112 protein-coding genes, 1 tRNA gene, 1 pseudogene and 1 riboswitch (2 of these 115 cut by a window edge) are annotated in these 111034 nt (G+C 61.4%); of the genes and pseudogenes, 53 read left to right on the top strand and 61 right to left on the bottom strand.

Annotated elements, in window-relative coordinates; all coding sequences use genetic code 11:
- On the bottom strand, window positions 1–353 hold the 5' end (the start) of the coding sequence (locus BD293_RS03775) for a GNAT family N-acetyltransferase (RefSeq protein WP_142084295.1). Its footprint begins 820 nt before the window's first position; only the first 353 of its 1173 coding nucleotides appear in the window; its start codon is at window positions 351–353; its stop codon lies beyond the left edge, outside the window.
- Window positions 353–841, bottom strand: a complete 489-nt coding sequence (locus BD293_RS03770) for a peroxiredoxin (RefSeq protein WP_142079933.1) — start codon at window positions 839–841, stop codon at window positions 353–355. The genes BD293_RS03775 and BD293_RS03770 overlap by 1 nt, the downstream gene beginning before the upstream one ends.
- An 83-nt stretch (window positions 842–924) precedes the next feature.
- Here BD293_RS03770 and BD293_RS03765 point away from each other — a divergent pair, with 83 nt between their 5' ends.
- Genes BD293_RS03765 through BD293_RS03755 form a run of 3 tightly spaced genes read left to right on the top strand, consistent with a single transcriptional unit; the run spans window position 925 to window position 3337 of the window.
- On the top strand, window positions 925–2127 hold the full coding sequence (locus BD293_RS03765) for an NAD(P)/FAD-dependent oxidoreductase (RefSeq protein ID WP_142079932.1): 1203 nt from the start codon (window positions 925–927) through the stop codon (window positions 2125–2127).
- A complete protein-coding gene (rsmD, locus tag BD293_RS03760; protein ID WP_142079931.1) occupies window positions 2124–2693 on the top strand; it encodes a 16S rRNA (guanine(966)-N(2))-methyltransferase RsmD in 570 nt (189 codons plus the stop codon). Before BD293_RS03765 ends, rsmD begins: the two co-directional genes overlap by 4 nt.
- A complete protein-coding gene (locus BD293_RS03755) occupies window positions 2690–3337 on the top strand; it encodes an HAD family hydrolase (RefSeq protein ID WP_142079930.1) in 648 nt (215 codons plus the stop codon). Before rsmD ends, BD293_RS03755 begins: the two co-directional genes overlap by 4 nt.
- A gap of 104 nt (window positions 3338–3441) precedes the next feature.
- On the opposite strand, the gene BD293_RS03750 is transcribed toward BD293_RS03755, so the two are convergent.
- Window positions 3442–5097, bottom strand: a complete 1656-nt coding sequence (locus tag BD293_RS03750) for a thiamine pyrophosphate-binding protein (protein ID WP_142079929.1) — start codon at window positions 5095–5097, stop codon at window positions 3442–3444.
- Between the two features lie 124 nt (window positions 5098–5221).
- Here BD293_RS03750 and BD293_RS03745 point away from each other — a divergent pair, with 124 nt between their 5' ends.
- The 5 genes from BD293_RS03745 (at window position 5222) to BD293_RS03725 (ending at window position 8781) form a co-directional block, all read left to right on the top strand.
- Window positions 5222–5767 carry an NADPH-dependent FMN reductase gene (locus BD293_RS03745; RefSeq protein WP_142079928.1) on the top strand — a complete coding sequence of 182 codons (546 nt, stop codon included), beginning with the start codon at window positions 5222–5224 and terminating at the stop codon, window positions 5765–5767.
- 118 nt (window positions 5768–5885) lie between these two features.
- Window positions 5886–6668 carry a DUF2189 domain-containing protein gene (locus BD293_RS03740; RefSeq protein ID WP_142079927.1) on the top strand — a complete coding sequence of 261 codons (783 nt, stop codon included), beginning with the start codon at window positions 5886–5888 and terminating at the stop codon, window positions 6666–6668.
- A 90-nt stretch (window positions 6669–6758) separates the two neighbouring features.
- Window positions 6759–7490, top strand: coding sequence for a competence/damage-inducible protein A (locus tag BD293_RS03735; RefSeq protein WP_142079926.1), 732 nt, complete (start codon window positions 6759–6761; stop codon window positions 7488–7490).
- Window positions 7487–8218, top strand: coding sequence for a GNAT family N-acetyltransferase (locus tag BD293_RS03730; RefSeq protein WP_142079925.1), 732 nt, complete (start codon window positions 7487–7489; stop codon window positions 8216–8218). The genes BD293_RS03735 and BD293_RS03730 overlap by 4 nt, the downstream gene beginning before the upstream one ends.
- Window positions 8215–8781, top strand: a complete 567-nt coding sequence (locus tag BD293_RS03725) for a peroxidase-related enzyme (protein WP_142079924.1) — start codon at window positions 8215–8217, stop codon at window positions 8779–8781. Before BD293_RS03730 ends, BD293_RS03725 begins: the two co-directional genes overlap by 4 nt.
- Before the next feature lie 98 nt (window positions 8782–8879).
- Here the strand turns inward: BD293_RS03725 and BD293_RS03720 are convergent, their stop codons facing one another.
- The 4 genes from BD293_RS03720 to hemC form a co-directional block, all read right to left on the bottom strand.
- Window positions 8880–10163: an IS4 family transposase gene (locus BD293_RS03720; protein WP_142079747.1), complete on the bottom strand. Its 1284-nt coding sequence runs from the start codon at window positions 10161–10163 to the stop codon at window positions 8880–8882.
- 255 nt (window positions 10164–10418) lie between these two features.
- Window positions 10419–11423, bottom strand: a complete 1005-nt coding sequence (locus tag BD293_RS03715) for a YcjF family protein (protein ID WP_142079923.1) — start codon at window positions 11421–11423, stop codon at window positions 10419–10421.
- Window positions 11420–12844 (bottom strand): YcjX family GTP-binding protein, encoded by a 1425-nt coding sequence (locus tag BD293_RS03710; RefSeq protein WP_142079922.1) that lies wholly within the window; start codon window positions 12842–12844, stop codon window positions 11420–11422. Before BD293_RS03710 ends, BD293_RS03715 begins: the two co-directional genes overlap by 4 nt.
- 55 nt (window positions 12845–12899) lie before the next feature.
- The gene (gene hemC, locus BD293_RS03705) at window positions 12900–13856 is read right to left on the bottom strand and encodes a hydroxymethylbilane synthase (protein ID WP_142079921.1); all 957 of its coding nucleotides are present in this window, start codon (window positions 13854–13856) and stop codon (window positions 12900–12902) included.
- 107 nt (window positions 13857–13963) lie between these two features.
- On the opposite strand from hemC, the gene hemE reads away from it, so the two are divergent.
- The gene (gene hemE / locus BD293_RS03700) at window positions 13964–15013 is read left to right on the top strand and encodes a uroporphyrinogen decarboxylase (RefSeq protein ID WP_142079920.1); all 1050 of its coding nucleotides are present in this window, start codon (window positions 13964–13966) and stop codon (window positions 15011–15013) included.
- A gap of 47 nt (window positions 15014–15060) precedes the next feature.
- Here the strand turns inward: hemE and BD293_RS03695 are convergent, their stop codons facing one another.
- Complete coding sequence (locus BD293_RS03695; RefSeq protein ID WP_142079919.1) at window positions 15061–15894, bottom strand: 3-oxoadipate:acetyl-CoA acetyltransferase; 834 nt, start codon at window positions 15892–15894, stop codon at window positions 15061–15063.
- Window positions 15895–15964: 70 nt separating this feature from the next.
- Here BD293_RS03695 and nikR point away from each other — a divergent pair, with 70 nt between their 5' ends.
- On the top strand, window positions 15965–16531 hold the full coding sequence (nikR, locus tag BD293_RS03690) for a nickel-responsive transcriptional regulator NikR (protein ID WP_246086202.1): 567 nt from the start codon (window positions 15965–15967) through the stop codon (window positions 16529–16531).
- A gap of 61 nt (window positions 16532–16592) precedes the next feature.
- On the opposite strand, the gene BD293_RS03685 is transcribed toward nikR, so the two are convergent.
- The 7 genes from BD293_RS03685 to BD293_RS03655 all read right to left on the bottom strand — a co-directional run bounded on the left by BD293_RS03685 (window position 16593) and on the right by BD293_RS03655 (window position 21920).
- Entirely contained in the window at window positions 16593–17351 is a 759-nt protein-coding gene (locus tag BD293_RS03685; protein ID WP_142079918.1) for an energy-coupling factor ABC transporter ATP-binding protein, read from the bottom strand.
- Window positions 17348–18073 (bottom strand): energy-coupling factor transporter transmembrane component T family protein, encoded by a 726-nt coding sequence (locus tag BD293_RS03680; protein WP_142079917.1) that lies wholly within the window; start codon window positions 18071–18073, stop codon window positions 17348–17350. Before BD293_RS03680 ends, BD293_RS03685 begins: the two co-directional genes overlap by 4 nt.
- Window positions 18066–18689: a cobalt transporter CbiM gene (cbiM, locus tag BD293_RS03675; RefSeq protein ID WP_142079916.1), complete on the bottom strand. Its 624-nt coding sequence runs from the start codon at window positions 18687–18689 to the stop codon at window positions 18066–18068. The genes BD293_RS03680 and cbiM overlap by 8 nt, the downstream gene beginning before the upstream one ends.
- Complete coding sequence (locus BD293_RS03670) at window positions 18676–19137, bottom strand: carboxypeptidase regulatory-like domain-containing protein (protein ID WP_246086201.1); 462 nt, start codon at window positions 19135–19137, stop codon at window positions 18676–18678. The genes cbiM and BD293_RS03670 overlap by 14 nt, the downstream gene beginning before the upstream one ends.
- Before the next feature lie 309 nt (window positions 19138–19446).
- Window positions 19447–20160, bottom strand: coding sequence for a bifunctional 2-polyprenyl-6-hydroxyphenol methylase/3-demethylubiquinol 3-O-methyltransferase UbiG (gene ubiG / locus BD293_RS03665; protein ID WP_142079915.1), 714 nt, complete (start codon window positions 20158–20160; stop codon window positions 19447–19449).
- Complete coding sequence (locus BD293_RS03660) at window positions 20147–20956, bottom strand: methyltransferase family protein (protein WP_142084287.1); 810 nt, start codon at window positions 20954–20956, stop codon at window positions 20147–20149. The genes ubiG and BD293_RS03660 overlap by 14 nt, the downstream gene beginning before the upstream one ends.
- The gene (locus BD293_RS03655) at window positions 20946–21920 is read right to left on the bottom strand and encodes an NAD(P)/FAD-dependent oxidoreductase (protein ID WP_246086200.1); all 975 of its coding nucleotides are present in this window, start codon (window positions 21918–21920) and stop codon (window positions 20946–20948) included. The genes BD293_RS03660 and BD293_RS03655 overlap by 11 nt, the downstream gene beginning before the upstream one ends.
- Before the next feature lie 220 nt (window positions 21921–22140).
- Here BD293_RS03655 and BD293_RS03650 point away from each other — a divergent pair, with 220 nt between their 5' ends.
- On the top strand, window positions 22141–22734 hold the full coding sequence (locus tag BD293_RS03650; protein ID WP_142079914.1) for an RNA polymerase sigma factor: 594 nt from the start codon (window positions 22141–22143) through the stop codon (window positions 22732–22734).
- Window positions 22731–23417, top strand: a complete 687-nt coding sequence (locus tag BD293_RS03645) for an NrsF family protein (protein WP_142079913.1) — start codon at window positions 22731–22733, stop codon at window positions 23415–23417. Before BD293_RS03650 ends, BD293_RS03645 begins: the two co-directional genes overlap by 4 nt.
- Here BD293_RS03645 and BD293_RS03640 read toward each other — a convergent pair.
- The 4 genes from BD293_RS03640 to BD293_RS03625 form a co-directional block, all read right to left on the bottom strand.
- Entirely contained in the window at window positions 23412–24422 is a 1011-nt protein-coding gene (locus BD293_RS03640; RefSeq protein WP_142079912.1) for a YeiH family protein, read from the bottom strand. The two genes, BD293_RS03645 and BD293_RS03640, sit on opposite strands and share 6 nt — an antisense overlap.
- A gap of 64 nt (window positions 24423–24486) precedes the next feature.
- Window positions 24487–25668: a UxaA family hydrolase gene (locus BD293_RS03635; protein ID WP_142079911.1), complete on the bottom strand. Its 1182-nt coding sequence runs from the start codon at window positions 25666–25668 to the stop codon at window positions 24487–24489.
- Window positions 25669–25679: 11 nt separating this feature from the next.
- The gene (locus tag BD293_RS03630) at window positions 25680–25976 is read right to left on the bottom strand and encodes a UxaA family hydrolase (protein WP_142079910.1); all 297 of its coding nucleotides are present in this window, start codon (window positions 25974–25976) and stop codon (window positions 25680–25682) included.
- A gap of 34 nt (window positions 25977–26010) precedes the next feature.
- Entirely contained in the window at window positions 26011–27009 is a 999-nt protein-coding gene (locus BD293_RS03625; protein ID WP_142079909.1) for an Ldh family oxidoreductase, read from the bottom strand.
- Window positions 27010–27093: 84 nt separating this feature from the next.
- Here BD293_RS03625 and BD293_RS03620 point away from each other — a divergent pair, with 84 nt between their 5' ends.
- Both BD293_RS03620 and BD293_RS03615 read left to right on the top strand, forming a co-directional pair.
- Entirely contained in the window at window positions 27094–27855 is a 762-nt protein-coding gene (locus BD293_RS03620) for a GntR family transcriptional regulator (RefSeq protein WP_211840987.1), read from the top strand.
- A gap of 115 nt (window positions 27856–27970) precedes the next feature.
- Window positions 27971–28552 carry a nucleotidyltransferase family protein gene (locus BD293_RS03615; RefSeq protein ID WP_142079908.1) on the top strand — a complete coding sequence of 194 codons (582 nt, stop codon included), beginning with the start codon at window positions 27971–27973 and terminating at the stop codon, window positions 28550–28552.
- Between the two features lie 68 nt (window positions 28553–28620).
- On the opposite strand, the gene BD293_RS03610 is transcribed toward BD293_RS03615, so the two are convergent.
- The 8 genes from BD293_RS03610 to BD293_RS03575 all read right to left on the bottom strand — a co-directional run bounded on the left by BD293_RS03610 (window position 28621) and on the right by BD293_RS03575 (window position 36451).
- Window positions 28621–29619 carry a zinc-dependent alcohol dehydrogenase gene (locus BD293_RS03610; protein WP_142079907.1) on the bottom strand — a complete coding sequence of 333 codons (999 nt, stop codon included), beginning with the start codon at window positions 29617–29619 and terminating at the stop codon, window positions 28621–28623.
- 8 nt (window positions 29620–29627) lie between these two features.
- Entirely contained in the window at window positions 29628–30386 is a 759-nt protein-coding gene (locus tag BD293_RS03605) for an SDR family NAD(P)-dependent oxidoreductase (protein ID WP_142079906.1), read from the bottom strand.
- Complete coding sequence (locus tag BD293_RS03600; RefSeq protein WP_246086199.1) at window positions 30373–31674, bottom strand: DegT/DnrJ/EryC1/StrS family aminotransferase; 1302 nt, start codon at window positions 31672–31674, stop codon at window positions 30373–30375. The genes BD293_RS03605 and BD293_RS03600 overlap by 14 nt, the downstream gene beginning before the upstream one ends.
- Window positions 31589–32908, bottom strand: a complete 1320-nt coding sequence (gene hpsN / locus BD293_RS03595) for a sulfopropanediol 3-dehydrogenase (protein WP_142079905.1) — start codon at window positions 32906–32908, stop codon at window positions 31589–31591. The genes BD293_RS03600 and hpsN overlap by 86 nt, the downstream gene beginning before the upstream one ends.
- Window positions 32909–32974: 66 nt before the next feature.
- Window positions 32975–34021: an ABC transporter substrate-binding protein gene (locus BD293_RS03590; RefSeq protein WP_142079904.1), complete on the bottom strand. Its 1047-nt coding sequence runs from the start codon at window positions 34019–34021 to the stop codon at window positions 32975–32977.
- A gap of 38 nt (window positions 34022–34059) precedes the next feature.
- The gene (locus BD293_RS03585; RefSeq protein ID WP_142079903.1) at window positions 34060–34857 is read right to left on the bottom strand and encodes an ABC transporter ATP-binding protein; all 798 of its coding nucleotides are present in this window, start codon (window positions 34855–34857) and stop codon (window positions 34060–34062) included.
- A 21-nt stretch (window positions 34858–34878) separates the two neighbouring features.
- A complete protein-coding gene (locus BD293_RS03580; protein WP_142079902.1) occupies window positions 34879–35664 on the bottom strand; it encodes an ABC transporter permease in 786 nt (261 codons plus the stop codon).
- 4 nt (window positions 35665–35668) lie between these two features.
- Window positions 35669–36451 (bottom strand): ABC transporter permease, encoded by a 783-nt coding sequence (locus BD293_RS03575; protein ID WP_142079901.1) that lies wholly within the window; start codon window positions 36449–36451, stop codon window positions 35669–35671.
- Window positions 36452–36586: 135 nt separating this feature from the next.
- Between BD293_RS03575 and BD293_RS03570 the strand changes: the two genes are divergently transcribed.
- On the top strand, window positions 36587–37606 hold the full coding sequence (locus BD293_RS03570) for a LacI family DNA-binding transcriptional regulator (RefSeq protein WP_142079900.1): 1020 nt from the start codon (window positions 36587–36589) through the stop codon (window positions 37604–37606).
- Window positions 37607–37624: 18 nt separating this feature from the next.
- Here the strand turns inward: BD293_RS03570 and BD293_RS03565 are convergent, their stop codons facing one another.
- Entirely contained in the window at window positions 37625–38287 is a 663-nt protein-coding gene (locus BD293_RS03565; RefSeq protein ID WP_142079899.1) for a helix-turn-helix domain-containing protein, read from the bottom strand.
- Between the two features lie 69 nt (window positions 38288–38356).
- Between BD293_RS03565 and BD293_RS03560 the strand changes: the two genes are divergently transcribed.
- A complete protein-coding gene (locus BD293_RS03560) occupies window positions 38357–39385 on the top strand; it encodes a GlxA family transcriptional regulator (protein ID WP_246086198.1) in 1029 nt (342 codons plus the stop codon).
- A gap of 341 nt (window positions 39386–39726) precedes the next feature.
- Here BD293_RS03560 and BD293_RS03555 read toward each other — a convergent pair whose 3' ends face one another.
- The gene (locus tag BD293_RS03555) at window positions 39727–41535 is read right to left on the bottom strand and encodes a PHA/PHB synthase family protein (protein ID WP_142079898.1); all 1809 of its coding nucleotides are present in this window, start codon (window positions 41533–41535) and stop codon (window positions 39727–39729) included.
- A 494-nt stretch (window positions 41536–42029) separates the two neighbouring features.
- On the opposite strand from BD293_RS03555, the gene BD293_RS03550 reads away from it, so the two are divergent.
- Window positions 42030–44144, top strand: coding sequence for a DEAD/DEAH box helicase (locus BD293_RS03550; RefSeq protein ID WP_142079897.1), 2115 nt, complete (start codon window positions 42030–42032; stop codon window positions 44142–44144).
- 293 nt (window positions 44145–44437) lie between these two features.
- On the opposite strand, the gene BD293_RS03545 is transcribed toward BD293_RS03550, so the two are convergent.
- From BD293_RS03545 to BD293_RS03490, 12 genes are all read right to left on the bottom strand, one after another.
- Complete coding sequence (locus BD293_RS03545; protein WP_142079896.1) at window positions 44438–45190, bottom strand: ABC transporter permease; 753 nt, start codon at window positions 45188–45190, stop codon at window positions 44438–44440.
- On the bottom strand, window positions 45178–45912 hold the full coding sequence (locus tag BD293_RS03540; RefSeq protein WP_142079895.1) for an ABC transporter ATP-binding protein: 735 nt from the start codon (window positions 45910–45912) through the stop codon (window positions 45178–45180). Before BD293_RS03540 ends, BD293_RS03545 begins: the two co-directional genes overlap by 13 nt.
- Window positions 45909–46583, bottom strand: coding sequence for a thiaminase II (tenA, locus tag BD293_RS03535; RefSeq protein ID WP_142079894.1), 675 nt, complete (start codon window positions 46581–46583; stop codon window positions 45909–45911). The genes BD293_RS03540 and tenA overlap by 4 nt, the downstream gene beginning before the upstream one ends.
- Complete coding sequence (locus tag BD293_RS03530) at window positions 46580–47530, bottom strand: ABC transporter substrate-binding protein (protein ID WP_142079893.1); 951 nt, start codon at window positions 47528–47530, stop codon at window positions 46580–46582. Before BD293_RS03530 ends, tenA begins: the two co-directional genes overlap by 4 nt.
- A 10-nt stretch (window positions 47531–47540) precedes the next feature.
- Entirely contained in the window at window positions 47541–48494 is a 954-nt protein-coding gene (locus BD293_RS03525; RefSeq protein WP_211840986.1) for a HesA/MoeB/ThiF family protein, read from the bottom strand.
- Entirely contained in the window at window positions 48491–49087 is a 597-nt protein-coding gene (locus BD293_RS03520; RefSeq protein WP_142079891.1) for a thiamine phosphate synthase, read from the bottom strand. Before BD293_RS03520 ends, BD293_RS03525 begins: the two co-directional genes overlap by 4 nt.
- Window positions 49084–49845, bottom strand: coding sequence for a thiazole synthase (locus BD293_RS03515; RefSeq protein WP_142079890.1), 762 nt, complete (start codon window positions 49843–49845; stop codon window positions 49084–49086). Before BD293_RS03515 ends, BD293_RS03520 begins: the two co-directional genes overlap by 4 nt.
- A 3-nt stretch (window positions 49846–49848) precedes the next feature.
- A complete protein-coding gene (gene thiS / locus BD293_RS03510) occupies window positions 49849–50046 on the bottom strand; it encodes a sulfur carrier protein ThiS (RefSeq protein WP_142079889.1) in 198 nt (65 codons plus the stop codon).
- Complete coding sequence (locus BD293_RS03505) at window positions 50036–51004, bottom strand: FAD-dependent oxidoreductase (RefSeq protein ID WP_142079888.1); 969 nt, start codon at window positions 51002–51004, stop codon at window positions 50036–50038. The genes thiS and BD293_RS03505 overlap by 11 nt, the downstream gene beginning before the upstream one ends.
- Window positions 50997–51800: a bifunctional hydroxymethylpyrimidine kinase/phosphomethylpyrimidine kinase gene (gene thiD / locus BD293_RS03500; RefSeq protein ID WP_142079887.1), complete on the bottom strand. Its 804-nt coding sequence runs from the start codon at window positions 51798–51800 to the stop codon at window positions 50997–50999. Before thiD ends, BD293_RS03505 begins: the two co-directional genes overlap by 8 nt.
- A 55-nt stretch (window positions 51801–51855) precedes the next feature.
- A riboswitch (TPP riboswitch) is annotated at window positions 51856–51958 on the bottom strand.
- Between the two features lie 106 nt (window positions 51959–52064).
- Window positions 52065–52140 (bottom strand) — tRNA-Ala (locus BD293_RS03495).
- 92 nt (window positions 52141–52232) lie between these two features.
- On the bottom strand, window positions 52233–52541 hold the full coding sequence (locus tag BD293_RS03490) for a TIGR02300 family protein (RefSeq protein WP_142079886.1): 309 nt from the start codon (window positions 52539–52541) through the stop codon (window positions 52233–52235).
- Window positions 52542–52700: 159 nt separating this feature from the next.
- On the opposite strand from BD293_RS03490, the gene BD293_RS03485 reads away from it, so the two are divergent.
- Window positions 52701–53432, top strand: a complete 732-nt coding sequence (locus BD293_RS03485) for a M48 family metallopeptidase (RefSeq protein ID WP_142079885.1) — start codon at window positions 52701–52703, stop codon at window positions 53430–53432.
- Here BD293_RS03485 and thpR read toward each other — a convergent pair.
- The 4 genes from thpR to BD293_RS03465 all read right to left on the bottom strand — a co-directional run bounded on the left by thpR (window position 53393) and on the right by BD293_RS03465 (window position 56584).
- Window positions 53393–53953 carry an RNA 2',3'-cyclic phosphodiesterase gene (thpR, locus tag BD293_RS03480; RefSeq protein WP_142079884.1) on the bottom strand — a complete coding sequence of 187 codons (561 nt, stop codon included), beginning with the start codon at window positions 53951–53953 and terminating at the stop codon, window positions 53393–53395. The two genes, BD293_RS03485 and thpR, sit on opposite strands and share 40 nt — an antisense overlap.
- Before the next feature lie 12 nt (window positions 53954–53965).
- Entirely contained in the window at window positions 53966–54289 is a 324-nt protein-coding gene (locus BD293_RS03475; protein WP_142079883.1) for an antibiotic biosynthesis monooxygenase family protein, read from the bottom strand.
- 52 nt (window positions 54290–54341) lie between these two features.
- A complete protein-coding gene (locus BD293_RS03470; protein ID WP_142079882.1) occupies window positions 54342–55601 on the bottom strand; it encodes a vWA domain-containing protein in 1260 nt (419 codons plus the stop codon).
- A gap of 77 nt (window positions 55602–55678) precedes the next feature.
- Complete coding sequence (locus BD293_RS03465; RefSeq protein ID WP_142079881.1) at window positions 55679–56584, bottom strand: AAA family ATPase; 906 nt, start codon at window positions 56582–56584, stop codon at window positions 55679–55681.
- A gap of 180 nt (window positions 56585–56764) precedes the next feature.
- Here BD293_RS03465 and BD293_RS03460 point away from each other — a divergent pair, with 180 nt between their 5' ends.
- From BD293_RS03460 to BD293_RS03450, 3 genes are all read left to right on the top strand, one after another.
- Window positions 56765–58738 (top strand): heme lyase CcmF/NrfE family subunit, encoded by a 1974-nt coding sequence (locus tag BD293_RS03460; RefSeq protein ID WP_142079880.1) that lies wholly within the window; start codon window positions 56765–56767, stop codon window positions 58736–58738.
- A 2-nt stretch (window positions 58739–58740) separates the two neighbouring features.
- The gene (locus BD293_RS03455; protein ID WP_142084277.1) at window positions 58741–59199 is read left to right on the top strand and encodes a cytochrome c-type biogenesis protein; all 459 of its coding nucleotides are present in this window, start codon (window positions 58741–58743) and stop codon (window positions 59197–59199) included.
- Window positions 59200–59268: 69 nt separating this feature from the next.
- Window positions 59269–60045 (top strand): enoyl-CoA hydratase-related protein, encoded by a 777-nt coding sequence (locus tag BD293_RS03450; RefSeq protein ID WP_142079879.1) that lies wholly within the window; start codon window positions 59269–59271, stop codon window positions 60043–60045.
- Between the two features lie 321 nt (window positions 60046–60366).
- Here BD293_RS03450 and ccmE read toward each other — a convergent pair whose 3' ends face one another.
- The 4 genes from ccmE to BD293_RS03430 form a co-directional block, all read right to left on the bottom strand.
- Window positions 60367–60834, bottom strand: a complete 468-nt coding sequence (gene ccmE, locus BD293_RS03445) for a cytochrome c maturation protein CcmE (protein ID WP_142079878.1) — start codon at window positions 60832–60834, stop codon at window positions 60367–60369.
- 12 nt (window positions 60835–60846) lie between these two features.
- Window positions 60847–61875, bottom strand: a complete 1029-nt coding sequence (gene argC, locus BD293_RS03440; RefSeq protein ID WP_142079877.1) for an N-acetyl-gamma-glutamyl-phosphate reductase — start codon at window positions 61873–61875, stop codon at window positions 60847–60849.
- An 87-nt stretch (window positions 61876–61962) separates the two neighbouring features.
- On the bottom strand, window positions 61963–62775 hold the full coding sequence (locus BD293_RS03435; RefSeq protein ID WP_142079876.1) for a glutamate racemase: 813 nt from the start codon (window positions 62773–62775) through the stop codon (window positions 61963–61965).
- Between the two features lie 72 nt (window positions 62776–62847).
- A complete protein-coding gene (locus tag BD293_RS03430) occupies window positions 62848–66264 on the bottom strand; it encodes an indolepyruvate ferredoxin oxidoreductase family protein (RefSeq protein WP_142079875.1) in 3417 nt (1138 codons plus the stop codon).
- A 157-nt stretch (window positions 66265–66421) separates the two neighbouring features.
- Here BD293_RS03430 and BD293_RS03425 point away from each other — a divergent pair, with 157 nt between their 5' ends.
- From BD293_RS03425 to grxD, 4 genes are all read left to right on the top strand, one after another.
- The gene (locus BD293_RS03425) at window positions 66422–67315 is read left to right on the top strand and encodes a LysR family transcriptional regulator (RefSeq protein ID WP_142079874.1); all 894 of its coding nucleotides are present in this window, start codon (window positions 66422–66424) and stop codon (window positions 67313–67315) included.
- A gap of 694 nt (window positions 67316–68009) precedes the next feature.
- Complete coding sequence (gene purL / locus BD293_RS03420) at window positions 68010–70175, top strand: phosphoribosylformylglycinamidine synthase subunit PurL (protein ID WP_142079873.1); 2166 nt, start codon at window positions 68010–68012, stop codon at window positions 70173–70175.
- 52 nt (window positions 70176–70227) lie between these two features.
- Window positions 70228–70470 carry a BolA/IbaG family iron-sulfur metabolism protein gene (locus BD293_RS03415; RefSeq protein ID WP_142079872.1) on the top strand — a complete coding sequence of 81 codons (243 nt, stop codon included), beginning with the start codon at window positions 70228–70230 and terminating at the stop codon, window positions 70468–70470.
- Between the two features lie 29 nt (window positions 70471–70499).
- On the top strand, window positions 70500–70859 hold the full coding sequence (gene grxD / locus BD293_RS03410; protein ID WP_071468448.1) for a Grx4 family monothiol glutaredoxin: 360 nt from the start codon (window positions 70500–70502) through the stop codon (window positions 70857–70859).
- Between the two features lie 397 nt (window positions 70860–71256).
- On the opposite strand, the gene BD293_RS03405 is transcribed toward grxD, so the two are convergent.
- A complete protein-coding gene (locus tag BD293_RS03405) occupies window positions 71257–73338 on the bottom strand; it encodes a ComEC/Rec2 family competence protein (RefSeq protein ID WP_246086197.1) in 2082 nt (693 codons plus the stop codon).
- A gap of 87 nt (window positions 73339–73425) precedes the next feature.
- On the opposite strand from BD293_RS03405, the gene gltX reads away from it, so the two are divergent.
- From gltX to BD293_RS03380, 5 genes are all read left to right on the top strand, one after another.
- Window positions 73426–74826: a glutamate--tRNA ligase gene (gltX, locus tag BD293_RS03400; protein WP_142079870.1), complete on the top strand. Its 1401-nt coding sequence runs from the start codon at window positions 73426–73428 to the stop codon at window positions 74824–74826.
- A gap of 84 nt (window positions 74827–74910) precedes the next feature.
- Window positions 74911–76206 carry a citrate synthase gene (locus tag BD293_RS03395; RefSeq protein ID WP_142079869.1) on the top strand — a complete coding sequence of 432 codons (1296 nt, stop codon included), beginning with the start codon at window positions 74911–74913 and terminating at the stop codon, window positions 76204–76206.
- Between the two features lie 58 nt (window positions 76207–76264).
- Window positions 76265–77029 carry a hypothetical protein gene (locus BD293_RS03390; protein WP_246086196.1) on the top strand — a complete coding sequence of 255 codons (765 nt, stop codon included), beginning with the start codon at window positions 76265–76267 and terminating at the stop codon, window positions 77027–77029.
- Between the two features lie 34 nt (window positions 77030–77063).
- Window positions 77064–77891 carry a nucleoside triphosphate pyrophosphohydrolase gene (mazG, locus tag BD293_RS03385; RefSeq protein WP_142079868.1) on the top strand — a complete coding sequence of 276 codons (828 nt, stop codon included), beginning with the start codon at window positions 77064–77066 and terminating at the stop codon, window positions 77889–77891.
- Window positions 77878–78513: a DUF1638 domain-containing protein gene (locus BD293_RS03380; RefSeq protein WP_142079867.1), complete on the top strand. Its 636-nt coding sequence runs from the start codon at window positions 77878–77880 to the stop codon at window positions 78511–78513. The genes mazG and BD293_RS03380 overlap by 14 nt, the downstream gene beginning before the upstream one ends.
- Before the next feature lie 64 nt (window positions 78514–78577).
- Here the strand turns inward: BD293_RS03380 and BD293_RS03375 are convergent, their stop codons facing one another.
- Genes BD293_RS03375 through BD293_RS03365 form a run of 3 tightly spaced genes read right to left on the bottom strand, consistent with a single transcriptional unit; the run spans window position 78578 to window position 81856 of the window.
- Window positions 78578–78805 carry a sulfurtransferase TusA family protein gene (locus BD293_RS03375; RefSeq protein WP_142079866.1) on the bottom strand — a complete coding sequence of 76 codons (228 nt, stop codon included), beginning with the start codon at window positions 78803–78805 and terminating at the stop codon, window positions 78578–78580.
- Window positions 78802–79056 (bottom strand): hypothetical protein, encoded by a 255-nt coding sequence (locus BD293_RS03370; protein ID WP_142079865.1) that lies wholly within the window; start codon window positions 79054–79056, stop codon window positions 78802–78804. The genes BD293_RS03375 and BD293_RS03370 overlap by 4 nt, the downstream gene beginning before the upstream one ends.
- Window positions 79040–81856, bottom strand: a complete 2817-nt coding sequence (locus BD293_RS03365) for a bifunctional [glutamate--ammonia ligase]-adenylyl-L-tyrosine phosphorylase/[glutamate--ammonia-ligase] adenylyltransferase (protein WP_142079864.1) — start codon at window positions 81854–81856, stop codon at window positions 79040–79042. Before BD293_RS03365 ends, BD293_RS03370 begins: the two co-directional genes overlap by 17 nt.
- A 305-nt stretch (window positions 81857–82161) precedes the next feature.
- Here BD293_RS03365 and BD293_RS03360 point away from each other — a divergent pair, with 305 nt between their 5' ends.
- The 8 genes from BD293_RS03360 to BD293_RS03325 all read left to right on the top strand — a co-directional run bounded on the left by BD293_RS03360 (window position 82162) and on the right by BD293_RS03325 (window position 89268).
- Window positions 82162–83223, top strand: a complete 1062-nt coding sequence (locus BD293_RS03360; protein ID WP_142079863.1) for a TRAP transporter substrate-binding protein — start codon at window positions 82162–82164, stop codon at window positions 83221–83223.
- Between the two features lie 109 nt (window positions 83224–83332).
- Entirely contained in the window at window positions 83333–83935 is a 603-nt protein-coding gene (locus BD293_RS03355; RefSeq protein ID WP_142079862.1) for a TRAP transporter small permease subunit, read from the top strand.
- A gap of 58 nt (window positions 83936–83993) precedes the next feature.
- Window positions 83994–85349, top strand: a complete 1356-nt coding sequence (locus tag BD293_RS03350) for a TRAP transporter large permease (protein WP_142079861.1) — start codon at window positions 83994–83996, stop codon at window positions 85347–85349.
- A gap of 88 nt (window positions 85350–85437) precedes the next feature.
- A complete protein-coding gene (locus tag BD293_RS03345; RefSeq protein WP_246086195.1) occupies window positions 85438–86031 on the top strand; it encodes a LysE family translocator in 594 nt (197 codons plus the stop codon).
- A gap of 62 nt (window positions 86032–86093) precedes the next feature.
- Window positions 86094–87416 (top strand): omega-aminotransferase AptA, encoded by a 1323-nt coding sequence (aptA, locus tag BD293_RS03340; protein ID WP_142079859.1) that lies wholly within the window; start codon window positions 86094–86096, stop codon window positions 87414–87416.
- A gap of 4 nt (window positions 87417–87420) precedes the next feature.
- Window positions 87421–87888, top strand: coding sequence for a YbaK/EbsC family protein (locus tag BD293_RS03335; protein ID WP_142079858.1), 468 nt, complete (start codon window positions 87421–87423; stop codon window positions 87886–87888).
- A complete protein-coding gene (locus tag BD293_RS03330; RefSeq protein ID WP_142079857.1) occupies window positions 87885–88322 on the top strand; it encodes an RDD family protein in 438 nt (145 codons plus the stop codon). The genes BD293_RS03335 and BD293_RS03330 overlap by 4 nt, the downstream gene beginning before the upstream one ends.
- An 88-nt stretch (window positions 88323–88410) precedes the next feature.
- Complete coding sequence (locus BD293_RS03325; RefSeq protein ID WP_142079856.1) at window positions 88411–89268, top strand: arginyltransferase; 858 nt, start codon at window positions 88411–88413, stop codon at window positions 89266–89268.
- 18 nt (window positions 89269–89286) lie between these two features.
- Here the strand turns inward: BD293_RS03325 and BD293_RS03320 are convergent, their stop codons facing one another.
- Window positions 89287–89736 (bottom strand): DUF1178 family protein, encoded by a 450-nt coding sequence (locus BD293_RS03320; RefSeq protein WP_142079855.1) that lies wholly within the window; start codon window positions 89734–89736, stop codon window positions 89287–89289.
- Between the two features lie 118 nt (window positions 89737–89854).
- On the opposite strand from BD293_RS03320, the gene BD293_RS03315 reads away from it, so the two are divergent.
- From BD293_RS03315 to ptsP, 4 genes are all read left to right on the top strand, one after another.
- On the top strand, window positions 89855–90364 hold the full coding sequence (locus BD293_RS03315; protein ID WP_142079854.1) for a glutathione peroxidase: 510 nt from the start codon (window positions 89855–89857) through the stop codon (window positions 90362–90364).
- Between the two features lie 88 nt (window positions 90365–90452).
- Window positions 90453–91616 carry an acetoin utilization protein AcuC gene (locus BD293_RS03310; protein WP_142079853.1) on the top strand — a complete coding sequence of 388 codons (1164 nt, stop codon included), beginning with the start codon at window positions 90453–90455 and terminating at the stop codon, window positions 91614–91616.
- Window positions 91617–91707: 91 nt separating this feature from the next.
- The gene (locus BD293_RS03305; RefSeq protein ID WP_142079852.1) at window positions 91708–92967 is read left to right on the top strand and encodes an aspartate kinase; all 1260 of its coding nucleotides are present in this window, start codon (window positions 91708–91710) and stop codon (window positions 92965–92967) included.
- Window positions 92968–92997: 30 nt separating this feature from the next.
- On the top strand, window positions 92998–95244 hold the full coding sequence (ptsP, locus tag BD293_RS03300; RefSeq protein WP_142079851.1) for a phosphoenolpyruvate--protein phosphotransferase: 2247 nt from the start codon (window positions 92998–93000) through the stop codon (window positions 95242–95244).
- 30 nt (window positions 95245–95274) lie between these two features.
- Here ptsP and BD293_RS03295 read toward each other — a convergent pair whose 3' ends face one another.
- Window positions 95275–95769, bottom strand: coding sequence for a GNAT family N-acetyltransferase (locus tag BD293_RS03295; protein WP_142079850.1), 495 nt, complete (start codon window positions 95767–95769; stop codon window positions 95275–95277).
- Between the two features lie 81 nt (window positions 95770–95850).
- Between BD293_RS03295 and BD293_RS03290 the strand changes: the two genes are divergently transcribed.
- Entirely contained in the window at window positions 95851–96456 is a 606-nt protein-coding gene (locus BD293_RS03290; protein ID WP_142079849.1) for a flavin reductase family protein, read from the top strand.
- 3 nt (window positions 96457–96459) lie between these two features.
- Here BD293_RS03290 and BD293_RS03285 read toward each other — a convergent pair whose 3' ends face one another.
- The 5 genes from BD293_RS03285 to BD293_RS03265 all read right to left on the bottom strand — a co-directional run bounded on the left by BD293_RS03285 (window position 96460) and on the right by BD293_RS03265 (window position 102257).
- Window positions 96460–96945: an RNA pyrophosphohydrolase gene (locus BD293_RS03285; protein ID WP_142079848.1), complete on the bottom strand. Its 486-nt coding sequence runs from the start codon at window positions 96943–96945 to the stop codon at window positions 96460–96462.
- A complete protein-coding gene (locus BD293_RS03280; RefSeq protein ID WP_142079847.1) occupies window positions 96942–98276 on the bottom strand; it encodes a S41 family peptidase in 1335 nt (444 codons plus the stop codon). Before BD293_RS03280 ends, BD293_RS03285 begins: the two co-directional genes overlap by 4 nt.
- A 60-nt stretch (window positions 98277–98336) precedes the next feature.
- Window positions 98337–99437, bottom strand: a complete 1101-nt coding sequence (locus BD293_RS03275) for a murein hydrolase activator EnvC family protein (protein WP_142079846.1) — start codon at window positions 99435–99437, stop codon at window positions 98337–98339.
- The gene (gene gpmI, locus BD293_RS03270) at window positions 99434–100948 is read right to left on the bottom strand and encodes a 2,3-bisphosphoglycerate-independent phosphoglycerate mutase (protein ID WP_142079845.1); all 1515 of its coding nucleotides are present in this window, start codon (window positions 100946–100948) and stop codon (window positions 99434–99436) included. The genes BD293_RS03275 and gpmI overlap by 4 nt, the downstream gene beginning before the upstream one ends.
- A gap of 79 nt (window positions 100949–101027) precedes the next feature.
- A complete protein-coding gene (locus BD293_RS03265; protein ID WP_142079844.1) occupies window positions 101028–102257 on the bottom strand; it encodes an argininosuccinate synthase in 1230 nt (409 codons plus the stop codon).
- Window positions 102258–102416: 159 nt separating this feature from the next.
- Between BD293_RS03265 and BD293_RS03260 the strand changes: the two genes are divergently transcribed.
- Both BD293_RS03260 and ilvA read left to right on the top strand, forming a co-directional pair.
- Window positions 102417–102842, top strand: coding sequence for an acyl-CoA thioesterase (locus tag BD293_RS03260; RefSeq protein ID WP_142079843.1), 426 nt, complete (start codon window positions 102417–102419; stop codon window positions 102840–102842).
- On the top strand, window positions 102839–104086 hold the full coding sequence (ilvA, locus tag BD293_RS03255; protein ID WP_142079842.1) for a threonine ammonia-lyase IlvA: 1248 nt from the start codon (window positions 102839–102841) through the stop codon (window positions 104084–104086). The genes BD293_RS03260 and ilvA overlap by 4 nt, the downstream gene beginning before the upstream one ends.
- 27 nt (window positions 104087–104113) lie before the next feature.
- On the opposite strand, the gene BD293_RS03250 is transcribed toward ilvA, so the two are convergent.
- Entirely contained in the window at window positions 104114–104452 is a 339-nt protein-coding gene (locus BD293_RS03250) for an Hpt domain-containing protein (RefSeq protein WP_142079841.1), read from the bottom strand.
- A 112-nt stretch (window positions 104453–104564) separates the two neighbouring features.
- On the opposite strand from BD293_RS03250, the gene BD293_RS03245 reads away from it, so the two are divergent.
- The 8 genes and pseudogenes from BD293_RS03245 to BD293_RS03215 all read left to right on the top strand — a co-directional run.
- Window positions 104565–105712, top strand: a protein-coding gene (locus tag BD293_RS03245; protein ID WP_142084273.1) for an IS630 family transposase whose coding sequence is annotated in 2 segments (ribosomal slippage) — window positions 104565–105012 and window positions 105012–105712 — 1149 coding nt in all. Because the reading frame shifts where the segments join, the coding sequence is not laid out codon by codon here.
- Between the two features lie 181 nt (window positions 105713–105893).
- Window positions 105894–106175: a response regulator gene (locus BD293_RS03240; protein WP_142079840.1), complete on the top strand. Its 282-nt coding sequence runs from the start codon at window positions 105894–105896 to the stop codon at window positions 106173–106175.
- A 79-nt stretch (window positions 106176–106254) separates the two neighbouring features.
- A protein-coding gene (locus BD293_RS03235; RefSeq protein ID WP_142079576.1) for an IS630 family transposase occupies window positions 106255–107318 on the top strand; the annotation gives its coding sequence in 2 pieces (ribosomal slippage) (window positions 106255–106740 and window positions 106743–107318; 1062 coding nt in all).
- Between the two features lie 8 nt (window positions 107319–107326).
- Window positions 107327–107489: pseudogene (locus BD293_RS23535) on the top strand (fused response regulator/phosphatase); the annotation flags it as partial.
- Complete coding sequence (locus BD293_RS23425; protein WP_246086347.1) at window positions 107477–108781, top strand: PP2C family protein-serine/threonine phosphatase; 1305 nt, start codon at window positions 107477–107479, stop codon at window positions 108779–108781. The pseudogene BD293_RS23535 and the gene BD293_RS23425, both read left to right, overlap by 13 nt.
- 178 nt (window positions 108782–108959) lie before the next feature.
- Window positions 108960–109907, top strand: coding sequence for an Hsp33 family molecular chaperone HslO (gene hslO, locus BD293_RS03225; RefSeq protein WP_142079838.1), 948 nt, complete (start codon window positions 108960–108962; stop codon window positions 109905–109907).
- Entirely contained in the window at window positions 109897–110502 is a 606-nt protein-coding gene (locus BD293_RS03220) for a CoA pyrophosphatase (protein WP_142079837.1), read from the top strand. Before hslO ends, BD293_RS03220 begins: the two co-directional genes overlap by 11 nt.
- A protein-coding gene (locus BD293_RS03215) for a CCA tRNA nucleotidyltransferase (protein WP_142079836.1) crosses the window boundary here: on the top strand, window positions 110493–111034 show its start. 592 nt of this gene lie beyond the right edge of the window; only the first 542 of its 1134 coding nucleotides appear in the window; it begins with the start codon at window positions 110493–110495; its stop codon lies off the right edge, out of view. Before BD293_RS03220 ends, BD293_RS03215 begins: the two co-directional genes overlap by 10 nt.

The raw sequence follows: 111034 nt of genomic DNA, 5'->3' as shown, positions 1-111034 counted from the left end.
GCAGGTGTGAACGGAACCGCCACTTGCAGCTTGGGGTAATACTGCCCCCCTGCCCGCGCATAGGCCTGTGCAAAGGCGTGATCGAAAATATACTCTCCCTGCGAATGCGACTTCACATAATGCGGCGCAACGGCAATCAGGTCACTGCCCTGATGTACCAATATATGACGCGGCTCCCACCCGCTGCCCGCGCCCACTGATCCAGAGCGCTCCAGCGCATGCAGGAACCGATGCGTGGTGAATGGGTCAAGCGGGGGCTGCGCGCCATCGGGGTTGGCGCACGCGTCCCAGTCGCCGGGATCAATCTGACCCAGATCACTGTTCAGCGTCACCGAGAGCGCGCAGCCATCCATCACATCGCCGCCAGCAATGCCTCACCAGCCGACACTTCACACACGCCGGGGCCTTCCTCGACATGCAAAAGCGTGACGGTGCCATCTTCGACCAGCATCGCATAGCGCTTTGAGCGGCCCATCAGCCCGACAGGGGCTGCGTCGAAGCTCATACCGATTGCCTTGGTGAACGCGCCTGTGCCATCCGCAAGCAATGTCAGCCCGGCTGCGGTCGCGCCTGTCGACTCGCCCCAAGCCTTCATCACGAACGGATCATTGACCGACAGGCAGACAATCTCTTCCACGCCCTTGGCGGCGAATCCATCCTTGGTGCGGATGAAGCTCGGGACATGCGCGGAATGGCATGTGGGGGTGTATGCGCCCGGCACCGCAAAGATCACGATCTTGCGACCCTTGCTCAGGCTGGACAAATCAACCTGCTCTGGCCCGTTTTCGCCCATGCGGCTAAAGCTGGCCTCTGGCAATTTATCCCCGGTAGCGAGTGTCATGGATTGGCTCCTGTGATTGTTATGGTTATTTGTGCACAGAACATAGCGTATCGTGCCAGAGCGGCCAGAGGGGCAGAAGCAGAATGAACAGAATTGTCGTAATCGGTGCCGGTCAGGCCGGCGCTTCCCTTGTTGCCAAGCTGCGCAGTCTGGGCTTTGCGGGGCAAATCGCGCTGATTGGCGAAGAAGCTGTACCCCCCTATCAGCGCCCGCCCCTGTCCAAAGCCTATCTCTTGGGCGAAATGACGCAAGAGCGGTTGTTTCTGCGCCCCGAGAGCTTTTACGCGGAACATCAGATCGACCTGCATCTCGGCGCGCCGGTCGAGAGTATGGACCGCGGCGAACAGATCCTGCGCCTTGGTGGCAAGGTCTTTGCTTATGACGCGCTGGCCTTCACCACCGGATCTGTGCCGCGCCACCTGCCTGCCACAATCGGCGGCGCGCTCCCCGGCGTGCATGTCGTGCGCACCCTTGCTGATGTCGATGCAATGGCACCCGAATTTACAGCCGGTCGGCGCGTGATCATCGTGGGTGGCGGCTATATCGGGCTAGAAGCAGCCGCTGTCGCTGCCAAAAAAGGACTGCACGTCACAGTGCTGGAAATGGCCCCGCGCATCCTGCAACGCGTTGCCGCCCCCGAGACATCGGCGGCGGTACATGCGCTGCACGAGGGCCACGGCGTGCGTATCCTGACCTCCACCGGATTGGAGCGGATCGAGGGCGACACCCATGTCACAGGGGTGCGCCTGAGCGATGGCACCCATCTGGACGCTGATTTTGTGATTGCCGGCATCGGGATCATGCCCGCCACTGCGCTGGCTGAAACTGCCGGGCTACAGGTCGAGAACGGCATCAAGGTCGATGCGCAGGGCCGCACATCCGACAGCCACGTCTGGGCCGCAGGCGATTGCGCTTCCTTCCCGTACCGTGGCACGTATCTGCGGCTGGAAAGCGTGCAGAACGCCATTGATCAGGCGGAATTGGTGGCCGAAAACATGCTGGGTGCCGCCAAGGACTATGACCCCGTGCCGTGGTTCTGGTCGGATCAGTACGACATGAAATTGCAGATTGCGGGCCTGAATACCGGCTATGACCATGTCGTAGTCCGGCAAACGGATGCCCGCAGCCACTGGTATTTCGCAGGCGATAAATTCCTTGCGGTCGACGCAATGGGCGATCCGCGCGCCTTTATGGTGGGCAAACGGTTGCTGGAACAAAGGCGCAGCCCGGACAAAGCCGCAATCGCGGACCCGCAAACCGACCTCAAGGCGCTGTTGCGCGCATGAGGATCATCGGCGGCAAATATCGCGGGCTGAAACTGGCCGAACTTGGCGCGGGCGACGCGGACGCGCATCTGCGCCCCACGTCAGACCGCGTGCGAGAGGCGATCTTCAACCTGCTGATCAATGGCAGCCACGGTGCAGACTTGGACGGCGCGCGCGTGCTTGACCTGTTTGCTGGCACGGGCGCGCTGGGGCTGGAAGCCCTGTCGCGCGGGGCCGCACACTGTACCTTTGTTGATGACGGGGCCGCAGCCCGCGCATTGATGCGCGCCAATATCGAGAAAACCCATACCATGGGCTGCACACGGGTGTTTCGCCGCGACGCCACAAAATTAGGCGACAATCGCGGCCCCGGTTTTTCGCTGGTGTTTCTGGACCCGCCCTATGGCAAGGGCATGGGCGAAGCCGCTCTTGCCTCTGCACTTGCTGGCGGCTGGATCGCACCGGATGCACGGATCATGTGGGAAGAAGCCAGCCCGCAACTGGCGCCTGAAGGGTTTGAACTTCTGGACCAGCGCCGCTATGGCGAAACCCATGTCACCCTTTTGCGCCGCAAGAAGGCCCCATGACGCCCGCGCTTGTAATCTTCGACTGCGACGGTGTGATCGTAGACAGCGAACCCCTGACCCTGACCTTGCTGCGTGACGATCTGGCACAGCGCGGACTGGCTCTGGAAATCTCGCAAGTCACAAGCCTGTTCGTGGGCGGCACCATTGCCAGCGCCGGGCAACGCGCTTCGGAATTGGGCGCAACCATTCCCGAAGGCTGGGTGCCAGATATGTATGCCCGCATCTATGCGCTTCTGAAACTCGGGGTCGATGTGATACCGGGCGTGCTGCCCGTGATGGACATGCTTGATCAGGCGAAAATTCCCTATTGCGTCGCGTCCAACGGGCGGATGGCCAAGATGGAAATCACCCTTGGCCAGCACCCTGCCCTTTGGGCGCGCATGCAGGGCCGGATGTTTTCGGCCGAACATGTCCCCTCCCCCAAACCCGCGCCGGACCTGTTCTTGCACGCTGCCCAAGCCCTTGGCGCTGCCGCCGCCGATTGTGTGGTGATCGAGGACAGCGCCACAGGCGCGCGCGCTGCGCGCAACGCCGCCATGCGCTGCTACGGCTTTGCGCCCCATGATACCGGCGCACATCTCAGCGCCGAGGGGGCGCAGGTCTTCCATGACATGAGCCACTTGCCAGAGTTGCTGCGCCTGTAACATTTTCTTGCGAAAAATACTCAAAGGAGGGGTCAGCGTCGCGCCACGGGTTCAAGCGATGCTGACGACGAGGGCAGCGCCCTCGCCCCTCTCCCTCAAGCGCCTCACTTGGCCAGCGCACGCGCCCCCGCCACTGTCAATCCGGGCGACAGCGCGTCAGGGTCCAGCACCAGTTCGATCACAGCTGGCAGACCCGCATCCGTTGCCCGCTGATAGGCACCCGCAAAATCTTGCGTCCGCTCCACCCGCTCGCCATGCCCGCCATACGCGCGGGCAAGGGCTGCGTAATCGGGGTTGAACATCTGCGTGCCACTGACGCGGCCCGGATAGGTCTTTTCCTGATGCATCCTTATCGTGCCATATTGGCCGTTATTGCACACGATCACCACGATATTGGCCCCGTATTGGCGGGCGGTCGACATCTCGTTCAGAGTCATCTGAAAACAGCCATCCCCTGCGAAACAGATCACGGGGCGGTCGGGGTGCTCCAACTTGGCCGAAATCGCCGCCGGAAAGCCATATCCCATCGACCCCGATGTCGGGGCCAGATGCCCCGGAAAGGCACGTGCGCGCAGGTAGCGGTGCAGGAAGGCCGCGTAATTGCCCGCCCCATTGGTGACGATGGCATTGTCAGGCAACATGTCGGAGAGTTGGTGTATCACCTGCTCCAGCTTCACCGCGCCGGGGGTTTCCACAGGTGTGACCCATGCCAGATAGTCGTCATGCGCCGCGCGGGTCCATTCGGCCCAGTCGGGGTGATCCGGTGCCGCGCGCTGGCTGAGTTTCGCAATCACATCCACCGCCGGTGCGGCCAGCGCCAGATCGGGCCGGAACACGCGCCCCAACTCATCGGGATCGGGGTGAATATGGATGATCGTCTTGCCGGGGTTGGCCGGATCAAGCAGCTCATAACCCCCTGTTGCAATGTCCCCCAGACGCGAGCCAATAACCAGCAGGCAATCCGCATCACGCAGTCGCTGCGCCAGCTTGGGGTTCATGCCCACGGCCAGATCACCCGCGTAATTGGGGTGGCGGTTGTCGATCCGGTCCATCCGCCGGAAGGTCACACAGACAGGCAGGCCAAAATTATCGGCAAACTGCCCCAACGCCTGCGCCGTCTCTGCCGACCAAACCGACCCGCCCGCAATTACCAGCGGGCGCTTGGCCTTGCACAGCATATCTTGCACCGCGTCCAGTTGCTCGGAACAGACCGAGGGCGGCGTGGGGGCGACTGCGGGAATATCCGGCACATCCACGTGCGCTGACAAGATATTCTCGGGCAGCGCCAGCACCACAGGGCCGGGGCGGCCGGAACTGGCCTGATGAAAGGCGCGGCTGATATATTCGGGCAGCCGTTCGGTATGGTCCACCTCGGCGGCCCATTTGGCGATAGGCTTGAAGAATTCGCGGTAATTCACTTCCTGAAACGCCTCGCGGTCGCGGTGGCGGTTGTCGATCTGGCCCACAAACATAATCAGCGGCGTCGAATCCTGCCGCGCCACGTGTATCCCGCTGGACGCATTGCTGGCCCCCGGCCCGCGCGTCACAAAAACGATACCGGGCTGGCCGGTCAGCTTGGCATGGGCCTCGGCCATCATGCAGGCGCCGCCCTCATGGCGGCAAACGATATTTGTGATGCCAGACTCGTACAGCCCGTCAAGGGCCGCCAAAAAACTTTCGCCGGGAACCGAAAAGACCCGCGTGACCCCTTGTGCCTTCAACTGGTCCACCAGAATCTGCCCGCCATGTCGTTGTGTCATCGAACCCTCTTTTTTCACATGTTCACTACCAGAGTGAGAGATATCTCGCTCGGGTGCAACCCGTCAGGATTGCCTTTCGTTCCCCGAGTCATAGCTGGTGTGACGAATAGTAACAGGAGATATCATGTCTGAGTTGAAACTGGTGGGGTTGTGCGGATCATTGCGTAAAGAGTCTTGGAATCGCAAACTGATGCATGCCGCAAGAGAGGCTTTTGGTCCGGCGGAATTTGCAGAGGGCAATCTGCGCCTGCCCCTGTTTGACGAAGATCTGGAAGCGCAGGGCATGCCCGCCGAAGTCACCAAGCTGAAAGACCTGATCGCCAACGCAGACGCGGTTGTCATCGCATGCCCGGAATATAACAAGGCGCCCCCCGGTGTACTGAAGAACGCCCTCGACTGGCTTAGCCGTGGCGGTGCGCCGTGGAAGGACAAGCCCGTGGCCATTGTCTCGGCTGCCGCTGGGCGCGCGGGCGGGGAGCGCACGCAATTTGCCCTGCGCCTGATGATGGTCGCGTTTCGCCCCTATTTGTTGCAAGGGCCGGAAATGTTGCTGTCGAACCCGTCGAAAGCTTTTGACGATCAGGGCAATCTGACCGATGAAATGGCGACGAAACTGCTCAATGAATTGATGCAGGATTTGCGCAGCGCGGGCCAGTCGCACTCTGGTTGAAGGGCGCGACCCAAAAAACCGGCATTTCGGCGTGATCATCAGTCCCATGTGCTGAAAAACTTGATCGGCAAGGCAGTTTTTGGCACGCTACCCTCCTTCGTTTCAGGGAGGGAAACCGATGAGCATGACCGAACACGCACAGATCGCGCCTGTAGAGATTGCGCGCGATCTGTCAGAAAAAGACCTGCGCGCGGCCCTGGCTGCGGGCTGGAGTGACTTCAAGGCATATCCGGCTTTTGGACTGTTTTTCGCGGCCTTCTATGTGGTGGCGGGAATTGCGCTGTATTTCGGGCTTTTTGCCCGAGGAGAGGCGGCGTGGTTCATCCCCATTGCAGCAGGATTTCCGCTCTTCGCGCCCTTCGCAGCCGTCGGCCTTTATGAAGTCAGCCGCCGCCGCGAGGCAGGCGAGCCGATGAAATGGGGGGGCATCCTTGGCGCAATGCGCGGGCGCGGCGATGAGCAATTGCTGGTCATGGGCGTGGTCGTCCTGATCATCTTCGGTTTCTGGATCATCCTTGCACGCGGCATTTTCGCTATTTTCATGGCACAATCAGGCATTGGCACCGAATCGCTTTCGCTGCTGGCGTCATTTCCCGGTGTTATGATGCTGCTGATCGGGTCCGCTGCTGGGGCGTTGGTGGCAATGGCGCTGTTTGCCATCACGGTGGTCAGCCTGCCCATGTTGCTGGAACGCGATATCGATTTCATGACCGCGATGATTGCCAGCTTGGAAACCGTCCGCTTGAACCCGCAAATCATGCTGAAATGGGCAACCGTGATCGCGGCAACCTTGTTCGTGGCGATGGTGCCCTTGTTTCTGGGCCTGTTCATAGCACTGCCGGTGCTGGGCCATGCGACATGGCATATATACCGCCGCGCGGTTGCTACCCCCAAGGCCTGACCCACGACAGCATCCGTCGCGCGTAGGGGGGTTGGAACCTGCCACGCGCCCTCCTATACCTTGTCCAAAGTCGTTTTTTGGAGAAGGCCGATGTCCAATCCCACAGCCGCGATGCTTGTCATCGGCGATGAAATCCTGTCGGGCCGCACGCGCGATGCGAATATGCATTATCTGGCCGGGCAACTGGCCCCGCGCGGCATTGACCTGCGCGAAGTGCGCATCGTCACCGACCAGCATGACCGCATCGTGGTCGCGTTAAATGCGTTGCGGGCCGAATATGACCATGTCTTCACGTCGGGCGGGATCGGTCCCACGCATGACGACATCACCGCCGATGCCGTGGCCGCCGCCTTTGGGGTGGGGGTGGATATCCGCGATGATGCGCGCGCCATTCTGGCCGAGCATTACACCCGCACAGGGCTGGAATTGAACGCCGCGCGCCTGCGCATGGCGCGCATTCCCGACGGGGCCCGCCTGATCGACAATCCGGTGTCCAGTGCGCCGGGCTTCTCGATCGGGAATGTGCATGTGATGGCGGGCGTGCCTGCGGTGTTTCAGGCTATGGTCGCGGCCCTTCTGCCTGGCCTTGCTGCGGGTGCGGCCCTCTACGCCCAGAACCTGACCATCCCACGCGGCGAGGGCGAGATTGCAGCGGACCTCAAAGCGCTGGCCGAGGGTTTTCCAGAACTGTCCATTGGCTGCTACCCGTTTCAGCGTGACGGGGCATTTGGCGCAACTGTCGTCGTGCGCGGCGAAGACAAGACGCGGGTGGATGCGGCCCTTGTCAAACTGGCCGCACTCTTCCCCGAGGCGGTGGCATGAGCCTGCCAGACGCGGCCAGTTTGATGGCCGCACTGGACGCAACATGGCCTGCGCAAGCCACCCACACGCAAGATGGCTGGCGCTTGCGCGATGGTGCGGGCGGGGGCAAGCGCGTCTCGGCGGCAAGCCCGCTGCACGACGACGCCCCCCTTTCCACAGCAGAAGCGTGGATGCAGGCACGCGGACAGCGGCCCTTGTTTCGACTGACCACAGGTGAGGCGGCACTGGACGCGGTGCTGACCGGACGCGGCTATAACTTGCTGGACCCGACAGTCATCTATGCAGGCCCCGTTGCCGATCTGGCGCGCAAACCGGGGCATGTCAGCCTGTTCGATATCTGGCCACCTTTGGCGATCATGCGCGATATCTGGGCCGAAGGGGGCATTGGCCCTGCGCGGACCGCAGTGATGGAGCGCGCCTGCACCCAAAAAACGGGACTGGTCGCGCGCATCGAGGACCGCGCCGCAGGCGTCGCATTTTGTGCACTGCATGACAAGATTGCGATGGTTCATGCCATCGAAGTGCTGCCCCATATGCGGCGCAAGGGCGTTGGCGCGCTGATCGTGCAAGGGGCTGCATGGTGGGCGCAGGCGCAAGGGGCGCATATGCTGGCACTCGCTGTGACAGACGCGAATACCGGCGCGCGCACACTCTACGAGCGGCTTGGCCTGCAAGTCTGCGCGCGCTATCACTACCGCGAGCAGGGTTTGAAGGAGGCACCACAATGACACGACAGGTCACACGGCTGGATCTGCCCGCCACGTCAGAACTGCCCGAACGCACAAAGCGCTATTTGCAGCTTTGCGAGGAAAAGCTGGGCATGGTGCCCAATGTGTTGCAGGCTTATCTGTTCGATATGGCAAAGTTCGACGCGTTTGTCGCGATGTATAGTGATCTGATGCTGGGCGAGAGCGGGCTGAGCAAGCTGGAGCGCGAGATGATCGCGGTCGTTGTCTCGTCGATCAACCGATGCTGGTATTGTCAGGTGGCGCATGGCGCGGCAGTGCGAGAGCTGTCCGGCGATCCGGCCTTGGGCGAGGCGATGGTGATGAACTACCGCGCCGCCCCCTTGGACCCGCGCACCCGCGCCATGCTGGATTTCGCCGCCCTTGTGACTGAAGCCAGTGCAAAGGTCAGTGACGCCGACCGCGAAGGAGTGCGCGCGCACGGCTTCACCGACCGCGATATTTTCGACATTATCGCGGTGGTGGGGTTCTTCTCGATGACGAACCGCGTGGCCTCGGCCACAGGGATGGAACCGAACCCGGACTATCACGCGCAAGCCCGCTGAGAGGGTGCGCTGCTTGAGAGGGGGGACGGGGGGCGGCTGCCCCCCGGCATCTCTGGTCTGCGACCAGAGCTGAACCCCCCGCCCCAAAGCTAGGCGATTCACACATTTCTGAGTTTCCATCCGTGTGAGACGGATTTGAAGTATTGTAGGCCATGTCGGAATGTAATTGGACCTGGCGGTTTGGATTTTGGGTAGCCGTCCCATCCGCCGAGCTTGGCGATGATCCACGCGGCCCAGGCAAGTGTTTCCGGCGGGTGAGGGTTTTTCTGGAGCGCGGTCTTGCCTTCGAGTTCGGGCAGGAGAGCATGAAGGGTCTGGATTTCGGAGGATGAGAAGGCGATTTTGGCGTCTTGCCCGGACTTGCCATCGCGCGCCTGAACGAGTTGCATGATGGTGCAGGCCGCGCGGGCGGCAATCGCGGTCAGCTTGATCAACCGCTCGGCATTTTCCAGTTGGCTGTCCTCCAGTTGCAACCCCTGTTGCTTCAGGGTGCGGAAGAATTGTTCGATATGCCAGCGTTGCCGGTACCAGCTTACCGCGCGCCAGGCCATGTCCGCATCCTCGACCTTGTGAGTGGTCAAAAGCCGCCATGAGATGGGCTCGGCGCCCGGTGGCGCATTCACCTCGCTGACTTCGATCAGGCTGACCTCCACCGTCTCGGCCAGCCCCGGCTGTCTGGCCAGATTGGCAGGACGCTTGATCGTAACGGGGCCAAATCGGGCCTCAAGTCTGGCGGTGCGCGCCGGGCGCCCTGGGCGTGCGCGCATCGCCACTTGTGCCGTACCTGCCAATTTCAGCGGGGCAGAGGACAGCTTGCCGCCACCTTCCAGGATTGAGCGATCCGTCATGGCACGGGTCAGGATGTGAAAGCCCGGCTCCGGCAATCGTGCCCATTTCTCATAGATATCGCTCTCGCGATCGCCGATTTCAGTCACCATATGCGCCTGGGCCAGAACTGTCTTGGCAGCCTCTGCCGTGCTCAGCCACCGATGCGATTCCTTCTCGGACAGGGGGCGGGCCCGGTGGGGAACACTTACGCGGCCATCGCGTGTCCATATCCGGCCCGCGGCCAAACCCAGAATGCCACCCGTCTCGGCATCCACACCCAGCATCGCGTGGAGCAAAACACCGCGCCCAGACCCCTTGCCGATTGCACCCAGTCCGCGACTGCGCTCTTTGGTTGTCGAGAAATTGAAGTCGCTGCTGTCCTGAATCGCAAGAATATGCCGCCCCGCGCAGGCTTGCGAAAGCTCCGCTCCCCAGCCTTCAATCACCGCCTCAGCCGTCACGCGCGGATTGGCCAGAAAGCGCGAAAATCCGACAATCCCACTGCGGCGGCCACCCGCCAGACGCCGAAGACAGGTGCTCGTGCGCGCCACCATTGCTGCGAGCAGCAGACCCCCCTTTTTGCCAGGCGTTCGTCTCCGAAATCACCCAGCCTCCAGCCTTCCGAAGTCACCACAGACGCCCTCCCACTTTAGGTAGAGCGATCGAATCATGCGCAACAAAAACGGTCAAGTGCCGAAAACCGGAGCGCACAGCCAAAGATGTGTGCATCCCTTAGCGCCCCAAAGGGGGGCACGCCCCCCCTTGGGAAACCCCCGTGAGTATTTCTGGCAAGAAAATGTGAGCCGGAGTTACTTCTGTGCGGGTTTGTCAAACAGGCCGCTGAGCGCGCGGCTCATGACATGGCTGGTGCGCGGGCGGGGCAGTGCCTGAAACGGCAAGGGGCGGCAAATTTCAATCGCGGCAATGCCAAGCCGCGCGGTCAGCGCGCCATTGACCACCCCCTCGCCAAAGCGGCGCGAGAATTTGGAAATGACGCTGCCCGAGGCAACCGAGCCGATCATATCTTCGCTTACGGCCACGGCCCCTGTTGCCAGAAGATGCGTGATAACACCCCGCAGCAGGCGCAGGCTGCCGAGTGTACCTGCCCTCCCACCATAGATTTCGGCGACCCGGCGGATCATGCGCAGATTGCTGACAAGTGCGGCCAGAACATCGATCAGCGCCAGCGGGATCAGGGCGGTCAGCAAGGCGACCTGCCGGGCGGCGGCTTCAACCTCGCGGCGCGCACGGGCATCCAACTCTGCCAGCAAGGTGGTTTCGCTGAGCGCCAGAAGCCCCTCCGCGTCGAGTTGGTCAGGGGCCATCTCTGTCAGGCGCGCGCGCGCCCAGCGCAATTCGGGCCGCGTGCTGTACAGCGCGTTGAGGGCGAGCATGACATCTTTTGCCAGTTTGAGGTCAACCTGCTGGCGCGCCGCGGCGGCCTGCCCGCGCAGCGCGTCGATCTGGCGCAGGCGGCGGAACCCGGCCCATTCGCGCCACGCAAATGTCAGGGCCGCAACGCCGATCACCGCCAAAAGACCCAGCGCCAGATACCCAAGCGCGGTGTTGCGCGCGACAAGCGAGGTCACGAAATCCCAAGCCGCGACACTGACAGCAAGCGCCAAAAATCCGGCAAGCGCCGACAGGCCAAAGCGCCCCCAGAACGACAGCCGCGCACGGCCTGCGCGCAGCGCCATCTGCATGGCGCGCCCTTCGGGCGGGGGCAGATCCTCATCGGGGGGCGGCGGCGCGGTGCTGGGGTCGAATTCGGCCCCTTCGGGCAGGTCGATCAGCAAGGGTTTGGATTTGCTCATTGCAGGATATCCCCCAGCAGAAAATCGGCAGCCGCATCCAGCCGGATATGGGGCAACCCGTCACCGGGCGCGCGGGTCAGAGGGGCGGGGGCAAAGCGCATGATCTGATAGTCGGCATCCAGCCATTGCGCGGCCCCTGCGCGCGCGGGCCCCACCACCTGCATCGGATCGGCAGGCAACTCGCCTGCGTAAAACGCCGCCTGCCGCCCAGTGTCCAGCAAGCGCCCGCGCACACAGTCCAATGTCTGCCCGTCGCGGTCATGCGTTTCCTCAACCGTGGCGCGGAGTGCGGCGATGGCCAGTGCCTGCGTGCGTGCGCCTGCGAAATCAGCGCGGTCGCGCGACTGGCGCAACAACGCGGCCATGATCGCTGTCAGCCGCGCATGCTGGATGTGGTGCAGATGATCGGCCTTGGTGGCGGCAAACAGGATGCGTTCAACCCGCTTGCCCCCCAAGAGCCGCGTCAGCCACGCATTGCGCCCCGGTCGAAATGCGGCCAGCAATTCGGTCAGGGTCTGGCCCAAGCGGTCCACCGCCTCTGGCCCCGCATGGATCGCGCCCAGCACATCGGCCAGCACCACCTGCCGGTCGATCCGGGCAAAATGATCGCGGAAAAAGGGCCGGATGACCTGCGACTTATATGCATCAAAGCGCCGCGCCATCTCGCGCGCCAGCGAGCCGCGCCCCCCTGTCCCTGCCAGCGGCACAAAGGTCAGCACCGGAGAGCCTGCCAGATCGCCCGGCAACAAAAACCGCCCAGGAGTAATGTCAGGCAACCCCAGCGCGCGGGCTTGATTGAGATAGGTGGTGAAGGCTTCGGTCAGCGCTTGGGCCGTCGCCTCGTCATGGCGGGCACTGGCATCGGTCGCTTGCAACTGCGCCAGAGCATCGGCTGCGAAATCGCGTTTTTCCATACGCGCCAGCACCTCGGCGCTCCATTGCGCATAGCTCTTGTCCAGCAGCACCAGATCCAGCAGCCATTCGCCGGGATAGTCGATGATATCGACATGGCGCACGCGGGGTGCCCGCATACCGCTCAGAAACCCGCCGGGGCGCACACGAAAGGACAGGCGCAGTTGCGAAATCTGGCGCGTCCCTTCGGGCCAATGCGGGTCGGGGCCCGTCAGGGCGGCCAGATGGCGCTCATAGTCAAACCGGGGCAGCGTGTCATCGGGTTGGGGTTGCAGGAACGCCGCCTCGATATGGCCACCTGCCACGGCCCCCATCCGGCCCATGCGTCCCCGGTCCAGCAGATTGGCCACCAGCGAAGTGATGAACACCGTCTTGCCCGCCTGACTGAGGCCGGTGACACCAAGCCGCAAGGTGGGTTCAAAGAATGTCTCGGACAGGGTGCCACTTACACCCGTGGCCACGCGGTCGACGCCGCGCAACACCCCATCTGTCAACCTGCCGATCACCATACGCAGCCCCCTTGTCGTAATGTCAGATAAGGGGGCGGGGCTGTGGATGCCAGTCTCAGAGCCAGGAAAAGAAATCCGCAGGCGCGCGGGCGCGCAGCTTGGCGGCCAGATCACGACCCAGATCAGCGCCATCCGCAATCGGCGCGCGACCTTCCTCGAACAGACGTTCCGACCCGTCGGGGCGCAGAATTTCGCCGCGCAACCAGATATCGGCCCCGTCGATCAGCGCAAGCCCTGCAATCGGCGTCTCGCATGACCCGTCGAGAGCGGCGAGAAAGGCGCGTTCAGCGGCCAGACGCTGCGTTGTCGCAAGGTCATTGAGCGGGGCCAGCATTTCAGCCAGACGCGCATCATCCGTGCGCCGCTCGATCCCGATTGCGCCTTGGGCGATGGCAGGCAACATATCTTCGGGCGCAATGGCGGATTGCGCAACCTCAACCATGTTCAGGCGGTGCAATCCCGCCATGGCCAAAAAGGTGCAATCGGCAACGCCATCATCCAGCTTTTTCAGCCGCGTCTGAACATTGCCGCGAAATTCCACCACTTTCAGGTCAGGTCGGCGGTTAAGCAGCTGCGCGCGGCGGCGCAGACTGGAGGTGCCAACCACCTGACCAGGGGCAAGATCGGCAATCGTTTTCACATGGCGCGAGACAAAGGCATCGCGCGTGTCTTCGCGCGGCAGGTAGCAATCCAGCAACAACCCGTCGGGTTGCAGCGTCGGCATGTCCTTCATCGAATGGACAGCAATGTCGATGCGCCCCTCGATCATCGCCTCTTCGATTTCCTTGGTGAACAGGCCCTTGTTGCCGATTTCCTTCAGGGGGCGGTCGGCATCAATCAGGGTGCGGTCATCGCCTGTGGTTTTGATGACCATGATCTCGAACGCTGCCTCTGGCAGGTCATGGGCGGCCATCAGGCGGGCGCGTGTCTCATGGGCCTGTGCCAGCGCCAGCGGAGAGCCGCGTGTGCCGATCTTCAGGGGCTGGTCGGGGGTCGGATAGCTGTGTTTCATGTGACTTGATTAGCTGCGCGCCGCGGCCCTGACAAGCGCAGAGTGTATCGCAGACTTGACATTACGCGCCTGTCTTGGGACGAGAACGGGACCAAGGAGAGAGCCATATGACTGCGACCGCCCCTACCAAGACCATTCTGCGTGCCCTTGCGGGCGAGACGCTGCCCACGCCGCCCATCTGGATCATGCGTCAGGCCGGGCGGTACCTGCCCGAATACAAGGCCACGCGCGCGCAGGCAGGCGATTTCCTGTCGCTGTGCTACAACCCCGAACTGGCCGCCGAAGTGACCTTGCAGCCGATCCGTCGCTACGGATTCGATGCGGCGATTCTGTTTGCCGATATCCTGCTGATCCCGCAGGCGCTGGGGGCGGATTTGTGGTTTGTGACCGGCGAAGGGCCACGCCTGTCCACACTGAACGACATGGCCGGGGTTCAGGCGCTCAAGCCCGTGGATGCGATTCACGACACCCTGTCGCCTGTCTATGAGACTGTGAAAATCCTGTCGCGTGAATTGCCCGCCGAGACGACATTGATCGGCTTTGCAGGTGCGCCATGGACAGTGGCCACCTATATGATCGCCGGTCGCGGCACCCCCGATCAAGCCCCCGCGCACGCCATGCGCGTTGGCGCGCCGGAAGCGTTTGATGCGCTGATCGACCGGATAACGGCGGCGACCATCGAATATCTGTCGATGCAGATCGACGCAGGGGCCGAGGTGGTCAAGATTTTCGACAGTTGGGCCGGATCGCTGAAGGGTGACGCGTTTATCCGCTACTCGCTGGAGCCCGCGCGCAAGATCATCACCGAGTTGAAGGCACGCCACCCCGGCATTCCCATCATCGCCTTTCCGCGCGAAGCAGGCGAAGGGTATATCGGATTTGGCCGCGCCACCGGCGCTGATTGCGTAGCATTGGACAATTCGATCACACCCGAATGGGGCGCTGAACATGTGCACGTCGATGGCTGCGTGCAGGGCAATCTGGCTTCCAGCCATATGGTGACAGGCGGGCAGGCGCTGGTGGATGCGACCGAACGTGTTGTCCGCGCGTTCCGAGGCGGGCCGCATATCTTCAATCTGGGCCACGGCATCACCCCCGATGGCGACCCGGAAAACGTGGCGCTGATGATCGAGACTGTGCGAAATTTCCGCGCCTAACGAAAGCTGTCTAGCGGCCCGGCGCAAAACCGGGCCGCCCTGTCGGGTTATGCAGGTTTGCGCAGCCCCAGTATCTCGCGGGCCTGCTGCCAGCTTGCGACGGGACGCTGGTGTTTCGCGCAGATCTCGACCGTGCGTTCGACCAGTGCGGCATTCGAGGGGGCCAGCCGCGCGCGGTCCAGCCGCATATTATCTTCAAGCCCCGTACGCGTATGCCCGCCGCGCGCAATTGCCCATTCATTAACCACGATCTGATTGGGGCCAATTCCTGCGGCACACCACAGCGCATCGGGCGCAAAGCGGTGCAGCGTCTCGATATAAATATCAAGTATCCGCGCATCCGCGATCATGGCATTTTTCACACCCATCACGAATTGCACATATAGCGGCCGCTTCAGCCGCCCATCGTCGGCCATTTTCGCAGCCTGAATGATATGGCTCAGATCAAATGCCTCGATTTCCGGCATAACATCGTATTTGTGCATCTCTGACGCCAGCCAATCCACCAAATCAGGCGGATTTTCATACACGCGTGTTGGAAAATTGTTAGACCCGACCGAGAGGGACGCCATGTCCGGGCGCAGCGGCAACATGCCGCCACGCGTCAGCCCCGCGCCCGACCGCCCCCCGGTCGAGAACTGGATGATCATACCGGGGCAATGTTTCTCCAACCCCTCTTTCAGATGGGCAAATTTCTCAGGGTCGGACGAGGGCGTCTCATCGTCATTGCGCACGTGACAATGCGCAATGCTGGCCCCGGCTTCAAAAGCGGCCTGCGTGCTTTCAACCTGTTCGGCCACGCTGATCGGCACGGCAGGGTTATTGGCCTTGGTCGGAACCGAGCCGGTAATCGCGACCGCGATGATGCAAGGGGTGGTCATGGGTGCTTTTCCTTCCAGCGAGTCTTGCGCCGATGCCTGAGGGCCAGCCACTGCGCGCGGGCAGGCCTTCATGCGACGATGGCCACAACTTGCGGCAAGCTGCCGCCTTGTGCAACACTGCACAAACCCGCGTGCCTTTGGCAACGCCTGCGAAAGGAAATTCAACGTGCAGCGTGTGACCATCACCCTACCCGGCCCGCTTTGTGACGCATTGGACCGCCATGTCACCGAACGGCGCTATGACAACCGGTCCGAAGCAGTGCGCGATCTGTTGCGCACTGCCCTGCGCGACGCAGAAAATGACCCGTCAGAAGCCGAGGCGATGGGCGTTCTGTCCTATGTCTATGACCACCACACCCGCGATCTGGCCAGCCGTCTGATGCACCACCACCATGACCATCACGCGTTGAGCGTGACCACCAGCCATGTCCATCTGGACCATGACACCTGCCTTGAGACGGCGATTCTGCGCGGCCCGGCGGCCGCCCTGCGCGCCTATGCCGATGGCGTGCTGGGCCAGCGCGGTGTCATGCACGGCAATCTGTTCCTGATCCCGGTTGAGGCCCGATCCCATGCCCATGACCATGGACATGGCACCGCCCACCATGACCATCTACATGTGAAGGACAGCTTCTAAGGCTTTGCGCTTGTTACCCTTTGCTCGGTTCAGGGGCGACCCGAGGGGACTGGCAACGCGCCTAAACCTTGGCCTGCGGCCTATGCTGGTGGCGGGCCGGGTTATGCGGTGTCAGGGAATGGGGCACCTCTTGCCCATGCGCGTCCATCAAGGCCGCATCGCCCAGAACCTCATGCGCGGGGCCATCGGCGCAGATGCGCCCCGCGTCCAGCACAATCACGCGCGGGCACAGATCCAGCAGCAGTTCCAGATCATGGCTGGCGATCAGCATTGCGTGCTCCATCCCGGCAAGCAGGCGTATCAGGCGGCGGCGGCTGCGCAGGTCCAGCGCGGCGGACGGCTCGTCCAGCAGCATCAGGTCGGGCTGCATAACCAGCGCACCGGCAATGCAGGCGCGACGCTTCTCGCCGCCAGATAACTGGGTGATGGGCCGATCCTCCAGCCCGTTCAGCCCGCAGGCGTGCAAGGCCTCCGCCACACGGGCCGCGATCTCAGGGGCGGGCAAGCCCAGATTGCGCGCCCCGAAACTGACATCCTCGATCAAGGTGGGGCAGAATAGCTGGTCATCAGCTTGCTGGAACACAAGCGCCACAGCCGGCATGAACTGGCCTTGGCGCACAGGCTGCCCTCGCAACCGCACCTGTCCTTGCTGCGGGGCCAATATGCCCGCAATGGTGTGAAACAGACTGGTCTTGCCTGCCCCGTTCGGGCCGACAACGCCCACCCGCGCGCCTTGCCCCAAGGCGAGTGTCAGCCCTGACAGCACAGCGCCCTGCCCCGGCCAGCCCACCTCGACTTGCTCAAGCTCCAGCAGGCTCATAGGCTGCGATCCATCCAGATAACGGCCAATGCCAGCCCCCCCGCGCCGGTCACAAAGGCCCAGTCGCGCGCGCTCAGGGTCGGTGCGGGCGCGGCCAGCCCCGCGCCATAGCCGCGCAGACGCATCGCCGCCCAAAGCTGTTCAGAACGGGCCTGCGCGCGGATCAGGCTTGTGGCCAGCAACAGCGCATAATCCGGCAGTGCGCGCCAGCCGGTTATGCCCCCCCGCAAGCGCCGCGCAAGCCGCGCGCGGGCCAGTTGCGCCGCGACCTCATCCATATAGCGCAGCGTCAGAAGTGCCAGATCCGCCATCAATGCAGGAACCCCCAGCCCGCGCATCCCCGCCACCAGATCAAACGGCGCCACTGGCGACAGGATTGCCAGCGTCATGGCAACAATCGCCAGCAACCGCCCCGCAATCAGCGCGCCCGCCAATGCACCCTCCTGATACAGCGCAATCGGGCCAAGATGGGCCAGCACCGTCTCGCCCGCGATCAGCGGCAGCACCAGCACAAAGCCTGCGGCCAGCACAGCCGCCCCCCGCAGGCGCACGAGAATTTGCCAAGGCCTGCCCGAAGCCAGCACGCCCACCCCGGCGATGAGCCACAGCGCAGGCAGCGCCGCCAGATTTTGAACAGATGCGAAGGCAAAGGCCAGTCCGAACGCCACCACCAGCCGCGCGCGCGCACTTAAAGCGGGGGCGCGGCACGCGCGCTCAGGCATGGGCCAGCATTTGCGGCGCGGTCCGGCGCAACACCCGCAACAGCACCAACACGATCACGCCTTCGGCCAGAACCAGCGGCACATGCGCCAACACGAAGAGCTGCAACGCCACACGCTCTGCACTGGTATCCAGTGCCACAGGCAAGCCCAACAGCACAAACCCCGCAAAGATCGCAAGGGCTGCCACCACCGCCCCGCTGCCCGCGCACAGCGCCGCCATATCCGGCCAGCGCCGCCCCGCTGCGCGCCATATACCAAAGGCCAGCAGCGCAGGCAGGCCCAGAATCAGCCCGTTCAACCCCAATGTCGTCAGCCCGCCATGACCAAACAGCACAGCCTGTAGGAACAGGCCCACCAGTATGGCTGGCACCGCGAACCAGCCCAGCATCACCCCCAGCAACCCCGCAAGCATCAGATGCACCGACGCGGGCGGCACAGGGACAGCCACCAACGAGGCGGCAAAGAAAACCGTGGTCAGCATTGCCGCGCGCGGGATTGCGGCGGACGGGTCCGGCAGACGTTTGATACGCGACAGCGCGACAGCGGCCAAAACGCCCGATCCGGCATATCCCGCCAGCGCCAGTTCAACCGGCACAAGCCCGTCAGGCAGATGCATCGGACCTCCCCCTACGGCTGCGGGCATACAGGGCCGTGCCCAGTGCGCCCCAAGCCACAAGCGCCACCATCAGCGCCCGCTGCACCCATGTGTCGGGCGCGGAGGAGGTAATCAGCACAGGCGCATCCTCGCCAATCTCGACATATGCCGAGACACCATGCCCGGCCTGTCGGACCTGAACCAACCAGCGCCCGGCGATGGCATCGGGAATAAACTCATAGCGCCCGTCACGATCCGCCACCCCCAGCCCCCAAGCCTGTTCTGAATCATCGGGCGCATAGATGATTATCTGCGCATGGGCCATCGGCGCGCCTGTATCATAGCGGGCATGCAGCCGGATGGCCTGCGCAGCGTCTGCGTCCAGCACTGCGGCATGACTGTGGGCGACATGCGCAGGTGCTATGACGCCCACCACCAGTGCAAACAAAAGCGCAAGATTACAGCGCATGGCCAGATGTCCGTCCGGCAGCGTCAACGGCGAAGTGGCGCATGGTGGATTTCCTTTTCGCACGCGTATGATGTTCTTGTGCAATCGTCATACCCGCGCAAAAGGTGCGGTCAAGGGCGGGAATAGTCTTGCTATTATCGGCTTATAGGCGTTCAGTTTGCCTGCTCAGCCATGAATCCCTAGGAAAACCGCACCCCAAACAGGACATCGCTGGGGGCAAAGCCCCCGCAGTAATGCACACATATTAAGCGGATTCTGAAGATTTGCTCACAAATTGAGCATCCCATTAAACCCGCGTCACATCGCGGTTCAGCCCGCACCCTCCGGTGGCTTGCGCGCGGTCCCCATATACAGAATCGTCGTCAGGGGCAGACGCCCGAAGCGCAGATCGCCGCGCAGACTTAGCCCACGCGGGCCAAGCCCTGTAACTGGCCCCGGCTTCAGCCCTGCGTCAACAAGTCCTGCGCGCAGCTCAGCCGGTTTGATGAACAGCGCCGGGTCATGCGTGCCCTTGGGCAGCAGGCGCAGCACATCCTCTGCCAGTGTTATGGTTGCCAGACGCGCCAGCGGGTTGCGGTTGATCGTGTCGAACAAAAACAGCCCGTCAGGCGTCATTACACGCGCAACCTCAGCCAGCACGCGGGGCAAATCGCGCACATGCTCCAGCACATCGACACAGACCACAGCGTCAAACGCAGCGTCGGCGTAAGGCAGCGCTTCCCCTACGCCCACATCGTAGCGAATGTCATAGCCCATGGCGCTGGCATGGGCGCGGGCGGCCTCGATTGCCTGCGCGGCGGGGTCAATGCCTGTGACAAGCGCCCCGCGTGCGGCCAACGCCTCGGCCATGAAACCGCCCGCGCAGCCCAAATCCAGCACGCGCTTGCCGGACCAGTCGATCTGGCGGTCGAACCATGACAGCCGCCCCGGCACCATCGCCTTGAGCGTGCGCACCCAGCGGATATCATCCGACCACCAGCGATCGGCCACTTTGTCGTAGATTGTCAGGTCATTGCGGGTCATTCTTGGGTATCCTTGGCAAGGCATAGGGGGTGCGCGCGCGGTAGGCTGCAAATCTCGCGCCATAGCGTGTGGCAAAGCGGCGTTCCTTCAGGCGGGGGGCCAGCAGGCAATACGCAGTGAAAGCAACCGCAAGCAGCAGTTGGTCCGGCGTCCAGACCGGCACGGTCCACAGCGTCAGCGCAAAAGCCACATAGATCGGCTGGCGGATGACGCGAAACAGCCCGCGCGTGGGCATATCGGGAAAGCGTGGTGCGATCCGCGCCATCAGCGACATCCACCCCAATGCGCCAGATTGCACTTCGGCGCCCGCATCAAAACTGGCCTTCAGCAAGATCAGCCACGCCGCCGCATAGGCCGCGCAGACCAGCACAAACGCCGCCCCGTCTGCCCGCCACCAGACAATGCCCGAGGGTGTCCAGAGCGTGAACAGCGCCAGCAATTGCGCTGACGCGATCAGTGCATATGTGGTTGTCGCCAATGTCGTCCCATGAGGGCCGGACACCAGCCGCGCCAGTATCCGGCTGCCCTTTGCGGTCAGAAACAGCGAATGCGCCAACGGGAATTGCACGATCAGCGCGATATTCGCGGCCCACGCATAGGGCTGCGGCACGCGCCCGAAGCTTTCACTCAGCCCAAAAAACATGGCCACGATCATCGCCAGCACACCCAAGGCGAAAACGGCATGCGTGACCAGCCCCAAGGCAAGCGCCAGTGCGATCCGCCCGGCACCAGGCGGCGGGCGCGCTGCGGCGCGCAACAACCGCACCAACCCTGCAAGGCGCGGGTCATCCCACATCGGCGCGCGCCAGTATATCCTGCGCGAGGGCGTGACCGCTGGCCCACGCATCCTCGACTTTTCCGCCAAGGCACCAGTCACCGCCCAGATAAAGGCTGCGATCCGCGCTGCACAAGAAGGGTTGCCCCAAAGACTGCGTCACATGTGCATAGCGCCAGCGATGCGCGCTGACATGGCGCACCGCCTGTGGGTCTGCCCCGATCACATCGCATAGCAGCGGCAGCATCAGCGCGGCGATATGATCGGGCGCGCGTTCCAGATGTCTGGCCGACCAGTCCGCTCCGGCCTGCGCCACCCATGTTGTGGCAACGGCACTGCGTCCGGGCTTGGTGCTGTTTTGCGCGATCCATGCCAAGGGGTGCCCTTCGTCCAGACGATGCACAAAGGGGCGCGGGCTGTCTGGCGCAAAGGCGGCCATCAAGGTCAGACACGGAGCCATGCGCACCTCGCCCAGCGCGGCAACAAGCGGATGGTCGGGGCCAAGCAACCCCGCCACTTGCGGCGCGGGTATGGTCACGATCACACGGGCGGCGCGGAATACGCCCGATTGCGTCGTGACATGCCATCCATCGCGCACACGCTCCAGCGCCGTGACTTCGCAGGCGTGCCGTATATCCAGCCCCAGCGCCATTGCGCGCGCCAGCGCCGACATGCCGGGACGGCCCACCAGAGGGCGCGTCTGCGCGCCATCATCCCAAATCGCGGCCCCGGCGTTGTCCAGCACCGCTTCGAAATCCGCATCGCGCGCGTGGAAATATTGCGCGCCATGGTCAAAGCTGACCTCGTCTTCCCCAAGCGCCACCCGCCGCGTGGCCACACGCCCGCCAATCCCGCGCCCCTTGTCCAGCACCAGCACAGACTGGCCCGCCGCCGACAAGGACCGCGCGCATGTGATCCCCGCCATGCCCGCGCCGATCACAAGCACATCTGAACGCTCTGTTTCGACCTGCACGCCAATTCCCACCTGAAACCCCCTCAATCCTCAACGGCAAGTAACGCAGCGCCACAGGCTTTCAAACGAAACCCGCGCGAATATTCGACACATTGGGGCGGGCATATCGACGCGCGCCCTTCGCCGAAACATGATTGACCGATGAAGCTGTGTCGGGAACTATTGCCGCGTGCCACGTGTAACCACGCCGCACCTGCGCGCGTAATACAGGTAGCCACCAGCGGAGCATCCGATGAAACCTGCACAATCCGGCAAGACACCGCCAGTCCCGCCCCCCTCGCTGGAGGTGCTGATGCGTGCCACACAAGCTGGCGATCAAAAGGCGTATCGGCTGTTGCTGGATCAGGTGGCGCTGCGCATGCGCGGGCTGGTGCGCCACCGCGCCCCGTGGCTATCGGCAGAGGATGTCGAGGATATTATCCAAGATATCCTGCTGTCGCTGCACCGGGCCCGCGCCAGTTGGGACCCCGCGCGCCCCTTCCTGCCTTGGATCGTGACCATCGCGCGCTCGCGCATCACCGATCACGGGCGGCGCTATATGCGGCGCACAGCCCTGCATCTTGCCGCCAGCGATATCGCCGAGGCGTTCTCGGACATGCGCGCGGACAACACCGCGCAGAATGTGGTCAACCTGCTGTCCGTGCGCCGCGCCATGCAAGACCTGTCCCCGACCGAGCGGCAGGCCTTTGATCTGCTGCGCCTGCGCGAATTGTCACTGGACGAGGCCGCGCAGATCAGCAAGTCCACACCCTCAGCCCTGAAGGTCGCTCTGCACCGCGCCAAACGCAAGATGAAGGCCGTGCTCTGGACGGAGGACAAGAGATGACACATACCCGCGACGCCAGCCATACGACATCGGCACTGATCGACACTCTCAGCCAAGATCTGCGCCCTGTCGCGCTGCTGGCCCATCCGATCTGGCGGGCCTTTGGCTGGGTGCTGGTCGCCTTGGGTTTTGCCAGCGCGATGGTCTGGGCAATCGGGCTGCGACCAGATTTGAGCGATCAATTGCGCGATCCGCGCTTCATGCTGGAACAGGGGGCCGCACTTGCGACAGGGTTTTGCGCGGCAGTGGCGGCACTGGCCCTGACCATACCTGCAAGCCCCTTATGGCTGCGCATATTGCCATTGCTGCCGGGGGCCGCATGGATCAGCGCGCTTGGGGTCGGATGCTTGCGCGACTGGGTGAATGCTGGCCCGGCGGGGCTGGCCCTTTCGCCGGATATGGCGTGCTTTTTCTATATCGCGCTGATCGGGTCATTGCCGGCACTGGTCATGGCGCTGATGTTGCGCCGCGGTGCCGTGCTCTATCCGAACTGGAGCCTTGCGGCAGGGGGGCTGGCCGCCGCCGCCATCGGGAATTTTGCGCTGCGGCTCTTTCACATGCAGGATGCAGCCCTGATGGTGCTGGTCTGGCAAATGGGGTCGGTGCTGCTGCTGGCCGCATTGAGCGGCGCGCTTGGGCACTGGGTCTTGCGCAGATCGGCGCTTGACCCCGCGCTGTCATAGAATCGCAAACGCATACAGCGCCGTTGAGGCCAGCGCCAACAGCGCCAGAGTTTCAATCACGACAATGGCCAGATGCCCGCCGCCCACCGCCGTCAAGGCCCTGAGCGAGGTCTTGACCCCAAGTGCTGCAATCGCCGTGATCAGACAAGCGCGCGATACCGTGTCGACCTGCGCCACCAGTGCGCCCGGCAAATCAACCGCGCTCCCTAAGGCCACAAGTGCGAGGAACAGCACCATAAACCACGGCAGAAGCGGAATTTTGCCCTGCCCTGCCCCCGGCCCTGCCACCCGCAGCACCAGCACAATGGCGATCAGCACCACCGGCAGCATGGCCACGCGAAACAGCTTGGTGATGGTTGCCATCTCGCCCGCAGTGTCCGAGACTGAAAACCCGGCCCCCACAACTTGCGCCACATCATGAATGGTCGCCCCGATCAAAAACCCCTGCTGCACTTCGCTAAAACCAAGCCCCTGAAACAGCAGCGGATAGACCACCATCGCAATGGTCGACAGTGCCGTCACCGCCATAACAGTGAACAGGGTGTTGCGCTCGGTCTTGTCGTTATGGGGAATGACCGCCGCAATCGCCAGCGCGGCAGATGCCCCGCAAATCGCCACCGCCCCGCCTGTCAGCAAGGCAAAGCGCCACTGGCGGCGAAACAGGGGGGCGGCAAGAAAACCCGCCGCAATCGTCAGCGCGATCAGCCCGATCAAAAGCCCCGCGCCCTGAACCCCGATCTGCGCCAGATCATCAAAGGCAATGCGTATACCCAACAGGCCCACACCCAGCCGCAAGATGAACTTCGCAGAAAACTCGACGCCCGCGCGGCAAGGTCCGTCCTCGTGCAGAAAGTTGAACGCCATGCCCAACAGCAGCGCAAACAGCATGACCGGTGCGCCATAATGCGCCCCCAGAAAGGCCGCAGCGGCCGCAATGGTTGCCGACAGCATGACACCGGGCAAGAGCGGCGCACCCCAAGCGCGCAGACGAGACAGAGCGGACATCCAAACCTCCTGGACAAACGCAAGGGGCGGGCAAATGCCCGCCCCTTGTCACAGCACAGCCAGATCAGGCCGAGCGGTAGAGTTTCGTCATCGAGAATTCCCGATGTCCCAGCGCTTCGGCAGCGGTCACGCGGCCATTGGCCGTGCGCTTGACCATCTCGATCAGCGCGTCGCCTGCCTGATCAATGGTCATGTCACGGCGCAGAACACCTGTAACATCGACATCAATATGTTCGGACATGGTGCGCAGCGTGCGCGGGTTGCCCGAAATCTTGATGACCGGCACGATTGGGTTGCCCACCACATTGCCTTGCCCTGTCGGGAAAGTGTGGATGACATAGCCCGCAGCCGCCATCAGCGTGACGCATTCTGCCGCCGCCGACGAGGTGTCCATGTAATACAGACCATTGCCCTTGGCAGGGGCCTCGGCAGGTTCCAGCACGTCGATATAGGTGCTGGTGCGGCCGATCTTTTCCAGATTGCCCAACGCCTTTTCTTCGATCGTGGTCAGACCGCCAAGGATATTGCCCTTGGTGGGCTGGCTGTCGGACAAGTCCGAAGTTTTAAACTGCTCAATCACGTCATCCTGATAGGCCTTGAAGGTCTTCATGAACTTCGCGCCCACCTCGGGGCTGGCGGCACGCTTTTCGCAGATATGCTCGGCACCCGTAATCTCCGAGGTTTCGCCGAACACGCCATACAGACCATGCGGGATCAGCTTGTCATACATATTGCCGACAGTCGGGCAGGATGACAGGCCCGTGGTGGTGTCGGATTCGCCGCATTTCGTCGACACCCACAGATCGGTTAGCGGGCAATCTTCTTTTTGCAGCTCGGTCGCCCAATGGACATATTCCTTGGCCTTCCAGCTTGCGCGGCGAATGGTCTCGAAATCACCATTCTGCTCGATCCAGAACCCTTCGACCGGCTTGCCAGTCTTGGCAATGCCATCGACGATGATCTTGGTCCATTCGGGTTCAATCCCGATCACGATCACTGCGGCCACATTGGGGTTGGCCCCTGTGCCGATGATGGTGCGGAAATGCAGGTCCAGATCTTCACCGAACTGCAAACGCCCATAGGCATGTGGGATCGCCATCGTGCCCTTGACGTTATTGGCCACCGCTTCGCACGCCGCGTTGGAAATATCGTCAACAGGCAGGATCAGCACGTGATTGCGCACGCCGACGCGGCCATTCTCGCGGCGCCATGCCTTGACTGTTTCTTGTGTGAAATCAAAAGCCATGATTTGCCCCCTTACCAGCGCTTGGTTTTCAGATTATGGGTGTGAACATGGCCGCCGACTTCTGCCGACCCGACCATCTTGCCGATGTCTTCGCCATATTTGATGATGGTGTCGCCTTCCTTAAGCTCGACCAGAGCAACCTTGTGACCGATGGGAATGTCAGCTTTCGCGGTCAGGTGGAAATCGGAATTGTCCTCGGTGCAGACACACAGCATGTCCGTGCCAGCAGTCAGACCTTCGACCACGACGACGCCGACATTGTCAGCCTTGTCGTGGACAAGCAGTTGTGGATGGGAATTAGCGATCATGGTCCTCTCTCTCCTTGATTGTGAGTGTCAGATATTAGCCTTGGGCAAGCGCCGTCAGCGTGTCGTGCAGTTGCCGGGACATCTCGATTACGTTTTCGCGCGCCGCGCGTTCACTCATGCGCCGCGCACCGGGCAGGCGCGCGCCGTCCTGCGCCTCGATGGCGGCGAACATCGCTTCGGCCCGGTCAGTGAAGCCGGGGGCAAAGCGGGCCGGGTCCAGCACAAGGATGAAATGCGCCAGATCGGGCGCAGGCCCCTTGTCATCGAACAGCGAGCTGGCCTGATAGGCGAAATTCGCGCCCGCCAATCCAGCCGTCAGCAATTCCACCATCAGCGCAAGCGCCGCGCCCTTGGCCCCGCCAGAGGGCACCATTGTGCCCGCCATTGCGGCATCGGCGTCGGTCGTGGGGTTGCCGTGGGCGTCTATCGCCCAGCCTTCGGGAATGGGCGTGCCTGCCTTTTGCGCCAGCATTACCTTGCCGCGCGCCACATGGCTGAGCGACAGGTCAATCACCAGTGGCGCACCACTTGCGCGGGGCGCAGCAAAGGCGATGGGGTTGGTGCCATAAAGCGCGCGATTGCCGCCCCATGGGGCCATCGCCGCAGGGGCGTTGGCCAGTGCCATGGCGATCATCCCTTCGCGGGCAAAAGGCTCGACCGCTTGCCCCGCGACACCGAAATGATGCGAATGGGTGAGCGAAACGACCGCGACACCCAGTTCTTTGGCCACGTCGCGCGCCGCTTGTGCGCCCGCCTCAATCGCGGCAAAGGCCAGCCCGTAATGCGCATCAACCCGGATGACGGCCCCGTCGCGTGTCACGCTGGGTTCGGCCTGCGCCTGAACCTTGCCGGTGCGCATTTGTGCGGCATAGAACGGCACCCGCGCCAACCCATGCGAAGGCAGCGCCTCCTGCTCGGCCAGAACCAAAGCCTGTGCCGCAGGGCGCGCAAGATCTTCGGGCATACCGGCGGCGGAGAATGCAGCAATAACCAGCGCTGTTGCATCTTCCGGTGTAATCTGGACTGTATCCATCTGGGCGGTCCTGTCTTCGAGTATCTTCATGCTGCTTGAAAACTATATAGTTTTAATGTTATAGTAAAGTCAATGGAGATATTGATGCAATCACCAACAGACGGAAAGCAAATGAACACTCCTCAAACGCCCCTGCGTCCTGTCTCCATGCCGCTTCACAGACAGTTGCGCGACCTTCTAATGGCACGCATCAAGGCAGGCGAATGGTCGCCCGGGACCTATCTGCCACCCGAAACGCGACTGGCCGAAGATTACGGCGTCGCAGTGGGCACATTGCGCAAAGCGCTGCTGGATATGGCCGCCGAGGGGGTTGTTGTGCGCCGTCAGGGCAAAGGCACAGTCGTTGCCAGCCATGACAGCGATGCCGTTCTGTTTCGCTTCTTCAACCTGCGCAGACCCGATGGCAGCACGCTGCACCCCGAAAGCCGCGTCTTGTCGCGGATGCGCAGGGCTGCATCGTCACCCGAAGCCGCAGCGCTGGGGCTAAAACCGGGCGCGGATGTGGTCTGCATCACCCGCGTGCGCGAAGTTGATGGCACACCGATTATATTTGAGCATATCGTGCTGGACGCGGCGCGCTTCGGGGCGCTGGAACGCACGCCCGAACTGCTGCCGAACACATTGTATCAGCTTTACCAGACAGATTACGGGGCCACAGTCCACCGCGCGCGCGAACAGATTACGGCGGCCAGCGCAACTGGCACCTGCGCGACCGAATTGGCTTTGCACGACAACGCCCCGTTGCTGCATGTTCACCGAGTTGCACTGGATTACAGCGGCACACCGTTGGAATTGCGCCTGTCTTGGGTCAACACCGCCAGCCTGTATTATCACACCGAGGTGTGACTGGTCCGCCTGTCCTTGCAAGATTGTCAGGTGACGACCGTGCGCCCAATGCCGCTGCTATAACGGTGACACTGCATTGCCGTCAGGCAAAGCCGGATCAGAGCGATAGAATTACATGCAAACATCCGATACGCCCCTATTCGAAGCATCTGTTCTGCGTAACCCATCCATCCACGCGGTCTGGAATGCATGGGGCGCTCTGGAGTTGCCAGATTGCTGGCTGGTGGCAGGCTGTTTGGCGCAGACCGTGTGGAATAAGCGGTTCGGCCTGCCTGTGGAGCATGGCATTTCCGATCTGGATCTTGTGTATTTCGATCCAAGCGATCTGTCGGAACACACCGAGCAGCGGCATGCGCAGCGTATTCGGCACCTCTTTGCAGCGCTTCCCGTGTGGATTGACGTGAAGAACGAAGCGCGGGTTCACCTTTGGTATGAGGCAAAGTTTGGCTTTCCGATCCCGCCTTATCAATCCGCCTTGGACGCAATTGGCACCTTTCCCACGACCGCGACAACCGTTGGCCTTCGCCCGACGGGGCAAGGCACGGAACTTTGCGCAACATATGGGTTGTCTGACCTGTTTGACGGCGTTGTCAGAGCGAACAAGCGGCTCATCACACGCGAGATATTCGAGGCCAAGGTTGCAAAATGGTGCAGCCGGTGGCCGGACCTGAAGGTGATTCCGTGGGACGAGAGCTGATCCGCCATATTCAGAAGCGATGTGGCACATGTGCCGCCCCGCATCTCCACCATACCCGCGCGGCCCGGTTATCCCGCCTGCGCCACCTCCAACACGATCTTGGCCGCATTGACCTGACCTGAATCCAGATCGGCAAAGGCTTGTGGCCCTGCCTCTAGCGGGCGCGCCTCAACCCAGGCAAGTTGGCCCAGCGCCCCTTGCGCCAAGGCATTCAGCGCGGCTTGGAAATCGTCGGGCGTGTAGCAATAGCTGCCGGTGATGGTGATTTCCTGAAGCGTGATCCGGCGGATGTCATACCCTTCCTGCCCCGGAAGCAGACCCACATGCACGATCACACCACCGGGGCGCACCAACCGCGAGGCGGCCTGCCGCGTGGCAACTGCGCCCACAGCGTCAATAATCAGGTCAAAGGCACTTTCGCCGGGGTCGTGGGTGGTGGGGTCAAAGGTTTCGATCCCCGCCTCGCTTGCCAGCATGGCACGCCGTCCGGCATGGGGTTCGGCCAGATGGATGCTGCCTGCCCCCAAATGGCGCGCAATCAGCGCGGCCGCCACACCGATGGCCCCGCCGCCTTGCACCAGCACGCGGGGGTGCGGCAGGCCCAGCCGTTCCAACCCGATGCGCATCGCGTGCCACGACACAGCGACAGGCTCACTCAGCGCGGCATCCCGCAGGCTCAGGCTGTCGGGCACTGGCAACAGGTTGCGTTCGGGGATGGTGACAAATTGCGCAAACGCACCGGGGCGTGGCGGCATGGAAATAATCGCGCGGGTCGGTGACAGATGCGGGCGTCCGGCCAAAGCGGCAGGGCAGTCCGGGTCCACCACCAGCGGGTTGATCGCCACGCGCGCGCCCTTGCGCGGGCCGGATGCGACCAACCCCGCTGCCTCATGCCCCAGCACCAGCGGCGCGGGGCGGCGGTCGTCATGGCCGTGATAAGCGTGCATGTCCGACCCGCAAATCCCCACGGCATGGACGGCCACCAGCATCTCGCCCACCCCCGGTTCGGGGCGGTGCTGGTCGGTGACGATCATCTGGTTGGGGCCAGTATAGACAAGCGCGCGCATGGTATCCCTCATTTCGCGGTAAATCCGCCATCAACGAACAGGGTTTGGCCAGTAATATAACCCGCCGCGTCCGAGCACAGGAACACAGTCGCCCCATGCAAATCTTCCAGCGCGCCGTTGCGCCCGATCGCGGTGCGCGCGGCATTGGCAGCGGCCAGTTCCGGGTCATTGAATACGGGCGCGGTCAGTGGCGTTGGAAAGAACCCCGGCGCGATGGCATTGCAGGTGATCCCTTGCCCCGAGAATTCCTGCGCCAGAGCACGGGTCAGTTGCACAATACCCCCCTTGGCCGCGCCATATGGGGCCGAATTCGGAAAAGCCCGGCTTGATTGCAGAGAGGCGAGGTTCAGCACCCGCCCCCAACCCCGCGCGGCCATCCCCGGTGCGAGATGTTGCACCAGCAAAAACGGCGCACGCAGATGCAGCGCCATATGCAGATCAAACGCCTCGGCCGTGACTTCGGCATAGGGTTGGCGCAGATTGACGCCAGCCGCATTGACCAGAATATCCACACCGCCCGTGGCTTTCGCAAGGCTTTCCAGCGCCGCCGGATCGGTCAGGTCGGTGGGGTGGGCGCGTGCGTTTAACCCATCTTGCGCAAGCTCCTGGCAGGCCACATCCAGCTTGGCACTGTCGCGCGCGGCCAGATGCAGGCTGGCCCCCTGCAAGGCCAAGGCGCGCGCCATCGCCAGCCCGATACCGGAATTGCCGCCCGTCACCAGCGCCTTGCGCCCTGTCAGATCGAACAGATGATCAAGCGCGCCCATGTATTGTACCTTCCTTATCCAGAACCGACGCGGCCTTCATCAGGGTGTCGGCAATCTGGTCACACTCCTGCGCACTCAGCCCAAGGGGAATGCGGATGTCACAGAGCGTCGCCTGAATGGCACAGGCGCGCGGGACAAGGCTGGCATCCGCACCGATCCAATGCGGCGGCGATGAGGTGTAGCCTTCGGGCAATTCAGTGCCAAACCATTTGACCATAACCCCCGCATTGCGCACAGCCGCCACAAACCGCGCCATCTGCGCGGCACTGGCCCCCGGCAAGCGAAATTGCACCGAGCTTTGCGCATAGGCTTCGGCCTGTGGCCGATGGGGCAAAGCAAACCCCGGATGAAGCGCAAGCCGCGCAGCAATGCGGTCATGGCTGGCATTCCAATCGGCGACCCGCTCAGGGATCAGCGGCAGTTGTGGCAAGGCAAGGGCCGCCACAAGGTTGGACATGCGCAGGCTGTAATTTGCACAGCGGGTTTTCCAATGGTCCATAACCTCGCTGGGTGGCACCGTGCCGTTTTGCCCATACAGCATATAACTGCCCGAATGCAAAATGGCTTGCGCGGCCAGATCAGGGTCATCAGTTGCCAGAATGCCGCCCTCGCCGGTGTTGACATGCTTGGCCGACTGGAAGCTGAAACACCCTGCCCGCCCGAAACTGCCCGTAGGCTGCCCCGCCCAAAACGCGCCCAATGTGTGGGCGCAATCCTCGATCAGGGAAATACCCTCGGCCTCGCACAGTGCCGCCAGCGCGTCCATGTCGCAGATATGCCCGCGCATATGCGACAAGAGCAAATGCCGCGCGCCACTGCTGCGGGCCTTGGCGCGCAGGTCGTCCATGTCGATGGTCAAATCTTCGGTAATCTCGACCAGCACAGGGCGCGCGCCGATATGGTCTACTGCGCCGGGCACTGGCCCAAGGGTGAAGGCGTTCATAAGGACCGGATCGCCGGGGCACACCCCTGCCCCCTTCAGCGCCATGAACATGGCAGAGCCGCAAGAATTCAGCGCCACCGCATAGCGCCGCCCGATCAACCCGGCAAAGGCACGCTCCAGCACCGCAACAGGTGTGGGCTGCGTGGGGCTTTCGGCGTAGCGGTGCAACCGGGCGGTAGCAAGAAGCGCCTGCACATCTGCCAGCGCCTCTCCTGGAATTTCGGGCGGACGCCCAAGATCAGCAACCCCACCCATAAGATTAAGAGATCGACTCGACAGGTGTGCCAAGGTCGAAATTATGACCGGGGTAGTATTTGGCCAGCCGCGCGTCAGCAGTGCGGGCATGGGCCTCCATCCCTTCCAGCCGCGAGATGCGGGCAGTGCGGATGGCCAATTCCTTGCTGGCCCCCCGGTCGGCCTGTTGCCATGTCAGCGGCTTGAGGAATTTATGCACCGACAGCCCCGCCGAATAGCGCGCCGCATATTTGGTGGGCAGAATATGGTTGGGGCCAGAGCATTTATCGCCATAAGCTACGGTGGTTTCCTCGCCCACAAACAGGCTGCCATAATTGGTCAGGTTGGCGGTCCACCAGTCCAGATCGGCGCAATGGATTTCCAGATGCTCGGACGCGTAGTCATCCGACACCTTGACCAGTTCTTCGCGCGTGTCGCACAGGATGACTTCGCCGTAATCGCGCCAAGCTGAAAAGGCGGCATCGCGGGCGGGTTCGGGCAGCGTTTCAATCAGTTCCGGCACGCGGGCGATAACAGCCTCGGCCAAAGCGCGGTCATCGGTGAACAGCCATGCGGGCGATTCATGCCCATGTTCGGCTTGTCCGACCAGATCGACCGCCACAATTTCGGGGTCTGCGGTGTGATCGGCCAGAATGCCAATCTCGGACGGGCCTGCGAAGACATCAATGCCGACCTTGCCAAACAACATGCGCTTGGCCTCGGCCACGAATTTATTGCCCGGCCCGACAATCACATCTGCGGGCTGGCCGCTGAACAAGCCATAAGCCATGCTGGCAATCGCCTGCACACCGCCCAGCGTCATTACAACATCGGCCCCCGCTTCGCGCATCGCATAGAGCACATAGGGATGCATCGCGCCGCCCCGGAACGGGGTCGAGCAGGCGACAACCGTTTTCACACCCGCCGCCTTGGCTGTGGCCACCGACATACAGGCCGAGGCGATATGCGCATAGCGACCCGTGGGCACATAGCACCCCGCCACATTGCACGGCACCCATTTCTGTCCCGCTTTCAGGCCAGAGGACATGGTCATTTCAAAATCACGCACCGAGTCGCGCTGTGCGATGGCGAAGCTGCGCACCTGCGCCACGGCAAAGGCGATGTCTTCTTTCACCTGATCGGGCACTTCTGCGGCGCGGGCGTCCATCTCTTCGCGGGTGACGAGGATGGGGCCGTCCCATTTGTCCAGCGTCTTGGCATAGGCGCGCACCGCGTCTTCGCCTTCGGCCTCGATCCGCGACAGCATTTCGGTGACGACGGCTTGCGCTTGCGCAGACTCGGTTTCCGGCGTTTTGTCGGCTTTTTTCAGATAGGTGATCGCCATCTTGATCTCGTCATCCTTTGAGGTTGTGACCTGCCACCCTTAGCGGGCGGCAGGTCGTTGAGTGCATCATTCGTTATTGGCAATGGCCCGCAATTCGGGGTCGTCCATGACCATCTGCATGAAGCTTGGGTTGATGTAGTCATCCGCGACCGGCGTTGTGTCCGTGGTGCCGACCGAGGTCATGAAATCGCCAATGGCAGTCAGCCACTGATCGACATCGCTATGCCCGTCCGAGCGGTCCAGAATGGCAAGCTGCTCTTCCAGATCGAAGGTCGGGCGCAGGTCGAACTCTGCGTTGATCGCGGCGTCCGAAATCTCGACCCCACCATCAGAATAGAAATCGACCAGATGGCGGCGGGCCTCATCAGGGTTCTCGCGTGCCCAGACAACACCGCGCAGGAACGTGGCCAGAACGGCCGCTACACGTTCAGGGTGCTCTTCGGCAAAACCGGGGCGCACAACCAGCGCGCCGGGCACAATCGCGCCCGCATCCGCACCCGAACACAGGTAATCGCTGTTGGCGCGCTCCTGCAATGTATAGGTGTTGGGCGCCCAGACGCCGGCCAGCTTGCCCTCGCCTGCAATAACACCGGTGATCACCTGCGCCTGTGCAAGATTGACATATTCCACATCAGACTGGCTCAGGCCCCACTGTTCCAGACAGGACTGCGTGGCAAAATCGACGGTGGAGTTGGTCGTCAGCAAGATCCGCTCGCCGCGAATGCTGTCAGGGTCCGCGCGAAAGCCTTCAATCGCGTCATTGGTGGCCATCAGCGCATTGCCGCGGCTTTCGTCATTGGTAATGCCAACCGTTTTCAGCCCGAAGCGGGCCGCACCCAGCACGGCGGGAACCGAACCGGTGCCGCCCACATCCCAGTCATTGGCCTGCGCGGCTGCAATCTGCGGCGCGCCTGCGGGGAAGGTGGTAAAGCTTGGGTCAAGGCCAACATCAGCCCACCAGCCAAATTCAGTCGCCAGATAGAATGGCAGCGCCCAATACAATGCGGGCTGATAGCTCAGGTTGATGGGGGTCAGGTCTTGGGCCTGCGCGGGGGCATGGGCCGCGAAGCTTGCCGCTGTCGCAAGGGCCAGCGCTTTGAAAGTCAGTTTCATGGGTGAGTTCCTCCTTCTGTTGTAGTCGTTTCGATGATTCAGGCGTGTTGCGCCGCCTTTTCCTCGCGCAGGCTGCGCCAGATATGTGTGCGCAGATGCACGAAACTTTCGAGGTCCATCACATCCTCGATCTTCTCGTGGCTGTCCCAGTCTTCGGCATTGCGAATACTGGCGACGTCCAGCACTTCCTTGATCCGCCCCGGCGCGCGCGTCATGATCGCCACGCGGTCAGCCAGATAGACGGCCTCTTCCACCGCATGGGTGATGAACAGCACCGTGCGGGGGTTCTTGCGCGCAAGGCGCACCAATTCTTCTTGCATGACCACGCGGGTCTGCGCATCCAGCGCGCCGAACGGCTCATCCATCAGCAGCACATCGGGGTCCAGCACATAGGCGCGCGCAATCGCAACCCGCTGCTGCATACCGCCGGACAGCTGGTGCGGGAAATGCTTGGCATATTGGGTCAGGTTCATCAGGGTCAGAATGTCGGCAATCCGCGCCTCGCGCTCGGACCGGCTGACATTGAGGTTGCGCAGCCCCATATCGATATTGTCATAGACCGATTTCCACGGAAACAGCGCGAATTGCTGGAACACCACAGCGCGGTTGGGACCGGGGCGCTTGATTGGCGTGCCATCAACCGTGACAACCCCGTCCGTTGTCGGCTCGAACCCCGCAACCATGCGCAGGCAGGTGGTCTTGCCGCACCCCGAAGGACCAACGATGGCCACAAATTCCTTGTCGCGGATTTCCAGATTGATGTTCTGAAGGGCATGGAACCCCGTCTCGCGTGGCCCGAAAATCTTGCCCACATCGTTGAATTGGATCACACCCATTCGACTAACCCCTTGTCCCTATCAGTTTTCCAGCCCGCGTCTGCGCTGGATGATGCGTTCGGCCAGCCGCAGCGCGCTGTCCAGCGCCAGACCCACCAGCCCGATTGCGACCATCCCGGCCATCACAGTTGTCGTTGAAACATTCGCCTGCCCCTGCACCATCATGTACCCAACTCCGGCAGAGGCTACGATCAGCTCGGCCCCCACCAGCGATTGCCAGCCAAGGCCCGCCGACACCCGCAGCCCCGAGATGATGGACGGCACGGACGAGGGCAGCAGCACTTCGCGGATCACCCGGTGCGACGGCGTGCCCAGCATATTCGCCGCCTCGATCAGGCGCGGATCGACGAATTTCGCACCGCGATAGGCATTGATCACACAGGGCGGAAAGGCACCCGCAAAGATAATCATGATCGGCCCGCCAATCCCTGTGCCAAACCAAAGCGCGGCGAAGGGCACCCATGCGATTGGCGCAACAAAGCGCAGCGCATCAAACAGTGGCGAGACGATTTCGTCCAAAAGCTGATACCAACCCATCAGCAGGCCAAGCGGAATACCGATCAGCGCCGCAAGCACAAAACCGTAGGCAAAGCGCTGAAAGCTTGCGAACAAATGCCCCGGCAAGGTCGCGCCCGCAAAGCGGCGGTCCAGCAAGGTGGTAAAGCGGTCATAGACCTCCACCGGCGAGGGCAGGAATACATCCAAGATCAGACCGCTGACCGCCAGCCCGTGCCACAGCCCGATGAAACTTCCCAAGCCCACAAGACCCAGAAGAACCGATTGCATGAAAGGTATTTGCTTTTGCATGGGCTTATCCTCTCGCGGCCAAGGCGGCGGTATTCCAGCGCAGCGCATAACTTTCGGCCACACCCAGCAGGCGCGTGGTACCCCAACCCAGAATGGCCACGGCGATCATGCCCACAAGGATCATGCCGGGGTACAAATCCTGCTGCGCCACATTCAGAACGCGGCCAATCCCGTAGAACGCACCCACCAGCTCTGCCGCGACCAATGTGGTCCAGGATGCCTGAAGCGACAGCCGCAATCCGGTAAAGATCATCGGGCTGGCACCGGGAACCAGCACCTCACTCACAAAGCGCACCTTCGGGATGCCCAGCATATAGGCCGCCTCGATCACGGGGCGGTCGATATTGCGCACACCGGCATAGGTGTTGATAACCGATGGCACAAAGGCCGAGAACCAGATCACCATCATCTTGGCCGCATCCCCCAGCCCCAGCCACAGGATCGCCAAGGGAATCCATGCCAGCGGCGGGATCGGGCGGATAATCAGGAAGATAGGGTTTATCAGCGCCTCTGCTGTCCTGCTCCAGCCCATCAGCAGGCCAAGCGGCACACCAGTGACAATGGCGAACAGAAACCCAAGCACAACAAGGCGCAGCGAGTTGTAGACATGCAGCGTTAAATCACCGCCGCCATAGCCGCGCCCCGAGACATGCGTAAACGCCGACCATGTTTCAGCAGGGGACGGAAACCGCCCGGACGGGATAATTCCAAAGCCCGTTGTCACTGCATACCAGATGACACAGACCACAAGAATGGTAACAAATCCGATTGAAACCCTGCGCGGCACGACATCCCCCCTCAAGAACTATGCAAACGCTTTCATGGATACCCGTATCCTGTCAACTTTAATTTGCAATAAACTTGTATTTTCCATTATTTTCATTATAAATCGTCATGTAAATTTTCATAGCCTGGATGAAAAATGTCATCAAATCGAAAGCCCACACTTGCAGATGTGGCGCGCGATTCTGCGACTTCGATTGCGACAGTCTCGCGTGCGATGTCGCAACCGGGGCTGGTGCAGCCCGACACGCTGGAGCGTATCCGGCAGGTTGCAGCACGGCTGGGATATGTCCCAAACCGGCGCGCCCGCGCGCTTGTCTCGGGCCGGTCCAACACCATCGGCGTGGTTGTTCCTACGCTGAATTCCCCGATCTTCTCGGCAACCTTGCAGGAAATGCAGCGCGCCTTCAGCGCGAACGGGTATCAGTTGCTGATTGCATCCCATGAATACGATTCCGCGAATGAGGCGGGCGCGCTTGCCCAACTCATCTCGCATGGGGTGGACGGCTTGGTGGTCGTGGGCGGGGACAGGCCGCAATCCACCCGAACCATGATCGACGCGGCTGGCGTGCCCCTGATCCAGATGTGGGAAGGGCGCGAAGGCTTTGACCGGGTTTTGGTCGACAGCTTTCAGGCAGGTTATCTGGTCACGCGGTATCTGCTGGATCTGGGCCATACCCGCCTTGGTGTGATCTGCGGGCATTTGCGCAACAACGACCGGCAGGCCGCGCGCGTCAACGGCATCCGCGCCGCCTTGCAGGAACGGGATATTCCGCTGGCCCAAACCCAGATCTGCCAGCAACCCCTGTCGCTTTCAGCAGGGCGCGCGGGCTGCATGACCTTGCTGGAAATGGTCCCCCGCCCCAGCGCTGTCATTGGCACTGCCGATCTGCTGGCCATCGGCGCGATGATCGAGGCACAGGGGCGCGGCATTAATGTGCCCGACAGCATTTCCTTTGCCGGGATCGACAATGTCGATTTCGCCGCCCATCTGTCGCCGTCCCTGACCACGGTCGACATACCCGCCGCCAGCATTGGCGCTGAAACAGCGGCGCTGATGCTGCAACGGCTGGATGATGCAACCCTGCCCTCGGACCGCACAGTGCAATTGCCGGTCAATCTGGTCGTGCGTCACTCGACCGGTCCCTGTAAGAGCTGAGCGGGGCGGCAGCGCTGGTCAGGTATTTTGCGGATAGGTGATGATCGACAGATAGCGCGCAGGCAGTTTTTTCAGAATTTCGGGGCCATGCGGTGCGTCCGCATCAAAAAACAGCGTGTCGCCGGGACAGAGGTGATACAACTGGTCGCTGTGGCGATAACCCAGTTCCCCCTCCAGCATATAGATCGTCTCGATCCCGCCATGCTGGAACGTGGGAAAAATATCGGATTCCGTGCTTAGTGTAATCAGATACGGCTCGACCATAACGCCGCTGGCATTGGCCCCGATATGGCCCAGCAAATTGTATTGATGGCCCGCCCGCGTGCCCGCGCGCTCGATCTCGACGCCTTCGCCTGCTTTGGTATGCACCGCCTCGCGGTGTTCCTCGAACCGGCGGAAGAATGCGGTCAGTGGCACGCTTAGCGCATGGGCAAGCGTCTGCAATGTGGTCAGCGAGGGCGAGGTGTTGCCATTCTCGATCTTGGACAGCATTCCGATGGACAGGCCCGTCACCTGCGCCAAATCCGACACAGTCATCCCCTTTTGCCGCCGGTACCCGCGCACTTCACGCCCGATGGCCACCTCTAGAACCTTCTCGCGTTCATCGCGCACAAGATGGGGGTCTTGCGACAGCTTTGCGCCGCGGTCTTTTTGTGGGATGCTCGGCAAAGACTGCGGCATGGATACGCTTTCAAATATAACATTCCGAAACGGCGCCGCGCGGTACTCGGGCAAAAGGAACGATGAACAATGTTTCATCATGATATAGATTCCGTAAACCAGAATGAAAACCTGCATCTGGGGTTTCTGATTTTCCCCGGCTTTCCGATGGCCTGCCTGACCTCGATGATAGAGCCATTGCGCGCGGCAAATGAAATCTCGGGGCGCGAGGCATTCCGCTGGTCACTGATTTCAGAAGATGGCGCAGCGGTGGAAAGCAGCGCGAAAGTTGTGTTTCATCCATCATCTGATCTGGCCTCGCTGCGCGGGGCAGATCATGTCATCGTGCTGTCGCCCCCCAATGGCCAATTCGGCAACCCGCGTCAGGGCAATGGCGCATTGCGCGCGCTTGCACGTCATGGGGCTGCGCTGGGCGGGGTCAGTGGCGGGGTGTTTCCGCTGGCGCGCGCCGGCTTGATGGACGCGCATGTCACCTCGGTCCATTGGTGCTATGCCAGCGCCTTCGCAGATGAATTTCCCGATCACCGCACCACCGATGCAGTGATCATGGCCGAGGGGCGGCGACTGACGGTATCAGGTGCTGCGGCCGCCTTCGATGCCGCCCTGCTTTTGATCGAGCAGCGCCTTGGGGCCGAGGTCATGACCGAAGTGGCCTGCTGGTTCCAGCATCCGCTTGTGCGGGGCGAAGGTGTGCGCCAGAAAATCCCGGCCCTGCGCGCCGCCGCCACATCGGACATGCTGCCCGAACCCGTGGCCAGCGCCGTGCGGATCATGTCCGAAAATCTGGAAGACCCGATCGGCATTGCGGATATCTGCGAACAGATCAGCCTCTCGCCGCGCCAGTTGGAGCGACACTTCAAGGCGCTTACCGGCAAGTCCCCCTCAATCTATTATCGCAACCTGCGACTGGCCGCAGCCCGTCAACTGGTCATGTATTCCAACAGATCCATGTCCGAAATCGCCCTTGCCATCGGCTATGCAACCGCCAGCCCGTTCCGCCAGCGCTATATTGAAACCTATGGCCTGTCTCCCGAAGAGGACCGGCGCAAGATCAACACATTTCGCGTGCGCGACAACCGGCCGGTGCCGTCGGTCTGACGACCGCGCGTCGCGTCTTGGCACCGGACCCTCTCTCTCGGTCGCGGCAGTCCCGATTGCATGATGCCCATAACATTTGGCGCGCCGTGATGAACTGAGTCGGTTTTGACGACTTTGCGGAGGGTCGTAACGCGCGGAATAAAGGCCGAAGGCCGCCGCGCATCGCCGGGCCGCACCCACGGCACGGCGATTTGGCTGCCACATGCGCAACGCTGTGATCTTTCGCGGACTTGGACAGCATAAAGCGCTGTAGCAGAAAGCGACGATCGCCACACCGCGGCCCGTCGCTGCGCAGCTATGCACCCAAAATGCACAAACTACACCCCCTCACACGCCAAATCCTAGCTTTGGTGGATATACGCCCCCGGTGCCGCGCCCAGACTTGCCGCAGGCTTGCGCGCAGCCACTGGGCCACTGCTTTGAGCGTCCAGCCACCGCGCCCATTCCGGCCACCACGACCCCTCAACAGGGTCATGCGTGGCAAGCCAGCCATCAGGGCCAATGTAATGCGCGCCCGCAGGACGATGCCCGATACGGTAATGCCGCCCCTTATGGCCCGGTTCGGACAAAATGCCCCCGTTATGCCCGCCCTTGGTCAGCAAGAGATGCATGTCGCAATCGGTGAACAACGCGGTTTTATACACAGACCGCCACGGCGCAATATGGTCGGTTTCCGTTGCCACCACGAACATCGGCGCATCAATATCCTTCAACGCAATCACACGGTCCTCAACTGCGAACCGCCCCGCCGTGATGCGGTTTTCCAAAAACACACCGCGCAGATATTCGGAATGCATGCGTGCGGGCATACGCGTCGTGTCATTGACCCAGACGCTCATATCTGTGGGCAAGTCCGGCTCGCCCAGAAAATAGCGCCGCACAGCGCGTGACCAGATCAGGTCTTCGGACCGGATCGCCGCAAAGGCTCCTGACATCTGGGGCCGGTCCAGATACCCTTGCGCCCACATCATGTCTTCCAGATAGGCAACCTGACTTTCATCCAGAAACAACAGCAACTCGCCCGCTTCAACGAAATCTACCTGTGCTGCCATCAAGGTGATCGAGGCAAGGCGCGCGTCATGGTCGCGCGCCATGGTCGCGGCGGCAATCGCCAGCAACGTGCCGCCCAAACAATACCCGTTGGCATGAACCTTCTGCTCGGGCACGATCTTGTTCACGACGTCCAGCGCCTGCATCACACCCTGAAGGCGGTAATCTTCCAGCGACCATTCGGCATGCTCGGCACCCGGATTGCGCCACGAGATGCAAAACACGGTATAGCCCTGCCCCACCAGCCAGCGGATCAACGAGTTTTCCGGCGAGAGGTCCAGAATATAATATTTCATAATCCATGCAGGCACGATCAGCACAGGCTCTGCCTGCACCTTGTCAGTGGTCGGGCTGTATTGAATAAGCTCCATCAGGTCATTGCGGTACACCACTTCGCCCGGCGTGCAGGCAAGAACCTTGCCCAAGGCGAATTCTTCGGGCACAGGCCGGTGTTCATGGGCCAGGACATGCTGGGCATCATCGGCAAAATGCACCGCGCCCTCGAACATATTGCGCGCGCCTGTCTGCCATGTCTTTTCCAGAATTTCAGGATTTGCCACAGGGAAATTCGCAGGCGACACCGTATCCAGAAGCTGACGCATCATGAACCCGGTGCGCTGCGCATTCTGTCGTTTCAGCCCGCGCAGGTCCGATGTGGCCGCCTGCCACCAATCCTGTGCACCCAAAAATCCCTGTTGCCACACGGCAAAGGGCGGCTTGTCCCACCCGGCATGCGACCAGCGCGTATCATAGCGCCCCGGCGCAAAGGGCTTGTCCGGGGACTGGCCAAATGTCGCGGCGGTTCCAAATTGGGCCAGCTTGATCCAATTCGTCTGCGCGCGCTCCATCAGCTCGATCTGTCTGCCCGGTGCGCGGGCCAGATGCATTGCCCAATCCCCCCAAGCGTCAAGAATTGCATGCGGCGACAGGCCAGATGTCATCCGGGCCAGACTGGCCATCGCACTGCGATCCAGTGCGGCATGGGCGTGCCGCCCCGCGTCACTGGACGCGCTTTGTTTGGCAGGCAAAAAGACATGCGGCGTCCGGGCAGGTGGTACGTCTGCCTGCGCCGGTTTCGGGCGCTTGGGCTTTTGGGTCATGCTGTGGCCTCCTGCTCTGTCGTGGCAAATATGCGCGGGCGTGCCTGCAAGGCACATCCTGTTGGTCGTGACGAAACCCATCTGGCGCGCGCACCGCGTTACAGGGCCGTCCTTGGTGCGGCCAGATAGTGGCCCCGACATGTGGAATAAGAGCATTTTACGGCACCCGCTGTCACTGATCCATGTCAAGTCACGCCAGAATGCGCACACACATCACATAACGGCCATGCGCGCGCGCCGGTTTCATGACCTTGACATGGCGGCCAATCACAGCGAGAGAGGGGCGCACACACTGCCCTGCTCCGGCGCGTCCGGATCGGGCGGTGTTTCTGGTTTCCCGCCTTGCTGTGCTGACAAGACGCAAGGACGCATGTGAGCACCTGATGTGCTGTATGCAGATACTTCCAATGTGACGCTCGGTAATGGGACCGGTCATGTGTCGCGTTGACACCTTTCAACGGCATGACTGCCCTAATACCATGGATATACCCGCTATGATCACTCCCCTGTCCGAAGCCCTTGCAGAACGTGGCTTCGACAAACTCACACCCGTCCAGAACGCGGTCACCGCCGAGGATATCGGCGATCAGGACCTTCTGGTTTCTGCGCAAACCGGATCAGGCAAGACAGTTGGCTTCGGCATGGCCATCGCCCCCACGATGCTGGGCGGCGACGACCGCTTTGGCCCGGCAGCAGCGCCCTTGGCGCTGGTTGTTGCCCCCACGCGCGAGCTGGCCTTTCAGGTCATGCGCGAATTGACGTGGCTTTATGCCAAGACCGGCGCAATCGTGACATCGTGTGTCGGTGGCATGGACAGCCGCCAGGAACGCCGCGCGCTGGAACGTGGCGCGCATATCGTTGTCGGCACGCCCGGACGCCTGCGCGACCATATCGAGCGCAATGCCCTTGATCTAAGTGAATTGCGCGCAGTTGTGCTGGATGAGGCCGACGAAATGCTCGACATGGGCTTTCGTGAAGACCTTGAATTCATGCTGGGCAAGGCACCGGCAGAGCGCCGCACGCTGATGTTCTCGGCCACCGTTTCGCCGATGATCGCCAAACTGGCCAAGCAATACCAGCGCGACGCACGCCGCATCAGCACGCTTGGCAGCACAGACCAACATGCCGATATCTCGTATCAGGCGCTGCGCGTAGCCGCATCTGACAGCGAACACGCCATCTTCAACCTGCTGCGCTTTCATGCCGACCAAAGTGCGATTGTGTTTTGCAACACCCGCGCCGCTGTCAGCCATTTGTCGGCACGCCTGACCAATCGCGGGCTGGCCACAGTCACCCTGTCGGGCGAGTTGAGTCAGACCGAACGCACCCACGCGCTGCAAGCCATGCGCGATGGTCGCGCGCGGGTCTGTGTGGCCACCGATGTGGCCGCACGCGGCATTGACCTGCCGAACCTGAACCTTGTTATCCACGCCGACCTGCCCACCAATACCGAAAGCCTGCTGCACCGCTCGGGCCGGACAGGGCGCGCAGGCCGCAAGGGCATCTCGGCGCTGATCGTGCCGCCACGGGCCTTGCGCAAGGCCGAGAACCTGCTGAAATGGTCCAAGATTTCTGCGGAATGGACGGTCGCACCCTCGGTCGAGGATATTCTGCAAAAGGACGAAGAGCGCTTGCTGGCGGACCCGGCATGGACAACACCCCTGACCGAGGATGAACAGACCTTTGCAGCAAAGCTGCTGGCCCTTCATGCGCCCGAAGTGGTGGCTGCCGCTTACTTGCGCCTCTATCAGCAACGCAACGCAGCCCCCGAAGATTTGCTGCCGCCAGAGGCGAAACCCGCCGCGCGCGAACATAAGGCATTCGGCCCAAGCCGCTGGTTCGCGCTGTCGGTCGGGCGTGACGACAAGGCCGAACCACGCTGGATTCTGCCGCTGCTGTGCCGCGCGGGCAATCTGGACAAAACCGCGATTGGCGCGATCCGCGTGCAGGACAATGAGACGCATGTCGAATTGACCGAGGCCAGCGCCGCTGGCTTCATGACCGCTCTGGGTGCAGGCGGGGTGCTGGAAGACGGCATCGTTGCGCGCCCGATGGAGACAGCACCAGATCGGCAATCAGGCGGCGGCGGCAGGCCGAAATCCGATTCAGGCCCCCGACCACGCCCTGAATACCGCGGCAGCGCCCCCGCATCACGGGCCCGCACCGAGGGCGCACCTGAACGCAAAGCCCCCGCCGCACCCCGCGCCGACGGCGAGAGAAAGCCGCGCCACAGTGCCGCCACCAGCCCTGCCCCGCGCGCCACTAGCAAGCCCGATGCCTATAAGCCGAAAGACAAGGCGGATGCGTATAAGCCAAAGGAAAAGTTTGACGCCCCACGCGGCAAGGACAGCTACAAGCCCAAGGACAAGCCCGATGGCCCGCGCGCCAAGGCCAAGTTCGACCGCTATGACCCGGCTGTGAAACCTGCGGGCAAGCCCGCGTCCAAGTCAAAGCCAAAACCCATGGGCAAGCCATCGGCCCCGGCGGCGGATGCGCGCGACAGCTCCAAGCGCTTCACCCCTCCTGGTGCGGCAAAACCCGCCGCGCGCAAACCTCGCGCAACGGCCCGCCCCGGTGGGGCAGAGCCGCCCAAGCGCGGCAAGCGTTAATTCTCCGAAGCTGACAAAAGATTCCCCCCAACGGGCTAAAGGGGCATTTTGCGGGACTTGGCAACAATTCAGATGCGCGGAATCAAGGGCGTTAGCCCGCCGCGCATCGCTGGGCCGCACCCACGGCACGGCGATTGGGTTGCCACCAGCGCATAGCTTTGATCTTTCGCGGATTTGGCCAGCATAAAGCGCTACAGATCCAACCGTGGATCGCCGCACCGCGGCCCGGTGCTGCGCGGCTCCTCGAAAACATCCACTAACCACAATACCGATTCAGCATCACGGCCGGACGCTCAGCGCCCGGCCCTTTTCATTCTGCCCCGCGCCAGCGCTTCAAACAGCGCAAACAGGATCAGGCTTTGTGCCGCCAATACCAGCAGGGCTGCAAACATCAGGTCGGTCTGCCCGCGCCCGTTGGCCATGAGCATCAGATACCCAAGCCCGCGCGACGAGCCGACCCATTCCCCGATAACCACCGCAAAAGGCGCATAAACCACCGCCAGCCGCAGGCCAGAGGCCAGCGCGGGCAGCGCATTGGGCAATTGCAGCAAGAACAGGCGGCGCAAAGGTGTCGTGCGCATCATCTGGGCCAGATCATTCAGCGGCGCAGGCAAGCGCATCAGCCCGTCGAAAAAGGCCGATGTGACCGGGAAATAGATCACCAGCATGACCACGACAATCTTGGACGGTGCGCCATAGCCAAGCCATAGGGTAATGATCGGGGCCAGCGCAAAGACAGGCACCGCTTGCGCAAATATCAGCATGGGGCGCAACAACAGCCGCGCGCCGGGTGACAGCGCCAGATTAAGCGCCGTCGCCACGCCAAGCGCCACCCCAGCCGCCAGCCCGATAGCAAGGTTGGCCGCCGTGAAACGCGCATGTTCCCATAACAGCGGCGCATTGCCCCAAAGGCTGGCCCCCACACGCCCCGGCCCCGGCAGGATGAAGGGCGGCACCCCGCTGGCCCAGACAATTGTTTGCCAGACGCCCAGCGCAAACCCCAACGCCAGCAGACCGCGCAACACAGGGGAATTCAGCCAGCGCATAAAGCAGGCTCCGCCCTGTGCAGCCGCGCCAACAGCCGCGCTTGCGCAGCCAGCGTTGGGGCGGCGGTATAGTCGCGCGGGGTGGGGCTGGCAGGCAGGTCCAGCACTTCGGCCCCGTCGGGGCCAAGCAGATAGGCATGATCCGACAGCCGGATTGCCTCTAACGGGTCATGCGTTATAAGAATGACCGTGCGCCCCTGCAACAGCGATGCGGCCAAATCCTGCATCGCCAGCCGCGTGACTGTGTCGAGTGCGGAAAACGGCTCGTCCAGCACGACGATGGGGCAATCTTCCATCAGCACACGCGCCAACCCGACACGCTGGCGCTGGCCGCCTGACAAGGCATCGGGGCGGCGGCGCTCCATCCCTTCCAGCCCGACTTGCGCCAGCAACGCGCGGGCACGCGCAATATCTGGCCGCGCACCGCGCAGCCGCGCGCCGATGGTGACGTTTTGCACGCAATCAGCCCAAGGCAAAAGCTGCCCCTCCTGCGCCATCATCGCCACGCGACCCGCAAGCGGCGCGCCATCCTCAGCACCAAGCACGCCTTCCAGCCGGTAGGGGCCGGGCAGCCCCGCAATCAGCCGCGCAAGGGTGGATTTGCCCACGCCAGACGGACCAAGCAGGCCAGTCCAGCGCTGCGCAGGCATCGCCAGCGCCAGATTGCGGATCAGGGGTGCAGCACCCATCCACAGATCGCCCCGGATGCGCAAGGCCGTCATGCGCCCGCGAGTCCCATCTGCCAGAACCCCACTTCCAGCCGTGTGGCCGTGGCGAATTTCTGCGCCAGGTGCTCAAAGCGCGGCAGACTGGCCCAATCCGGCCCCAGCCTGTGGGCCAGCGCGCCGTCGATCAGACCGCCCACATCATGGCACAGCGCCTGATACTCCTCTCCGGCATAGGTTTCGATCCAGTCCGAATACGGCCCGCCTGCTCCTTTCAGCCGCGCGCCAATCTCGCCATACCCCATCACACATGGGGCAAGGGCGGCCATCAGGTCCAGAAAATCGCCCGAATAGCCCGCTTCCAGCACATAGCGGGTATAGGCAAGGTTGGCGGGCGCCTCGATCGTGGCCTCCAACGCTTGCGCATCAATCCCCTCGGCCGCGCAGATGTGCACATGAAGCGGCATCTCATGATGCACCAATGCTTGCACCGTGGCAGATGCCGCCTGCATTTCCGCCAAGGTGCCCGCCTTGGCCGCCGCCAGCGCCCATGCCCGCGCGAAATGGGTCAGGAACACATAATCCTGCCGCAGATAATGCAGGAAATTCGCGCGCGGCAGATCACCCCGGCGCAAGGCTTCGACAAAGTCATGCCGCGTATAGGCCCCCCACTCTGGCGCAGAGGCGCGCCAGAGGGTGAAAGCGCGGCCATAATCCGGCGCGCTCATGGTGTTGCCTGTGCAGTCACATCAACGGCCAGCGCATCGACCGACAGCCCGCCCGCAGTGGCCCCGCGTTCCGCCATAAACGCCTCGAACCGTGCATAGCGCCCGGCATCAAGTGCGGCAGGGCGGGTGGCGAAGCGCGGCCATGTATCGCCCCATGCGCGGGTGTTCAACTCGGTCTGCAACTCGGATGCGGTGGCCGAGAAAATCTCCCATGCCTCATCGGGGTTGTTGAGGATAAAGCCGGTCGCGCGCTCGGTCGCATCCAGAAAACGGGCAATGACATCGGCATCCATCTCGTCGGGATTGGCGACATAGATCAACTCGTCATAGCTGGGCACGCCCTCGGCCTCGGGGTAGAAACAGCGCCCTGCACTGCCTTCGATTTCAAGCTGGTTCAACTCGAAATTGCGAAACGCCCCGATCACGCCATCCACCTGCCCCGACATCAGCGCCGGCGAGATGGACCAGCCGATATTGATCTGCTCGACATCACCCGGTTCCATCCCGTGATGGGCCAGCATCGCGTCCAGCATCACCTCTTGCACACCGGCCACAGCGAAGCCCACTTTGCCGCCCTTCAGGTCTGCCATCTCCTGCACGGGACCGTCGGCCAGCACCACAAGGCAGGTCAGGGGCGTGGAAATCAGCGTGCCCACGCGGCGCAGCGGCAAGTCATTATGGCGGCTAAGGTGCAATTGCGGCTGGTAACTGATCGCAATATCCACGCGCCCTGCCGCTGCCATGCGCGGCGGATCATTCGGGTCGGCGGGGGTGACAGTTTCCACTTCCAGCCCGGCGTCGTCGAAATAACCCAATTCCTGCGCCAGAACGATGGGCGCGTGGTCGGGGTTCACAAACCAGTCCAGCATGACGCTAAGGCGGTCTTGTGCATGGGCTGGCAGCGCAAGGGTTGCGGTCAGCAGTGATGTGGCAAGCAGATGTTTCATAGGGGTCCTTTCAGTCGGTGAGGGCAAGAAGGGCGATATCGCCGCGCCAGTGGGTTTGCAGGATTTGGCCTGCGTTATGCGCCCGCAGACCCGTGGCACAGGCCAACACCACGCGTGCGCCCGCTGGCGGGGCAAGGGTGGCAATGGCATCAGGCGGGATGTGACGGGCGTCTGCGCAAAAGGGTGCTGCCTCATGACGCAGGTCGATCAGAAAATCCTGCGCGCATATCTCGCTGCGCGCGATAAAGGGCAAAGGCTGGTCAGGTTCGGCTGCCCCGTCAAAGCGAAAGCCCCCCATGCGCCAGCGCGCGGCATCAAGGCTGATGAGTTGCCCCAGCGGCGACGGGGACAGCCCCAGCAGCACCGACAGCGCCATTTGCGCCTGCAATGCGCCGATTGTGCCCACCACTGGCCCCATGACACCGGCTGTAGCACAGGTGGCCCCGCGTTCGGGCAGGTCGGGAAAGACGGCGCGCAAGGACGGCGCACCACCGCAGCACCCCGCCACATAGCCCGACAGCGCCAGCGCCGAGGCTGCGATCAGGGGCTTGCCCCTATCGCGGCAGGTGTCCGACAACGTCAGGCTGACGGCAAATGTATCGGCGCAATCAAGCACCACATCCGCCGCGGCCACCAGTTTCGGCGCATTGGCGGGGTCCAGCCATTGCTGATGCGCGACAACGTCAGTTTCGGGGTTCAGCGCCTGCAAAACGGATGCAGCGGCAAGCGCCTTTGGCTGGCCGATCTGGTCCATCCGGTACAGCGGCTGGCGGTGCAGGTTGTGCGCGGCCACTGTGTCACCATCGACCAGCGTGATCTGCCCCACACCCGCGCCCGCCAGATATTGCAACACCGGCACGCCCAACCCTCCGGCCCCCACAACCAGCACATGCGCGCGCCCCAGCCGCGCCTGTCCGTCTGGCCCGATCTCGGGCAAGACCATCTGGCGGGCATAACGGGTCATGCGCAGACCCCAAGCCATTCAGCGATGCGCGCCTCTGGGTCGGGGTTCAGCGTGATATCCGTCACCGCCGAGACGACATCCGCGCCCGCCTCAAACGCGCCCAATGCACGGTCCACGGACATGCCCCCAATGGCCACCAGCGGGATATTCCCCACCAGCCCCTTCCATTCGGTCACGCGCGCCAGCCCCTGCTGGTGCCATTTCATCTGCTTGAGGATCGTGGGGTAAACTGGCCCCAGCGCTACATAATCAGGGGCCAGCGCCAAGGCGCGGTCAAGCTCGGCATGGTCATGTGTCGACAGGCCCAGCTTCAGCCCCGCGCGCCGGATCGCGGGCAGGTCTGCCGCGTCCAGATCCTCCTGCCCCAGATGCAGCCAGTCGGCCCCTTCCTCAATGGCCAGTTGCCAATGGTCATTGACCACCAGCGCCGCCCCATGCGTCCGCGCCATGGCAAGCCCCACGCGGATGTCCAGCCGCAACGCATCTGGGTCGCGCTCTTTGATGCGCAGTTGCACAAATTTCACGCCAAGGGGCAGCGCCCGTTCCAGCCAGTCAACCGAGTCGAAGATCGGGTAGAATCGCGGCAATGTCATAGCCATGCCTTTCCAATAACAGGGGTCGAGGGGGCGGCCATGTCGCGCGGCTCCATCGGGTCAGCGGCTTGGGCCAGCGCACCCGCTTGCGCCGCCAGCGCGAAGGCCCGCGCCATTGCAACCGGATCACCCGCCTGCGCCACGGCGGTGTTCAGCAGCACCGCGTCAAAGCCCATCTCCATCGCATCGGCGGCATGGCTGGGCAGGCCAAGACCCGCATCAATCACCATCGGCACATCGGGAAAAGCTGCGCGCAGGGTTTTCAGCCCGTAGCGGTTGTTCAACCCAAGGCCAGAGCCGATGGGCGCGCCCCAAGGCATCAGCACTGTCGCGCCTGCCTCCAGCAAGCGCGCGGCCAGAACCTGATCTTCGGTGGTGTAGGGGAACACCTCGAACCCGTCAGCGGCAAGCGCTTCGGTCGCCTCCAACAGCCCGAACGGGTCGGCCTGCAACGTGTCGGCATGTCCGATCACTTCCAGCTTGATCCAGTTCGTCTCGAACATTTCGCGCGCCATCTGCGCCGTAGTGATCGCCTCGCGCGCGCTGTAGCAGCCTGCGGTATTGGGCAGGACATGCACGCCAAGCCCGCGAATGATGTCCCAGAACGCCTGCCCCTGCCCGCCCTCGCGCCGCAAGGACACGGTCGCCACCGATGCACCAGAGCTGCGAAACGCGTCCTCAAGCACAGCAGGGGACGGGTATTGTGCGGTGCCCAGCATCAAGGGGCTGTCCAGACTGACGCCATAAAACTTGCGCATCGCTCAGCCCCCCTGCATCGGCGCCAGCACTTCCAGCCGGTCGCCGTCGCGCAAAACTGTTGTCGGGCGTGCGGCTTTGGGCAGGAATTCACCGTTCAGCGCTGTGGCCACGCGCGCTGTCCCCCAGCCCAGTTCGGATAGCGCCTCAGCCACAGTTGCGGCTGTGAGCTCATGCGCTGTGCCATTGACCTCAATCTTCATAAACCAGTTCCCCTTTAAGTCCTTGCGTCAGAAACGCCACCGCCTGCCGCGCCAAAGCGGGTGCCATCAGATAGCCATGACGGAACAGACCGTTGAGGTGCAAAATACGCCCCTGCACCACCACGCGCGGCACATTATCGGCGAAGGCAGGGCGCAGATCGGTGCCGGTTTCCACCAGTTCCGCCTCAGCAAAACGCGGGTCGAGCGCATAGGCCGCACTCAGCAGTTCCAACACCGCGCGCGCCGAAATCCCGCGCCGGTCGGCACTCTCGATCTGGGTGGCCCCCAGCATATACAGCCCCCCCGCACGCGGCACGATATACAGCGCATGGCGCGGATGCAGCAGCCGGACGGGGCGCGTCAGCGCGATATCGGGCGCATGCAGCACCACCATTTCCCCGCGCACCCCGCGCAGCCCCGACACCGCGGCGGCCATGCCCCGCGCATCCATAACCGGCCCGTCAATATCTTCGGGCCGCACCTCGGCCCGCTCAACCACTATGCCGCGCGCAGACAGCGCCGCGACAAGGTCAGACAGGGCCGCGCGCGGGTCAAGATGGGCCTCGCCCTCAAAGAACAGCGCCTGAGTGGCCGTGCTCAGGTCAGGCTCCAACGTCGCCAGATCAGTGCTGACCAGCCGGTGACCAGATGTGCGGCGCGCAAAGCGGGCCAGTTCGGCGCGGTCACGCTGCAAGGCAACGACCAGCGACCCGCGATATGTGATTTCCGTCACCTCGGCCCAAGCCTGCGCCGCCGCCGCGCCGTGACGCACAATCGCAGCCTCGGCGGTGGCCCCTTCGCAATAGGGTGCCAGCATTCCACCGGCCCACCATGAACAGCCATGCGGGCCGGGCGGGCCGTTGCGGTCCAGAATGCGCGGGGTCAGTCCGGCCTTGCTGCATTCCCAAGCTGCCCACAGCCCGGCCACCCCTGCCCCGATGATGGTCACATCAGTCATGCGCCCAAACCTTGTGAAAATGATGCACAGGGCCATGCCCCGACCCGACCCGCAGATCATCCGCCGCAAGGATCGCGCCTTGCAGATAGGCATGCGCGCGCGCCACCGCCGCCCCCAAGGGCAGGCCTTGCGCAAAACCGGCCGCAATCGCGGCGGACAGCGTACAGCCTGTGCCATGCGTGTTGCGGGTGATATGACGCCGGGCGGTCAAACGGGTGGTCGCACCGCCCTCGATCAGCAGGTCAACACAGATTTCCCCTGTACCATGCCCGCCTTTCATCAACACAGCGTCGGCCCCCATAGCGCGCAGGGCATGGCCTTGCTCGGCCATCTCGGCCTCGGATGTCGCTTGGGTGGTGCCCAAAAGATCCGCCGCCTCGGGCAGATTCGGGGTCACCAATGCGGCCAAGGGCAAAAGCTGCTGGCGCAGCGCCTCCAATGCCTCGGGCGGCAGCAGCCGGTCGCCGGATTTGGCCACCATCACCGGGTCCAGCACAATGGGAACCCCGCGCCCCTGCACGCGCTGCGCGACTGTCGCTATCGCCTCGGGGCCGCCCAGCATCCCCAGCTTGAGCGCGCGCACATCAAGATCATCGAATACCGCATCAATCTGGGCCGTGATCATGGCAGGGGTTGCAGGCTCGACCATCGTGACGGCGCGGGTGTTTTGTGCTGTCAGCGCCGTAATCACCGACGCGCCATAAACGCCCAATGCTGAAAATGTCTTCAAATCGGCCTGAATACCTGCGCCGCCGCCCGAATCAGAGCCTGCGATGGTCAATGCGATGGGAACCAAAATGCCCCTCCTTGCTAATGGGTCCAACGCAAGGATACGGCATGTAGGTGCTATGCACCTGATCGTCACCGTTCCCTACGCCGGTATAATCCGGATCAGGTTCGATGGGTTGGCTCGCGCCTCTCAGCCCCTATGACAGGGCACCCCAACGGTTGTTACGTGTTAGGTAAATCTGATCGGCACGGTTGGCAAGGGGGCATGACCCAAAAGCAAAAGGCCCGCGAGCGCGAGCCTTTCAAACTTGTTTTGCAACATTTTTGAATTTGGTGGAGCCAAGCGGGATCGAACCGCTGACCTCTTGAATGCCATTCAAGCGCTCTCCCAACTGAGCTATGGCCCCACTGTTGCGACGAACCGTGCCGCGATGCCGCCTCATACGAGAGCACGCAGACCAGTGCAACAAAAAAACACCAGCCTGCGGCTCTTGATTACTCAGTCGTCATCATCCGATGCGACATCGGCCAGATCATCCAGCGCGACGGTATCTTCGTCGTCATCTTCCAGCAGTTCATCATCGACTTCGACCGCATCTTCATCGTCAACCAGCAGATCATCCTCTTCCTTGGCAGGGGCTGCCTTGGATTTGAGGGGGGCTGTGGTCACGTCGTCACGACGATCATTGCTGTCGAGTGGAACCACCTTGCCCGTGTAGGGGCTGATGATCGGAGAGTTGTTCAGGTCATAAAACCGTTTGCCGGTTTCAGGGCAGACGCGCTTAACGCCCCATTCTGGATTGGACATCTGCAATTCCTTTATTCGCGTGCCTTCCTTCAAGCTATGCGCCGTGCCATAACTCGACCATGCTGTAAAGGGCTGAGAGGCAGCGCGGGTCATAGGGCTGGCAGTTTTTGCGCCAGATACTGGTATTGTGAACGAAGCCACCTTGGGGAAAGCGGGCATATGCGGGTCGAGAACGGAATCGCCATTTTGCAAGGAACACCCGAGATTGCAGTGGTGTTGCGCCGTTCCGGTCAGGCCCGCAGGCTGAGTTTGCGGGTATCGGGCCTTGACGGGCGGGTCACACTGACACTGCCCAAAAGCCTGCGGTTGCAAGACGCGCTGGAATTCCTGCAAGAGCGCGAAAGCTGGTTGCGCGCCGCAGTCACCCGCGTTCCAGAGATAAGCCCCGTCGGGATCGGCCGCGAAATCATGCTGCATGGCAAGATCGTGCGAATCATGCAAGGGGCCGGCCCACGCCTTGGCGTCGAGGGCGCACAGCTTCTGGTCCCGCCGGACCCGACCGGCACCCGCACCGCGCTGCGCGTCGCCACCTATCTCAAGGCCAGCGCGCGTGCTGCACTCGTGCCCGCCTCTGAACGCTATGCCGCAGCCCTTGGACGGCCCATCGCCGCGATTGCGCTGCGCGACACGCGCTCGCGCTGGGGGTCATGCACGGCACAAGGACGGCTGATGTATTCATGGCGGCTGATCATGGCCCCGCCGGAGGTGCTGCATTATGTCGCCGCCCATGAAGTGGCGCATCTCGAACACATGGACCATTCGCGCAACTTCTGGGCCTGCGTGGCGCAACTGATGCCCGAATATAAGCAACACCGGCACTGGCTGCGCGACAATGGTGCGCTGCTGCACAGCTATTGCTTCACATCGCGCCCCTGCGCGGACAATGGGTAGCGCTCCAACACATCGTATTGCGCACCATCAGCGCGCAGATGCGACCGGAACAGGGCGATTTCACTGACCTCAAACGCCTCGGTGCGAAACGTCGCGTCGCGCGCGACAGCGGCTTCCAGTTCCGCCTGATTGAAACTGCCGGGACGCAAATAGGACAGGGTGACATGCGGGCTGTAGCGCCGCGCTTCGGGCGCAAAGCCCGCGACACGCGCCAGCCGCATCAGCTTTTGCTGGAGCGCCATCAATTGAGGGGCCGGAGCAACACAGGCGTGCAGGTTATGCGGTTTTGACTTGCCATACAGGCCAAGCCCTGAAACCTGAACGGAAAAATCAGGCACTTCCAGCCGCGTCAGCGCTTCATCCAGCGCCTCTAGCTGGGCCATCTCCGCCTCCCCCAGAAAGACCAGCGTGATGTGGAAACTCTCGGGCGGCAGCTTGCGCTTCACCGGCAGCAGAAACTGTTGCAGCACCAAATGACTGCGGATATGCGCGGGCAATTCCAGCCCAAGAAAGACACGCATTCTGGGACTGCCCTACTCCGCCGCATAGGTCGCGGCGACCTCATACATCACCGGCTCGAAGCGCGCGCATTGCACGGCAATGGCGCGGTTGCGCGCGCGCATCTCTGATGTGCGCAGCATGGCCTGAAAATCTGCCCGCTCGCGCCACCGCGAATAGGTGGAAATGCGCGTCTGGGCATCATTGACATGGATCGCGGCACCCCGAAATCCCGGCTGGTGGCGGATCACCTTGTCATAAGCATCCTGCAAGGCTTCGAGCACATCGGTGCAGGTGCCCGGTGTCATCTCGAATGTGGAAATGACTGTCTGCTCGTCATTGGTTGCGCTGATCTGCATCTCGCGGCCCTCCCTGAGCTATGGCCCATCGTGCCGCAAACCTGTGCCAAGATCAATCGTTCAGCATTGCCATCAGGCGCGCTTTCTCGCCCCGGTCCTGCGGGTCGGAAATCGCTTCGGCCAAAGCCTCGATTGACGCGATGGAATGGGCGGCACGAAAAGCGTCCACATGGGGCAGCATGGCGCGCACGCCACGTGCGCGCGGCGCGAAACTGTCCCAGCGCAGAAGCGGGTTCAGCCAGATCAGGCGCTTGGAAGACAGGTGCAGCCGCTCCATTTCGCGTGCGAGCAAGGCGGGGTCGTCGCGGTCCAGCCCGTCCGAGATCAGCAGCACCACCGCCCCCTGCCCCAACACACGGCGCGTCCAATCCACATTGAAGCTGCGCAAACAGCCGCCGATGCGCGTGCCCCCCTGCCAGTCCTGCGCCTCGGCTCCGGCGGCATTCAGCGCGGCATCGACATCGCGGGTGCGCAGATGGCGGGTGATATTGGTCAGCCTTGTGCCAAAGGTGAAGGCGTGAACCTTCGACCAGCCCTGCCCCTGCCGATTGGCCACAGCATGGACGAAATGCAACACCATACGCGAATATTGCGACATAGAACCTGAGATGTCGCACAGCACCACCAGCGCAGGCCAGCGCGTGACGGGGCGGCGGTGGTGCAGTTTCGTGACCTCGCCCCCCTGCCGGATGGCCGCGCGCAATGTGCCGCGCCAATCCGGTTTGCGGCCCCGAAAATCAGCGCGCAGGCGGCGCGTGGCGAGGGGTTTGACCGGCAGCGACAGACGCGCCAGCATACGCCGCGCCTGCGCGGCCTCTTGCGTGGACATCTGCTCAAAATCAAGACTGCGCAGACGCTCATCGCTGGATGCGGTTTGCGAGGCGTCGATCTCGATTTCGGTATTCTCCGTCTCATCGCCACCCTGCGGCAGATCCGGTGCCTCGGCCCCGTCCAGAAGCGCTTCGGCAGCACGTTTGGCCGCAGCCTCGGCGGCTTTCTGCTCGGCAACATTGCGGATGGCTGGCAGCATCATCGACATCATATGTTCCAGATAGCGCGGATCGCGCCAATAGAGCTGGAAAATCTGATTGAAAACCTGCCGCTCTTCGGGGCGATTGACGAAAACCGCATGCAATACCCAGTAGAAATCCGGCTTGCGGTCAAACCCCGCCACCGCCACTGCCTCGATCGCGGCTTGGACACGCCCCGGTCCGATGGGCAGGCCCGCGCGGCGCAGCGCACGCGCAAAATGGGTTATATTGTCAACCAGTTTGCCATCTTCGGGGATGTCCAGATCGGTGTAGCGCGCCATCGCTCAGCCCGCGATCAGGGGCTTTGCCCCTCTTGGCTGCGCCAATTCACCCCAGAGTATTTCCGGCAAGAAAATGATCATGCAGGTTCCAGAGATTGGCGCGCTTCATCAAGGATCTTTTTCGCCTCCATGCCCTGAAGACGGGCAATGTCATCCTGATATTTCAGGATCGCGCCCAATGTGTCTGAGATCACCTCGGGCGAGAGTTCCAGCACATCCAGCGCCAGCAGGCATTTCGCCCAGTCGATGGTTTCGGCCACACCGGGTTTCTTGAACAGATCTTCATTGCGCAGCCGCTGCACGAACGCCACCACTTCGCGCGACAGCGTGTCCGAGGCTTCGGGTGCGCGGGCCGACAGGATTTCGAGTTCCCGCTTGAAGTCGGGATAATCGACCCAGTGATACAGGCAGCGGCGCTTGAGCGCGTCATGCACCTCGCGCGTGCGGTTCGAGGTCAGAATGACGATGGGGGGCTCGGCCGCCTTGATGGCACCCAATTCGGGGATGGTGACCTGATATTCCGAGAGGGCCTCCAGCAAGAACGCCTCAAACGGCTCGTCCGTGCGGTCGATCTCGTCGATCAGCAGGACAGGCGCGCCACCGGGCTGGGGGCGCATGGCCTGCAAAAGCGGGCGCTCGATCAGGAATTCGGGACCAAACAGGCTGTCGCGCAGACCGGGGCCCGCGCCGGTCGCTTCAGCCGCACGAATGGCGATCATCTGGGCAGCGAAGTTCCATTCATAGACCGCCGAGGACGCATCAAGCCCCTCATAGCATTGCAACCGGATCAACTGACGCCCGAGGCCTGTGGCAATGGCCTTGGCGATTTCGGTCTTGCCGGTGCCCGGTTCCCCCTCCAGAAAGATGGGACGCTTGAGGCTGAGCGCGAGGAACACCACGGTCGAAAGTGCACGGTCCGCAATATAGGATTGGCCGGACAGCAGCGCCTGCACAGTCTCGATGCTTGAGCAATCTTGCGTCATATCCCTCCCTTTCGTGTCGCTTACATCGAAAGCTGGCCCGCCGCTGGCTTGTGGTCAAGCCCGCATCATGGAATATGCGACCAATGGACAAGTAACGCTGACCAATCTGTGACCGAAGGCCGCGCCCAAGACGCAGCAAGAGTATTTGCCAGCCCCGCGCTTTAGGATAGAACCACTCTTATGATTATAGAACTTGGACACTTCGCTCTGATTCTGGCCTTTGCTGTGGCAATGGCGCAATCCATAATTCCGCTGGTGGGCGCCCATAAAGGGTGGCGCGACTGGATGGTCGTGGCCAATCCGATGGCCACGGTCCAGTTCTTGCTGGTGGCGTTCAGCTATGCCGCGCTGACCTATTCTTTTCTGGTGTCGGATTTCTCGGTCAAGCTGGTTGTGGACAATTCGCACACGCTCAAGCCGCTGATCTACAAGATTTCCGGCGTCTGGGGGAACCATGAGGGGTCTTTGCTGCTCTGGGTTCTGATTCTGGCGCTGTTTGGCGCGTCGGCGGCGTGGTTTGGCGGCAATCTGCCCGCCTCGCTGCAAGCGCGGGTTCTGGCTGTGCAATCGGCCATCACCGCTGCCTTCATGGCGTTTACGCTGTTCACGTCCAACCCGTTCACACGGCTGGTCAGCCCGCCCTTTGACGGGACCGACCTGAACCCGCTGTTGCAAGACCCCGGCCTCGCGTTTCATCCGCCGTTTCTGTATCTGGGCTATGTCGGCCTTTCGATGGCGTTCAGCTTCGCAGTTGCGGCCCTGATTGAAGGGCGCGTTGATGCGGCATGGGGGCGCTGGGTGCGGCCCTGGACGCTGGCGGCATGGGTGTTTCTGACCATCGGCATCGCAACCGGTTCGTGGTGGGCGTATTACGAACTCGGCTGGGGCGGGTTCTGGTTCTGGGACCCGGTCGAGAATGCCAGTCTGATGCCGTGGCTGTTTGCCGCCGCCCTGTTGCATTCCGCCATCGTGGTGGAAAAGCGCGAAACCCTGAAAAGCTGGACAATCCTGCTGGCGATCCTTGGTTTCGGCTTCTCGCTTATGGGCACATTCATCGTGCGCTCTGGGCTGCTGACCTCGGTGCATGCCTTCGCAATGGACCCTGAACGCGGGGTATTCATTCTGATGATCCTTGCGGCCTTTATGGGTGGTGCGCTGACATTGTTTGCCATCCGCGCGCCTGTGCTAGAGGCGAAGGGCGTCTTTGCCACTGTCAGCCGCGAGTCGGCGCTGGTGGTCAATAATGTCCTTTTGGCAGTCTCAAGCTTCGTGATCTTCATCGGAACCATGTGGCCGCTGGTGGCGGAAATGCTGTTCGACAGGGTTTTGTCGGTCGGTCCGCCCTTCTTCAACATGGCCTTCACCCCGTTCATGGTGGCACTGGCAATGGTGTTGCCGATCGGGGCGATGTTGCCGTGGAAGCGCGGAAACCTGTCGCGCACATTGCGCCCGCTTTGGGGGCTTGCGGCCTTTTCTGTGGCGATGGGCGCCGTGACATGGGCGTTGCAAACCGGCAACTCACCGCTTGTGCCCGTGGGTCTGGCGCTGGGGCTGTGGGTTGTGCTTGGGGCGATGGCGGATGTCTGGGCCAGAACCGGACGCGGGGGCTTGGGTAACCGGCTGAAGCGGCTGGGCCGTTTGCCGCGCGCCGATTGGGGCAAGTGCACAGCGCATACCGGGTTTGGGGTGTCGATGTTTGCCGTAGCGGCACTGGTCGGCTGGGAATCCGAGGATATTCGGGTTGTCCAGATCGGCGAGAGTTTCGACAAGGGCGGCTATACACTGACCCTGACCTCTGTCGACCGTGTGCAAGGGCCGAACTATGTCTCGACCATGGGCACGCTGGAGGCACATCGTGATGGTCGCCTGATCACCACCTTGCAGCCGGAGAAACGCTTTTATCCGATCGCAGGTATGCCCACGACCGAAGCGGCGATTGACTATAAAATCCACCGCGACCTGTATATCACCCTTGGTGATCCACAGGATAACGGGGGCTGGGCCGTGCGCACCTATATCAAACCCTTCGCCAACTGGCTGTGGTTTGGGTGTTTCCTGATGGCCTTGGGCGGTATTTTCAGCCTGTCAGACCGGCGCTACAGGATTGCAGCGGGCGCAGACCGCACCCGCACAGATGCGGTGCCGGCGGAATGACCATGTTTCGCCTGCTCCTAGCAAGTTTGCTGATCGCACTGGCCAGCCCGTCATGGGCGGTGCAACCCGATGAAATACTGGATGATCCGGTGCTGGAATCGCGTGCGCGCGATATTTCTGCAGGGTTGCGCTGTCTGGTCTGCCGCAACGAATCCATCGACGAATCCAATGCGGAGCTGGCACGCGACATGCGCCTGCTGGTGCGCGAAAGACTGGTCGAAGGCGACAGCGACCCAGAGGTGCTGTCCTTTATCGTGGACCGCTACGGCGAATACGTGTTGCTGCGCCCCACCACTGACGGGGCCAATATCATCCTGTGGGTCGCAGCGCCGGTTCTGTTCGTGATTGCGATGCTGTCGGCGGGGCTGTATCTGCGGCGGCGCGAAACTGCGCCAGAGCCTTCGTCAGGCGGGTTAAGCGACGATGAACAAAAGCGTCTGAAAGAACTTCTGAAAGACTGACGCACCGTCCGGGCTTCTCTTGGCAGAACGGCACGTTATGATGACGCGGCACAATGTCGGAGATCACGCATGGAATACGAGACGCTGCTTGCCCGCCTTGAGGGCGGCGTAGGAATTATCACCCTCAACCGCCCCGAGGTTATGAACGCGCTCAACAAGCAGATGCGCGCGGAGTTGACCCATGCGCTGAAAGACTTTGGTGCGCGCGCACGTGTTCTGGTGCTGACAGGCAGTGGTCGGGCGTTTTGTTCCGGGCAGGATCTGGGCGATGGGGGCAATGCGGCACAGATTGATCTGGAACGCACCCTGCGCGAAGAATACGAGCCGATGTTGCGGGCCATCTATGACGCGCCCGTACCTGTGATCGCGGCGGTCAACGGCTCTGCCGCAGGTGCGGGGGCCAATCTGGCGCTGGCAGCGGATGTGGTGATCGCGGCGCAATCGGCCAGTTTCATTCAGGCGTTCAGCCGGATCGGGCTGATACCTGATGCGGGCGGCACATGGTTCCTGCCCCGCCAGATCGGCTTTGCCCGCGCGATGGGGGCAATGCTGTTTGCCGAGAAGTTTTCCGCACAACAGGCCGCCGACTGGGGCATGATCTGGGAAGCAGTCGCCGATGACAGCTTTGAGGAAGCGTGGATGGCCCGCGCGCGCACCTTGGCCGAGGGGCCAACTGTCGCCTATCGCAATATCCGCAAAGCCCTGCGCACCAGCCTTGCCAACACACTTGACGCACAACTGGCACTCGAGGCCAATTTGCAAGCCGAAGCCGGCAAGACCCGCGACTTTCAGGAAGGGGTGCTGGCCTTTCTGGAAAAGCGCCCTGCAAGGTTTGAGGGCCGCTGAGGCCGTAATCGGTTAACGGTTGGTCTGGTAAACCAAACCTATGCGGACATAGCCGTTGCACGTGCAAAGCCGCGCAGCGTCGGGCTGCGGTGCGGCGATCCCAGATTCAAGATTTAGCGCTTTATGTTGGCCAAATCCGCGAGAAATCAAGGCGATGCGCAGGCGTCAGCCAAATCGCCGCGCCGGGGGGCGGCCAGGCGATGCGCGGCGGCCTTCGGCCTTTGCTCCGCGCGTGGCGCATACCCATTTAACTGTCCGCAACGCACGCGTGACGATCAGGCTGCGGACAAGCGTTCAGACCAACCTATCGCCGGGCGTCGCTCATCTTTGCGGCTCTGGCAGGCTTTGCGGGTCTGGCCCATGCCATTCACCTTGCGCTTGCAACGCTTCCATGACCTCGCGCGGCATATATTGCTCGTCATGTTTGGCAAGAATCTCGCTGGCCTGAAACACACCGTCGACCAGACGACCGGTGCCGACCATCCCTTCATTCTCGCTGAACAGGTCCGGCAGGATGCCACGGAAATGCACCTCGACCGTCGCAGGGCCATCGGTCACGTGAAATCTGACTGTGTCGGATTGGCCGCGCACGATCGAGCCGGGGACAACCAGCCCGCCGATGCGAAACACTTCGGTCGGGGCTGGCGGTTCCGCCATGATCTGCGAGGGCGAGCGGAAGAAGTTGATCCCGTCACGCATTGCGTAACCGATCAGCAATGTGGACAGCGTCAGTGCCACGGCAGCGACCGCGATAATCTGAATACGGCGTGTTTTCTTAAGGCTTTTCATCTCGTCCTCGTTTCACGGAAAGAGCGGCGCGCCCATCAGACCTGCCGTCTCCTCCAGTCCCAGCATCAGGTTCGCATTCTGGATGGCCTGCCCGCTGGAGCCTTTGCACAGGTTGTCCAATGCAGCCACCACCAATGCCCGACCGGGCACACGATCCCCAACGACCCCGATATGCACGAAATTTGAACCGCGCACATCATGAGTCGAGGGTGTTGTGCCAAAAGGTAGCACGCAAATCATTGATTCAGCGCAATACCGGGCCTGCAAAACTTCGTGAAGGCGCGCAGCGTCCCCATCGACCCATGCTGTGGCCAGAATACCGCGATTAAGCGGCACCAGATGCGGGGTGAACTGGATATGAACAGGACGGCCAGCCAATGCGCTGAACTCCTGATCGAACTCGCCCAGATGCCGGTGCGTGCCGCCCACGGCATAGGCCTGCGTGCCCTCGGACAGTTCCGCATGCAGCAGGTTTTCCTTCAATGCGCGCCCTGCCCCGCTGACCCCGCATTTCAGGTCCAGAATGATGCGGTCCAGATCAATCACGCCCGCCTCGATCAGCGGGCGCAGGATATACTGCCCGGTCGCGGCATTGCAGCCCGTGCCCGCAACCAGCCGCGCGGCACGGATATCATCGCGGTAAAATTCGGTCAGGCCATACACGGCCTCGCGCTGCAACTCTGGCGCGGCATGGGGCTTGCCATACCATTTTTCATAGTCACCCGGATCGCGCAGCCGGAAATCGGCGGACAGGTCCACGATTTTCAGATCGCGCGGCAACTCTTTGATCACCGCCTGAGAGGTCGCATGTGGCAGCGCGCAAAAGGCCAGATCAATGCCTGCGAAATCAACCTCTTCAATCCGGCACAGATCGGGCAGGTCAAGATGGCGCAAAAATGGAAAGACCTGCGCCATAGGTTGGCCAGCTTTGCGCTCGCCCGTCAAGGCCGTGATCTTCAGGTCAGGATGCGTCGAAATCAGCCGGACGAGTTCCGCGCCCGTATAGCCGGAAGCCCCGAGTATGGCGATAGTCTTGGTCATGTGCTGCGTCCCTGTATAGATCGTTGCGCGGGGCGGCGGGTGGTGCATGCGCTCCGCGCGGGGAGTATTTAAGGCAAGAAAATGAGCTCAGGCCGTCTGAAAGGCGATCTGTCGTCGCAGAAACTGCGTGGCCTTGCGCGCGACATTGACCGGATCGCCTGTCGTCAGAAACAGGCTGCTCTGGCCTGCGCCCAGCATTTCGGGGCGGCGTTTGAGGTAATCGTCAAGGCTGGCCGCGACAAGATCGGGCTGCGAATAGACATCTACCGATGGCCCAAGCGCTTCGCGGAACGCATGTTCCACCAACGGATAATGCGTGCAGCCCAGCACAGCCGCTTGCGGGCGCGGCATGCGGCGCAAAAGCGCCTCGACATGGGAATGGACCAGCGCTTCGGCCAGTTGCATATCGCCCTGTTCAATCGCATCGACCACACCGCCACAAGGCTGCGCCTCGACATCGACACCAATGGCGCGGAAGGCCAGTTCGCGCTGGAAGGCACGGCTGGACACTGTCGCAGGGGTCGCAAACAGCGCCACATGCTTGACGGCGACTTCGCGGGGGGGGGAATTGTCGCCCCATTGGCGTTCGGTCAGCGCCTCGATCAGGGGGACAAAGACGCCAAGCACACGCTTGTCAGCGGGCACCCATGTTTCCTGCATCCGCTTAAGGGCGGCGGCGGACGCGGTGTTGCACGCAAGGATCACCAGATCGCAACCCTCCTCCCACAGCCGTTCAACCCCGGCGGTGGTCAGGGTGTAGATGTCTTCGGCGTCGCGCACGCCGTAGGGCGTGTGGGCATTGTCGCCTAGATAGACGAAGGGCACCTCGGGCAGCCGTGCGCTGAGCGCGCCCAGCACGGTCAGGCCACCCAGCCCCGAATCGAATACACCTACTGCCATTGCGCCTGCCCCAGCCTGATATCTTTGGCCTTGCATACGGGGGCGAGGGGCGAAAATCCAGCCTGTTTGCGCTTATTCAGCGGCCATCAGGCTGGGCGGGGCGTTGAAGGCGTCCATCAGTTCTGCGCGGCGCTGGTCGGCGGCGGTGGCATTGCGGTGCTTGACCGGACCAAAGCCGCGAATTTGCAGCGGCAATTCGGCCAATTCCACGGCAATCGCGTGATTGTCCGGGGTCAAACCGCTGAGCACCTGCGCCATCTGCTGTTCATAGTCGCGGATCAACTGGCGTTCCATCCGCCGCTCAGCGGTATAGCTGAACGGGTCCAGAGGCGTGGCGCGCAGGAGTTTCAGTTTCGACAACAGCTTGAAGCCGCGCAGCATCATCGGGCCGAAGCTGCGTTTCACGGGCCGCCCGTCAGACCCCATCCGCGAGATCAGCGGCGGGGCAAGATGAAAGCGGGGGGTGAAATCGCCGTCAAACTCGGCGCGGGCCTTGTCCAGCGTTTCCAGATGCAGGCGCGCAACCTCGTATTCGTCCTTATAGGCCAGAAGTTTATGATAGCCTTTGGCGATAGCTTCGCGCAGGCGATCATCGGGGGCCTGATCCACCAGCTTGCGGTAGCGTTTGACAAGCCGCTTCGACTGATAGGCGGTGAGATGCTGTTCACGAAAGGCGATTTTTTCATCCAGTGAAAGCGGCTTTTGCACAACGGAATTGGCCAATGTCTTTGCGGCCGCCTTTGGATGGACCACCGACCAGCGCCCCAGAGCGAAGGCGCGGGTGTTGCCCTCCACTGCCGCCTTGTTAAGCGTGATCGCGCGCAAGATGGCCGCTTCGGACAACGGCACCAGCCCCATTTGCCACGCCGCCCCCAATGCGATCATGTTCGAGAAGATACTGTCGCCCAGAAGTTGCTTGGCCAGATCCGAGTAATCGAACAGATGCAGCTTGTCGCCCAGCCGCGCTTGCAGGGCCATCTGCAAATCTGTGCCCGGAATGCGGAACTCGGTGTTGCGGGTGAACTCGCCGGTGATAATCTCGTGGCTGTTCACTGCCGCCCCTGTCTGGCCCTTGCGCATGAGGCCCAGTGTCTTGCCACCTGCTGTCACCACCAGATCGCCGCCGATGACACAATGTGCCTCTCCCACGGCGACGCGAATGGCGCTGATATCTTCGGGGCGCTCTGCGATGCGGCAATGGATATGCACCGCGCCGCCCTTTTGGGCCAGCCCTGCCATCTCGATCATGCCAGCGCCCTTGCCATCCAGATGCGCCGCCATCGAGATGATCGCGCCGATGGTCACAACGCCCGTGCCCCCCACGCCGGTGATGACGATGTTATGCGTGCCGTTGATTTCGGGCAGTGCGGGGTGCGCAAGTTTCGGCAGCTCTACCGATTGGGTTGCCGCGCGTTTCGGCTTGGCACCGTCAAGTGTCACAAAGGATGGGCAGAACCCCTTGAGGCAGGAATAATCCTTGTTGCAGGATGACTGGTCAATTGCGCGTTTGCGCCCCAGCTCGGTTTCCACTGGCACGATGGACACGCAATTTGATTGCACGCCGCAATCGCCGCAGCCTTCGCAGATATCGGTGTTGATAAAGACGCGGGTGTCGGGATCGGGGAATTCGCCCCGCTTGCGGCGACGGCGCTTTTCAGCGGCACAGGTCTGGACATACAGAATGGCCGAAACGCCCTTGTAGGTGGCGCAATCCTTTTGCACGGCCTCCAGATCGGCGCGCTTGTGCCAGCCGATGGCTTTGGGGAAATCGGCGCGGTTTGGTTCTTCCTTTTCGTCGAACACGACCTCGATCTTGCCGACACCCATCGCGCGCAATTCCTGCGCGATCTGGCTGGGCGACAAGCCGCCCTCATTCTTTTGGCCACCGGTCATGGCGACCGCGTCGTTATAGAGGATTTTGTAGGTGATATTCGTGCCCGCCGCCAAGGCCGCACGAATGGCCTGCACACCGGAATGGTTATAGGTGCCATCGCCCAGATTCTGGAACACATGGTCCCGCGTGGAAAACGGCGCCTCACCGATCCAGTTGGCACCCTCGCCGCCCATCTGCGTGAAACCCACAGTGTTGCGGTCCATCCATTGGACCATGTAATGGCAGCCAATGCCCGCATAGGCGCGGTGGCCTTCGGGCACCTTCGTTGAGGAGTTGTGCGGGCAGCCGGAACAGTAATAGGGCAGGCGCGCGGCGATATCCGTGGCGTTATCCGCGCGCCGCGCCTCGGCCAGCATGGCCAGACCCGCCTTGACGCGGTCGGTGCCGCGCCCTTCTTCGATCAGGATTTCACCCAGTTTCTCGGCAATCATGATGGGGTCGAGCGCGTGGCGGGTTGGAAACAACTCCATCCGTCGCCCGTTCTCCCATGTGTCGCCCTTGTGCCAGCCATAGACACGGCGGCCACGGCGGTCATCGAAAATCGCCTCTTTGACCTGTACTTCGATCAGTTTGCGCTTTTCCTCGACCACGACAATCAGGTCCAGCCCTTCGGCCCAGTCATGGAACCCGTCCATGTCCAGCGGAAAGGTCTGGCCCACCTTGTAGGTGGTGATCCCAAGGCGCTCTGCCTCTGCCTCGCCAATGCCAAGCAGGGTCAGCGCATGCACCAGATCCAGCCAGTTCTTGCCAGCGGCCACAAAGCCGATTTTCGCACCCGGTTTGCCCCAGACCCGTTTATCCATGCCATTGGCACGGCTGAACGCTTCGGCAGCAAAGCGCTTGTGGTCAATCATCCGCGTTTCTTGCGCCAGCGGCGTGTCGATCAGGCGAATGTTCAGCCCGCCCTCAGCCAGGGCCATATCTGGTGTCACAAATTGCATCCGGTGCGGGTTGCCATCGACCACGGCGGTCGCCTCGACTGTGTCTTTCATGGTTTTCAGGCCGACCCATACACCGGCGAACCGCGACAGCGCATAGCCGTAATGGCCGAAATCCAGCAATTCCTGCACCCCGGCAGGCGACAGAACAGGCATATAGGCATCCACCATCGCCCAGTCGGACTGGTGCAACGTGGTCGAGGATTCGCCTGTGTGGTCGTCGCCCATCGCAGCCAGCACACCCCCATGCGGCGAGGTGCCCGCCATATTGGCATGACGGAACACATCGCCCGAACGGTCCACCCCCGGCCCCTTGCCGTACCACAGCCCAAAGACACCGTCATACCGCCCTTCGCCGCGCAACTCCGCCTGTTGACTGCCCCAAAGGGCGGTCGCGGCAAGGTCTTCGTTCAGACCTTCCTCGAAACGCACATTGGCCGCGTCCAGCAGATCCTTGGCGCGGTTCATCTGCTGGTCAACCGCCCCCAGCGGAGAGCCGCGATACCCTGTCACAAATCCTGCCGTATTCAGCCCCGCAGCCTTGTCGCGCGCGGCCTGTTGCAGCATCAGGCGCACCAATGCCTGCGTGCCGTTCATCAGCACAGTTGATTTCGTGATATCGAAACGGTCGTTCAGCGAGATGTCCTGCCGCAGCATCTGCACTCCCCTTTGCATTGTTGCGTATGAAACGATCATAGGTCAATATTTCTGACCTACAAAGCAGATTTTTCAAGTAAAGCGCTTTTGTGATCAGGCAAAAACCCGTAGAACGATTCGAATATGTTTGCGGAAACGCGTTTTTGGATGTTTCGCCATGGACTGGGACAAGCTTAGAATATTTCACGCGGTTGCCGATGCAGGCAGCCTGACCCATGCTGGTGAAACACTTAAACTGTCGCAATCCGCTGTCAGCCGGCAAATTCGCGCGCTGGAAGAGGGGCTTGATTCGATTCTGTTCCACCGTCACGCGCGCGGGCTGATCCTGACAGAACAGGGCGAATTGCTGTTTGAGGCGACCAAAGCAATGAGCCGCACGCTTGAATCAGCCGCCGCGCGCATCCGCGATGCCGAAGACGAAGTGTATGGAGAGTTGCGCGTCACCACGACGACCGGCTTTGGCACGTTGTTTCTGGCCCCGCGCCTGCCCTCGCTCTATGCGCAATATCCTGAACTGAAGATTGACCTGATGCTGGAAGAGCGCGTGCTCGACCTGCCGATGCGCGAGGCCGATGTGGCCATCCGCATGAAGGAACCCAGTCAGGCCGACCTGATCCGCAAACGCCTGATGACGGTAAACATGCGCCTTTATGCGTCGGCAGAATATTTGCGATCGAACGGCACACCGACGACGCTGGATGATCTGGCCGATTTCCGTCTGATTTCGCAAAACATCACATCGGCGCAGGTCAGTGTCGGCGCGCAACTTATCCGAGAGTTGACGGCGCGCCCGTTGCGCTCCAGTTTCACAGTGAACAATTACTTCGGTGTGCTGCAAGCCGTGCTGAACCATCTGGGGATCGGCGTGCTGCCTGATTACGTGTCCGAGGATTTCCCCGAACTGGTCCATGTCTTGCCTGAAGTGGCGAGCGGGGACATTCCGGTGTTTCTGGCCTATCCTGAAGAGCTGCGCCATTCGCGCAGGATCAGTGCGTTTCGGGATTTTGTCGTCGAGGAAATCGTGGCCTATCGGCGCGCACGGCAATCGTGACACAGGCGTAAATCGCCACTTGCCACCCGTGACCTCCCTGAGACATGATTGCAACGCATAGCGGCAATGTCGCAGGCGCAACATAATTTAACTTGCGTAATGGATGAGCAATAATTTAATTGGGGTCAAGGCACTGGCGGCTTTTGCCGTGTGTCTTACCTCCCTGTTGGACTTTGGCCGAGCATCTGCTCGGCCTTTTTTTTGCCCGACAGCCAAGTTGATTACGAAACATGCAATTTGCAGCAGGCTTGCCGGGGAAATCGGCAGTTTGCGTACAGCGCGGCGCAGAATCGGGCTGGAAATCCGGCCACGATGCGAGGGAACACGCAATATACCGTTCATAAATTGCGCATAATTTACGCTTTGATTCCGCAGGCCAATGCCAGCCTAACTGCTTGACACTGGCGCAAGATTTGATCTTGCCCGCGCCCCAAAGCCCGCCTTTGCCCAACCGTTGTGCCCCCTCAAGTGCCCGCATCCCCCCTATATCGCGCAGCGCCAAACACACGCCCTGATTGTCGCGCCATCCCACGCCCGGCAACCGCCATGCTACCCCGATCAGGCCACCCCACAGCGCCGCTTTGCAGCGAGCTGCACAGTGCTTTCCTTGCCCCCATTGGGCGGTAAGAACAATTATAGCCTTTAACCACTGCGCCGGTTTCAGTATGGAAAGCGCAGACCAGCGGAACATAAAATGACAGAACCTGACATCACAACTGACCTGATCAAGGCTCATGGCCTTTCGCCCGACGAATACGACCGTATTCTAGAAATACTGGGCCGTGCGCCGAATTTCACCGAACTTGGCATTTTCTCTGCCATGTGGAACGAGCATTGTTCGTATAAATCCTCGAAGAAGTGGTTGCGCACCTTGCCGACCACTGGCCCGCAAGTCATCTGCGGCCCCGGCGAGAATGCGGGCGTGGTCGATATTGGCGACGGTCAGGCCGTGATCTTCAAGATGGAAAGCCACAACCACCCCAGCTACATTGAACCCTATCAGGGGGCGGCAACAGGTGTGGGCGGCATTCTGCGCGATGTCTTCACCATGGGCGCGCGGCCCATTGCAGCCATGAACGCGCTGAGCTTTGGCGAAACCAGCCACCCCAAGACCACCCATCTGGTGCGCGGTGTGGTCGAGGGGGTTGGCGGCTATGGCAACGCTTTTGGTGTGCCGACGGTCGGCGGCGAAGTGCGGTTTCACAAGGCCTATAACGGCAATTGTCTGGTCAACGCCTTTGCGGCAGGGCTGGCCGATGCGGACAGCATTTTCTATTCGGCAGCGTCAGGCGTCGGTATGCCCGTGGTCTATCTGGGCGCAAAGACAGGCCGCGACGGGGTTGGCGGGGCGACGATGGCCAGCGCCGAATTCGACGACACAATCGAGGAAAAGCGCCCCACAGTGCAGGTGGGCGACCCGTTCACCGAAAAGCGCCTGCTGGAAGCCTGCCTTGAATTGATGGCCTCCGGCGCCGTGATTTCCATTCAGGACATGGGCGCGGCGGGTCTGACCTGCTCGGCCGTCGAGATGGGCGACAAGGGCGGGCTTGGCATCAAGCTGCAACTCGATCAGGTGCCCCAGCGCGAGCAGGCGATGACGGCCTATGAGATGATGCTGTCAGAGAGCCAAGAGCGGATGCTGATGGTGCTCAAGCCCTCCAAAGAAGCCGAGGCCCGCGCGATTTTCGAGAAATGGGATCTGGATTTTGCCATCGTTGGCGAAACCATTGCCGAGGACCGCTTCCTGATCCTGCATGGCAATGATGTAAAAGCCGATCTGCCGCTGTCGAAACTGTCCTCCAGCGCGCCCGAATATGACCGCCCTTGGGTGGAAACACCGCCAGCGCCCGCGTTGGGGGATTTCCCCGAAATCGGCCCGATAGAGGCGCTGCGCGCCCTGATCGCCGCCCCCTCTTACGCGCATAAAGCATGGGTGTGGGAACAGTATGACACGCAAGTCATGGCCGACACAGTGCGCACGCCCGGCCTTGGCGCAGGTGTGGTGCGCGTGCACGGCACTGACAAGGCGCTGGCCTTCACCAGCGATGTGACCCCGCGCTACGTGCGCGCCAACCCTTACGAGGGCGGCAAGCAAGCCGTGGCCGAGGCGTATCGCAACCTCTGCGCTGTCGGTGCGCGGCCCTTGGCCAGCACGGATAACCTGAATTTCGGCAACCCTGAAAAGCCCGAAATCATGGGCCAGCTTGTCGGTGCGATCAAAGGGATCGGCGCTGCCTGTGCGGCGCTGGACATGCCCATCGTGTCGGGCAATGTCAGCCTGTATAACGAAACCGATGGCCAGCCCATTCTGCCCACACCGACCATTGGCGCGGTGGGCCTGATTGACACGCTGGACGACATCATCAGCGGCTTGCCAGAGAATGGCGATCTGGCGCTGGTGATCGGCGACGGCATTGGCCATCTGGGGCAATCCGCCCTGCTGGCTGAGGCATTCGGGATTGAGGATGGCGATGCGCCCGCAGTCGATCTGGACATGGAGCGGCGCAATGGCGAGTTTCTGCGCGCCAACCGCGAACTGGTCAAGGCGGCGACCGATCTGTCAGATGGCGGCCTTGCCTTGGCCGCCTTCGAGATGGCCGAGGCAGCGGGCTTGGGCATCACGCTGAATGCAGACCAGATTGCCGACCTGTTTGGCGAGGATCAGGCGCGCTATCTGATCGCGTGCAGCTTCGATCAGGCCGAGGCGCTGATGGTGGCCGCTGGACAAGCCGGTGTCACGCTGACAACAGCCGGGCGCTTTGGCGGCGATCAGGTAAAGTTCGGCGGCGACAGTGCTGCGCTGTCAGATTTGTCTGCGCTCTATCGCGGGGCCTTTGCACATGCCATCGGTGACGCTTGATCTGTCCTTGTGCGGGGATTACCTTGCACACAGCTAGAATAGGAACCGCAAGATGGCCATAACTGTCGAAGAACTGGAAACCCTGCTGAAAGAGGGCTTCCCCTCTGCCAAGATCACCATCACCGACCTTGCAGGGGACGGAAACCATTATGCAGCGGAAGTGATTGACGAAAGCTTCCGTGGCCTGAACCGCGTGCAGCAACAACGCGCAGTCTATGCCACGCTGAAGGGCAAGATGGACGGCAATCATGGCGAATTGCACGCCCTTGCGCTGACCACCAAAGCCCCCGAATAAGACCCAAAACACGCCCGAAAGGACCCGCCATGAGCGCCGAAGACCAGATCAAGCAAACTGTCGAAGCCAATGATGTCGTGCTGTATATGAAAGGCACGAAAACCATGCCGCAATGTGGCTTTTCCAGCCGTGTTGCAGGGGTGCTGAACTTCATGGGTGTGGAATATACTGATGTGAATGTGCTGGCCGATGACAGCGTGCGCCAAGGCATCAAGGACTACTCCGACTGGCCCACCATCCCGCAGCTTTACGTCAAGGGCGAGTTTGTGGGCGGCTGCGACATCATCACCGAAATGACCCTGTCGGGCGAGCTGGACCAGTTGTTCGAGGCCAAGGGCGTCACCTATGACAAGGACGCCGCCGAGAAAATCCGCGAGGCGAATGCCTGAACCCGATGCCCCCGCATCTGCGCAACAGCCCGGCCAATCTGGCCGGGTTTTTTTGTGCCTTACCCTTGGGGCGCAAGCGGGGTGTTGACCAGCGCGTACAAGATACACGATGACGGGTTGAAGGGCTTTGCGGTCGGCAAGGCGACGCACCAAGCGCGGAATCAAGGGCGTCAGCCCGCCGCGCATCGCCGGGCCGCACCCACGGCACGGCGATTTGGCTGACACAGGCGCAACGCTCTGATCTTGCTCGGATTTGGCTGGCATAAAGTGCTATAAATCAACCGGGGATCGCCGCACCGCGGCCCGACGCTGCGCGGCTTTGCACCCGGAAATGCAATGCCTGCAAAGTCCCGCATACCCGCCCCTCGCCCCCTAATGGCGACCGCAGCGAGAAGCATTACCGGCCCGTCCAGCGCCGCTGGCCACTGGCTTGTGCAACGCTGCGGATGCTGACTGTGCCCCCCGAAGCGCTCAACGCCAGCGCGCCGCTTTGGCGCAAATCGCGCGGGCTGATGATCTGGCACGGCGCCTGCCGCGCATCGGAGTGTTGCGTCACAACCACAATCCGGCCGGGCAGGCAGACGGCCTCCAACTGCGCCAAGGCGCGTTGGCCTGCCAGATGCACCACGTCGAACCCGCCCCCGCGCAGATGTACCACAGTGTCACGCGGATCGAACCCGCTGCGGGCATGGGCGTCGGCCTGCGTTGCACTGTCGCCATCCGCCCTCAGCCAGCTTTCAGCCGTGAAACTGCCCGCGCGCGCACGGCTGAGCATGCGCGGGCCACCCTCCGGCATCAGCCCGACCACTTCGCCCTCGCGCGCGATCAGCAGGGTCGGGCGCGGGGTTTCAGCCCAGAAAATCAGCGCCAGCGCCATCACCGGCACCCCCGCCCAGCGCAACCGCCCCTGCCACACGATCACCCACAAGGCCCCAAGCACCAATGCCGGGATCACGCTCGGCGCGGGTTGCGCCACGGGCATCACCGCCCCCTCCAACCCGCTGACAAAGGCCGAGACATGCAAGATCCAGCCAATCGCCGGCCCCATCAGCTTCAACCCGATCCATTCCAGCCCGAAGGGCGCAAGCAGGGCTGCCAGCACTGCCGCTGGCATGACCACCAGACCCATCAAGGGCACCGCCAGCAGATTGGCAATCAGCCCGTATTCCGCAATCCGGTTGAAACTGGCCGCTGCAATCGGCGCGGTCGCAATGCCCGCGACCAGCGAGCAGATCACCACACTGACCACAGGCCAGACCCAGCGCGGAATACGCGCGCGCCAGCCCCGTTCCTGTGTCAGCCATTGGAACACCGCGACCAGTGCAACCGTGGCGGCAAAGCTCATCTGAAACCCCGCCTGCACCAGCGCTTCGGGCCGCAAAAGCAAGATCAGCGTCGCCGCCATCGCCACGGAGCGCAGCGAGATTGCGCGCCGGTCCAGCAGCACTGCCACCAGCATCACCGCCACCATGATATAGGCACGTTCAGTGGCAACATTGCCCCCCGACAGCACCAGATAGAACGCCCCCGCCGCCAACGCGCCCAAAGCGGCCAACTTGCGCGTGGGCGCGCGCAGCGCGAACGCTGGCACCATTGCCATGACCAGCCGCAACAGGCCAAACACAAACCCCGTCAACAGCCCCATATGCAGCCCCGATATCGCCAGCAGATGCGCAAGGTTTGAGCGGCGCAATTCCTCCATCTGCGCCTGCGCGATGCCAGAGCGGTCGCCCGTCAGGATCGCCGCAGCAAACCCGCCCCTGTCGCCCGGCAAATGCGCCTGCACCGCGCCCGATATCTTCATGCGCAACCGGTGAATGCGCAAGCCTGCCGCCCCTTGGTCCGCCGGGGCCAGCGCCAGCACCGGCACGCGGGTATAGCCGACCGCACCCAACCGCTCGAACCATGCAAGACGCCGGAAATCAAAGCCGCCGGGTTCTGACGGGGCGGGCGGCGGGGCCAGATGGCCGGTTGTGGCCACACGCAAGCCCGGCTCGGGCGTGATGAACCCCTGATCGCCATGCAATGAGATGCGCACCCGCTCCGGCGTGCGCGCATGCGCCACCCGTTCCAGCACGACCTGATCCAATGTCAGGCGCAGCGCATCCGTGGCCGAACGGTCAATCCTGACAATCCGCCCCTCAATCGGGCCAAAATAGCGGTATTGCAGCACCGGGGCCGAGACGAGCGCCGCCCGCGCCCCTGCCGCCAAGGTCCCCGCCGCAACCAAGGCGCAGACCAGCATCAGGGGCGCAATGTCTTCGGGCACACGGCGCGACAGCAGCGCCAAAGCAAGGGCCAGCCCCCCCACACCTGCCCATTCCAGCGCCACAGGGTCGCGCGGCAGCGCAAAGTAGATGCCGATGCCGATGGCCAGCAACACAGGCACGAACAAGACCAATCGCCCGCGCTGCGCTGCGATGGCCGAAACCAGCGCTGCGGGCACCTGCGCTGGGCGCAGCAGAGAAAAGGTCAACACGCGCACCCTTGTTTCCCCCCCCATCCTTGCCTAGAACCCAAGCTCAGATCCTGACGCGAAACTGGTTTCCAAAAGGTTAATCTCACCATGTCCTCTCCTGTCGTGACGCGCTTTGCCCCCTCGCCCACTGGATTCCTGCATATTGGCGGGGCGCGCACGGCGCTGTTCAACTGGCTTTATGCGCGCGGGCGCGGCGGCAAGTTCCTGTTGCGCATCGAAGATACCGACCGCGCCCGCTCCACCCCTGAAGCGACACAGGCCATTCTGGCCGGGCTGACATGGCTGGGGCTGGACTGGGATGGGGAGCCAGTCAGCCAGTTTGACCGCGCAGACCGCCATGCCGAAGTCGCGCATCAGATGCTGGCCTCGGGCGATGCGTATAAGTGCTTCAGCACCCAAGACGAGATCGAGGCGTTCCGCGAATCGGCCCGCGCGGAGGGCCGCTCGACGCTGTTTCACTCGCCTTGGCGCGATGCCAGCCCCGACACACACCCCGACGCGCCCTTTGCGATTCGGGTCAAGGCCCCGCTGGACGGCGAGACGCTGATCGACGATCAGGTGCAGGGACAGGTCCGCATCCGCAATAACCAGTTGGACGATATGATCGTGCTGCGCTCTGACGGCAGCCCCACCTATATGCTGGCCGTTGTGGTCGATGACCATGATATGGGCGTGACCCATGTCATTCGTGGCGATGACCACTTGAACAATGCCGCGCGGCAGATGCTTGTCTACCGCGCCATGGGCTGGGATGTGCCAATCTGGGCGCATATCCCGCTAATTCATGGCCCCGATGGAAAGAAACTGTCCAAACGCCACGGCGCGCTTGGGGTCGAGGAATATCAGCAGATGGGCTATCCGGCAGCGGCCATGCGCAACTACCTTGCGCGGCTGGGCTGGAGCCATGGCAATGACGAATTCTTCACCGATGCGCAGGCGCGCGAGTGGTTCGATATCAGTGGCATAGGCAAATCGCCCGCGCGGCTGGACTTCAAGAAACTCGACCATCTGACAGCGCAGCACACCAGCGTTGCCGACGATGCTGCGCTGCTGCATGAATTAGAAGCCTATCTTGCCGCGACGCAAGCGCCTGCACTGACCGATGCGCAGCGCGCAGGGCTTTTGCGGGCCATGCCTCTGGTCAAGGACAAGGCAAAAGGTTTCGCGCAAATGCTTGAAAAAGCGCATTTTATACTCACCCAACGCCCCATTGCGCCAGACGAGAAAGCAGCCGCTGCACTCGATGATGTATCCCGTAGTATACTGAAGGAATTGACGCCGCGCCTGCAAACTGCTAGGTGGGATCGAGAAATTTTGGAAGGGGTTGTCACCGAAGTCGCGCAGGCACACGGTCTGGGTCTAGGCAAGTTGGCGCAACCACTTCGCGCCGCTCTGGCCGGGCGCACGAACAGCCCCAGCGTTTTTGATATGATGATTATTCTGGACCGCGATGAAACGCTGGCCCGACTACAAGATGCAGTAACCTGAGCCGAAACGCCAACTGGCCGCTCGGTTCAGATCTGGGACCGCCTGTGGGATGAAACCTCGCAGGCTTTTTCGAAAGGATGAGGAATGGCGAACGGAAGCGAGACGGCAAAGCTGACCATCGGCGACAAGGTAATTGATCTTCCGATCATGAAACCTTCGGTCGGGCCGGATGTGGTGGATATCCGCAAGCTCTACGCGCAAGGCGATGTCTTCACCTATGACCCCGGCTTTACGTCTACGGCCTCGTGTTCGTCGACCATCACCTATATCGACGGTGACGCAGGCGAATTGCTGTATCGTGGCTATGCGATTGAGGATCTGGCTGAAAAGTCGCATTTTCTGGAATGTTGCTATCTGCTGCTTTATGGCGAATTGCCTTCTGCCGAAGATCTAGAGGATTTTGAAAGCCGCGTGACGCGGCACACCATGATCCACGAACAGATGCACAATTTCTTCCGCGGGTTCCGTCGTGACAGCCACCCAATGGCGATTATGACAGGTGTTGTGGGCGCAATGTCGGCCTTCTACCACGACTCGACCGACATCAACGACCCTTGGCAGCGAGAAGTGGCCGCGATCCGCATGATCGCAAAAATGCCCACCATCGCGGCAATGGCCTATAAGTATTCGGTCGGTCAGCCCTTTGTGTACCCCAAGAACAGCCTCGATTATTCCGGCAACTTCCTGCACATGTGCTTCGCAGTTCCCGCCGAGGAATATGTCGTCGACCCGATCCTGAGCCGCGCAATGGACCGGATCATGATGCTGCATGCCGATCATGAGCAGAACGCCTCGACCTCGACCGTGCGTCTGGCAGGGTCTTCGGGGGCGAACCCCTTTGCCTGCGTCGCGGCGGGCATAGCCTGCCTATGGGGTCCGGCACATGGCGGCGCGAATCAGGCCTGCCTTGAAATGCTGCGCGAAATTGGCACTGTGGACCGCATCCCGGAATTCATTGCACGCGCCAAGGACAAGGAAGACCCGTTCAAGCTGATGGGCTTTGGCCATCGCGTCTACAAGAATTTCGATCCGCGCGCGAAGGTCATGAAGCAATCCGCCGATGAGGTTCTGGGCCTGCTGGGGATTGAAGACAATGAGACGCTGAAAGTCGCCAAGGAGTTGGAGCGGATCGCGCTGGAGGATGATTATTTCGTCTCCAAGAAGCTGTATCCGAATGTCGATTTCTATTCCGGCATCATTCTCGAAGCGATGGGCTTTCCCACCTCGATGTTCACACCGATTTTTGCGCTGTCGCGCACAGTTGGCTGGATTTCGCAGTGGAAAGAGATGATCTCGGACCCAGAGCAGAAAATCGGTCGCCCGCGCCAGCGCTATACAGGCGCGCCACGCCGCGAATATACCGAAATCGAAGACAGATAGGCCGCGCGCGCCCTGCCTTGTCACACGCCGCCCCATTCGGGGCGGCGTCTTTCTTTTCATGCCCCTTGGAACCGCGCGCCGCCAAGGCTACTTGTCAGACATGAAACACACGCTTCCAATTTTGACGCTCGTCGCCACAGCGGCCTTTCTGGTCTCGCCTTTTGTGGCAGACCCGTTCATGGGCTTTGATCCTCAGCGCTTTCCCGTGCCGCAGATCGACCCGCCAGTGCAGCCCGCAGGCTATGCCTTTTCGATCTGGGGGCTGATCTATGTGTGGCTGGCGGTTCTGGCGGTGGTCGGTGTGATACTGCGGCGCGACGCCCTCGCATGGCAACCGGTGCATCTGCCGCTCACGCTCAGCCTTGGGCCGGGGGCATTGTGGCTGTGGGTGGCAGGGTTCGCGCCCCTTACCGCGACAGTGCTGATTTTCTGGATGCTGGGCTGCGCAATCTGGGCGCTTCTGCGCACGCCAGCACAGGATCGCTGGCTGTTGCGCGTGCCAGTGGCCCTCTATGCGGGCTGGCTGACAGCGGCGGCGCATGTGTCACTGGGCGTTGCCATTGGCGGCTATGGCCTTGCCTCTGGCGAATTGGCGGCGGTGATCGCTGTGGCGGGGGCCACGCTTGTGGCACTGGCCGTCGGCTGGACGCGCCCTGATGCGCCTGAATATTCTGCGGCCGTGATCTGGGCCTTCATAGCTGTAATCGTGGCCAACCTGCCGGAAGCGATAGCTGTCACCGGGGCAACGCTGGTTGCATTGCTGCTGGTGGCCGCCATGACCGCGTGCGGGCTTTGGGCTGGACAGCGCAAACCCGCCCTGTAACACAAGGCCAATGACCCAATCGGCGGAGCCTGACATGCCCCATGACCCCCTGATCTTTGCACCCGATGGCAGCGTCACACGCCTGCGCGCCATCATGGCCGCGCTGCGCGACCCTGAAAGCGGTTGCCCTTGGGATATCGAGCAGGATTTCGCCTCTATCGCGCCCTATACGATTGAAGAAGCCTATGAGGTGGCCGATGCGATCGAGCGGCAGGACTGGCCCGCGCTGCAAGGAGAGTTGGGCGATCTGCTGTTGCAAGTCGTCTATCATGCACAAATCGCCGAAGAGGCAGGGCATTTCACCTTCCACGACATCGCCCGCAGCATTTCCGACAAGATGCTCGCCCGCCATCCGCATGTCTTTGGCGATGAGAGCCGCGACAAAAGCGCCGAACAACAGGTGGCCGATTGGGAAAAGCTGAAAGCGGTTGAGCGCGCAGCCCGCGATCAGGGCGGGGTGCTGGATGATGTGGCCCTTGGCCTGCCCGCGCTGATGCGCGCCGTAAAGCTGCAAAAACGCGCGGCACGGGTGGGGTTTGACTGGCCCCAGACCGCGCAAGTGATCGACAAGATTGTCGAGGAAGCGCAAGAATTGCATGAGGCAAAAGACACGCTGACACAGGCCGAGGTGGCCGAGGAATTTGGCGATCTGCTCTTCGTCATGGCCAATCTGGCGCGGCATCTCGAGGTTGACCCCGAAGATGCGCTGCGCGCCGCCAATGCCAAATTCACCCGCCGTTTCCGCGCTATTGAGGCCGCTCTTGCCACTGAGGGGCGCACCCCGGCGCAAAGCAATCTGGACGAAATGGACAGCTTGTGGAATGCCGCCAAAACCCAAGAGAAAGCCGATGCAGCCCGATGACCAGACATTGACGGTGGAGGGGCTGAACCCTGCCGGGCGCGGGTCAATCCTGCTCTTGGCCTGCGGGGCATTGGCGCGTGAAATACTGGCGCTGCGCGCGGTAAATGGCTGGACGCATATGGACCTGCTGTGCCTGCCCGCCAATCTACACCTGTGGCCGGACCGTATTCCCGATGCAGTGGAAAAAGCCGTTCTGGAACACCGCTCGAGGTATGACAGCATTTTCGTGGTCTATGCCGATTGCGGCACGGGTGGATTGCTACAGGCGCGCTGCGCAGAGTTGGGCGTCGAGATGGTGGAAGGGCCGCATTGTTATGCGTTCTTTGAAGGAGTCGAGGAATTTGCTGCCAAGGGCGACAGTGAAATGACCGCCTTTTACCTGACCGATTTTCTGGTGCGCCAGTTTGATGCCTTTGTCTGGAAACCGATGGGCTTTGACCGCCATCCCGAACTGATCGAGATGATGTTCGGCAATTACACGAAACTGATCTATCAGGCCCAGACCGATGACCCAGCGCTGGACGCCAAGGCGCAGATTTGTGCCGAGCGGTTGGGGCTGGCGTATGAGCGGCGGTTTACCGGCTATGGCGATCTGGGCCGCGCGCTGGCCGCACGGGCATAAGGGGCGCTGCCCCTCTTTCGCCTTCGGCTCAATTCACCCCGGAGTATTTCGGGCAAGAAAATGATCACGCATGGCGGATGAAATAGGCCGTCGCCCCATCACGCGCCTCGGATGTCAGCAATTCATGGCCTGATTCTGCACAGAAATGCGGGATATCGACCACGGCGGCAGGGTCACTTGCGAGCACGCACAAGACCTGCCCCGATGCCATGGATTTCAGACGCTTGCGCGCCTTCAGGACCGGCAGCGGACATAGCAGCCCGACCGCGTCAAGTTCGATATCCGCCTTCATGCGCGCCGGCGCCTGCCACGCGGGGGGGCGGGGGGGCGGTTCACGCCCTCAGTCAGCAAAGCTGTCATCGGATGGTCTGGCGCGGTGGGCGCATATTGCGCCAGCAAGTCCTGCATGGCCTGTCGCTGGTCACTATCCTGCGGCAGGCTGAGCGCCCAGTCGATCAGGATCGAGCGGCACTCGCCATCCGAGATGCCCTCGATCAGATAGCTTTCGCGGATCAGCCCTTTCGGGTCATTGGCGGGCGTCATGGTCAGTCATATCCTTCACAGGGCCGCTTTCGACGAGGGTTGACGCAATCAGGGCTTGCGCGACGTGGCAGCGCTCTTGCAGGCGCGTCGCAAGCGCGTCGGTGGTTTTTGCACCTGCTGATGCCAAGATAAACTTTTGTCCGCCGGGGCCAAGCTGATCAATGTCGGAAATCTTGTCTGCCAGCAAGCGCCCCGTGGCCTGCATCGTCCAGCACAGCCGGTAGGCCTGCAATATCTGCGCTTCGGAGTGTGCATCCATAACGCCCGCCTTGACGCCCGCGCGCAACTGCGCCTCGACCCTGCGTGCAGGGTTGCCTGCGCGCAAGGCGCAAAATTGTGCAATCAGTTCAATATCCATCAGCCGCCCCGGCCCCGATTTGGCATCCCACAGCCCATGCGCCGGTTTCGCCTCGGCCAGTCGCGCGCGCATGTCGCTGACATCCTTGTAGATGCTCGGGCCGGTCGATTTTTCGGCCAGAAGCTGGCGGCGCAAAGCCTCGATCTTTTCCCCTAGCGCCACCGATCCCGCGACGCGGCGCGCGCGTGTCAGGGCCAAATGCTCCCAGGTCCAAGCCTCAATGCGCTGATAATTCTCGAATGCGGACAGGCTTGTGGCGACCGGTCCCTGCCGACCCGAAGGGCGCAGGCGCATATCGACCTCGTACAGGCGGCCTTCGGCAGTGGGGGCGCTCAGCGCGGTGAGGAACGCCTTGGTCAGCCGCGCAAAATAGCTGCGCGCATCCAGCGGACGGCGGCCTTCGGACATGTCTGCGGCATCGGCATCATAAATCACGATCAGGTCCAGATCCGACACCGCATTCAAGCGCCCCGCCCCAAGCGAGCCCATACCCAGCACCACCGCCCCCTGCCCCGGCGGGTCCCCATGCTTGGCGCTGAACTCTGCCACCACCACAGGCCAGAGGGCCGTCAGCACCGCTTCGGCGAGTGAGGCATATTCCGCGCCCGCCTCGAACGCGTCAATCAGCCCGCGCAGGTGATGCACACCCACACGGAAATGCCATTCCCGCGCCCAGATGCGGGCGGCGTCCAACTGACGCTCATAATCGTCGATCTGCGCCAAACGGTCGGCCAGTTCCTTGTGCAGCGCCGCAGTGCCGGGCCATTGCGCGAAGAACCCACCGCCAATGACCGCATCAAACACGGCCGCATTGCGCGACAGATAGGCGGCCAAGCGCGGCGCTGTTGCGCATATGTCAACAATCAGGTCGATAAGCTGTGGATTGGCCTCGAACAGCGAGAAAAGTTGCACCCCTGCGGGCAGACCGCTCAGGAAGCGGTCGAATTGCACCAGCGCCGCGTCAGGGTCGCCCGCGTCTTGCAATTTGGTCAGGATCAACGGGCGCACCCGTTTGAAAATTTCCTGCGCACGACCGGAGCGCAAGGCCGCATAGCTGGGCCAGCCCGCAATCAGGTCTTGCGCGGCCTCGGACAGATCGGGTTCAGCCTCGGTCGCGGTGTCGGGGGCGAAAAAGCCCTCGGTCAGCTCGGCCACATGTTTCAAGCGCCCCTCCAGCCGGGTGCGAAAGGCATTGGTGTCGCCCTCGCCGACAAAGCGCGCGATGCGGTCGAACCCCTCGGGGCTGGTGGGCAGTTTCTGGGTCTGGGCATCCTGCACCATTTGCAACCGATGCTCGATTTCCCGATGCTCAATGTAATGGGCCGTCAGTTTTTCGGCCACGTCTTGCGGAATCCAGCCTTTCGCCGCCAAGGCCGCCAGCCCTTCGACTGTGCGCGGGCTGCGCAAGTCGGGGTCGCGCCCGCCTGCGATCAACTGGCGCGTCTGGGTGAAAAACTCGATCTCTCGAATGCCGCCCTGCCCCAGCTTGAGGTCATGCCCCTCAAGCGCCAGCGCGCCGCCCAAACCCTTATGGGCCTTGATCTTCAGGCGCATGTCATGGGCATCCTGAATTGCGGCGAAATCCAGATGCTTGCGCCACACGAAGGGCCGCAAGGTCTCAAGAAACCGCGCACCCGCGTCCAGATCGCCCGCACAGGGGCGCGCCTTGATATAGGCCGCCCGCTCCCATGTACGCCCAAGGCTTTCATAATAGCGCTCGGCCGCTTCCATCGACAGGCAGACAGGGGTGACCGACGGGTCGGGGCGCAGACGCAGATCGGTGCGAAAGACATAGCCCTCATCCGTGTAATCGGACAACAGCCCGCACAGCTTGCGCGTGATGCGCAGAAAACTGGCGCGCGCCTCGTGGTAGTCATCTGTGCTGAAGCGCTGCTCGTCAAACAGGCAGATCAGGTCGATATCGGAAGAGTAGTTCAACTCCCGCGCGCCCATCTTGCCCATGGCCAGCACGACCATGCCAGCACCGGTCGCGGCATCTTCCGCTGTGGCACCGGGCAGCTTCCCCCGCCGGATTTCATCGCCGACAAGGGTGGTCAGCGCCACATGCGTGGCGCGGTCCGCCAGATCACTCAGCGCGCCTGTCACCTGATCCAGCGACCATACACCGCCCAGATCAGCCAAGGCGGCCAGCAACCCGATACGCCGCTTGGCTTGCCGCAGCCGCGCCGACAGATCAGGCAGGGCCGTCTCATCAAGGGCGGCGAGTTCATCAGCAAGGCTGGTTGCGGGATCACGCGACAGCGCCGCCGCGATCCAGTCGCGTTCGCGCGACATGAGCGTGCGCAAATAAGGGCTGCATCCGGCGGCACCCGCCACCAGATCAGCCATCTTGCCGGTCAATTCCGCAAAGCTGGCACGCGCCTCTGTACCGGATTCGGCATCATAAGGTAGGGGCACGCGTGTCAGGGAACCAAATGTCATCAGAAAAGAATGCACCGCCTGAACAGCGAGGTCAATTCCCTTAACCACCTCATTAGACGCGAAAAACTCTGGATGAGGGCGGCAATTCGGGACTTTGGGGCCCCATACGGTTGCGGTATCATAAAAATTTCGCTTGCCACAATTGGTCAGTTTATTTTACCACTTCCACAGAGGGAGGAGCGACTAAGCGAAATGTTGGCTGTCATGCGCAATTTTATTGCGCTTGATCCGCGCTTTTCTCTTGACGCATCACACCCGAACAGGGTGGATATCGGGACCAAGGTCCAACAACCGGAGGAATAAGAATGAATAAACTGCTAATTACAACGGCATTGACGGCGAGCGTCGCAGCCGGCGCTGTTCAGGCGCAGGAGCGTATTCGCTGGCAAGTGCCGATGAGCTTTGCCTCGACACTGACCGCCCTTGGCGACACGATGCCATGGGTTGCCGAACAACTGTCGGCAGTATCCGGCGGCAATATCGACCTGCGTGTGGCAGAGCCGGGCGCTGTGGTGCCTGCACTGTCAATCTTCGAGAACGTGTCAGAAGGCAATATCGACGCGGGCTACAGCTGGATGGGTTATGAGTGGGGCACTGTTCCTGCTGCCGCGCTGTTCGGCGCAACACCCTTCGGCCTGGAGTCGATGGAATTTCTGGCATGGATGACCCATCACGGCGGGCAGGAACTGCTGGAAGAAACCTTCCACCAGTACAATGTGCACCCCGTTCTGTGTGGCACGATCAGCCCCGAAACCGCTGGCTGGTTCCGCTCCGAGATGAACACTGTTGAGGATCTGCAAGGTCTGCGCTTCCGTGCGGCAGGTGTCGGCGGCGAAATCTTCGGCGAATTCGGCATGTCGGTGACATTGCTGCCGGGCGGTGAGCTGTATCAAGCCCTTGAAACAGGCAACCTTGACGGGACCGAGTTCTCGCTGCCCACAGTGGACGAGCAGCTTGGCTTCTATCAGGTGGCCGATTACCTCTATATGCCGGGCTGGCACCAGCCTTCGACAAACCAGTTCCTGTATGTCAATCTTGACGTCTGGAACGGGCTGGAAGATCAGACACGCGCTATGATCGAGACCACTTGCATGGCGGGCAATGCCTATGCCATCGCACGGGCCGAAGCGCTTCAGGGCGCCTCGATCACACGGTTTGAAGAACGCGGCACCAATGTGCGCACCTACTCGGATGAGCAGATCGCCGCATTCTACGAAGCGACACAGACTGTGATGGGCCGTTGGTCCGAAGAGGATGAAATGTTCGGCAAGGTCTATGCCTCCATGATGGATTTCCAAGCTGAACTGCGTCCGTGGAAAGAGCAAGGCTACCTGCCACGTGACTGGCAGTCGCGGATCGAAGACTGATCCGATCTGACTTGATACTGGGCCGCGTCTGTTTCAGGCGCGGCCTTTTGTCAAACGCCGTAATCGGGCACACTGCCCCAGATCTCAGTCCTCTCAGAGGAGGCGATGCATGTCACAGACAAACAGTCCGTTCGAGGTCGATCTGGAAAAGGTCGAGGAAGCCGGGGCCCGCAGCCACGGGCTAAGTTTCCCGCGCACATGGGCATCGGACATAATCGAGACCGTGCTTGGCTCGCTTTCCTATATTCTGAACACAATCTGGTTCGTGCTGGTTCTGATCATCGTCGTGAACGTGACCATGCGCTATGCATTGGGGATCAATTACGTCTGGGTTGAGGAAGTGCAGTGGCACATCTACGCAGTGGGCTTCATGTTCGGCATCGGTTACGCCTTGATGCATGATTCACATGTCCGCGTTGATGTGCTGGCCGCGACCTTTCGCCCGACCACACGCGCCTGGATCGAAATGATTTCGATTGTCGTGATCATTCTGCCGATGTGCTGGCTGATTATCAGCTATGGCATTCCGTTTGTCGAAGCGTCTTACAATCGCAATGAACGCTCGTCAGCGCCCGGTGGGTTGCCCAATCGCTGGATGATCAAAAGCGTCATCGTGCTGGCCTTTGCCTATATCGGGCTTGCGGCATTCGCGCGGTTGTTGCGGGTCACATGCTTTCTGTTCAATTTCCCGCGCGCTCGGGCCACGAAATAACTGACTGATCGCAGGCCCCAAAGCGGGTTGCGCAAGGTTTCATCACAGGGAATACGGGATGGAAACGAACGAAATCCTCGTTGTGTCGATGCTGGTGTCTTTCATCGCGCTGATCTTCACAGGAATACCAGTGGCATGGGCGTTGGCTGGTGTGTCGATCGGGTTCAGCTTCATTGCCATCTATGGCTTCGACATGTTCGGTTGGGACACGTATTTCCTGACCGATTTCCGGATTTTCGGCATATTCGTCCAGCGCATCTGGGGACAGATGTCGAACTGGATTCTGGTGGCGCTGCCGATGTTCATTTTCATGGGGCTGATGCTGGAACGCTCGGGCGTCACAGAAAAGCTGATGGAGAATTTCATCCAGTTGTTCGGGCGCTTTCGCGGAGGTCTGGCACTGGGTGTGGTGCTGATCGGCATTCTGCTGGCGGCCTCGACAGGGATCGTGGGCGCGTCGGTGGTGTTGCTCGCCCTTCTGTCCATGCCGATCATGTTGAAGCAAGGTTATAACAAGGGCTTTGCGTCCGGGGTTGTCGCTTCGGCTGGCACGTTGGGCATTCTGATTCCGCCCTCGATCATGCTGATCATCATGGCCGACCAGATGTCAGTCTCGGTGGGCAACCTGTTCATGGGCGCGCTGATACCGGGGCTGATGTTGGGCGTGTTCTACATCATCTACATCATGGGGGCGGCAACCTTCTTCAAGAACCTTGCCCCTGCCCCGACTGATCTGCCCCCCGTCACGATGAAGCTTGTTCTGAGCACATTGCTGGCTGTGGTGCCACCGCTGCTGCTGATCTTTGCGGTGCTTGGCTCGATCTTCTTCGGCATCGCCACCCCGACCGAGGCGGCGGGCGTCGGCGCATTCGGCGCAACCCTGCTGGCGGCAGCCAATGGGCGTCTGACACTGGCCGTGCTGAAAGACGTGGGCATGAAAACCACGCTGACCACGTCTTTCATCTTCGGCATCTTTCTGGGTGCCACGATGTTCGCGGTTGTCATGCGCCAACTCGGCGGCGATGATTTCATCACCCAATCGCTGCAAGCGCTGCCATTCGGCCCTTCAGGTGTGGTTCTGACCATCCTGTTCATCGCCTTTCTGGCGGGGTTCTTCCTCGACTGGCTGGAAATCTCGCTGATCATGCTGCCGCTGGTCGCACCTGTGGTGGTGATCCTTGGCTTTGATCAGATTTGGTTCATCGTGTTGTTCGCGGTGGTCTTGCAAACCTCGTTCCTGACGCCGCCAGTGGGCTTTTCACTGTTCTACCTCAAGGGCGTTGCCCCCCCCAGCGTGACAATCATCGACATCTACAAGGGCGTGATCCCGTTCGTGTTATTGCAGATGCTGGCGGTGATCATGGTGTTCATCTTCCCGCAACTGGTGCTGTGGTTGCCGGGGCGGCTCTTGTAAGGGCGCGGCACGCAGACTATCACGACCAGACCCCGGCGCCCGCGCGCCGGGGTCTGTTGTTTTAGGCCCCTTTATGAGAGTGCCCCGCGTGCAGTTTGACCCGCTTCTTTATACCTTTGTCTTTCTTGGCCTGTTCTCGCCGGGGCCGAATGTCATCATGCTGACAGCCTCTGGCGCGCGGTTCGGTTTCTCGCGCACGTTGCCGCATCTGTTCGGTGTGGTGCTGGGGGTGGGCGTTATTGCAGCGGTCACAGCACTGGGTGTGGGCGCACTGGTGCTGGCCAACCCGATCCTTGGGCTGGTGTTGCAAACCCTTGCCGCGGCATGGATCTTGTGGATGGCATGGGGCTATTTCAACGCCACCCGCCGCCCCGCAGCCCAGCAACAGGATGTCGGCGACCCGATGACCCTGTGGCAAGGCGTGCTGTTTCAATGGATCAACCCCAAGGTCTGGGCGGTCGCTTTCGCAGCCTCGGCGGGCTATGGCGCGGGGCTGCCCCCCGCGCAGGAAGCCGCGCGTCTGGCCATGGCCTTTAGCAGCGTCAATCTGGGCGTGTGCCTGTTCTGGGCAAGTGCGGGGGCCTTGCTGACAGGGCTGCTGCAATCGCCCGCCCGTTGGCGCATCTTCATGCGCCTGATGGCGGCGTTGCTGGCCCTGTCGGCTGTGATGGTGTTTCGCTGACCCTTGCCTTGGCGCGCGAATATGTTAGCGTCTTTTGATCAAATACAGCCCGGAGATACGCTATGGCCCTCGACCGTCCCACCCCGAATGATCTGCGCGCCTTCTGGATGCCCTTCACGGCCAATCGCCAGTTCAAACAAGCCCCGCGTATGCTGGTCGAGGCGGATGGCATGTTCTACACCACCTCGGACGGGCGGCAGGTGCTCGATGGCACAGCGGGCCTGTGGTGCTGCAATGCCGGACACAAGCGCCCCCGCATCGTCGAGGCCATTCAGAAACAAGCCTCTGAAATGGATTACGCCCCCGCCTTTCAGATGGGCCACCCCAAAGCGTTCGAGCTGGCCAACAAGCTGGTCGATCTGGCCCCAGAGGGGATTGACCACGCATTCTTCACCAATTCAGGGTCGGAATCTGTCGAAACAGCGCTGAAAATCGCCATTGCCTATCACCGCGCCAAGGGTGACGCAGGCCGCACACGCCTGATCGGGCGCGAACGCGGCTATCATGGTGTGAATTTCGGCGGCATTTCCGTGGGCGGCATTGTCAACAACCGCCGCCATTTCGGCGCAATGCTGGCGGGCGTCGATCACCTGCCGCACACCCATATCCCTGAGAACCAGTGGACGAAGGGCCAGCCAGAGCATGGCGCCTATCTGGCCGATGATCTCGAACGCATGGTCGCGCTGCACGGTGCCGATACGATTGCCGCCGTCATTGTGGAACCTGTCGCCGGCTCCACCGGCGTGCTGATCCCGCCCAAGGGCTATTTGCAGCGCCTGCGCGAGATTGCCACCAAACATGGCATCCTGCTGATCTTTGACGAGGTGATTACCGGATTTGGCCGCCTTGGCAGCCCCTTTGGCGCGCAGCATTTCGATGTCATGCCCGACATGATCACCTGCGCCAAGGGTCTGACCAATGGCGTAATCCCGATGGGGGCGGTGCTGACCACCGCCGCCATTCACGACGCCTTCATGCAAGGGCCGGAACATCTGATCGAGCTGTTTCACGGCTATACCTATTCGGGCAACCCCATCGCGTCCGCCGCCGCACTGGCCACACTGGAAACCTACCGCGAGGATGCGTTGTTCGAGCGCTGCGCCGAAATTGCCCCCTATTGGGAAGAGGCGGTGCATTCCCTGAAAGACCACCGCCATGTCATCGACATCCGCAATATGGGGCTGATTGGCGCGGTAGAACTGGAACCCATCGCGGGCGCACCCACCCAGCGCGCTTTTGCCGCTTTCCTGAAAGCCTATGAAAAGGGTGTCCTGATCCGCACGACAGGCGATATCATCGCCATGTCACCGCCGCTGATTATCGAGAAAGCGCAGATCGACCAATTGATCGGCACCTTGGGCGAGGTGCTGGACAGTCTGGACTGAAACCGTGAGCAAATCTCTCAAACGTGTGGCCCGCGCACTTCAGGACGCGGGCCTGCCAGATACGATATTTGAAGCGGGCGATGCGCGCACAGCCGAGTTGGCGGCAGCTTCCTGCGGCTGCGAGATTGACCAGATCGTCAAATCAATCATCTTCTGCGGGCAGGACTCCGGCGCGATCCGGCTGTTTCTGACCGCAGGCGGAAACCGTGTCAGCGCCAGCAAAGCCTCATCACTGGCAGGCGAAGCGCTGGGCCGCGCCGATGCAAACCTTGTGCGCGCCACCACCGGCTTTGCCATTGGCGGAGTATCGCCTATAGGGCATCTAACCCCTTCACCCTGCTGGATTGATCCGCGCTTGTTGCAGTTTGCAAAGGTCTGGGCTGCGGCAGGTACGCCGCGTCACGTCTTTTCAATCGTGCCCACGATGCTTACCTCCCTTACCAATGCCTTACCTGCGGATTTTGTCGAATGACCTTGCCTGACCCCGAATTGCAACCAGAGTTCTACAGCGACGTGCCCCTCAAACGCGCGCTGGCTTGGGCGATTGATCTGGTCGTCACCATCGCACTGACGCTGGTCGGGCTGGTGATGACGTTGTTTATTAGCGCTTTTTTCCTGCCCGTGTTGTTTGGCGCAATCTCGATCGGCTACCGCACAATCATGCTGGCGCGCTACGGGGCTACGCTGGGCATGATGCTGACCGCGCTGAAATGGCGCGGCCTTGACGGGCGGCAACCCGACCCGATGACGGCCTTTATCTACAGTGCGATGCATGCGGGGATGTGGACCGTGTTTCCGTTGCAAGTTGCATCTATGGTCATGATCTTGCTGACACCTTACCGACAAGGCTTGCATGACATGGTTCTTCGCACCACGATGCTGCATCGAATCGGCCCCGATCATTAACCTGAATGCCCCTGCATCAGATGACTTGGCGAAAGCCGAAAGCCTTGCTAATCTTCTAACTTATGCTCCGTGATTTGAGACGTGTTGAATGCGCCACAGCCTGCCAACCATACCACAGTTCTATGTGACTGCCCCACAGCCCTGCCCGTATCTTGACGGGCGGATGGAGCGTAAGTTGTTCACCGCCCTGCAAGGCGAGCAGGCCGAGGCGATGAATGACACATTGTCCAAGCAAGGGTTTCGCAGGTCGCAAAATGTGCTCTATCGTCCGTCTTGTGCCGATTGCTGTGCCTGCTTGTCCGCACGCATTCGGGTGGCTGATTTTCAGCCCACGCGCTCGCAGCGCCGCGTGATCAAGCGCAACAGCAGCCTGCAGCGCTATGTCACCAGCGCTTGGGCAACAGAAGATCAATATGACATGTTCCGCCGCTATCTGGATTCGCGCCACGCCGATGGAGGCATGGCCGATATGGATGTGTTTGAATTCGCCGCAATGGTCGAGGAAACGCCCGTACGCACCCGCGTTCTGGAATATATCGGGCAGGATGCAAACGGGCGGCGGCAGCTGCGCGCGGTCTGTCTGACCGATGTGCTGGATGACGGGCTTAGCCTTGTCTATTCGTTCTTCGACCCGGATCATGCCGCGAAGTCATTGGGCAGTTACATGATCTTGGATCAGATCGCCTTGGCCCGCAAGGTTGGGCTGCCTTATGTCTATCTGGGCTATTGGGTGCCGGGCAGCCCGAAGATGGATTACAAATCCAAATTCTCGGCGCTGGAAATCTATCAGAACGGCGCATGGCATGATCTGGGCGACCCGGACAGCTATTCAGGCGCGACGCATCCCCTCTCGGTCAAGCCGATTGCTGAGCAAGTCGCAAATCTGAGCCTGCCCAAAACCCTGAGCGCGCCCATCACACCCACACGCGTGGTGCGCGATCTGTAACCACGGCTGGCGGTCGGGTCAGTTCGATTTGCGCGATGGAATAAACGGCAAGGGCAGGACCGGCACACCCTCTTCAAGCAGGGCTTTCGCTTCTTGCGGTTGCGCCTCGCCATAAATGGGCCGGTCAGGGATATCGCCCAGATACATGGCACGCGCCGTTGAGGCGAAGCTATTGCCGACATATTCCGAATTGGCCTCGATCTGCTCACGCAGCGCTTTCAACTTTTGCTCTGCATCGGGGGATTTTTGCACTGTTGTCGGCGGGTTGGTCGCTGGGGGCGGCGTGGGCTGTTTTTGCGGTTGGCCAAGCGCTACTGCGGGCGCCATCAGCGCCTTTGTCACGGCGTTCGACCCGCAGACCGGACACTGGACCATATCGCGCGCAATCAGATCATCGAACGCTTTGCCACCCTTGAACCAGCTGTCAAACGCATGTCCGTCATCACATCTGAGAGAAAATTTTATCATTCCTGATAGCCCCACAAGACTGTCGTTACACCTAACAATGTTATCAACCAGTTCAAGTGCAAATGACTTGCTCTGCCGCGCGACCCCGCTATCTAGTCACCCCTAACCGGAGGGCATCATGTTGAAAGCGGCACTTGGCCTTGTCATCACCCTGCTTGCGCTTCCCGCAAGCGCATTTACCTTCACCGCGCTGGACGGCAGCCCGTTGGAGTTGGCAGACTGGCGCGGGCAGCCGGTGCTGGTGGTCAACACGGCCTCCCTCTGTGGCTTCACGCGGCAATATGGCGATATGCAACAGATTTATGACGAATACGGCCCGCAAGGCTTGGTGGTGCTGGCGGTGCCGTCAGATGATTTCCGGCAGGAACTGAGCAGCAACGAAGAGGTTGCCGATTTCTGCCGTGTGCAAACCGGCCTGACCTTTCCCATCACGCAGATCACACCGGTGCGCGGGGCGCAGGCGCATCCGTTTTACCAATGGCTGGCAGACGCGCATGGCCATGTGCCCAACTGGAATTTCAACAAGGCGCTGATCGGGGCTGATGGCGAATTGTTGGGGTTCTGGGGGTCTGCAACGCGCCCCACGGCACGCGCGATCACGCGCGAGATCCGCGCTGCCTTGCCATGATGTTCAGACCACAAAATGAAATCCTTTTTCATCTGTCGGAAAAAAGGCAGGGGTTCAAAGCGACCTTTTGCATAGGGTTTTTCATCTGATGAAACCCTATTTCATCGGCTCGGAAATCTATCGCGGCTCCAGCTATGGCGACTGGCACCCGCTGCATATCCCGCGCGTCTCGACCGTGATGGATTTGACGCACGCTCTTGGCTGGATTGGGCCTGCGCAATACCGCACCAGCCCGCGCGCCAAACCAAAGGCACTGACGCTGTTTCACACGCCCGACTATATCACAGCCCTGCAACAGGCCGAAGCGCGGCAGACCCTCGATGACGCAACCCGCATCCGCCACGGCCTTGGCAGCACCGCCAACCCTGTCTTCCCTGAAATGTTCCGCCGCCCCGCAACCGGTGCGGGCGGCGTGATGCTGGCGGCTGAACTGGTGCGCGAGGGTGGGATTGTTCATGTTCCCGGTGGCGGCACCCATCATGCAATGGCCGATTATGCCAACGGGTTTTGCTATCTGAACGATCCGGTTCTGTGCCTGTTGTCGCTGCGCCAGCTTGGCTTGGCGCGCATTGCCTATGTCGATATCGACGCGCATCATTGCGACGGGGTCGAGGCGGCCTTGGCAGGTGCCGAGGACATGCTGATGATCTCGGTGCATGAGGAAAAGCGCTGGCCCTTCACCGGCGCGCTGGAGGATGAGGCGCGGGGGCGTGCACTCAACCTGCCCGTTCCACGCGGGCTGAATGACACCGAAATGCGCGACATCGCGCAGCGGTTGATCCTGCCTGCGCTAGAGCGCTTTGACCCGGATGCAATCGTGTTGCAATGCGGGTCTGACGCGATTGAGGAAGACCCGCTGTCGCGCCTTGCCCTGTCCAACAACGCCCATGCCGAGATTGCTGTGGCACTGGCCCAGCTTGCGCCACGGCTGATCGTGCTGGGCGGGGGCGGGTATAACCCGTGGTCGGTTGCACGGGCCTGGACACGGGTCTGGGGCGCGCTGAACGGGCTGTCGCATGATGGCCCCCTGCCCGCCCCCGCCGAAGCCATCTTGCGCGCGCTCAGTTGGAAGCGCCGCGCCGCCGGGCGCAGCCCGCCCGCGCATTGGTTCACAACCCTCAATGACCCTGCGCGCGAAGGGCCGATCCGGCCAGAGATTCGCGCGCGCACGGATCATCTGCGCGCCCGACTTGCCCTTGCGTCACCCAATGTGGCGAAAATCACCCGACCCGGCCAGAGAAAAACCGCCTGAGCGCGACCGCGCCTGCAAAGCCCACCTTGCGTAACCCCCCGCCCCCGCATATTAAGTGGCGCGAAAAACGTGCGGGGGAAAGGGTCGGCCCATGCCGCTTCTGGTGATGAAATTCGGCGGCACTTCGGTTGCTGATCTGGCCCGCATTCGCAATGCGGCGGCCAAGGTGAAGGCCGAAGTTGCGCGCGGTTATGATGTAATCGTCATCGTCTCGGCCATGTCGGGCAAGACGAATGAACTGGTGGGCTGGGTCAATGAAACCTCGCCGCTATATGACGCGCGCGAATATGATGCCGTGGTCAGTTCGGGCGAGAATGTCACCGCAGGGCTGATGGCGCTGACGCTTCAGGAAATGGATGTGCCCGCGCGCAGTTGGCAAGGCTGGCAAGTGCCCATCCAGACCACCAGCGCGCATGGGGCCGCACGGTTTGTCGATATTCCACGCAAGAATCTGGATGCCAAATTTGCCGAGGGTTTCAGGGTTGCCGTTATCGCAGGCTTTCAGGGTGTCAGCGCCGAGGGGCGTATTACCACGCTGGGGCGCGGCGGGTCTGACACGACCGCCGTGGCCTTTGCCGCAGCGTTTGACGCGGAACGCTGTGATATCTACACCGATGTGGACGGGATCTACACAACCGATCCGCGCATCACCTCGAAGGCGCGCAAGCTGGACAAGATCAGCTTCGAGGAAATGCTGGAACTGGCCAGTCTTGGCGCGAAAGTGCTGCAAACCCGGTCGGTTGAGTTGGCAATGCGCTATAAGGTGCGCTTACGTGTCTTGTCATCATTTGACGAGACAGACGAGACTTCTGGAACTCTGGTCTGCGATGAGGATGAAATCATGGAATCGAAAGTCGTCTCGGGCGTGGCCTATAGCCGCGAAGAAGCTAAACTTACCCTTGTCACGGTCGAGGACCGGCCCGGCATTGCCGCCGCCATCTTTGGCCCGCTGTCCGAAGCGGGGGTGAATGTTGACATGATCGTTCAGAACATTTCAGAGAAAAACTATCGCGGCAACGAAAAGGCTGTCACCGATATGACCTTTTCCTGCCCTGTCGATCAGGTGGGCCGTGCGCGCAAGGCACTGGAAGCGGCCCGCGATGCAGGGTCGATCAGCTATGAGACGCTGGAAGTTGACACAGATGCGGCCAAAGTGTCGGTTGTCGGGATCGGTATGCGCAGTCATGCAGGTGTCGCAGCGCGCATGTTTAGTGCACTTGCCGACGAAGGCGTCAATATAAAGGTCATCGCGACATCCGAGATCAAGATTTCTGTCCTGATCGACAGGAAATATATGGAACTGGCGGTTCAGGCGCTTCATGATGCGTTTGAACTCGACAAGGCGGGCTGAGGCAGGCCCGACAGCAGGATCGGAGGGGCGATGCCCCACAGAACAGAAACTGACAGCCGCAAGCTGTTGCGCAAATTACGCGATGAAATGTCGCTGGCCAATCCGGGGCAGGAACGTCTGGACCGGATAACCACCATCATCACCGAATCGATGGGTGTCGATGTCTGTTCAATCTATCTGTTCCGCGACCCTGACACGCTGGAGCTGTGCGCCACCGAAGGGCTGAAGCCGGAATCCGTGCATCAGACACGGCTGCGTCTGGGCGAAGGGCTTGTGGGCAAGGTGGCGCGGCTGTCGCGCCCCCTCAACACAGCCAACGCGCCTGCCGAGCAGGGCTTTCGCTATATGCCCGAAACCGGCGAGGAAGTGTTCACCTCGTTCCTTGGTGTGCCGATCCAGCGGCTGGGCGAACGCTTGGGCGTGCTGGTCGTGCAGGCCAAAGAGCCGCGCCTTTATTCCGATGACGAGATTTACGGGCTGGAAGTGGTGGCGATGGTCATCGCGGAAATGACCGAACTGGGCGCGTTCACGGGCGAAGGCACCAGCTTTGCCACCCCGCACCAGAACCCGGCCATGCTGCGCGGTGTGACCGCACAGGAAGGTGAGGCAGAGGGGCAGGTCTGGCTGCACCAGCCGCGTGTGGTGATTACCAATCTGGTCAATGATGACAGCCGCGCCGAACTGGCACGTCTGGAGGCCGCAGTGGACACTTTGCGTGTCTCGATTGACCAGTTGCTGGCAACTGCCGGAACCCGCGACAAGGAACATATGGAGGTTTTGCAAACCTACCGCATGTTTGCGCATTCGCGTGGCTGGATGAAGCGGATGGAAGAAGATATCCGCCTTGGCCTGTCCGCCGAAGCTGCGGTCGAGAAGGAACAATCCACCGCGCGCTCGCGGCTGGAGCGGGTGCCGGATGCCTATTTGCGCGACCGGCTGCATGATCTGGATGACCTGTCCAACCGTCTGTTGCGTATCCTGACAGGTCAGGGCAACGAAACCGGGGCCGAAATGCCAGAGCGCCCCATTCTGGTGGCGCGCAATATCGGGCCGGGGGAATTGCTGGAATATGGCCGCAAATTGCGCGGTGTGGTGCTGGAAGAAGGCGCTGTGGGCAGTCACGCGACGATTGTGGCGCGGGCCTTGGCGATCCCGCTGGTCATCAATGTGCCGCGCATCACCACCGAGGCGCTGAATGGCGACCATATCCTTGTCGATGGTACCGAAGGCGTGGTGCATCTGCGCCCCGATGATACGATCAGCAGCGCGTTTCGTGACAAGATGGCGATGCAGGCCAAGGCGCAGGAGCGCTATGCCATTTTGCGCGACAAGCCTGCGCAGGCGCGTTGTGGCAGCAATGTGTCGTTGAAGATGAATGCGGGCTTGCTGGCTGACCTGCCATCGCTGCCCAATTCGGGTGCCGATGCGGTGGGCCTGTTTCGGACCGAATTGCAGTTTCTGGTTCAGGACCGGATGCCCAAGCGGTCTGATCTGGTGGCGAATTATGCGCGTGTGCTGGATGCGGCGGCAGACCGGAAAGTGTATTTCCGCACGCTGGATATCGGGTCCGACAAGGTCATGCCCTATATGAACCGCCCCGACGAGCCGAACCCCGCGATGGGGTGGCGCGCGCTGCGCGTGGGTCTGGACAAGCCCGGCGTGTTGCGCATGCAGTTGCAAGCGCTGATCCGGGCTGCAAATGGCCGCGCGCTGAGCGTGATGTTCCCGCTTGTTGCAACTGCCAGCGAATTCACGCAGGCGCATGACACATTGCTGCGCGAGATTGAGCGTGAGCGCCGCCTTGGCCATGCCCTGCCTGAAAAGCTGGAAGTGGGGGCGATGCTGGAAACACCGTCCCTGGCCTATGCACCCAAGAGCTTTTTTGAAGCGGTGGATTTCATCTCGATTGGCGGCAATGATTTGAAGCAGTTTTTCTTTGCCGCCGACCGCGAGAACGAGTTGGTGCGCCGCCGCTATGATACGCTGAATGTCAGTTTCCTGACATTTCTTCAGGTTATCGTGGATCGCTGCCATGAGACGGAAACGGACCTGTCATTCTGTGGTGAAGATGCCGGACGGCCCGTGGATGCGCTGGCGCTGGCCGGGATTGGCATTGCCTCTCTCTCGATGCGGCCAGCCTCGATCGGGCCTGTCAAGTCCTTGATCCGAAGGTCAAATCTGAACGAGGTATCAGAGCTTATTGCGCGGGTCCAAAGCCGTGGTCTGGAAAGTGCGCGACCGGCCTTGCTGGACTATGTCGCAACGCTTGTGGACTGAAACGGTCAAAGACAGGCGGGCGCGCCACTGTCACTTTTCCAACATAGGCGCATATGGCGTCACATTCCCCTGCACCCCGTCCCATGCACCCGGCACCAGTTCCAGCCCCAGCACGCGTGCGGGGTTTGTGGGCGGCGGCATGACCACATTGTCCAGCCGCGCAAATCCGAAGCGGCTGTAATAGGGCGCATCGCCCACCAGCAAAACCCGCGCCCAGCCCTGATCGCGGGCGCGCGCCAAGCTCTCGCGTATCAGCCAGCCGCCCAAGCCTTCGCCCTGATGGGTGGGGTGCACAGCGATGGGGCCAAGCAGCAACAGATCAGCGCCTGCCACCTGTACAGGCCAATAGCGGATCGCCGCAGCAATGCCATTCTGGTCGCGCAGCAGCAGGCACAGTGCGGCGACCGGGTCCACATGATCGCGCAACCGGTAGGATGACAGCGCTTCGCGGCCCGGTGCAAAGCACAGGTCATAAAGCGCCTCCACCTCCCACCAGTCGGCGGGTGTTTCCTCTAAAAGCTGCATCTGCAATCCCCGCCCAGATCAGTGCTGGCAGGGCCAGTAGCATGGCGTTAGGGTGCGCGCAAACACATCGGAGAGATACCCATGTTCTATGAACCCCGTAACGGCCACGGCCTGCCGCACAACCCCTTCAATGCGATTGTCACCCCCCGCCCGATTGGCTGGATTTCCACCAGAGGGGCGGACGGACAGGACAATCTGGCCCCCTATTCGTTTTTCAACGCTGTGGCCTATGTGCCGCCGCAGGTCATGTTCGCCTCGACCAGTGCCAAGCCGGACCGCGACGGCACCAAGGATTCGGTGGCCAATATCCGCGAGACCGGTGTGTTTTGTGTGAATGTGGTGGAATTTGCCGCGCGTGATGCGATGAATGCCACCTCTGGCCCTTGGCCGCGCGAAGTGGATGAATTCGATCACGCCGCCATTGCCCGCGAGGAGTGCCAAACGATTGCGGCAGCACGCGTGGCCGGTGCTCCGGCGTCATTGGAATGCCGCATGACGCAGATTGTCCCCCTTGAAGGGGCCGCGAATTTTTTGGTGCTGGGCGAAGTTGTCGGCATTCATATGCGTGATGATTGCATGGTGGATGGCATGTTCGACATCACGCGCTATCGCCCGTTGGCGCGCTGTGGCTATCGTGATTATGCTGTGGTCAACGAGGTGTTCAGCCTGTCACGCCCCGGTGAATAACGGTTACGCCAGCCAGTCGCGGAACTCGTCAATCACCTGTGCGTAAATCTCGCGCTTGAAGGGGACGATTGCGTCAAGCATCTCGTCCGCCGCAATCCAGCGCCATTCCGAAAATTCGGGGTGTGCGGTCTGGATGTTGATCTGATCGTCGCGGCCCAGATAGCGCATTAGAAACCAGCGCTGTTTTTGCCCCTTGTAGCACCCGTTCCAGATGCGCGGCACGATTTCGGCGGGCAAGTCATAGGCCAGCCAATCGCGCGTCTCGCTTAACGGGGCCACCAGATCGGGGGGGACGCTGATTTCCTCTTCCAACTCGCGCAATGCGGCGGCGCCGGGGTTTTCACCCTCATCAATGCCACCCTGCGGCATCTGCCAAGCGGGGATCGCGCTGTCGAGGCGTTGTGCCGCGAAAATATGCCCCTGCGCGTTGATCAGCATGATCCCGACGCAGGGGCGATAGGGTAGGTTCGCAATGGCGTCAGGCGTCATCGCTGACCGTTCAGGGCTGTCAGGCCGCGCAGGATGTCCAGCGCATAGGCAAGCTGGTAATCCTCTTGCCGCAGGCGTGCGACATCTTCGGCTTTCTGACGCTCTTCTTCCATCTGGCGGCGCTCGTCCTCGGACATGTCGTTATTGTCCAACCGTCCGCGCAGATCATTTTCCGACCGTGTCCGGGGGGCCGCTTCTTCCTCGCCATCCTCGATGGGTTGGCGGCGCGGCTGCTCGACCACGATATCGGGCGAGACGCCAAGCGCCTGAATCGACCGCCCCGACGGGGTGTAATAGAGCGAGGTTGTCAGCCGGATCGCGCCATCGCCCCGCAGCGGCATAACGGTCTGGACGGAACCTTTGCCAAAGCTGCGCGTGCCCACAACAATTGCGCGGCGGTGGTCTTGCAGCGCACCGGCCACAATCTCGGACGCTGAAGCAGAGCCTGCATTGATCAGCACAACCAAGGGCTTGCCATCAATCAGATCACCGCCCTGCGCATTGAAACGCTCGCCCGCGCCTTCGTCGCGCCCACGGGTCGAGACGATTTCGCCTTGCTCAAGGAAGGCGTCAGAGACGCGGATCGCTTGCGTCAGCAGCCCGCCGGGATTGTTGCGCATGTCCAGCACCACGCCGCCAAGGCTGTCAATCCCGCCCAACTCTTCTATTGCTTCGTTCAGACCGTCGCGCAGATTTGGGAAGGTCTGTTCATTAAAGGTCGTGACGCGCAAAATCACATTGTCGCCTTCGGTGCGCACACGCACGGCTTGCAGACGGATGGTATCGCGCACAATCGACAGATCGAACGGCTCTGACTCGCCCTCGCGCAGGATCGTCACGATGATTTCCGACCCGACGGGGCCGCGCATCATCTCGACCGCTTGCGCAAGGGTCAGGCCCATCAGCGACTCACCATCAACATGGGTAATCAGATCGCCCGGCTCTACCCCGGCTTGATCTGCGGGCGTGCCATCCATAGGTGTGACGACCTTGATAAAACCTTCTTCTTGCGTAACTTCGATCCCCAGACCCCCGAAAGAGCCACGGGTCTGCGTGCGCATATCGTCGAAATCATCGGGGGGCATGTAGCCGGAATGCGGGTCTAGTGACATGAGCATGCCGTTGATCGCCGCCTCGATCAGTTTTGCAGTGTCCGGCTCTTCGACATATTGGTTGCGGATACGCTCGAATACATCGCCGAACAGGTCCAGCTGTTCATATACATTCTGCGTGCTTGCACGTTCCTGTGCAAGCAGCGGCCCCGCAACCTGTGTCGCAATCAATGCGCCCCCAAGAATGCCACCAAGGCCTGCCATCACAAATCTGTTCATCCCGCCATCCTAATCTTGCGCGAACCCGCTCTTGCAGTGCGCGCATTGTGCATCTCGACTTCACCCCCCACTGAATGCGAACCAAGGCTCTGGGTCAATGGGGTTGCCACCCTCTCGAAGCTCAAAATAGAGTGTTTGACTGCGACTGCCAGAGGATATCTCGGGACTGTGTCCTGCCGGCATGCTGCCAAGCGGCGCCCCGAGAGGCAGGATTTCGCCCGTAGAGACCAGCGCCTCGCTCAGCCCGGCCAGCACCAGCAAGACTGCCTCGGCCGGTTCAAGTATAACGACCATCCCCTGTCCGGCCAAGGGACCAGCGTAGCGCACAGTAGCAGACCACGGCGCGGTCACAAGGGCGTTGGGCGCGGTTGCCAGCACAAGCCCCTGCCGCGAAACACCTGCGGCATCGGGCTGGTTGAAGCGGTGCAGGATCGTGGCGCGCACGGGCGGCGACAATGTGCCCTTGGCCGCCTGAAACGTGGCGGCGGGCTGATTATCAGCCGCGCCAGAGTTCTGCGCCAGTTCCTGTGCGAAATCCTCCAGGGTGACCGCGTTGCGGGCCAGTGCGTCCAGATGATCGGGGTCTTCGACCAGACGTTTGGGCAATGGCCCACGATCTGACACGGCCTGCGCCAAGGCGACACGCGCATCTTGCGCTGTCTGGAGCCCCTGTTCCAGCGCCAGAAACCCGTATTGCCGCGCACGACGCAGTGCGCGCAGATCATCCAGCTTGTCGCGCAATTCGGTCACGGCGCGGGCCAGTGGCGGGGTCAATTCGCCCAAGAGCATTGCCGCGCGCGCGGTTTCCAGCGCGCCTTGGGGATGCAGAAGTGCAATGCTTTCATCGACACGATCCGTGGCCATAAGCACGCTGAGCAGGCGCGACATCTCTTCGCTGCGGGCGGCAAACTGGCGTTCCAATGCGACCTCGCGCAGTTGCGCATCGCGCAACCCGTCGCGCAGGGCGACAAGCCCGTCTTCATAGGCCTGAATGGTCTGGCTGAGGGCTGATATCTGATCGCGCCCGCCGCTGGCGGACTGCATGGCCGTGGTGGCCGCTTCTAGCGCGCGGGCCGCGCTGAGCGCGCGTTCTGCGGGATCGGCAGCGGCACCGCTGCACCACACCAGACAGACCAGCAGTGTCAGGCTGCGGCGGATCATCGCGTGATCAGGCTTTCACCTGTCATCTCGGGGGGATGCGGCAGGCCCATCAGGTCCAGAATGGTCGGCGCGACATCGGCCAGCCGCCCATCGCGCAAACCCACACCATCCGGCCCGCCGATCAGCACGACTGGCACGGGGTTGAGCGTATGCGCTGTGTGCGGCCCGCCGGTTTCAGGGTCGATCATCTGCTCGCAATTGCCATGATCGGCGGTCAGCAGCATGGCCCCCCCTGCCTTGTCCAACGCCGCTAACGCGGCCCCAAGCCCGGCATCGACCGCTTCACACGCAAGGCGGGCGGCCTTGAGGTCGCCCGTATGCCCCACCATGTCAGGATTGGCGAAATTCACCACGATCAGGTCATAGCCCTGCCCGATCACATCGACCAGTTTTTCGGTCACGTCGGGGGCGGCCATCTGGGGTTGCATGTCATAGGTCGCAACCTTGGGGCTGGAGGGCATGTGCCGGTCTTCGCCTTGCTCGGGGGTTTCGCGGCCCCCATTGAGGAAAAAGGTCACATGCGGGTATTTTTCAGTCTCGGCCAGCCGGAACTGGCGCAACCCTTGGGCTGCGACCCATGCGCCAAGGGTATTGGCAATCTCGCGCTTGGGAAAGACGGTGCGCATAAACGCGTTATGGGCCTCGGAATATTCGACCATGCCCAAAAGCGTGGACCATGTCGGGGGATGGCCGCGATCAAATCCGTTGAAGCTGGGTGCGCCGAGGGCCGCCAGAATTTCGCGGGCACGGTCGGCGCGGAAGTTCAGGCAGAACAGCCCGTCACCGGGTTTGGCCCCGGAATAGCCCCCGACAATTGTAGGGGCGATAAATTCATCGGTTTCACCGCGCGCATAGGCGGCGGCAACCGCCTCTGAGGCGCTGGGGGCAGTGGCCCCGTCGCCGCGCATAATCGCGCGCCACGCCCGCTCGACCCGGTCCCAGCGGTTGTCGCGGTCCATTGCCCAATAGCGCCCGATTACAGTGCCGATCTTTGCGCCTTCGGGCAAAGTGGCTTGCAGATCGGCAATGAAGCGGTCGGCAGATTGGGGCGCCACATCGCGCCCGTCGGTGATGGCATGGATCACAACCTGCACGCCAGCATCCGTCAAAGCTGCAATCGCGGCTTTCAAATGTTCAACATGACCATGCACACCGCCATCAGAAACAACTGAAAACAGATGCGCCGTGCCGCCGGTTTCTGTCAGTTTCTCAACAAAACCCAAGAGCGCGGGGTTTTGCGGAAAACTGCCCTGCTCGATGGCAAGATCAATCTGGCCAAGGTCCATGGCGACGACGCGGCCCGCCCCGATATTGGTATGGCCCACTTCGGAATTGCCCATCTGCCCTGTCGGCAGGCCCACATCGGGGCCATGTGTCAGCAAGGTCGCATTGGGATAGGCGCGCATCACGCGGTCGAAATGGGGGGTATCTGCCTGTGCGACAGCATTGCCTTCGCGCGTGGGGCTAAGACCCCAGCCATCCAGAATGCACAAAACGACGGGTCTGGTCATGGCGGTCCCTCGGTCTGGCGTGGTGCCAGAGGCAGGCGTGCCTCCGGCGGGAGTATTTGGGGCAAGAAAATGTGCCCTGTCAGCTTTTCGTCCGGCGGTTGCGCGCCGCGATCAGTTTCAGGCGCAGCGCATTCAACTGAATGAAACCCGCCGCATCTTTCTGGTCATAAGCGCCCGCATCTTCTTCAAAGGTCACATGCGCTTCTGAATACAGGCTGTGATCAGACCAGCGCCCGATGGTGCGCACATGCCCCTTGTAGAGCTTCAAACGCACAGTGCCGCTGACATGTTCCTGCGATTTGTCGATCAAGGCTTGCAGCATCTCGCGTTCAGGCGAGAACCAGAAGCCGTTATAGATCAATTCCGCATAGCGCGGCATGATCGAGTCCTTGAGGTGGCCCGCTCCGCTATCAAGGGTGATCTGTTCGATCCCGCGATGGGCTTCGAGCAGCAAGGTGCCGCCGGGGGTTTCATAGATGCCGCGCGATTTCATGCCGACAAAACGGTTCTCGACGAAATCGAGCCGCCCGATGCCGTGCTTGCCGCCCAATGCGTTGAGTTCGGTCAGGATCGAGGCCGCAGACATCGCCTGCCCGTTGATCGCGGTGGCGTCGCCCTTCTCGAATGTGATCTCGATGATTTCGGGCTGATCTGGCGCATCTTCGGGGTTCACAGTGCGCTGGTAGACGTAATCGGGCGCATCAACTGCCGGATCTTCGAGCACCTTGCCCTCGGACGAGGTGTGCAGCAGATTGGCATCGACCGAGAAGGGCGCTTCGCCGCGCTTGTCCTTGGCGATAGGGATCTGGTTGGCCTCGGCAAATTCCAGCAGGCGTGTGCGTGAGGTCAGATCCCATTCGCGCCAAGGTGCGATGACCTTGATCTCGGGGTTGAGCGCATAGGCGGACAGCTCGAACCGGACCTGATCGTTGCCCTTGCCGGTTGCGCCATGCGCCACTGCGTCGGCCCCGGTCTGGGCGGCAATCTCGACCAGCCGCTTCGAGATCAGCGGGCGCGCGATGGAAGTGCCCAGCAGATACAGCCCCTCATAGAGCGCATTGGCGCGGAACATGGGGAAGACGAAATCGCGCACGAATTCCTCGCGCAGGTCTTCGATATAGATATTCTCTGGTGCGACGCCGAGCATTTCGGCCTTGGCGCGCGCTGGCTCCAACTCCTCACCCTGCCCGATATCGGCAGTGAAGGTGACGATTTCGCAGTCATATTCGGTCTTGAGCCATTTGAGGATGATCGAGGTATCCAGCCCGCCCGAATAGGCAAGCACGACTTTCTTGGGGGCGTTGGTCATGGGGGCTCCGGTCACACTATGCGTTTGGCCATCCGTCTATTGGCTTTGCCGCCTCTGGGCAAGGGGCGCTATTGAAACATAAGGGCCATGCGCGCGGGCGCAGTTGCGTTTGGGCATGGGCGACTGCTAACAGGGTGAGATTGAACAAAGGAACACGCAATGGCGGAGCGGCTGGAACTTTTGCGCGGGGTGGTCCACCCGTGGCACCATGACCATTTCGGACATATGAATGTGCGCCATTACGCCCCGTTTTTTGATGATGCGACCTATCATTTATGGACGCGGCTGGGGCTGGCCTATAGCGAAATGCAGGCGCAACACGGGGTGCATCTGGTGACTGCGCAGGCCAGCACGCGCTTTGTCAGGGAACTTGCGGCGGGTGATCTGATCGTAATTGACGGAACCGTGGTGTCATTGGGCACCAAAAGTTGCGCGTTTCAGTTGCACATGCGCCACGCCGATACCGACGCGGTACATGCAACCTATGATCTGATTGAGGTGTTTTTCGACCCACAAACCCGCAAATCCGCCCCCATGCCCGATGCAGTGCGCGCGCAGTTGGAAACATGGATGCGCGCGCAATGAGCGCGTTTGCCAAGGCCGCGCAGGACGCGACAGCCGCCATGCGCGACGTGTTCGAGCCGACACCGCTTGCGCGCAATGACCATTTGTCCAAGCGGTTCGACGCGGATATCTGGCTGAAACGCGAAGACCTGAGCCCGGTGCGCAGCTATAAGATACGCGGTGCCTTCAACGCGATGCGCAAGCGCCTTGCCACCCATCCCGGCCAACGCCAGTTTGTCTGCGCGAGTGCGGGCAACCACGCGCAAGGTGTTGCCTTCGCGTGCCGGCATTTCGGGGTCAAGGGTACGATCTTTATGCCGGTGACAACACCGCAGCAAAAGATCATGAAAACGCGCACATTCGGCGGCGATCAGGTCGAGATTACGCTTGTGGGCGATATTTTCGATCAGGCCTTGTCGGCGGCGCAGACCTATTGCACCGAACAGGGCGCGCATTTCCTGTCGCCCTTCGATGATGATGATGTGATCGAGGGGCAGGCCAGTGTTGCGGTTGAGATGCTGGAGCAGCTTGGTCGCGCGCCGGACATGGTTATTCTGCCAGTGGGCGGCGGCGGGCTGAGTGCGGGCGTCACGCGTTATTTCGAGGAAACGGCTACAAGTTCCGCGCTGCGCTATGTCGAGCCATTGGGCGGTGCCAGTCTGCAAGCGGCATTGGCGGCGGGCGCGCCTGTTACGCTGACGCAACTGGACAGCTTCGTGGACGGTGCGTCGGTTGCGCGGATCGGGGCGCGGACATTCCAGCATCTGCGCCAGATTAACCCTGCGCACCTGCTGATCGCGCCGGAAAACCGTATCTGTGTCACGATGCTGGAAATGCTGAATGTCGAAGGGATCGTGCTGGAACCTGCGGGGGCATTGTCGGTCGATGTGCTGCCGCTGCTTGCGCCGGATTTGAAGGGAAAAACTGTTGTCTGCCTGACATCTGGCGGGAATTTCGACTTCGAGCGCCTGCCAGAGGTCAAAGAACGTGCGATGCGCCATCTGGGCACCAAGAAATACCTGATGCTGCGCCTGCCCCAGCGACCGGGCGCGCTGCGTGATTTTCTTGAAACACTTGGCCCCGAGGATGACATTGCGCGGTTCGAGTATCTGAAAAAGACAGCGCGCAATTTCGGCACCGTGCTGATCGGGATCGAGACCCGGCACCCGGATAATTTTGAAAGCCTGTTTGCCAGAATGTCGGCGCTGGGGTTCAGATTTACCGATATCACCGATGATGAGGTGATAGCGGGTTTTGTAATCTGACCGCCGCCCCGTCACGCGCAGACATGGCTAGTGCTTCGGGGCAAGTCGCTGCCGCCATTGCTGTTCAAACAGGGTGCAGGTTGGTGGAAACACGCGCAACACCTGTTCTTTCTCGCGCGCGGCATCTTTGCCCTCGGATGCGCGCAACTCGCCTGCCGCGCACAGATCGGCAACCTCGCTGAAGCCAAGGTTCAGGGCCGCCCCCTTCAGGAAATGGAACGCGATGCGGTTTTCATCTGGGGATTGCGCGGCATTCAACTGCGCCAGACCGGTCTCCACCTCCTGCACGAAGACCTGCACCACTTCGCCGAACCCGTCCTCGCCGAAATCAGCATATAGGTCAGCCACTTGCGACCAGTCGATCATGCACGTTCCTTTCCATCACACGCCCAAGCCTAGTGCCTCGCTTCGGGGTATTTGACAGCTTTGATTTTTTCTGAATCTCTGTGGAGCGTAGCAGCTTTCTGGGGGTGAGATGATGACAAGAGGGTGCAAGCCGAAGTATGTAGTTCGACTGACGACAGAGGAGCGTGAACACCTTGAAGGGATGATCAGAACGGGTCGGCAAGCCGCCTACAGACTGCTGAAGGCGCGGATTTTGCTGAAGGCGGATGTGTCCTCTGATGGCCCGGGATGGGAAGATGCGCGCATTGCCGAGGCATTAGAGACCAGTCTCTCGACTGTTTTCCACACCCGGCGCCAACTTGTGGAGGAAGGGCTTGAGGCGACTTTAGCGCGCAAAGTTCCAGCGTCGCTTTCACAACCTCGGATCTTCGATGGGCAAGCCGAGGCCAAGCTGATCGCGCTTGCCTGTTCCGAACCACCCGAAGGATATACGCACTGGACACTCAGGTTGTTGGAAAAGCGGGTTGTCGAACTGGGCATTGTTGAGCAGGCCAGTGATACCACAATCCAACGCACGCTTAAAAAAACGCGCTCAAACCGCACCGGAACCGGTACTGGGTAATCCCACCCAAAGCCAACGCTGGTTTCGTGGCGGCCATGGAGAATGTGCTGGACGTCTACACCCGTCCACACGATCAAAACCGTCCGCTGGTTTGTCTGGACGAGACCAGCAAACAATTGACCCGTGAGACCCGCACACCCATTCCCATGCAGCCAGGGCGCGAGGCGCGCCATGACTACGAATATGAACGCGCAGGTGTCGCCAGCCTGTTCATGTTATTCGCTCCTCTGGAGGGCTGGCGCCACGTCGAGATACGCGATCGACGCACTGCCATCGATTATGCCCATATCCTGCGCGATCTGGCTGATCTCCACTTTCCCTATGCCGAAAAGATCGATCTCGTGCAGGATAATCTGAACACCCACAACCCTGCATCGCTGTACGAGGCTTTCCCGCCTGCCCAAGCGCGCCGCATCGCACAACGGTTCGAATGGCACTACACGCCAAAACATGGGTCTTGGCTCAACATCGCTGAATGTGAACTCAGCGTCCTCGCTCGCCAATGTCTGGCCCGGCGCATCCCGGACAAAACTATGCTGAAGGCCGAAGTCGATGCATGGACAACAAATCGCAACTCCCAACGCGCCAAAACCAACTGGCAGTTCACAACTCAAGACGCGCGCACAAAGCTTATCCGGCTTTATCCGCAAATCGAGTGAATCGCAGGACTAGAACCGAATTCCTAATACTTTGTTCAATTCGCTTGATGGAAAGGCAGATAGAAAAAAACGCACCGAAAGCTGTCACCTTTACCACTGTTTAACAAAGCCCTGCGAAAAGCAACGGGATCAGTGAAAAAGGCAAGACAGGTACTCCGGGTAAAAACGCGTGCAAAACACCATGAAACAACCAGCGCCAAGGCCGAATGCGCAGAAAACTGCACTTATCGTCGATGACAGTCGCGCGCAGCGTATGATTTTCGCCAAGCTGTTACAACACTGGGGATATCAAACGCAAGAGGCCCGCTCTGGGATTGACGCTCTGGAGGCCTGCACCAAACGCCATTTCGACCTGATCCTGTCGGATTGGATGATGCCGGAAATGGATGGGCTGGAATTCTGCCGCAGCTTTCGCGCGCTGTCGGAAGAAAAGTATAGTTATACCAAGTCTCGCGAAATCTGACTCTTCTGAGGGTTTTGGGATTCCCAAATCTATGAAGATCTGACTCAATGGCGTCAGATTTTCTGGGGAGGGCCTCTCTATGGGCGCAGCGCTCGCGTTACGGACAGACTACGACGGCATGAAGTTGAGAGAACTTGCGCGAAAGACAAAGGATGCCAACCAAGCCCGCAGGCTTTTGGCGCTGGCGGAGATCTATGATGGCGGTCGGCGCAGCGATGCTGCTCGGATTGGTGGTGTTGGCCTACAAATTGTCCGTGACTGGGTGGAGCGGTTTAATGCCCGCGGGCCTGACGGCTTGATCAACGGCAAAGCTCCTGGTCAGCAGTCTAAGCTTAACGATGAGCAGCGCAGGGCGCTTGCTGCAATTGTTGAGAGCGGTCCGACCTTATCGGTCCATGGGGTCGTCCGCTGGCGCCTGAGTGATCTGAGGAAATGGATTGCAGACACATTTGGGATTTCACTTCACGAGACGTCGATAAGCCGGGAACTCAGGGCGCTTGGTTATGTCAAACTCACAGCACGCCCGCGCCATCACGCGCAAGATACAGCCGCACTGGAGGACTTTAAAAAAAAGGGTTTGCAGCCGCAGTAGCAAAGCTCCGCGCACGGCTCCTGCAAGGCACTGTGATCGAAGTCTGGTTCCAAGATGAAGCGCGTGTCGGCCAGAAAAACAAGATCACGCGCCGATGGGCGAAGCGCGGTACGCGACCTTCCGCCCCACATGATCAGCGCACGAGTTCAAGCTACATCTTTGGAGCGATTTGCCCAGCCCTCGGGAAAGCTGCAGGTCTTGTGCTGCCAGCGTGCAATACCGAAGCGATGGCCCTGCATCTTGCTGAAATCTCCCAAACTGTCGCACCCAAAGCACATGGGGCTGTGCTCGTGGATCAAGCCGCATGGCACATGACTGACAAGCTGGTCATTCCGGACAACATCACCATCATCCCGATCCCCGCAAAATGCCCAGAACTCAATCCAGTCGAAAACATCTGGCAATTCATGCGAGACAACTGGCTATCAAACCTCATCTTCGAAACCTATGAAGACATCGTAGATCATTGCTGCAAGGCTTGGAACAAATTGGTCAGCATGCCCGACACAATCACCTCCATTGGAACCCGCGACTGGGCTCAAGAGTTCTGATCAATGCTGATTGGTATTACTTCATCTTGCTGACGTCGAAAAATGACAAAAATGCTGTCGCCGAAGGGTTGGATGTTGGTGCAGATGATTTTCTGTCAAAACCTGTTTCACCGCTAGAGTTGCGCGCCCGCATCACAGCGGGCGAACGTTTGCTGGCGATGGAGCGCGAGGTGCGCACCGCGCGGGGGCAACTGCTGGCAGCGGTGGAGGCGCTGGATGACGGATTTGTCTATTTCGATGCCGACGACCGGCTGGTTCTGGCAAACCGCAAATATGGGGAACTTTATCAGATTGATCCGGCGATTCTGGTGAAGGGCGCGCGGTTCGAAGACCTGTTGCGCCACAACTTGGCGCAGGGGCGCTATCCCGACGCCATCGGGCGCGAAGAAGACTGGTTGCGCCACAGGTTGGAGCGATTTCGCAATACCGGGCGCAGCAGCCAGCGCCTGTCCGATGGGCGTGTTTTGCAGATCGTGGAGCGCAGGACTGATGATGGCGGCAGGGTCGGATTGCGGGTCGATGTCACGGAACTGAGTTTGGCGCGCGAGAATGCCCGCAACTCCGAAGCACGTGCGCTGCAACAGAATCGGGACTTGCGCGCCGCTTTGGATGAGTTGCAAAACCTGTATGACGCGATTGATCGTGATCTGATGGAAGCGCGCAAGCTACAGCACTCGCTGATCCGCAAGCGCCAGCATGATTTTGACGGCAGCACGCTGTCGCTGTTGTTGAAATCCTCGGGGCATGTTGGCGGCGATATGGTTGGCACATTCATTATCTCCACCGCCCGGATCGGGATTTATGCGATTGATGTGTCGGGCCATGGTGTGGCGGCGGCCATGCTAGGGGCACGCATTGCGGGGTTGTTTTCGGGGGGCGAACACCAACAGAATATCGTCCTGATCCGTGACCCCAAAACCGGAAAATCCAAGGCATACGATCCGCATGACGTTGCTGCACGGATCAATGAGTTGATGCTCGATGAATTTGAGACGGAAACTTATCTGACGATTGCCTATGCCGATATCGACCTGCAAACAGGCAAAATGCGGCTGGTTCAGGCGGGGCACCCGCACCCGGTAATCCAGCGGGCAGATGGGCGCGTGGAGTTTATCGGCGATGGGGGTTTGCCCATAGGTTTGATCCCGAATGCCCGCTTCGCAACAATCGAGGCGCAGCTCATGCCGGGTGACCGGCTGCTTTTGTACAGCGACGGTGTCACCGAATGCATCAACCGCAATTCAGAGGAATTTGGCGAGGATGGGCTGCGCGCAACCCTTGTGAAGCTTGCAAAAGTGAAGGGAACAGACTTTGTCGACGCGTTGAAATGGGAATTGATGCATTGGTCTGGCAAGGATGAATTTGACGATGATGTATCAGGGGCCTTGCTGGAGTTTAATCACGCCACATACCTGACAGAGCCGCCCTCGCGCTATTACCGCGGTGTGCGGATTGAAGAGTGACGCAACCCGCAGCGCGCTGAACTTTGCACCGCGCCACGCCATTATTTCCAGCGCATAGGCGACAGCACAGGCGCTGTGCAGCACAAAGATCGGATCGCACTTGGCCCTTGGGCCCGAGTTCCTATATGGAGGGCCAGACACGCACGAAAACTTTGCCAGCCAAGACAAGGAACATTTCATGAGCTTCGGCGCACAGATCGCCTGGGATGACACCGTCCTGCCATTCCAACTGGATCGCAGCGATATTCGGGGGCGGGTCGCACGGCTGGATACGGCACTGGAACGCGTGCTGGCCCGACATGACTATCCGCCTGCTGTCGAAGCGCTGGTTGCAGAAGCGGCCCTATTGACGGCGATGATTGGTCAAACGATCAAGCTGCGCTGGCGCCTGTCGTTGCAAGTGCGCGGCAGTGGCCCGATCCGGCTGATTACAACGGATTACTACGCGCCGACGCAAGACGGTGCGCCCGCCCGCATTCGCGCCTATGCCAGTTTCGACGCTGCGCGCCTGACGCCGGATGCGCGCCCGTTCGAGCAGATTGGAAAAGGGTATTTCGCGATTCTTATCGATCAGGGCCGCGACATGACACCCTACCAAGGCATCACCCCGATTGCAGGAGAGTCGCTGTCGGATTGTGCCGAGGCTTATTTTGACCAGTCCGAGCAATTGCCAACGCGCTTCTCGCTCAGTTTCGGGCGGACGATTCTGCCGGGCCAGCCCGAGAAGTGGCGCGCGGGCGGGGTCATGCTGCAACATATGCCACAAGCCTCTGGCACCAGCCCGCGCACGCAAGACCTTGTCGCCGAGGATTGGAACCGCGCAAACCTGCTGCTCGATACGGTCGAGGAACTGGAGTTGATGGGGCCAAATGTGCAGCCCCCCGAATTGCTGTTGCGCCTGTTCCACGAAGAAGCGCCGCGCGTCTTTGACCCGCAAGCGGTCCATTTTGGCTGCTCGTGTTCCGAGGATAAGGTACGCCAAAGCCTGTCGATCTATTCGGCCAAGGATCTGGCGACCATGACCACGGATGAGGGCACGATCACCGCCGACTGCCAGTTTTGCGGCGCGCATTATGTGATGGACCCCACCAGTTTGGGCTTTGAGGCCGGGGGCAATGACGAGTGATGCCTTGGAGCAGTTGCGCAGCGCCCTTGCCCGGCCCGCGCAGGGGTCCAGCGATTTTGACCTGAACCCCGGTGTCGTGCTGCCGGAAAACCGCGTATTGCGCCCGGCGGCGGTGCTGGTGGGGATCACGCGCGGTCAAGATGGCCCGCGTCTGGTGCTGACCAAGCGCGCCTCGCATCTGCGCAATCATCCCGGCCAGATCGCCTTTCCGGGGGGGCGGCAGGACGAAGGAGATGCCGATCTTGTTGCGACCGCCCTGCGCGAAGCGAATGAAGAAATCGGCCTTCCGCGAGAGGCCGTTGAGGTGCTGGGTGCGCTGCCCGCGCATGAGACTGTCACCGGGTTTATGGTCACGCCCATTCTGGCGGAAATCACGCGCGACTTTACCCCGCGCCCTGACCCCGGTGAAGTGGCTGAGATATTTGCCGCCCCCCTTGCCCATGTCACCGACCCGACCCGCTTTCGGGTAGAGCGGCGCATGTGGCGGGGCACATGGCGGAACTATTACATTGTACCGTGGGGGCCGTATTACATCTGGGGTGCGACCGCGCGCATTCTGCGGGGTCTGGCCGAGAGGGCGGGACCATGCAGATAAGGGATGCATGGCTGCACGCGGCGCACACGCAGCATGTTTTGCGGTTGTTGGGCGATGCGGGGCATCAGGCGCTGGTGGTGGGCGGCTGTGTGCGCAATGCCCTGATCGGCGTGCCTGTCACGGATGTCGATATTGCCACCGATGCACGGCCCGAAACCGTCATGGCGCTGGCCGAGGATGCGGGGCTGCGCGCGGTGCCGACCGGGATCGCGCATGGCACGGTCACCCTTGTGGCGGAGGGGCAAGGGTTTGAAGTCACAACCTTTCGCCGCGATGTCGAGACGCATGGCCGCCACGCCACGGTCGCCTTTTCCGACGATCTGGCCGAGGATGCAGCGCGGCGCGATTTCACCATGAATGCGCTTTATGCGCGCGCCGATGGCACTGTGCTAGACCCTTTGGGCGGGGTGAAGGATTTGCAGGCGCGGCGGGTCCGGTTTGTTGGCGAGGCGCAGGCGCGAATCGCCGAGGATTATCTGCGCATTCTGCGTTTCTTTCGGTTTCATGCACAATATGGCGACCCGGCGCAGGG

Source organism: Roseinatronobacter monicus (genome assembly GCF_006716865.1).
GTDB classification, from domain to species: Bacteria; Pseudomonadota; Alphaproteobacteria; order Rhodobacterales; family Rhodobacteraceae; genus Roseinatronobacter; species Roseinatronobacter monicus.
Note: the sequence above shows the minus strand (reverse complement) of the source record. Positions and strands in the feature narration are given on the sequence as shown.

What these genes read in the sequence shown, in the direction of transcription:
- BD293_RS03770 (WP_142079933.1), bottom strand. Translation starts at nt 841, where the DNA reads ATGACACTCGCTACCGGGGATAAATTGCCAGAGGCCAGCTTTAGCCGC.
- BD293_RS03765 (WP_142079932.1), top strand. Translation starts at nt 925, where the DNA reads ATGAACAGAATTGTCGTAATCGGTGCCGGTCAGGCCGGCGCTTCCCTT.
- rsmD (WP_142079931.1), top strand. Translation starts at nt 2,124, where the DNA reads ATGAGGATCATCGGCGGCAAATATCGCGGGCTGAAACTGGCCGAACTT.
- BD293_RS03755 (WP_142079930.1), top strand. Translation starts at nt 2,690, where the DNA reads ATGACGCCCGCGCTTGTAATCTTCGACTGCGACGGTGTGATCGTAGAC.
- BD293_RS03750 (WP_142079929.1), bottom strand. Translation starts at nt 5,097, where the DNA reads ATGACACAACGACATGGCGGGCAGATTCTGGTGGACCAGTTGAAGGCA.
- BD293_RS03745 (WP_142079928.1), top strand. Translation starts at nt 5,222, where the DNA reads ATGTCTGAGTTGAAACTGGTGGGGTTGTGCGGATCATTGCGTAAAGAG.
- BD293_RS03740 (WP_142079927.1), top strand. Translation starts at nt 5,886, where the DNA reads ATGAGCATGACCGAACACGCACAGATCGCGCCTGTAGAGATTGCGCGC.
- BD293_RS03735 (WP_142079926.1), top strand. Translation starts at nt 6,759, where the DNA reads ATGTCCAATCCCACAGCCGCGATGCTTGTCATCGGCGATGAAATCCTG.
- BD293_RS03730 (WP_142079925.1), top strand. Translation starts at nt 7,487, where the DNA reads ATGAGCCTGCCAGACGCGGCCAGTTTGATGGCCGCACTGGACGCAACA.
- BD293_RS03725 (WP_142079924.1), top strand. Translation starts at nt 8,215, where the DNA reads ATGACACGACAGGTCACACGGCTGGATCTGCCCGCCACGTCAGAACTG.
- BD293_RS03720 (WP_142079747.1), bottom strand. Translation starts at nt 10,163, where the DNA reads ATGGTGGCGCGCACGAGCACCTGTCTTCGGCGTCTGGCGGGTGGCCGC.
- BD293_RS03715 (WP_142079923.1), bottom strand. Translation starts at nt 11,423, where the DNA reads ATGAGCAAATCCAAACCCTTGCTGATCGACCTGCCCGAAGGGGCCGAA.
- BD293_RS03710 (WP_142079922.1), bottom strand. Translation starts at nt 12,844, where the DNA reads ATGGTGATCGGCAGGTTGACAGATGGGGTGTTGCGCGGCGTCGACCGC.
- hemC (WP_142079921.1), bottom strand. Translation starts at nt 13,856, where the DNA reads ATGAAACACAGCTATCCGACCCCCGACCAGCCCCTGAAGATCGGCACA.
- hemE (WP_142079920.1), top strand. Translation starts at nt 13,964, where the DNA reads ATGACTGCGACCGCCCCTACCAAGACCATTCTGCGTGCCCTTGCGGGC.
- BD293_RS03695 (WP_142079919.1), bottom strand. Translation starts at nt 15,894, where the DNA reads ATGACCACCCCTTGCATCATCGCGGTCGCGATTACCGGCTCGGTTCCG.
- nikR (WP_246086202.1), top strand. Translation starts at nt 15,965, where the DNA reads ATGCGACGATGGCCACAACTTGCGGCAAGCTGCCGCCTTGTGCAACAC.
- BD293_RS03685 (WP_142079918.1), bottom strand. Translation starts at nt 17,351, where the DNA reads ATGAGCCTGCTGGAGCTTGAGCAAGTCGAGGTGGGCTGGCCGGGGCAG.
- BD293_RS03680 (WP_142079917.1), bottom strand. Translation starts at nt 18,073, where the DNA reads ATGCCTGAGCGCGCGTGCCGCGCCCCCGCTTTAAGTGCGCGCGCGCGG.
- cbiM (WP_142079916.1), bottom strand. Translation starts at nt 18,689, where the DNA reads ATGCATCTGCCTGACGGGCTTGTGCCGGTTGAACTGGCGCTGGCGGGA.
- BD293_RS03670 (WP_246086201.1), bottom strand. Translation starts at nt 19,137, where the DNA reads ATGCGCTGTAATCTTGCGCTTTTGTTTGCACTGGTGGTGGGCGTCATA.
- ubiG (WP_142079915.1), bottom strand. Translation starts at nt 20,160, where the DNA reads ATGACCCGCAATGACCTGACAATCTACGACAAAGTGGCCGATCGCTGG.
- BD293_RS03660 (WP_142084287.1), bottom strand. Translation starts at nt 20,956, where the DNA reads ATGTGGGATGACCCGCGCCTTGCAGGGTTGGTGCGGTTGTTGCGCGCC.
- BD293_RS03650 (WP_142079914.1), top strand. Translation starts at nt 22,141, where the DNA reads ATGAAACCTGCACAATCCGGCAAGACACCGCCAGTCCCGCCCCCCTCG.
- BD293_RS03645 (WP_142079913.1), top strand. Translation starts at nt 22,731, where the DNA reads ATGACACATACCCGCGACGCCAGCCATACGACATCGGCACTGATCGAC.
- BD293_RS03640 (WP_142079912.1), bottom strand. Translation starts at nt 24,422, where the DNA reads ATGTCCGCTCTGTCTCGTCTGCGCGCTTGGGGTGCGCCGCTCTTGCCC.
- BD293_RS03635 (WP_142079911.1), bottom strand. Translation starts at nt 25,668, where the DNA reads ATGGCTTTTGATTTCACACAAGAAACAGTCAAGGCATGGCGCCGCGAG.
- BD293_RS03630 (WP_142079910.1), bottom strand. Translation starts at nt 25,976, where the DNA reads ATGATCGCTAATTCCCATCCACAACTGCTTGTCCACGACAAGGCTGAC.
- BD293_RS03625 (WP_142079909.1), bottom strand. Translation starts at nt 27,009, where the DNA reads ATGGATACAGTCCAGATTACACCGGAAGATGCAACAGCGCTGGTTATT.
- BD293_RS03620 (WP_211840987.1), top strand. Translation starts at nt 27,094, where the DNA reads ATGCAATCACCAACAGACGGAAAGCAAATGAACACTCCTCAAACGCCC.
- BD293_RS03615 (WP_142079908.1), top strand. Translation starts at nt 27,971, where the DNA reads ATGCAAACATCCGATACGCCCCTATTCGAAGCATCTGTTCTGCGTAAC.
- BD293_RS03610 (WP_142079907.1), bottom strand. Translation starts at nt 29,619, where the DNA reads ATGCGCGCGCTTGTCTATACTGGCCCCAACCAGATGATCGTCACCGAC.
- BD293_RS03605 (WP_142079906.1), bottom strand. Translation starts at nt 30,386, where the DNA reads ATGGGCGCGCTTGATCATCTGTTCGATCTGACAGGGCGCAAGGCGCTG.
- BD293_RS03600 (WP_246086199.1), bottom strand. Translation starts at nt 31,674, where the DNA reads ATGCCCGCACTGCTGACGCGCGGCTGGCCAAATACTACCCCGGTCATA.
- hpsN (WP_142079905.1), bottom strand. Translation starts at nt 32,908, where the DNA reads ATGGCGATCACCTATCTGAAAAAAGCCGACAAAACGCCGGAAACCGAG.
- BD293_RS03590 (WP_142079904.1), bottom strand. Translation starts at nt 34,021, where the DNA reads ATGAAACTGACTTTCAAAGCGCTGGCCCTTGCGACAGCGGCAAGCTTC.
- BD293_RS03585 (WP_142079903.1), bottom strand. Translation starts at nt 34,857, where the DNA reads ATGGGTGTGATCCAATTCAACGATGTGGGCAAGATTTTCGGGCCACGC.
- BD293_RS03580 (WP_142079902.1), bottom strand. Translation starts at nt 35,664, where the DNA reads ATGCAAAAGCAAATACCTTTCATGCAATCGGTTCTTCTGGGTCTTGTG.
- BD293_RS03570 (WP_142079900.1), top strand. Translation starts at nt 36,587, where the DNA reads ATGTCATCAAATCGAAAGCCCACACTTGCAGATGTGGCGCGCGATTCT.
- BD293_RS03565 (WP_142079899.1), bottom strand. Translation starts at nt 38,287, where the DNA reads ATGCCGCAGTCTTTGCCGAGCATCCCACAAAAAGACCGCGGCGCAAAG.
- BD293_RS03560 (WP_246086198.1), top strand. Translation starts at nt 38,357, where the DNA reads ATGTTTCATCATGATATAGATTCCGTAAACCAGAATGAAAACCTGCAT.
- BD293_RS03555 (WP_142079898.1), bottom strand. Translation starts at nt 41,535, where the DNA reads ATGACCCAAAAGCCCAAGCGCCCGAAACCGGCGCAGGCAGACGTACCA.
- BD293_RS03550 (WP_142079897.1), top strand. Translation starts at nt 42,030, where the DNA reads ATGATCACTCCCCTGTCCGAAGCCCTTGCAGAACGTGGCTTCGACAAA.
- BD293_RS03545 (WP_142079896.1), bottom strand. Translation starts at nt 45,190, where the DNA reads ATGCGCTGGCTGAATTCCCCTGTGTTGCGCGGTCTGCTGGCGTTGGGG.
- BD293_RS03540 (WP_142079895.1), bottom strand. Translation starts at nt 45,912, where the DNA reads ATGACGGCCTTGCGCATCCGGGGCGATCTGTGGATGGGTGCTGCACCC.
- tenA (WP_142079894.1), bottom strand. Translation starts at nt 46,583, where the DNA reads ATGAGCGCGCCGGATTATGGCCGCGCTTTCACCCTCTGGCGCGCCTCT.
- BD293_RS03530 (WP_142079893.1), bottom strand. Translation starts at nt 47,530, where the DNA reads ATGAAACATCTGCTTGCCACATCACTGCTGACCGCAACCCTTGCGCTG.
- BD293_RS03525 (WP_211840986.1), bottom strand. Translation starts at nt 48,494, where the DNA reads ATGACCCGTTATGCCCGCCAGATGGTCTTGCCCGAGATCGGGCCAGAC.
- BD293_RS03520 (WP_142079891.1), bottom strand. Translation starts at nt 49,087, where the DNA reads ATGACATTGCCGCGATTCTACCCGATCTTCGACTCGGTTGACTGGCTG.
- BD293_RS03515 (WP_142079890.1), bottom strand. Translation starts at nt 49,845, where the DNA reads ATGCGCAAGTTTTATGGCGTCAGTCTGGACAGCCCCTTGATGCTGGGC.
- thiS (WP_142079889.1), bottom strand. Translation starts at nt 50,046, where the DNA reads ATGAAGATTGAGGTCAATGGCACAGCGCATGAGCTCACAGCCGCAACT.
- BD293_RS03505 (WP_142079888.1), bottom strand. Translation starts at nt 51,004, where the DNA reads ATGACTGATGTGACCATCATCGGGGCAGGGGTGGCCGGGCTGTGGGCA.
- BD293_RS03490 (WP_142079886.1), bottom strand. Translation starts at nt 52,541, where the DNA reads ATGTCCAATCCAGAATGGGGCGTTAAGCGCGTCTGCCCTGAAACCGGC.
- BD293_RS03485 (WP_142079885.1), top strand. Translation starts at nt 52,701, where the DNA reads ATGCGGGTCGAGAACGGAATCGCCATTTTGCAAGGAACACCCGAGATT.
- thpR (WP_142079884.1), bottom strand. Translation starts at nt 53,953, where the DNA reads ATGCGTGTCTTTCTTGGGCTGGAATTGCCCGCGCATATCCGCAGTCAT.
- BD293_RS03475 (WP_142079883.1), bottom strand. Translation starts at nt 54,289, where the DNA reads ATGCAGATCAGCGCAACCAATGACGAGCAGACAGTCATTTCCACATTC.
- BD293_RS03470 (WP_142079882.1), bottom strand. Translation starts at nt 55,601, where the DNA reads ATGGCGCGCTACACCGATCTGGACATCCCCGAAGATGGCAAACTGGTT.
- BD293_RS03465 (WP_142079881.1), bottom strand. Translation starts at nt 56,584, where the DNA reads ATGACGCAAGATTGCTCAAGCATCGAGACTGTGCAGGCGCTGCTGTCC.
- BD293_RS03460 (WP_142079880.1), top strand. Translation starts at nt 56,765, where the DNA reads ATGATTATAGAACTTGGACACTTCGCTCTGATTCTGGCCTTTGCTGTG.
- BD293_RS03455 (WP_142084277.1), top strand. Translation starts at nt 58,741, where the DNA reads ATGTTTCGCCTGCTCCTAGCAAGTTTGCTGATCGCACTGGCCAGCCCG.
- BD293_RS03450 (WP_142079879.1), top strand. Translation starts at nt 59,269, where the DNA reads ATGGAATACGAGACGCTGCTTGCCCGCCTTGAGGGCGGCGTAGGAATT.
- ccmE (WP_142079878.1), bottom strand. Translation starts at nt 60,834, where the DNA reads ATGAAAAGCCTTAAGAAAACACGCCGTATTCAGATTATCGCGGTCGCT.
- argC (WP_142079877.1), bottom strand. Translation starts at nt 61,875, where the DNA reads ATGACCAAGACTATCGCCATACTCGGGGCTTCCGGCTATACGGGCGCG.
- BD293_RS03435 (WP_142079876.1), bottom strand. Translation starts at nt 62,775, where the DNA reads ATGGCAGTAGGTGTATTCGATTCGGGGCTGGGTGGCCTGACCGTGCTG.
- BD293_RS03430 (WP_142079875.1), bottom strand. Translation starts at nt 66,264, where the DNA reads ATGCTGCGGCAGGACATCTCGCTGAACGACCGTTTCGATATCACGAAA.
- BD293_RS03425 (WP_142079874.1), top strand. Translation starts at nt 66,422, where the DNA reads ATGGACTGGGACAAGCTTAGAATATTTCACGCGGTTGCCGATGCAGGC.
- purL (WP_142079873.1), top strand. Translation starts at nt 68,010, where the DNA reads ATGACAGAACCTGACATCACAACTGACCTGATCAAGGCTCATGGCCTT.
- BD293_RS03415 (WP_142079872.1), top strand. Translation starts at nt 70,228, where the DNA reads ATGGCCATAACTGTCGAAGAACTGGAAACCCTGCTGAAAGAGGGCTTC.
- grxD (WP_071468448.1), top strand. Translation starts at nt 70,500, where the DNA reads ATGAGCGCCGAAGACCAGATCAAGCAAACTGTCGAAGCCAATGATGTC.
- gltX (WP_142079870.1), top strand. Translation starts at nt 73,426, where the DNA reads ATGTCCTCTCCTGTCGTGACGCGCTTTGCCCCCTCGCCCACTGGATTC.
- BD293_RS03395 (WP_142079869.1), top strand. Translation starts at nt 74,911, where the DNA reads ATGGCGAACGGAAGCGAGACGGCAAAGCTGACCATCGGCGACAAGGTA.
- BD293_RS03390 (WP_246086196.1), top strand. Translation starts at nt 76,265, where the DNA reads ATGCCCCTTGGAACCGCGCGCCGCCAAGGCTACTTGTCAGACATGAAA.
- mazG (WP_142079868.1), top strand. Translation starts at nt 77,064, where the DNA reads ATGCCCCATGACCCCCTGATCTTTGCACCCGATGGCAGCGTCACACGC.
- BD293_RS03380 (WP_142079867.1), top strand. Translation starts at nt 77,878, where the DNA reads ATGCAGCCCGATGACCAGACATTGACGGTGGAGGGGCTGAACCCTGCC.
- BD293_RS03375 (WP_142079866.1), bottom strand. Translation starts at nt 78,805, where the DNA reads ATGAAGGCGGATATCGAACTTGACGCGGTCGGGCTGCTATGTCCGCTG.
- BD293_RS03370 (WP_142079865.1), bottom strand. Translation starts at nt 79,056, where the DNA reads ATGACGCCCGCCAATGACCCGAAAGGGCTGATCCGCGAAAGCTATCTG.
- BD293_RS03365 (WP_142079864.1), bottom strand. Translation starts at nt 81,856, where the DNA reads ATGACATTTGGTTCCCTGACACGCGTGCCCCTACCTTATGATGCCGAA.
- BD293_RS03360 (WP_142079863.1), top strand. Translation starts at nt 82,162, where the DNA reads ATGAATAAACTGCTAATTACAACGGCATTGACGGCGAGCGTCGCAGCC.
- BD293_RS03355 (WP_142079862.1), top strand. Translation starts at nt 83,333, where the DNA reads ATGTCACAGACAAACAGTCCGTTCGAGGTCGATCTGGAAAAGGTCGAG.
- BD293_RS03350 (WP_142079861.1), top strand. Translation starts at nt 83,994, where the DNA reads ATGGAAACGAACGAAATCCTCGTTGTGTCGATGCTGGTGTCTTTCATC.
- aptA (WP_142079859.1), top strand. Translation starts at nt 86,094, where the DNA reads ATGGCCCTCGACCGTCCCACCCCGAATGATCTGCGCGCCTTCTGGATG.
- BD293_RS03330 (WP_142079857.1), top strand. Translation starts at nt 87,885, where the DNA reads ATGACCTTGCCTGACCCCGAATTGCAACCAGAGTTCTACAGCGACGTG.
- BD293_RS03325 (WP_142079856.1), top strand. Translation starts at nt 88,411, where the DNA reads ATGCGCCACAGCCTGCCAACCATACCACAGTTCTATGTGACTGCCCCA.
- BD293_RS03320 (WP_142079855.1), bottom strand. Translation starts at nt 89,736, where the DNA reads ATGATAAAATTTTCTCTCAGATGTGATGACGGACATGCGTTTGACAGC.
- BD293_RS03315 (WP_142079854.1), top strand. Translation starts at nt 89,855, where the DNA reads ATGTTGAAAGCGGCACTTGGCCTTGTCATCACCCTGCTTGCGCTTCCC.
- BD293_RS03310 (WP_142079853.1), top strand. Translation starts at nt 90,453, where the DNA reads ATGAAACCCTATTTCATCGGCTCGGAAATCTATCGCGGCTCCAGCTAT.
- BD293_RS03305 (WP_142079852.1), top strand. Translation starts at nt 91,708, where the DNA reads ATGCCGCTTCTGGTGATGAAATTCGGCGGCACTTCGGTTGCTGATCTG.
- ptsP (WP_142079851.1), top strand. Translation starts at nt 92,998, where the DNA reads ATGCCCCACAGAACAGAAACTGACAGCCGCAAGCTGTTGCGCAAATTA.
- BD293_RS03295 (WP_142079850.1), bottom strand. Translation starts at nt 95,769, where the DNA reads ATGCAGCTTTTAGAGGAAACACCCGCCGACTGGTGGGAGGTGGAGGCG.
- BD293_RS03290 (WP_142079849.1), top strand. Translation starts at nt 95,851, where the DNA reads ATGTTCTATGAACCCCGTAACGGCCACGGCCTGCCGCACAACCCCTTC.
- BD293_RS03285 (WP_142079848.1), bottom strand. Translation starts at nt 96,945, where the DNA reads ATGACGCCTGACGCCATTGCGAACCTACCCTATCGCCCCTGCGTCGGG.
- BD293_RS03280 (WP_142079847.1), bottom strand. Translation starts at nt 98,276, where the DNA reads ATGAACAGATTTGTGATGGCAGGCCTTGGTGGCATTCTTGGGGGCGCA.
- BD293_RS03275 (WP_142079846.1), bottom strand. Translation starts at nt 99,437, where the DNA reads ATGATCCGCCGCAGCCTGACACTGCTGGTCTGTCTGGTGTGGTGCAGC.
- gpmI (WP_142079845.1), bottom strand. Translation starts at nt 100,948, where the DNA reads ATGACCAGACCCGTCGTTTTGTGCATTCTGGATGGCTGGGGTCTTAGC.
- BD293_RS03265 (WP_142079844.1), bottom strand. Translation starts at nt 102,257, where the DNA reads ATGACCAACGCCCCCAAGAAAGTCGTGCTTGCCTATTCGGGCGGGCTG.
- BD293_RS03260 (WP_142079843.1), top strand. Translation starts at nt 102,417, where the DNA reads ATGGCGGAGCGGCTGGAACTTTTGCGCGGGGTGGTCCACCCGTGGCAC.
- ilvA (WP_142079842.1), top strand. Translation starts at nt 102,839, where the DNA reads ATGAGCGCGTTTGCCAAGGCCGCGCAGGACGCGACAGCCGCCATGCGC.
- BD293_RS03250 (WP_142079841.1), bottom strand. Translation starts at nt 104,452, where the DNA reads ATGATCGACTGGTCGCAAGTGGCTGACCTATATGCTGATTTCGGCGAG.
- BD293_RS03240 (WP_142079840.1), top strand. Translation starts at nt 105,894, where the DNA reads ATGAAACAACCAGCGCCAAGGCCGAATGCGCAGAAAACTGCACTTATC.
- BD293_RS23425 (WP_246086347.1), top strand. Translation starts at nt 107,477, where the DNA reads ATGGAGCGCGAGGTGCGCACCGCGCGGGGGCAACTGCTGGCAGCGGTG.
- hslO (WP_142079838.1), top strand. Translation starts at nt 108,960, where the DNA reads ATGAGCTTCGGCGCACAGATCGCCTGGGATGACACCGTCCTGCCATTC.
- BD293_RS03220 (WP_142079837.1), top strand. Translation starts at nt 109,897, where the DNA reads ATGACGAGTGATGCCTTGGAGCAGTTGCGCAGCGCCCTTGCCCGGCCC.